We start from the raw sequence: 111,548 nt of genomic DNA on the forward strand, positions 1-111,548 counted from the left end.
GGGCCGGGGTGTGGAGCCGTGACGGCAATCGCGCCTTCCGCATGGGCCGCGGCATCCAGGCCGGGCGCGTGTGGACCAACTGCTACCACCAGTACCCGGCGCACGCGGCCTTCGGCGGCTACAAGCAGTCGGGCATCGGCCGCGAGAACCACAAGATGATGCTGGACCACTACCAGCAGACCAAGAACCTGCTGGTCAGCTACAGCGAGAACAAGCTGGGCTTTTTCTGACCGGCCCGGGCCGGCCCCACTTGGGCCGGCCAAAAGCCCCTCGACGGGAGCCCCGGCGGCACGGCATGGCCGGCCGTGCGGGCGGCCCTGTGCGCAAAGGCCGCACCGCGGATGCGCGACCCACGAATGACGGAGACATCGACGATGACAAGCAAGCGATCGCTGCTGGACCTGCTGTGCCTGAGTGCCGCGCTGGCCAGCCTGGTGACCGTGGCCTATGCCCATGGCGACATGGCGCCCCAGGCCGTGGACACCCACACCCTGCCGCAGCTGGGCAGCAAGGTCCTGGAGAGCAACCCCTACGCGCCGGGCGCCGCCAAGGCCGCCGCGAACAGCGAGGCCGTGCGCATCGGCAGCTCGGCCTACAACGCCAACTGCGCGCGCTGCCACGGGCTGGAGGCCAAATCCGGCGGCATCGCGCCCGACCTGCGCAAGCTCAACGCGGACTGCGGCGACGCGAAGAAGCCAGACAAGGCCTGCATGGCCGAGATGGACCAGTACTTCTTCACCACCGTGATGCAGGGCCGCACGCGCGACGGCCGCGTCTACATGCCGCCCTTCGACGGCATCCTGACGCAGGAAGCCATCTGGGCCCTGCGCAGCTACGTCGATACCCGAGCGCCCGACTGAATTGTTCACCACCACCCATGAGGAGACAGACCATGAAGAAGACCACTCTGGCGCTGGCCAGCGCCTTGCTGCTGGCCGCCATTGCGCATGCACAGACGGACAGCCCGGGCGTGACCTGGGACGAGATCGCCAACGACCACGCGAGCACCCGGGACGTGCTCTCCTACGGCATGGGCCTGAAGGGCCAGCGCTTCTCCCCACTCAAGCAGATCGACCGCAGCAACGTGGCCAAGCTCACGCCGGCCTGGAGCTTCTCGTTCGGCGGCGAGAAGCAGCGCGGCCAGGAGACGCAGGCGCTGGTGCACAACGGCGTGGTCTACGTGACGGCCTCGTACTCGCGCATGTTCGCGCTCGACGCCAAGACCGGCAAGCAGCTCTGGGCCTACGAGCACCGCCTGCCCGACGACATCCGGCCCTGCTGCGACGTGGTGAACCGTGGCGCCGCGATCTACGGCGACAAGGTCTATTTCGGCACGCTGGACGCACGTGTCGTGGCACTCAACAAGGACACCGGCAAGGTGGTCTGGAACAAGAAGTTCGGCGACCACAAGGTGGGCTACACCATGACTGGCGCGCCCACGCTCGTGAAGGAGAAGAACGGCCGCGTGCTGCTGATCCACGGCAGTTCGGGCGACGAGTTCGGCGTGGTCGGCTGGCTGTTCGCGCGCGACCCGGAGACCGGCGAGGAGGTCTGGGCGCGCCCGCTGGTCGAAGGCCACCAGGGCCGGCTCAACGGCCAGCCGAGCACCCACACGGGCGACCCCAAGGCGCCTTCGTGGCCCAACGATCCCAAGAGCGCGACCGGCAAGGTCCAGCCCTGGAGCCAGGGCGGCGGCGCGCCGTGGCAGAGCGCCACCTACGACCCCGAAACCAACACCATCGTGATCGGCGCGGGCAACCCCGCGCCCTGGAACGGCAACCTGCGCACGGCGCCCGGCGCCGACGCGTCCAAGTACGACAGCCTGTTCACCTCGGGCCAGGCCTACGTGGACGCGACGACCGGCGAGCTCAAGGGCTTCTTCCAGCACACGCCCAACGACACCTGGGACTTCTCGGGCAACAACGAGATCGTGCTGTTCGACTACAAGGACAAGAACGGCAAGACCATCAAGGCGGGCGGCCATGCCGACCGCAACGGCTTCTTCTTCGTGACCGACGTGAACAAGCTGGCCACGGGCGCGGGCTATCCGAACAAGCCGACGGCGCTGCTGGCGGCCTACCCCTTCGTGGACGGCATCACCTGGGCCAAGGGCTTCGATCTCAAGACGGGCAGGCCGATCGAGAACCCGAACCAGCGGCCCAAGCAGCCGGCCGAGGGCCAGGACAAGGGCGAAGCGGTGTTCGTCTCGCCGCCCTTCCTGGGCGGCAAGAACTGGAATCCGATGAGCTACAGCCCGGAGACCGGCCTGTTCTACATCGCGGCCAACCACTGGGGCATGGACTACTGGGCCGAGCACCTGGCCTACAAGCCCGGCTCCGCCTACCTGGGCATGGGCTTTCGCATCAAGCGCCTGCACGAGGACCATGTGGGCACGCTGCGCGCGCTGGACCCGCAGACCGGCAAGATCGCCTGGGAGAAGAAGGAGGTCTACCCGCTGTGGGCCGGCACGCTGGCCACGGCCGGCGGCCTGGTGGTGACGGGCACCTCCAACGGCTACGTGAAGATCTTCGACGCGAAGAACGGCGACGAGCTCTGGAAGTTCCAGACCGGCTCGGGCATCGTCTCGATCCCCACCACCTGGGAGCAGGACGGCGAGCAGTACATCGGCATCGCCTCGGGTTACGGCGGTGCCGTGCCGCTGTGGGGCGGCGACATGGCCGACCTGACCAAGACAGTCACGCAGGGCGGCTCGTTCTGGGTGTTCAAGCTCCCGAAGAGCTGAACATGCCGCCGCTTCGCATCCTCCTGGGCGCGGCGGCGCTGGCGGCATCGCTGGGTGCTGCCGCGCAAACACCCGTGGCGACCTGCACGCCCGGCCCGCGCGCGCAATGCGCCGGTGCCGACCTGCGCTTCGCCAACCTCGTGGGCAGAGACCTGCAAGGCGCGGACTTCCGCGGCGCCAAGCTGGATCGCGCCGATCTGCGCGCGGCCAACCTGGTCGGCGCGGACTTCACGGACGCCAGCGCGCTGGCCGCGCAGTTCGGCAAGGCCTATCTGGCGCAGGCGCGCTTCGTGCGCGCCCGGCTCGTGGGCGCGGACTTCGAATCGGCGCGCATGAGCAAGTCCGACTTCACGCAGGCCGACCTCACGGCCGCCAACCTTTCGGGCGCCTGGTCCGTCGGCACGCGCTACGAGGGCGCGCGGCTGGACAGCGCCGACGTGCAGGAGACCAAGTTCAGCACGTCGACCTTCCGCAACGCGTCCATGCGCGGCACCAAGCTGCGCTTCGCGGTGTTCTCCGATGTGGATTTCGAGGGCTGCACCGGCTGCCCTGTCGACTGGTAAGGAAAGAACGGAAATGCAACGTACACTCTCTTCGCTGCTGGTTGCCATGGGCCTGGCCTGCGCCGGCGGCGTGCAGGCCAAAACCTGCGCGCTGACCATCTCTTCCAACGATCAGATGCAGTTCGACCAGGCCGAGCTGAAGGTCGCATCCGACTGCACGAGCGTGGAGCTGACCCTCAGGCACGCCGGCAAGCTCCCTGCCGCGGCCATGGGCCACAACTGGGTGCTGACCGAGACTTCGGCCATGCGCTCCGTCGCCCTGGCTGGCATGAATGCGGGCGCTGCGGCTGGCTATGTGAAGCCGGGCGACGAACGCGTGATCGCGGCCACGCCGGTCATCGGCGGCGGCGCCAGCACCAAGATCAGCTTCACCACCAACAAGCTCAGGAAGGGCGGCGACTACAGCTTTTTTTGTTCCTTTCCCGGACATTGGTCGGTGATGAAGGGCAAGCTCGTGTTCGGATGACCCCCGCGCGCGGCCTGCCGCGCAGGCGCCGCGGGCCCTCCCCACGGCGCAGAACATGCGAGGAGCCTGAAATGATTTCCGCTGAACGCGTCAGCGCAACACCGGCTGCGCTGGCCTTGATCGAAGCGCTGAGCGCGCGGCATGGGCCGCTGATGTTCCACCAGTCCGGCGGCTGTTGCGACGGCAGTGCGCCCATGTGCTATGCCGAGGGGGAGCTGTGGGTGGGGGACGGCGACCGGCTGCTGGGCCACATCGGCGGCATGCCCTTCTACATCAGCGCCGCGCAGTTCGAGTATTGGCAGCACACGCACCTGATCATCGACGTCGTGCCGGGGCGCGGCGGCATGTTCTCGCTGGAGGGACCCACGGGCCAGCGTTTCCTGACCCGCTCGCGCCTGTACCTGGACGAGGAGTGGGCGCAGCTGCAAGACCAGGAAGCGGCGCAGTGCGGAGGCCGACCATGAAGTGCGCGTCGACGCGGGGCCTGGCCGGCGGGCTGCTGGTGCTGGTGCCGGTCCTGTGCGCCCAGGCTCAGGACGCGTCCGCTGTGGCGGCGCAGCCGGCCCCGGAACAGGGGCCAGTGCAGGCGCAGGCCCTGCCCGTCGTCACCGTGAGCACGCCGCGCGGCAGCCTCGTGCCTTTCGACGTGCCCGCGTCCATCGACCGCGTGGAAGGCAGCGAGCTGCGCGAGGGCCGGCTGCAGGCGCAGCTCAGCGAGGGCCTGGGCAGCGTGCCCGGCCTGCAGGTGCAGGACCGGCGCAACCTCGCGCAGGACCTGCAGCTGTCCATCCGCGGCTTCGGCGCGCGCTCCACCTTCGGCGTGCGCGGCGTGCGCATCTACGTGGACGGCATCCCCGCCACGCTGCCCGACGGCCAGGGCCAGACCTCCAACATCGACATCGGCACGCTCGAGCGCATCGAGGTGCTGCGCGGGCCGTTCTCGGCGCTGTACGGCAACTCCTCGGGCGGCGTGGTGCAGGCCTTCACCGCGCCGGGCGAAGGCCGGCCGCTGCTGCGCTACACCGTGGGCGGCGGCAGCTCGGACACCTGGCGCCAGGCCCTCGAGCTCAGCGGCGCACAGCCGCTGGGCGGGCAGGGTGGCGGCGCCGCGCTGGACTACCGCCTGAGCCTGAGCCGCTTCGACACCGAAGGCTGGCGCGACCACAGCGCTGCGCGGCGCGACCTGGCCAACGCACGGCTGGGGCTGGCGCTGGACAACGGCGCGCGCCTCACGCTCATCTACAACCAGGTGCGCATCGCGGCGCAGGACCCGCTGGGCCTGACCGAGTCGCAGTGGCGCAGCACCCCGCGCGCCGCGCCGCTGGCCGAGCAGTACGACACGCGCAAGACCGTGGCGCAGCGGCAGATCGGCCTGCTCTACGAACAGCGCATCGCGCCCGACCACGACCTGCGGCTGATGGTCTACGGCGGCGAGCGCGAGAACACGCAGTTCCAGTCCATTCCGCCCGCGGCGCAGCAGAACCCGGGCCATGCGGGCGGGGTGATCGACCTGTCGCGCCGCTACAGCGGCGTCGACCTGCGCTGGACCACGCGCCAGCAACTGGCCGGCCGGCCCATCGAGGTGAGCACCGGCCTGGCCTGGGACGGCCTGCGCGAACAGCGCAAGGGCTACCAGAACTACCTGGGGCCACTGTCTGCGCCCGTGCTGGGCGTGCAGGGCCGCCTGCGCCGCGACGAAAGCAACCGCGTGCGCAACCTGGACCCCTACGTGCAGGCCAACTGGCAGATCGCCGAGGCCTGGAGCCTGGAGGCCGGCGTGCGCCGCAGCCGCGTGCGCTTCGAGTCGCGCGACCACTACCTGGCCAACGGCGATGACAGCGGCACGGCGCGCCACGCGCGCGTGCTGCCCGTCGCGGCGCTGCGCTGGCAGCCCACGCGCGACCTCGCGCTGTACGCCTCGGCCGGCCGCGGCTTCGAGACGCCCACGCTCAATGAACTCTCGTACCGCCCCGACGGCATCGGTGGCCTGAACCTGGGCCTGCGCCCGGCCGTGAGCACCAGCGTGGAAGTGGGAGCCAAGGCGCGCCTGGCCGGCGGCCTGCTCACGGCGGCGCTGTTCCACACACGCACGCGCGACGAGATCGTGGCCCACGGCAGCAGCGGCGGGCGCAGCAGCTTCCAGAACGCCGGCCGCACGCGCCGCCACGGCGCCGAGATCGCCTGGCTGCACCAGAGCGCGACGAACTGGCGCACCCAGCTGGCCTACACCTGGCTGGACGCACGCTATGCCGACGGCTTCTGCACGCCGCTGCCGTGCAATGACGCCAACCGGGTGCAGGCCGATGCGCGCCTGCCCGGCATTGCGCGCCAGTCCTTCTACGCCTCGCTGGGCTGGGTGCCCCCGCAGGGCTGGCGTGCGGGCGTGGACCTGCGCGCCCAGAGCCGCGTGATGGCCAACGACCGCAACAGCGCCAGCGCGCCCGGCTACGCACTGGTGGGCGCCTGGCTCGGCTGGACGCACCGTTGGGGCCCATGGTCCGTCGAGGCCTTCGCACGTGCCGACAACCTCCTGGACCGCCGCTATGCGGGCTCGGTCATCGTCAACGAGAGCAACGGCCGCTATTTCGAGCCCGCGCCGGGCCGGCAATGGTCGGCGGGGGTGAGCGCGGCCTATCGCTTCTGAAGGCAGCCGCGGCTGCCGATCCCGGGCCTGCGCGCGGTAGGGAGCTCGCTCGCGTCGTGTCGCGGCGCTGCGTCGGTGGGGCCCCGGCCCGGTCGCCAGACGCACCACGGGCCGCCCGAGGCGGCCCGTGGAGGACAGAGGTGGGCTGAAGGACCGCGTGCGGCTGCGGCCCTTTCGCTGCTGCCCGGCCGTGCGTCAGACGCGCGGCGCCGGCGCCTCGTCGCTGCGCACGTTGGGCAGCTCGACGCGGCCCAGGTCCTGGCGCGTTTCCACCAGTTCCAGCGCGCCTTCGTCGATCACGATCAGCGGCGGGCGCTGGCGCGGCACATGCACCGGAGCCGGTTCGGCCGCGATGGCGGCACGCACCTCGGCCACGCGCTCGGCGTTGGAATTCACCCATTCCAGCTGTGCGCTTTCGGCGATGGCGCTCAGTTCCTGCACGGGCAGCTCGTAGGCCTGCACGCGGGGCAGGCCGCCGGAGCGGCCGCCGTCCGGTGCCGGCGCGGCGGCGAGCGTGTGCAGCACCACGGCGGCGGCTTCCTGCGCCGCCCCGCCGGCCGGGCTGGCGGCCACCGGCAACTGGGCACGCAGGGCTTCGCGCAGCACGGCCATGTCGCTGCCGGGCTCCACATCGGCGGGCTGCGCCACCGGCGCGGTGGCCTGGGCGGGCGCGGCTTCGGCCGAAGGCGTAGTCGGCGCGGGTGCCGGTGCTTGCACTTCGGCGGGGGCCGGTTCGCGGCCTTCGCGCGGCGCACGCTCGCGGCGGTCGCGGCCGTAGCGGTCACGCGAACGGCCGCGGCGCGGTTCCTCGTCGCCGCGCGGCGAGGCGGATTCCGGCGCGCCGGGGTTGTCCAGCAGCGCGTCGGCGGTTTCGGCGTCGGCCGCCTCATGGGCCGGCAGGCGTTCGCGTGCTTCGCCGCGGTCCTCGCGCGCGGCGCGGGTTTCGCCATCGCCGCGGCGCTCGCCCTGGCGGCGTGCGCGCGAACCGGCTTCGCGCGTGTCGGCGCGGTCTTCGCGCGATTCGCCGTGGACACCCGTGTGGCCCGTGCTGCCGTCGTCCCGGAGGTTCTCTTCGCCGGCCGGCGCTTCGGCATCGCGGCGCTCGCCACGCGGGCGGCGTTCGGCGGGATCGCGCGGCGGGCGGTTCAGGTCGCGTTCGCCTTCCGCGCGGGCGGCGTCGCGGCGGCTTTCACGCGGCGCGCCGTCGCGGCCTTCGCCCTGGCCGTTGCGGGCGCGGCGCTCGCCGTCGCGCTCACCGCGTTCGCGGCGCTCGCCGTCCCGGCGATCGTCGTCGCGGCGTTCGCTGCCCTCGCGGCGTTCACCGTCACGGCGGCCACCGTCGCGGCGCGCGTCGTTGTCGCGGCGTTCGCTGTCGCGGTCACCGCGTTCACGGCGCTCACCGTCGCGCCGTTCGCCGTTGCCTTCACCGCGGCGCTCGCCGCCGCGGCCCCGGCCGCCGCGACCTTCACGGCCTTCACGGCCTTCACGGCCTTCGCGGCGTGCAGGACGGCTTTCTTCCGCGGCCGGCGCGGGGGCCACCGCAGGGGCCGGGGCGGCCACCGGCGCGGGCGTGCCGGCGCCGAACAGGCTCTTGATCCAGCCCAGGATGCCGCCCTGGGCCGGCGCCGGCGCGGCCACCACCGGGGCGGCGGGCGCTGGGGCCGGCGCGGGTGCGGCTTCGGCCTTGGGCGCGCGCGGCTCGGGTTGCGGCGGCGGCGAATCGGGCACCACCAGGCCCTTGATCACGGGCGTCTGGCGGTTGGTGGGCTCCTGCGAGCGGCGCGTGATGCCTTCCTCTTCGCCAAAGTCCTCGGCCATGGTGTAGCTGGCGCGCAGCTGGTCCAGGCGCGGGTCGTCGTGCTTGAGGCGCTCCAGGCGGTAGTTGGGCGTCTCCAGCGTCTTGTTGGGCACCATCAGCACGCTCACGCGCTGCTTGATCTCGATCTTGGCGATCTCGGTGCGCTTCTCGTTGAGCAGGAAGGAGGCCACTTCCACCGGCACCTGCGTGTGCACGGCGGCGGTGTTGTCCTTCATGGACTCTTCCTGAATGATGCGCAGGATCTGCAGCGCGCTCGATTCGGTGTCGCGGATGTGGCCGGAGCCGCCGCAGCGCGGGCAGGGGATGGAGGCGCCTTCGGTCAGCGCCGGCTTCAGGCGCTGGCGGCTCATCTCCAGCAGGCCGAACTTGCTGATCGAGCCGAACTGCAGGCGCGCGCGGTCCTGCTTGAGGGCGGCCTTCAGGCGTTCCTCGACCTCGCGGCGGTTCTTCGACTCGTCCATGTCGATGAAATCGATCACCACCAGGCCGCCGATGTCGCGCAGGCGCAGCTGGCGGGCCACTTCGTCGGCCGCCTCCAGGTTGGTGCGCGTGGCGGTTTCCTCGATGTCGCTGCCCTTGATGGCGCGCGCCGAGTTGACGTCAATGGAGACCAGCGCCTCGGTGTGGTCGATCACGATGGCGCCGCCGCTGGGCAGCTGCACCGTGCGGGCGTAGGCCGATTCGATCTGGTGCTCGATCTGGAAGCGGCTGAACAGGGCCGCGTCGTCCCGGTAGCGCTTGATCTTGGCCGCATGCTCAGGCATCACGTACTGCATGAACTGCTTGGCCTGCTCGTAGATGTTGTCCTCGTCGATCAGGACATCACCCATCTTCTCGTCGAAGTAGTCGCGGATCGCCCGGATCACGAGCGAGGATTCCTGGTAGATCAGGAAGGCGCCCTTGCCGCTGCTGGCGCTTTCGATGGCGGCCCAGAGCTTGAGCAGGTAGCTCAGGTCCCACTGCAGTTCCTTGGCCGAGCGCTCGATGCCCGCGGTGCGCACGATGATGCTCATGCCCTTGGGGTACTCGAGCTGGTCCAGCGCTTCCTTGAGCTCGGCGCGCTTCTCGCCCTCGATGCGCCGGCTCACGCCGCCGCCGCGCGGGTTGTTGGGCATCAGCACCACGTAGCGGCCGGCCAGGCTGATGAAGGTGGTCAGGGCCGCGCCCTTGTTGCCGCGCTCTTCCTTTTCCACCTGGACCAAGATCTCCTGGCCTTCCTTGATCGCATCCTGGATGCGGGCCGAGGAGGCGGAAACGCCTTCGGCGAAGTACTGCTTGGAGATTTCCTTGAAAGGCAGGAAGCCGTGGCGCTCCTCGCCGTAGTTGACGAAGCAGGCTTCCAGCGAAGGCTCGACGCGCGTGACGACGGCCTTGTAGATGTTGCCCTTGCGCTGCTCGCGCCCTTCGATCTCGATTTCGTAGTCGAGGAGCTTCTGCCCGTCGACGATGGCCAGGCGGCGTTCTTCGGCCTGCGTGGCGTTGATCAGCATCCGCTTCATGGGAGTGCGTGTCCTTTTTGTTGTCTCGTACTGGCCCGGATGGGGCCCACGATGCGCGGACGACGCAGAGAAACGACGGGGAACTGCCGCGGCACTCCGGAAGGCTCGGGCAAGGGCAAGCGCCCCGCCCGCGACGGGCTCAACCCGCTGGCCAGGGAGTGGGGGGCGCGAGGATGGGGACGAGGCCGATGCCGCATCGGGGTCGCGCGGCCGGCCCGCAGGGGGCGGGGCGGGCGGTCACGACAGGCGCGGGTGCGGCTCCAATGCCCTGCGGCGCGGGCATCCGCCAGCGCAGGAACAGTTGAATCAGCCACATCAGCACAGCAAAGGCTCTCGCTCGTATCCGCCGGCCGGCGCACCAGGGGGCGCCAGTCGGCTTGGGGTATTCCGTGTCGGGGTTTCGTCTGTGTCGGCCAGACTGTCGGGCGCCTTTCGCCGCCGGGCGCGGTTGCGCGGGGCCTGCGGGCGGCACCTGAAAGCGGCATCGACCTGCCAGGGCATCGGTGGGTGCTCTAAACTTCTCGTTCAAATCAAGCACTTACACAGGCGCGCTGGTGAAAAAGATTATAGGTGCGAAGCCGCAGGCGCCGGCGGCGAGCCGGGCGCTTTCGTCTGCGGCTTCGTCCGGTGAAGTGCGACTGCTGGCCGTGGACGAGGAGTCGGCCGGCCAGCGGCTGGACAACTTCCTGTTGCGCACGCTCAAGGGCGTGCCCAAGACGCATGTCTACCGCATCATCCGTTCGGGCGAGGTGCGGCTGAACAAGGGGCGGGTGCAGGCCGACACGCGCATCGCGGCCGGCGACCTGCTGCGCGTGCCGCCGGTGCGCGTGAGCGCGGCGGCCGCCGCCAGGGAGGCCGCCCCGGCCGCGCCGCCGCGCGGCTTCGACCTGCTGCACGAGGACGAGGCCCTGCTTGCCATCAACAAGCCGGCCGGCGTGGCCGTGCATGGCGGCAGCGGGCTGAGCTTCGGCGTGATCGAGCATCTGCGCGCCGCGCGGCCGGCGGCCCGTTTCCTCGAACTGGTGCACCGCCTGGACCGCGAGACCTCCGGCGTGCTGCTGGTGGCCAAGAAGCGCAGCGCGCTCACGGCACTGCAGGCGCAGTTCCGCACGCGCGAAACCGGCAAGACCTACCTGGCGCTGGCTGAGGGCGAATGGCCCGCGCGCCTGAAGGTGCTGGACGCGCCGCTGGCCCGCTACCTGCTGCCCGCCAGGCCCGGCCAGGCCGAGGGCGAGCGCCGCGTGAAGGTGGTGGACAAGGACCATCCCGACGCCATGCGCGCGCTGACGCTGGTGCGCGTGCTCGCGCGGCTGACGCTGCCCGGCGACGACCGGCCCATGAGCCTGCTGGCCGTCACCATCAAGACCGGGCGCACGCACCAGATCCGCGTGCACCTGGCTTCGGCCGGCCATCCGATCGCGGGCGACGACAAATACAGCGACTTCGAGCGCCGCCGCGACCTGGCGCGCCTGGGGCTCAAGCGCATGTTCCTGCACGCCTGGCGGCTGCGCTTCGAGCACCCGGCCACGGGCGAGGCGCTGGCGCTGCAGGCCGACCTTCCCTCCGAATTGGCGGCCCTGATGCCGCCCGCCGCCCTCCAGGCCCTGGCCGACCCCGGACCCTCCGCATGACCTCTTCCCCTGAAGCGGGCGCTGAACGCCCCCGCCGCTTCGACCTCATCGCCTTCGACTGGGACGGCACGCTCTACGACTCCACGGCCCTGATCGTGCGTTGCATCCAGTCCGCCGTGGAGGACGTGGGCGGCAAGCGCCCGAGCGACCAGGACGCGGCCTGGGTCATCGGCCTGGGCCTGGCCGAGGCGCTGGCGCGCGCCGCACCCGACGTGCCGCCCGAAAAATACCCACAGCTGGGCGCGCGCTACCGCCACCACTTCCTGCTGCACCAGGACGATCTGGTGCTCTTCGACGGTGTGCTGTCGATGCTGGATGCTCTGCACGCGCGCGGCCACAAGCTGGCCGTGGCCACGGGCAAGTCGCGCCGCGGGCTGGACCTGGCGCTGGACACCGTGGCGCTGCGCCACCGCTTCGACGCCTCGCGCACCGCCGACGAGACCTTCGGCAAGCCGCATCCGCGCATGCTGCTGGAGCTGATGGAGGAACTGGGCGTACCGGCTTCGCGCACCCTGATGATCGGCGACACCACGCACGACCTGCAGCTGGCGCTCAACGCCGGCTGCGCCAGCGTGGGCGTGAGCTACGGCGCCCACACGCCCGAAGGCTTCGCGCCGCTGTCGCCGCTGCACGTGGCCCATTCGGTGCCCGACCTGGCGGCCTGGCTGCTGGACCACGCCTGAGACCTCTCCCGCGCACGCGCATGACACTCCCCAGCCCACCCCTGCCGCGACAGGACGATGAAGGTGAAGCGGTTCCGCTGTGCAATTCGCGCGACCTGGCCGACGGCGGCCGGGCCGTGGGTTTCGACGTCGTCTACGGCGGCCAGACCTGCCGCGCCTTCGCCATCCGCTTCGAGGGGCGCGTGCATGCCTATCTCAACCGCTGCACCCATGTGGCAATGGAGATGGACTACCAGGAGAACCGCTTCTTCGACGACACCGGCCAGTGGCTGCTGTGCGCCACGCACGGCGCCGCCTACCGGCCCGACAGCGGCGCGTGCGCCGGCGGCCCCTGCCGAGGCGGGCTGGTGAAGATTCCCTTGAGCGAGAGGGACGGCGTGGTGCACTGGCATACTGCCTGGAACCTGCAGCCCTTGCAGTTCTAGCGCCGCTGGGCGCTTTCATCCATGAGCGACCCTGACCGACGCGAGCCGGCGGGCTTCGGCCCCGATCCTCACGCATTGCCGGCGGCGCCGGCCCCTTCCACTTCCCCGTCTTCATCCGTGAACAACGACCCCACTTCCAAGCCCGGCTGGGAGCGCGCCACGCTCGAAAAGCTGGCTTTTGCCGCCCTCAAGGAACAGCGCGCCGCGCGCCGCTGGAAGACCTTCGTGCGCCTGGCCTGGCTGGCTTTCTTCATCGCCCTGGTGTGGCTGGGCGTGTCGCGCTCGCAGAGCACGGCCGTGAACAGCGCCCCGCACACGGCGGTGGTGGAGATCGAGGGCGCGATCGCGGGCGACTCCGACGCCAGCGCCGAGTACATCGTGGCCGCCGTGCGCAGCGCCTTCGAGGACGCGGGCTCCAAGGGCGTGGTGCTGCTGATCAACTCGCCCGGCGGCAGCCCGGTGCAGGCCGGCATCATCCATGACGAGATCAAGCGCCTGCGCGCCAAGCACAACAAGCCGGTGTATGCCGTGGTCGAGGAGACCTGCGCCTCCGCCGCCTACTACATTGCCGCCGCGGCCGACGAGATCTTCGTCGACAAGGCCAGCCTGGTCGGCAGCATCGGCGTGCTGATGGACGGCTTCGGCTTCACCGGCACCATGGAAAAGCTGGGCGTGGAGCGCCGCCTGCTCACTTCCGGCGCGAACAAGGGCTTCCTGGACCCCTTCAGCCCGATGAGCGACGCCCAGCGTGCCCATGCGCAGCAGATGCTGGACCAGATCCACGCCCAGTTCATCGACGTGGTGAGGAAGGGCCGCGGCGAGCGTCTGAAGACCGAGACGCCCGAGCTGTTCAGCGGCCTGTTCTGGACCGGCCAGCAGGCCATCGCCCTGGGCCTGGCCGACAAGCTGGGCAGCGTGGAATTCGTGGCCCGCGACGTGCTCAAGGCCGAGGAGATCATCGACTACACGCGCCGCGAGAACGTGGCCGAGCGGCTGGCCAAGCGCTTCGGCGCCGCGGCGGCGCAGGCGGCCGTGCAGGCGCTGCAGACCACGCCGTCGCTGCGCTGAGCGTCGTTTCCTGTTCCGATGCGCCCCTGCGGGAAAGGCTCCCGCAGGGGCGTTCTGTTTTGGGGGCGTCTCAGGCGCGCGCGTGCCGGGCGGACATTGCCAGCGCCAGCGCGAACAGCACCACCACGCCCAGCGCGAAGGTCAGTGAGCTGACGCGCGCGACCAGGCCGATCAGCGGCGGCCCGGCCATGAAGCCCAGGTAGGCGGCCGCGGACACGGCCGCGATGCCGCGCGCCGGCTCGATGCCCGGCACGCGCGCGGCGGCGGCGAACAGCACCGGCACCACGTTGGCAAAGCCGATGCCCACGCCCGCGCAGCCGGCCAGTGCCACCCATGGCGAATCGGTCAGCAGCACCAGCGTCATCGCGGCGGCAGCGAGCAGCGCGCTGCCGCGCACCAGCACCGCCGGCTCGAAGCGCGCGCGCAACGCGTCGCCACCGAAGCGCGCGGCCGCCATCGCGGCCGAGAAGCTGGCATAGGCCAGCGCCGCCTGTTCCTGCGGGCTGCCCAGCTCCTGCTGCAGGTAGAGCACGCTCCAGTCGTACATCGCGCCTTCGGCGATCAGGCCCAGCGCCGCCAGCACGCCCAGGACCACCAGGGCACCGCGCGGCAGGCGAAAGCCTTCCTGGCTGGGCGCCGACTGCGTGTGGCGCGCGGGCAGCATCCAGTGGCCGAAGCCCGCGATGGCCGCGGCCATGACCCCGGCCACGGCCAGCAGGTGCCAGGCGGCGCCCAGGCCGGCCGCCAGTGTGGCGCTGCCGCTCACCGCGCCCACCATGCCGCCCAGGCTGAACATGCCGTGCATGCCGCTCATCAGCGGCTGGCGGTCCAGCAGCTCGATCTGCGCGGCCTCGGTGTTGATGGCGACGTCGAACACGCTCGTGACCATGCCGAAGACCGCCAGCAGCACGAGCAGCCCGGCGTAGCCCGGCATGGCCAGCAGGCCGGCCAGCAGCAGCGCGTAGAGGGCGCCCGTCAGGCGCGCGCAGGGGCCGGCGCCGAAGCGCGCGATCCAGCGGCTGGCGCGCGTCAGGCCGAACAGCGCGCCGAAGCCGGCCGCCAGCATGGCCAGGCCCAGCGTGGCCTCGTCCAGGCCGTAGTGCGCCTTGACGGTGGGAATGTGCACGCCCCAGGTCGCGAAGATGAAGCCGGAGCAGAAGAACTGGTTGCGGGCGGCCCAGCGGGTCGCGGTGGGGGACAGGGCGGTCAAGAAAAAGAAATCCGGAAGGGCGGCGCCTGGTGCATGGCGGGGCGAAGGCCTGTGCGGGCCTCAGGCGCCGATGGCGAAAACGGTGGGCAGGCGGTGATGCGCGGGCGGCGGGCGCCGGCGCCAGGCCTGGATGCTGTCGCTGTGGACCGCCGCCTGCGCCAGGGTCAGGCCGGCGGCCTCGGCCAGCCGCGTGCCGGGCTGCAGCGTGGCCAGCAGCGCATCGTGCACGGCGGCGTTGCGGTAGGGCGTTTCGATGAAAAGCTGGGTCTGGCCCGTGCGCAGGGCCAGCGCTTCCAGCTCGCGGATGCGCTGCTGGCGCGCCGCGGCGTCCTGCGGCAGGTAGCCGACGAAAGCGAAGTTCTGGCCGTTGAGGCCGCTGGCCGCCAGCGCGAGCAGCAGCGACACCGGGCCCACCAGCGGCACCACCACCGCGCCCATCGCATGCGCGGCACGCACCACGGCGCTGCCGGGGTCGGCCACGGCGGGCATGCCGGCCTCGCTGAGCAGACCCATGTCGTGGCCCGCGGCCAGCGGCGCGAGCAGGGCGCGCGCATCGAAGGGCGCGGCGCCGGCGCTGCCGGCATGGTCGCCTTTCTTGTGCACGGCACGCGGCAGTTCCTGGATCGCCTGCGCCTGCAGCGGCGCGGCCAGCGGGGCCGCGGCGTCGATGCGCTTGAGCACGGCGCGTGCGCTCTTGGCGTTCTCGCAGATCCAGTGCGTGAGGCGCGCGGCCTGGGTCAGGGTGGCGCGCGGCAGCACGTCCTCGATGGGCGTCTGCTCGTCGCAGCCGAAGTCCAGCGGCGCGGGAACCAGGTACAGCGTGGCCATCGGTGCGGCGCGCGTCAAAGCAGCGCGATGCCGGCCGCGCGCAGCAGCCGGCAGGTGCGGATCAGCGGCAGGCCCACGAGGGCCGTCGGGTCGTCGCTCTCGATCGATTCGAGCAAAGCGATGCCCAGGCCTTCGCTCTTGGCGCTGCCGGCACAGTCGTACGGCTCTTCGGCGCGCAGGTACTGCTCGATGGCGGCATCGCCGAGGTCGCGGAACACCACGCGCACGGGCGCCAGGTCCTGCTGGGCGAAGCCGGTGGCCTCGCACACCACGGCCAGCGCCGTCTGGAACACGAGCGTGCGCCCGCGCATGCGCCGCAACTGGGCCACGGCGCGCGCATGGTCGCCGGGCTTGCCCAGCGCCTCGCCGTCCAGGTCGGCGACCTGGTCGGAGCCGATCACCACGGCTTCGGGAAAGCGCTGCGCCACGGCCCGCGCCTTGGCCAGCGCCAGCCGCGCGGCCAGAGCCGCGGGTGCTTCGCCGGGCAGGGGGGTTTCGTCGACTTCCGGGGCTTGGACCTCGAAGGGCAGGCGCAGGCGCTCCATCAGGCCGCGGCGGTAGCGCGAGGTGGAGCCGAGAATCACGGTGCGTTGCATGGCCGGCATTGTCCTTGAGCCGTGCGGCCCCTGTCCGGGCGCGCGTAGACTGCCGTCCATGAAGAAGGAATTCGATGCCGGCCGGCTGGACGTGACGGCCTTCGCCCAGGCGGGCGCCCTGCTGGAGGCGCAGGAGCCGCTGCGCGCCTTCGAGCGCCTGCAGGCGGAAGCGGTGAGCAGCGAACTGCCGGCCGAGGTGCGCTGGTGCGCCCGCGGCGAGTGGCGCGCGGGCAGCGGCGGGGCCGGTGCGCCCTGGCTGCATGTGCAGGCCGAAGCCACGGTGCCGCTCACCTGCCAGCGCTGCCTGCTGCCCCTGGCGGCCAAGCTGGAGGCGGACCGCTGGTTCCGCTTCGTCGCCGACGAGGAAACCGCGGCTTTCGAGGACGAGGAGGCCGAGGAAGACGTGCTGGTCGCCAGCAAGAGCTTCGACCTGCGTGAACTGGTGGAGGACGAGCTGCTGATGGAAATGCCCGTCGCCCCGCGCCACGAGGTCTGTCCCGAAGCGGTGCCCATGTCGGTGCAGGACGCGGATTTCGACGCCGCCGAAGCCGAGCGGCCCAAGCCCTTCGCGGCGCTGGCGCAGCTCAAGAAGAAGCCCGGCCCCGAGGGCTGAGAGCGTGTTCAAAGTCTCTTGAGCAAGAGCACCAAGAATGCCAAGTGGACGAACTGCAGGCTGGTGTTGAGCCATCGCTCGCAGTTCTTCCACAGCCTCCTGTTCTTGTCCAGCCAGGCAAAGCTGCGTTCCACGACCCAGCGCTTGGGCATCACCTTGAAAGTGTGAAGCTCGCTTCTCTTGGCGATCTGCACCGTCACATGCCCTCCCAGAATCTGCTGCACGCCTTGCGCGAACGGCCGACCGATGTAGCCTGCATCGCACAGCAGGCTTTGTAGCCGGCTCAACCGGGGCTTGCAGCGCTGTAGCGCCTGCAGTGCGCCTTTGCGGTCCGTCACCTCGGCCGTGGTCACCGCTATCGCATGCGGCAATCCCTGGGTGTCCACCGCGATGTGGCGCTTGATGCCCGAGACCTTCTTGCCTCCGTCACAGCCCCTCAAGCCCGCCGTGTCCGTGTTCTTCACGCTCTGCGCGTCCACGATCAAGAGCGTGCTGCAGGCGTTGCGCCCCAGTTTCTCGCGGGCCGCGCCAACCTGATTTTTTTAATGCCTGCTCCAGCAGGCTGCCACCCTCGCGTGGCTCGCTCCAGATGGCAAAGTACGAGTGCACGGTGCGCCACTTGGGAAAGTCGCTGGGCAGTGCCCGCCACTGACAGCCCGTGCGCAGCAGGTAAAGCACGGCGCAAAACACCTCGTACAGCTCCACTTTGCGTGGGGCAGTCTTTCTGCGCGCACTCTCCAGCAATGGCCGGATCACCTCGAACTGCTCGCGCTTGATGTCGCTGGGGTAGCCTTTTCTCACCCACCGAGCTTCTCACATCAAGAGGGTGAGACTTTGAACACGTTCTGAGGCCGGCGCCCCACAGGACGGCTGGCGCACCGGGCCCGCGTCAGCATATAATCATGGGCTTCGCGCGCGCCTGCCGGCTCGCAGGGCTTCCGTCCGGAACGGACAAGGTGGACCGATCCAGGGGATCGGTCGGCCTGGAAGGTCTTCACAGGGCAGGTTCGGTGCCAAAGGCGGGGCCAGCCCCGATCGCCGGTTTCCGGTCCGGCCATGCAGGGCATGGCGGGCCGGCCGGCTCGACGAGCGGTCGCGCGGCACCCACTCACTCTTCATACAGCATTAGCAGGAGCCGATCATGGCCGTTCAGCAAAACAAGAAGTCGCCTTCCAAGCGTGGCATGCACCGTTCGCACAATGCCCTGGGCACGCCCGGCATCGCCGTGGAACCCACCACGGGCGAAACGCATCTGCGTCACCACATCAGCCCCAACGGTTTCTACCGGGGCCGCAAGGTCCTGAAGACCAAGACCGAAGCCTGACACCCGACGCCTGATCTTGTCCGTTCAAGGCCAGGGCCCGAGCTACTTGCATCGTAGCGTCGGGCCTTTGTTTTGATGAGCATCGACACTTCGTTGACTTCGTCTTGCGCACCGTCGGGCATCACGCTGGCGGTGGACTGCATGGGCGGCGACCATGGCCCGGGCATCACCTTGCCGGCCTGCCGCGCCTTCCTGGAGCGCCATCCCGACGCTCGGCTGCTGCTCGTCGGCAAGCCCGAGGCGGTGGGCGCCTTCTCCCATCCGCGCGCGACCGTCGTGCCCGCCAGCGAGGTGGTGGGCATGGACGACCCGGTCGAGATCGCCCTGCGCAAGAAGAAGGACTCTTCCATGCGCGTGGCCATCCAGCAGGTCAAGGACGGCGCCGCGCAGGCCGCCGTTTCGGCCGGCAACACCGGCGCGCTGATGGCCATCGCGCGCTACCTGCTCAAGACGCTGGAAGGCATCGACCGCCCGGCCATCGCTCCGCAACTGCCCAACGGCAAGGGCGGCGCCACCACGGTGCTCGACCTGGGCGCCAACGTGGATTGCGATGCCGAGGACCTGCTGCAGTTCGCGGTGCTCGGCTCGGCGCTGGTGTCGGCGCTCACGGGCAACGAGTCCCCCACGGTGGGCCTGCTCAACGTGGGCGAAGAGGCCATCAAGGGCAGCGAGACCATCAAGAAGGCCAGCGGGCTGCTGCAGCAGGCCGGCCGCGCCGGAGCGCTCAACTTCCACGGCAACGTGGAGGGCAACGACATCTTCAAAGGCACCACCGACATCGTGGTGTGCGACGGCTTCGTCGGCAACATCGCGCTCAAGGCGACCGAGGGCGTGGCGTCCATGATCGTGGACTTCATGCGCCAGGAGTTCTCGCGCGGCCTGCTGAGCAAGCTGGCGGCCGTGGTGGCCTACCCGGTGCTCAAGGCGCTCAAGGGCCGCCTGGACCACCGCCGCTACAACGGCGCCGCGCTGCTGGGCCTGCGCGGCCTGGTGTTCAAGAGCCATGGCTCGGCCGACGAATGGGCTTTCGGCCATGCGCTGGATCGGGCTTATGATGCCGCCCGCAACAACCTGCTTGACCGCGTGCGTGCCCGCATCGCGCAGGCCGCGCCCCTGCTGGTGCGGTCGGCGCCGGCGCCGGCCCCGGAAGCTGCGGCAGCCACGCATCCCTGATGACTCTCTTCTCCCGCATCACCGGCACCGGCAGCTACCTGCCGCCGCGCCGCGTGACCAACGACGATCTGGCCCGTGAACTGGCCGAGCGCGGCATCGAGACCTCCGATGAGTGGATCGTCGAGCGGACCGGCATCCGCGCGCGCCATTTCGCCGCCCCCGACGTGACCAGCAGCGACCTGGCGCTGCCGGCCTGCCGCCAGGCGCTGGAAGCCGCGGGCCGCCAGGCCAGCGACGTGGACCTGATCATCGTTGCCACCTCGACGCCGGACATGGTCTTCCCATCCTCGGCGGCGATCCTGCAGAACAAGCTCGGCATCGCGGGCTGCCCGGCCTTCGACGTGCAGGCCGTGTGCAGCGGCTTCGTCTACGCACTCACGGTGGCCGATGCCATGGTCCGCACCGGCGGCGCGAAATGCGCGCTGGTGGTGGGCGCCGAGGTCTTCTCGCGCATCCTCGATTTCAACGACCGCACCACCTGCGTGCTGTTCGGCGACGGCGCCGGCGCCGTGGTGCTGGAAGCCAGCGACACGCCCGGCATCCTGGCCAGCGACCTGCATGCGGACGGCGCGCACGTGGGCATCCTGTGCACGCCCGGCCACGTGGCGGGCGGCGAAGTGCTGGGCACGCCGCTGCTGAAGATGGACGGCCAGGCCGTCTTCAAGCTGGCCGTGCGCGTGCTGGAAGACGCCGCGCGCGCCACGCTGGCCAAGGCCGGCAAGACCGAGGCCGACATCGACTGGCTCATTCCGCACCAGGCCAACATCCGCATCATGCAGGGCACGGCCAAGAAGCTGAAGCTGCCGATGGACAAGCTGATCGTGACCGTCCATGACCACGGCAACACCTCGGCGGCGTCCATCCCGCTGGCGTTGGACGCCGCGGTGCGCGGCGGCCGCGTGAAGCAGGGCGACACCGTGATGCTCGAAGGCGTGGGCGGCGGATTCACCTGGGGCGCGGTGCTGCTGACGCTCTAGCAGGCCGTTGAAAAAATGCTCATCGAACGCGCCAGGGTCGTGGATTTCGAAGAAACGGATCGCCCAAACTGGCCTGCGCAGCGATTGGAGCGGCCATTTCGGCCTGTTTGCAGGCCGTTTTGCCCGTTCCGGGCGCACGTATCCCATGGTTCACGCATGATGCGCGTCCCACCAGCCGCCCAGACTGCCCATGCGCACCAGGTTGTAGGTGGCAAAGCACAGCAGCGCCTGGCCCGCGAGCTTGGCCTGACCGATCAATTTGGTCTTGGCCAGACCACCCACTGTCTTGATCCAGCCAAAGGCCTCCTCGATGCGCTTGCGCACTTTGAGGCTGGTCTTGTAGCCCTCGTGGCGCCGGATGCGGCCATCGACCGCCGAGTGCTTGTCCTTGGCCGCCACGTGTGGCGTGACTTTGAGCTTTCGGCAGCCCTTGATGAAGGCCTGGCTGTCGTAACCTTTGTCGGCCCCGACCGTGGCCCGCTTGTTCTTGTTTCCCCGGCGTTTGAGCATCGCCAGCGCCGCCTCGCGCTCGGCGGTGCCACTGGCATGTGTGATCTCCACATCCACGATCAGCCCGTTGCGGTTCTCCATGAGGATGTGCCCCATGTGGCACAGGCGAGATTTGTCGCCCGCGCTCTTCTTGAACAGCCGGGCATCGGCATCGGTGGTGCTGGCGTGGGTGTCGTTGCAGCGCTCCTGCCCTTTGAAGTTCACCTCGGGGTTGCGTCCGGGTGGCGTGCCGCTGTCGTCGTCTTTGCGTTTGAAACTCTTGTGCGAGGCCCAGGCCTCAATCAGCGTGCCGTCCACGCTGAAGTGTTCGTCGCTGGCAAGCCGGCCCCACTGGGCGCTGAGCTTGACGCGCTCGAAGAAGGCGCGCGCCAGGTCTTCGTTGAAGAGGCGTTCGCGGTTGGCGCTGAAGGTGGAGTGGTCCCAGACCTTGTCTTCAATGTTCAGGCCCACGAACCAGCGGTACAGCAGGTTGTAGTTGACCGCCTCGACCAGCTGGCGTTCGCTGCGGATGGAGAACAGGATTTGCAGCAGCAAGGCCTTGAGCAGCATCTCCGGCGGCACCGAGGGGCGGCCACGGCGGGCGTACACCGCTTCGAACTCGCTGTTCATGCTCGACAGCAGCGCATCCACCACGGCGCGCAACTTGCGCAGCGGGTGTGCCGCTGGCACTCTTTCTTCAAGGCTGATGTAGCTAAACATCGCCCCCTGGAAGTCTTGGTTGCCTCTCATCTTTCTTGTCGCAGTTGTTCCGGGATGGCTTCAGATCGTAGCGGCCGACGCGGACGCTCGCAGGGGATTTTTCAACGGCCTGCTAGGGGCCGCGTGAGAGGGCTGGCCGGCACGCGCGCATGCGGCGGCGCGGCCCGCCCCGGTGCCCCGTCGCTTCTCTCGCTTGTTGGAGACACACACACACGATGACTTCCTTTGCATTTGTCTTTCCCGGCCAGGGCTCGCAGGCCGTGGGCATGCTCGACGCCTGGGGCGACCACGCCGCCGTGCGCGAGACGCTGGCCGAGGCCTCCGAAGCCCTGGGCGAAGACGTGGCGAAGCTGATCCACGAAGGCCCCAGGGAAGCCCTGGCGCTGACCACCAACACGCAGCCTGTGATGCTGGTGGCGGGCGTGGCGGCTTGGCGTGCCTGGCGTGCCGAAGGCGGGGCGCTGCCCGCCATCGTCGCCGGGCACTCGCTGGGCGAATATTCGGCCCTGGTCGCGGCCGGCGTGCTGACGCTGGCGCAGGCCGCGCCGCTGGTGCGCTTTCGCGCACAGGCCATGCAGGAAGCGGTGCCCGTGGGCACGGGCGCGATGGCCGCCGTGCTGGGCATGCCGGCCGACCAGGTGAAGGCCGGCTGTGCCGAGGTGACGGCCAGCTTCGGCGCGGGCAGTGCCGAGGTGGTCGAGGCTGTGAACTTCAACGATCCGATGCAGACCGTGATCGCCGGCAGCAAGGCCGCCGTCGAGAAGGCCTGCGAAGTGCTCAAGGCCCAGGGCGCCAAGCGCGCCTTGCCGCTGCCGGTGTCGGCGCCTTTCCATTCCAGCCTCATGAAGCCCGCGGCCGAAGCGCTGCGTGGCCGACTGGCCGCACTGGAGCTGGCCGCGCCGCAGATCCCCGTGCTCAACAACATCGACGTGGCGGTGGAAAGCGATGCCGCGCGCATCCGCGACGCGCTGGTGCGCCAGGCTGCCGGCCCGGTGCGATGGGTCGAAAGCGTGCAGGCGCTGCAGGCGCGCGGCGTGGGCGCGATCATCGAATGCGGGCCGGGCAAGGTGCTGGCCGGCATGGCCAAGCGCATTGCGCCCGAACTGGGCAACGGCGCCATTTTCGACCCCGCCTCGCTGCAGCAGACGCGCGAATTGCTGGCGGCCTGAGCCCAACCCCGAGGACGAATCCATGAGCGGCAACACGAACATCGCGGGCCAGGTGGCCCTGGTCACGGGCGCCACGCGCGGCATCGGCGCCGCCATCGCGCTGGAACTCGCGCAGCGCGGCTACAAGGTCATCGGCACCGGCACCTCGGCCGAGGGCGCGGCCAGGATCACGGCCGCCCTGGCTGGCCACGGCGGCGAAGGCCGCGTGCTGAACGTCACCGACGGCGCGGCCGTCGAGGCCCTGGTCGACGAAACGGCCAAGGCCCACGGCGGGCTGCACGTGCTGGTCAACAACGCCGGCATCACGCGCGACATGCTCGCCATGCGCCTGAAGGACGAGGACTGGGACGCCGTCATCGACACCAACCTCAAGGCCGTGTTCCGCCTTTCGCGCGCCGTGATCCGGCCCATGATGAAGCAGCGCTTCGGCCGCATCCTCAGCATCACCAGCGTGGTCGGCGCCTCGGGCAACCCCGGGCAGGCCAACTATGCGGCGGCCAAGGCCGGCGTGGCCGGCATGACGCGCGCCCTGGCGCGCGAGCTGGGCAGCCGCGGCATCACCGTCAATTGCATCGCGCCGGGCTTCATCGCCACCGACATGACGGCCGGCCTGCCCGAGGCGCAGCACCAGGCGCTGCTGGCGTCCATTCCGCTGGGCCAGCTGGGCAAACCCGAAGACATCGCGCACGCCGTGGCCTACCTGGCCTCGCCGGGCGCCGGCTACGTGACGGGGCAGGAACTGCACGTCAACGGCGGCATGTATATGTAATTGACCGGGCGCGCCAGGGTTCTCCTTGGCGCCGCCCGGACAAAAGCGGCCGGGCCTGCCCGGCTAAAATCCACAGATTCTTTACCACCCTCAGAGGGAACCAAATGAGCGATATCGAAGCACGTGTCAAGAAAATCATCGCCGAGCAACTCGGCGTGGAAGAGTCGCAAGTGACCAACGAAAAGGCCTTCGTGGCCGACCTGGGCGCTGACTCGCTGGACACGGTCGAACTCGTGATGGCCCTGGAAGACGAATTCGGCATCGAGATTCCCGACGAAGATGCGGAGAAGATCACCACGGTGCAGAACGCGATCGACTACGCCACCAAGAACCAGAAGGCCTGATCGCAGGAGGGCGGCTGGCCTGCCCCCTGACGACTGCCTGCATGCCCGGGCCGTCCGCGGTCGCCCACGTGCCGCTTCGGTGCCCGCATGATCCTCGGCAGATTCATCACACGACCTTCTCTTCCTCCTTGAAAGGTTTGCCGGCATGAGCTTACGCCGCGTTGTCGTGACCGGCCTCGGTTGCATCTCCCCTGTCGGAAACACCGTGGCCGACAGCTGGACGAACTTGCTTGCGGGCAAGTCGGGCATCGAGACCGTCACGCGCTTTGATGCCAGCAATCTGTCCTGCCGCTTCGCCGGCCAGGTCCGGGATTTCGACATCACGCAGTACATCACCGAGAAGGAGGCGCGTCACATGGACCGCTTCATCCATCTCGGGCTGGCTGCAGGCATCCAGGCGGTGCAGGACGCCGGTCTGCCCACGGGCGACGCACTGACGCCCGAGCAGGCCTTCCGCATCGGCTGCAACATCGGCTCCGGCATCGGCGGCCTGCCGCTGATCGAGGAAACTCATGGCGAGATGACGGCCCGCGGCCCGCGGCGCATCTCTCCGTTCTTCGTGCCTGCCTCGATCATCAACATGATCTCGGGCCACCTGTCCATCAAGTACGGCTTCACGGGGCCGAACATCGCCATCGTCACGGCCTGCACCACGGGCCTGCACGCGATCGGCATGTCGGCGCGCATGATCCAGTCCGGCGATGCCGACGTGATGGTGGCGGGCGGTGCGGAATCCACCGTGTCGCCGCTGGGCATGGGCGGCTTTGCCGCGGCGCGCGCCCTGAGCACGCGCAACGACGACCCGGCCACCGCTTCCCGCCCCTGGGACAAGGACCGCGACGGCTTCGTCCTCGGCGAGGGCGCGGGCGTGCTGGTGCTCGAGGAATATGAGCATGCCAAGGCGCGCGGCGCCAGGATCTACGCCGAGCTGGCGGGCTTCGGCATGAGCGCCGACGCTTTCCACATGACCGCGCCCAACGTGGACGGCCCGCGCCGCTCCATGGAGGCCGCGCTGCGCAACGCCGGGGTGAATGCCGACCAGGTGCAGTACCTCAACGCGCACGGCACCTCGACGCCGCTGGGCGACCTGAACGAGACCAACGCCATCAAGAACGCCTTCGGCGACCATGCCAAGAAGCTGGTCGTGAACTCCACCAAGTCGATGACTGGCCACCTGCTGGGCGGTGCGGGCGGCATCGAATCGGTGTTCACCGTGCTCGCGCTGCACCACCAGAAGAGCCCGCCGACCATCAACATCTTCAACCAGGATCCGGAATGCGACCTGGACTACTGCGCCAACGAGGCGCGGGACCTGAAGATCGACGTGGCCGTGAAGAACAACTTCGGCTTTGGCGGGACGAACGGCACGCTGGTGTTCCGCCGCGCTTGAGCGCCGGTGCCGGTGTCTTTCTCCTGACCGCGTTCCGCATGCGCAGCGCCCCATCGGTGAGCTTCCCGGTGGGGCGTTCCCGTTTCGAGGGCGGGCTGCTGCTGGCTCTGGGCCTGGCGGGGGGCGCGGCGCTCGCGCTCTGGATGGCGCAGGCGGTGGCGCCGGCCGGGTGGAAGGCCGGCGCGCTTGCGGGGTGGCTGGCCGGCTGTGCCTGGGCCTGGCGCCAGTGGCGCGCGACCCCCGTGGGGCGCCTGGACTGGCGCGAGGAGGGCTGGTTCTGGGCCCGCGCAGGTGAAGGCGCCGCCTCCGAACCGTCGCCCCTGCCGGCGCCGCCGCGCGTGGTGCTGGACCTGCAGCACGTGCTGCTGCTGCAGGCGCCGGGCTTTGCGCCGCGCTGGTTCTGGCTGGCGCGCCGCGACGATCCCGCATGCTGGAATGCATTGCGCCGTGCCGCCCATGCGCGTGCGTTCGGGCGCGAGGCCACGCCCGCGCCAGCATCCGCGGCGGGGGGCCAGCCGTGAGCGATTCCCGCACCCCGGACACCGGGGAGGCCGGCGCCGCCGGGCGACCGGTCGATCCGGATTTCCTGCTCGTGCAGCGCACCGTCGCAGGCGACGGCAAGGCTTTCGAGCTGCTGGTGCTCAAGTACCAGCGCCGCATCGAGCGGCTGATCGGCCGCATGGTGCGCGACGTGGATCTGGTCGAGGACATTGCCCAGGAAACCTTCATCCGCGCCTACCGGGCCCTGCACCAGTTCCGGGGCGAGGCGCAGTTCTACACCTGGCTGTACCGGATCGCCGTCAACACGGCCAAGAAGGCGCTGGTCGACATGAAGCGCGACCCGACGGTGCCGGAGGCCGCTTTGCGGGCCAATGACGACGAGGATGAAACTTACCGGCCCGGAAATGAACCAATCAGCGACGAGACCCCTGATTCCGTGCTGGCCGCCAATGAAATCGCCGCTGCGGTGAACGCTGCGATGGAGGCCCTGCCGGCCGAGTTGCGGCAGGCCGTGACGCTGCGCGAGATCGAGGGCCTGAGCTACGAAGAGATTGCCGAGGTCATGAACTGCCCCATCGGGACCGTGCGTTCACGGATCTTCCGGGCGCGCGAAGCCATTTCGGCGCGAGTCAAGCCGCTGCTGGACAACCAGTCCGGCAAACGCTGGTGAGGTGAACGAGATGAACGACAGGACACATGCATCGCTGGAACAGCTGTCTGCGCTGGCGGACGGCCAATTGCACGGGGAAGAACTGGTCCGGGTGCTGGATGCCGTGGGCGCCGACGCCCGGCTGCGCACCCAGTGGCACACCTACCACCTGGTGGGCGAGGTGCTGCGCACGGGGCGCCACGCCCCCTGCAGTGACGCATCGGCCTTCCTGGCCAGGCTGAACCAGCGCCTGGCGGTCGAGGCCATCGACCCGCCGCGCCCGCAGCTGGAGCGGGCGGGCGTGGCTGTGCATGTGCGCGGCGAGGCCGCCAACGAGCCTGTGTTCCGCTGGAAGATGGTGGCCGGCCTGGCCTCGGTGGCGGCGGCTGCGGCCATCGGCTGGGCATGGGTGGGCAGCGGCGTCGACGCGCCGCCGGCGGGCGGCCAGCTGGCGCTGCAGCAGGTGGCGCCGGGTGCCGCCGCAGCGGCCGGCGCCCCGGGCCCGGCCGCTTCGGTGCTGGCCGCGGTACCGCTGGCGCAGACGCGCGTGTCCGTGGGCGGTGGCGCGCCGCAGGTCATGCTGCGCGATCCGCGCCTGGACGAACTGCTCGAGGCCCACCAGCAGGCCGCGGGCGCGTCGCAGATGCCCTCGGGCTTCCTGCGCAATGCCACTTTCGAAGGGGCGGCACGCTGAGGTGCGCCGCGATGACGACGTCTTGATGAGCGCAGCGCGAACGGTCTCGATGCGGCGGCCCCTGGTCTGCATGGCGCTGGCCGCCGTGCTGGGCGCGGCCGCGACGGTGGCGCTGGCTCAGCCGCGCACGGCCTCGGCGCCGGCCCCGTCCGCGAACGCCGCCGGGGCCGCGCCGCCGCCCGACACGCGCCAGTTCGGCGTCATCGACTGGCTGCGGCGCATGCACGAGGCGGCGCGCCAGAGCAACTACATGGGCACCTTCGTGGTGTCGGCCGCCACCGGCAACCTGTCGAGCGCGCGCATCTGGCACGCCTGCGAAGCCGACCTGCAAGTCGAGCGGGTGGAGGCCCTGTCGGGCCCGCCGCGCATCACCTTCCGACGCCAGGACCGGGTGCAGACCTTCTTCCCGGACAAGCGCCTCATCAAGAGCGAGCGGCGCGACACCCTGGACGTGTTCCCCAACCTGCGCGGGGCCTCCGAATCACAGATCGAGGCACTGTACAGCGCCCAGCGGCTCGGCCAGGGCCGCGTTGCGGGCATCGAGGCCGACGTGGTGCAGATCGCCCCGCGCGACGCGCTGCGCTACGGCTACCGCGTCTGGAGCGAGCGCCGCTCGGGTCTGATCGTGAAGCTGCAGACGCTCGATGCCGCCGGGTCGGTGGTGGAGCAGTCGGCGTTCTCCGAGCTGCAGCTGGATGCGCCGCTGAGCGCGGCCGACATGAGCCGCATGATGGACGACACGGCGGGCTACACCGTGCACCAGACCGCGCTCAAGCGCACCACGGCCGAGAAGGAAGGCTGGGCGCTCAGCGAGGTCGTGGCCGGCTTCCGCCCGGTCAGCTGCTATCGGCGGGCCATGGCCGGCGCCCAGGACCGCGATCCGCAGCAGCGCATGCTGCAATGGACGTTCTCGGACGGCCTGGCCACGGTGTCGCTGTTCATCGAACCGGGGCCCGATCCGCTGGCGCGCGAGGACAGCCTCATGGTGCTGGGCGCCACGCACACGCTGGTGCGGCGCGTCACCGATGCGGCGGGCGAGGGCTGGTGGGTCACCGCCGTCGGCGAAGTGCCCGCGCAGACGCTCGACCAATTCGTCAGCCGCCTGGTGCGCACCGCGCGCTGAGCGCGTGCTCGGCCGCTTGTCCTGCGGCGGCTGTGAGCAGCTGCCCGCAGACCGGCGCTGCGCCAGCGCCTTAGGATGCGCAAGGCTGAACCAATGGCGCTGCGCGCATTCATAGCAGTTGTTGCTCATTTTTCCCGGAACCGATGTCCATGACCTTCGCGAATCCTCCCCAGAAGCTGCATTCCCTGGTGCTGGCCGGTGTGCTGGCGCTGTCCGGCGGGGCCGCCTGGCTGTTGCCCGCCGCGCCAGCGCAGGCGCAGGCCTCGGCGCCCGCGCGCGCCTTGCCCGACTTCACCGACCTGGTGGACCAGGTCGGGCCCTCGGTGGTCAACATCCGCACGGTGGAGCGGGTGGCGCAGCGCGGCCCGGGCGGCGCGCCGATGGACGAAGAGATGCAGGAGCTGTTCCGCCGCTTCTTCGGCCCCAACTTCCCGGGCGTGCCGCGCCAGGGCCGGCCGTCGAACCCGCAGGAAGAGCCGCAGCAGCGCCCGCGCGGCGTGGGCTCCGGCTTCATCCTCTCGACCGACGGCTATGTGATGACGAACGCGCATGTGATCGAGGACGCGTCGGAAGTCATCGTCACGCTGGCCGACAAGCGCGAATTCAAGGCACGCATCGTGGGCAGCGACCAGCGCACGGACGTGGCGGTGGTGAAGATCGAGGCCACGGGCTTGCCGGCCGTCAAGGTGGGCGACATCTCCAAGCTGCGCGTGGGCGAGTGGGTGATGGCCATCGGCTCGCCCTTCGGCCTGGAGAACACGGTCACGGCCGGCATCGTGAGCGCCAAGCAGCGCGACACCGGCAGCTACCTGCCCTTCATCCAGACCGACGTGGCCATCAACCCCGGCAACTCGGGCGGTCCGCTGATCAACATGCGCGGGGAAGTGGTGGGCATCAACAGCCAGATCTATTCCCGCTCCGGCGGCTTCATGGGCATCTCCTTTTCGATCCCCATCGACGAGGCGATCCAGGTGAGCGAACAGCTGCGCGCGACGGGCCGGGTCTCGCGTGGGCGCATCGGCGTGCAGATCGCCGAGGTGTCGCGCGAGGTGGCCGAGTCCCTCGGCCTGGGCCGTGCGCAGGGCGCGCTGGTGCGGGGCGTGGAGGACGGCTCGCCGGGCCAGAAAGCCGGCATCGAGGCCGGCGACATCATCGTCAAGTTCAACGGCACCGCGATCGAGCGGCCCAGCGACCTGCCGCGCCTGGTGGGGGCGACCAAGCCCGGCACCAAGGCGACCGTGACCGTCTTCCGCCGCGGCAGCACGCGCGATTTGTCGGTGACGGTGGCCGAGGTCGAGCCTGATCAGGTCGCCCGCGCCCCGCGTGCCCGCGAGGAGGCCGAACCGGCGTCCACCGCATCCGCGGCCGCCAAGGCGCTGGGCCTGGTGGTCAACGACCTCACGGCCGACCAGAAAAAGGAACTCAAGCTCAAGGGCGGGGTGCGCGTGCAGGGCGCGGTCGACGCCGCCCAGCGCGCCGGGCTGCGCGAGGGGGATGTGATCCTGGCCGTGGGCAACACCGAAGTCGCCAGCGTCAAGGAGTTCGATGCCGCCGTGGCCAAGGCCGAGAAGGGCAAGCCGTTGAGCGTGCTGTATCGCCGTGGCGAGTGGGCGCAGTACGCGCTCATCCGGCGCTGAGGCGGCGCCGGCCGCTCCGGCGTGCGCCGGGCGCACGCGGCCCGGCCGGCGAAGCATTTCCAAGTGGCCCCACCCGGCAGTCGGGTTTGGGGTCTTTTTGTGGCCGGGCGTCGCTTTTTTGAAGGGCGATCCCCATGTTTGCGATCACTAACCGTGAGCGCTGTAACAACCATTTTCGGTAGAATGCGCTGCGCTGAACAAGGGTGCTTTGCATAAGCGGCGGCTGCACCACCACCATGCGGGATGGTCAGTTTCCATGCACCGCCCCTCCACAGATCGCCCACAAGTTGTTCATGCATTAGCCCACAGCACATGTGGACAAATTGTTGATAAATTTCTTGTTGCGACCCCGCAACGAGCCTTTGAAGCCCCGGTGTCCCTGTACGCGCCCCCTGTTTTGCCTACAATGAAGGCCCAACTACTGCAGTTGCCATTGCTTGTTGGTTCAGGGCGCGTCACTTGCGGACGCGCCCTTTTTTCTTGTGCCTTCCCCTGCGTGCGCAAGCTATTTCAAGCACTTAAGCGGTTCCGTTGATGAATCACATCAGAAACTTTTCGATCATTGCGCACATCGACCACGGCAAGTCGACGCTGGCGGACCGGTTGATCCAGCGCTGTGGCGGCCTCAGCGAGCGCGAGATGGAGGCGCAGGTGCTCGACTCGATGGACATCGAGAAGGAGCGTGGGATAACCATCAAGGCCCAGACCGCCGCGCTGCAGTACAAGGCCCGCGATGGCCAGGTCTACAACCTCAATCTGATCGACACGCCGGGCCACGTGGACTTCTCTTACGAGGTCTCGCGTTCGCTGTCGGCGTGCGAAGGCGCGCTGCTCGTGGTCGATGCTTCGCAGGGTGTGGAAGCGCAGACGGTGGCCAACTGCTACACGGCGCTGGATCTCGGCGTTGAGGTCATGCCGGTGCTCAACAAGATCGACCTGCCGCAGGCCGACCCCGACAATGCGAAGGCCGAGATCGAGGACGTGATCGGCATCGACGCGAGTGACGCGATCCCGTGCTCGGCCAAGACCGGCGTGGGCATCGACGAGATCCTCGAAGCCATCGTGGCGAAGGTGCCCGCGCCGCGTGGCAACCCCGACGCGGCGCTGCGCGCGATGATCATCGACAGCTGGTTCGATCCCTACGTGGGGGTGGTGATGCTGGTGCGCGTGGTCGACGGCCGCCTGGCCAAGGGCGAGCGCATCAAGATGATGGCCACCGGGGCCACCTACAACGCCGACAACCTGGGCGTGTTCACACCGGCCAACCAGCCGCGCGATTCGCTGGAGGCGGGCGAGGTGGGCTACATCATCGCGGGCATCAAGGAACTGAAGGCGGCCAAGGTCGGCGACACCATCACGCTGATCAAGGGCGGCTCGGGCGGCGCCGCCTTCACGGCCACCGAGCCGCTGCCGGGCTTCAAGGAAATCCAGCCGCAGGTGTTCGCGGGCCTGTACCCGACCGAGGCCAGCGAGTACGACCAGCTGCGCGATGCGCTGGAGAAGCTCAAGCTCAACGACGCCTCGCTGCATTACGAGCCCGAGGTGTCCCAGGCGCTGGGCTTCGGCTTCCGCTGCGGCTTCCTGGGCCTTTTGCACATGGAGATCGTGCAGGAGCGCCTGGAGCGCGAGTTCGACCAGGACCTGATCACCACCGCGCCCAGCGTGGTCTACCAGGTGGTCAAGAGCGACGGCGAAGTGATCATGGTCGAGAACCCGTCCAAGATGCCCGACGTGGGACGCATGGCCGAGATCCGCGAGCCCATCGTCACGGTGCACCTGTACATGCCGCAGGAGTACGTGGGTCCGGTGATGACGCTGGCCAACCAGAAGCGCGGCGTGCAGATCAACATGAGCTACCACGGCCGGCAGGTCATGCTGACCTACGAGATGCCGCTCGGCGAGATCGTGCTGGACTTCTTCGACAAGCTGAAGTCGGTGAGCCGTGGCTATGCCTCCATGGACTACGAGTTCAAGGAGTACCGCGCCTCCGACGTGGTCAAGGTGGACATCCTGCTCAACGGCGACAAGGTGGATGCACTGTCCATCATCGTGCACCGCAGCCAGTCGCAGTACCGCGGCCGCGCCGTGGTCGCCAAGATGCGCGAGATCATCAGCCGCCAGATGTTCGACGTGGCGATCCAGGCGGCCATCGGCGCCAACATCATCGCGCGCGAGACCGTGAAGGCGCTGCGCAAGAACGTGCTGGCAAAATGTTACGGCGGTGACATCACGCGCAAGCGCAAGCTGCTGGAAAAGCAGAAGGCCGGCAAGAAGCGCATGAAGCAGATCGGCGCCGTCGAGGTCCCGCAGGAGGCCTTCCTCGCCATCCTCCAGGTCGAGGAATGAGCCCGGCGGCCGCGCGCCGCCCTCCACAAGAACAACATTCCCTTTCCATGGCCCTGCTCACGTCCATCATCCTCGCGGCTTTCGCCGGCTACATCGGCGCCTGGTACTTCGGTGCCGTCGAGGGCAACTTCGCGCTGCTGCTGTTCCTGGCCAGCGTGGTCACGGGCCTGTACTGGCTGGCCGAGCGCTTCTACTTCCTGCCGGCGCGCCGCCGTGCCGCGCAATCGCTGGACACGGCGCAGGCGCAGCGCCGCGAGGAGCTGACCCGGCAGGGCATCACCCAGTTCGACCGCGAGGACGACAAGGCGCGCGAGCGCGTCCTGGCCCAGCCCTGGTGGCTGGACTGGACGGCCGGCCTGTTCCCGGTGATCCTGGCCGTCTTCCTGCTGCGCTCCTTCATCGCCGAGCCCTTCCGCATCCCGTCGGGCTCGATGATCCCGACGCTGGTGACGGGCGACCTGATCCTGGTGAACAAGTTCACCTACGGCCTGCGCCTGCCCGTGCTCAACACCAAGATCACCGAAGGCAAGCCGCTGGCGCGCGGCGACGTGATCGTGTTCCGCTACCCGCCGCAGCCCAGCCTGGATTACATCAAGCGCGTGGTCGGCCTGCCGGGCGACGAGGTGTCCTACCTGAACAAGGAGCTGCGCATCAACGGCCAGCCCGTGCCCAAGACCCGCGTGAAGGACTACTTCGGCGACAACGCGGCCGACGCCCGGGTGCACATGCGCTACTGGCCGCAATACGATGAGAAGCTGGGCGATCGCACGCACCGGCTGCTGAACTATCCCGATGTCCGTGCAGGAGTTTCCGAACTCGACACCATGGCATTCGCGGGCAAGGACCAATGCCGCTACAGTGTCGAAGGGGTCACGTGCAAGGTGCCGGAGGGGCACTATTTCGTGATGGGCGACAACCGTGACGATTCACTGGACTCCCGCTACTGGGGCTTCGTGCCCGACGCCAACATCGTCGGCAAGGCCTTCTTTATCTGGATGAACTTCGGCAACTTCGGGCGCATCGGCTCTTTCGACTGAGGCCCGCGGGCAGCCATCGCAGGAGAGGAGAAGAGGAAATGTTCATGAAAGCGACGACGAAGGCCCGCCAGCGCGGCATTTCGTTCATCGGCCTGCTGTTCGTGGCCGTCGTGCTGGCTTGCGTGGGGGTGGTGGTGGCCCAGGTCATCCCGACCCTGATCGAGTACCAGGCCATCCTGAAGGCCGCCAACAAGGCCAAGGAAGGCACCACGGTGCCCGAGGTGCGCGCCATCTTCGACCGCCAGCAGGCGATCGACGACTTCAAGTCCGTGTCGGGCGCCGACCTGGACGTTCGCAAGAACGGCGAAAAAGTGGTGGTGGCCTTCGCCTACGACCGCGAGATCCATCTTTTCGGCCCCGCCTATCTGACGCTCAAGTACAAGGGCGAATCCAACTGAAACCCACTCCCGCATCCGCCGGCGCCGCGGGCGCCGGCCTGCCCGGATTGCAGGCGCGCCTGCAGCACGCCTTCCGCGATGTCGCGCTGCTGCAGCGCGCCCTGACCCACCGCAGCTTTTCCGCCGAGCACAACGAGCGCCTGGAGTTCCTCGGCGACTCGGTGCTCGGCGTCGCCGTGTCCCACCTGCTGTACCGCCGCCTTGCGCAACTGCCCGAAGGCGACCTCTCGCGCGTGCGCGCCAACCTCGTGCGGCAGGACACGCTGCACCAGATCGCGCTGCGCCTGGGCCTGCCTCCTTTGCTGCGGCTGGGGGAGGGCGAATCGAAGTCCGGCGGCGCCGCGCGCCCGTCCATCCTTGCCGATGCGCTGGAAGCGGTGATTGGCGCGGTGTACCTGGACGCCGGCTTCGCCGTGGCGCAGGCCCTGGTGGAACGGCTGTACGAGGGGGTGGAGATCAACCCCCGCCTGGCAGCCAGTTCCAAGGACGCCAAGACCGAACTGCAGGAATGGCTGCAGGGACACAAAATGAAGCTGCCCGCCTACCGCGTGGCCGCCATACTGGGCGCGGCCCACAAGCAGACCTTCGAAGTGGAGTGCGAGGTGGCCGAACGCGGCTGGACCGAGCGCGGCATCGGTGCCTCGCGCCGTGCAGGCGAGCAGGCCGCCGCCGCGGCCATGCTGCAGCGCCTCAAAGCATCAGGACGCGCCAAGCCGTGACGCGACAAGCCATGACCACCACCGCTTCCGAACCCACCCCCCTCGACCCCGTGCCGGGGGCCGCAACGCCCGCGCCGCGCCGCTGCGGGCTGGTCGCCATCGTGGGCAAGCCCAACGTGGGCAAATCCACGCTGCTCAATGCGCTGGTGGGCCAGAAGATCAGCATCACTTCGCGCAAGGCGCAGACCACGCGGCATCGGATCACCGGCATCCGCACCCGGCCCACGCCCGAAGGCGGTGGCACGCAGTTCGTGTTCGTCGACACGCCGGGCTTCCAGACTCGGCATGCCAACGCGCTGAACCGTTCGCTCAACAAGACCGTGCTGGGCGCCGTGGCCGACGTGGACCTCATCCTCTTCGTCGTCGAGGCGGGCCGTTTCACCACGGCGGACGCGAAAGTGCTGGGCCTCCTGGCGAAGGACATTCCGGTGCTGCTGATCGCCAACAAGCTCGACACCGTGCACCGCCGCGCCGACATCGCACCGTGGCTGGCGCAGATGCAGGCCGAACACGGCGGCGCGCAGCAGGCGCGCTTTGCCGAATTCGTGCCCATGTCGGCCAAGAACGCCAAGGACATCGAGCGCCTGTTCGCCGTCTGCGAGAAATACCTGCCCGAACAGGCCTGGTGGTACGACGAGGACGAGCTCACCGATCGCAGCGAGAAGTTCCTGGCCAGCGAGACCGTGCGCGAAAAGCTGTTCCGCCTGACCGGCGACGAGCTGCCCTACACCTCGACGGTGATGATCGACAAGTTCGAGGAAGAGCCGCCCCAGCGCAAGGGCCAGAAGCGCCTGGTGCGCATCGCCGCCACCATCGTGGTCGAGCGCGACGGGCACAAGGCCATGGTGATCGGCGACAAGGGCGAGCGCATCAAGCGCATCGGCACCGAGACGCGGCAGGAGCTGGAGAAGCTCATGGACTGCAAGGTGTTCATCGAGCTGTGGGTCAAGGTGCGCTCGGGCTGGGCCGACGACGAAGCGCGGGTCAAGTCCTTCGGCTATGAATGACGCGGCGGCCCGTGGCCTGCGCCATGGGCCGGCCGCCATCGGCGTGACCCCGCGATGAAGCGCAGCATCCTGCATGAACCTGCCTTCGTGCTGCACCGCTACGACTGGAGCGAGTCCAGCCTGATCCTGGAAGTGTTCACGCGCCACCACGGGCGCATTGCGCTGGTCGCCAAGGGCGCCAAGCGCCCCAGCTCCAACTTCCGCCCGGTGCTGCTGCCACTGCAGCCGCTGCAGGTGGGCTTCGGCGGCGACGCCGAGATCCGCACGCTGAAGGCCGCGGAATGGGTGGGCGGGCACGTGATGCCCACGGGCGAGGCCCTGCTGTCGGGCTACTACCTCAACGAACTGCTGATCCGCCTGCTGGCGCGCGACGATCCGCATCCGTCCCTGTTCGATGCCTATGGCGGCGTGGTCGAAGTTCTCGCCACCGCGCGCGCCGAGTCCGCCCAGGCCGCGGTGCAGGCGGCCGCGCTGCGGGCCTTCGAGCTGCTGCTGCTGCGCGAAGTGGGGCTGCTGCCCGTGCTGGACGCCCAGACCCTGACGCTGGCGCCGCTGCAGCCCGGCGCCCGCTATGCGCTCGTGGCCGAGGCCGGGCTGCGCGAGTCGGTCGACCGCGAGCCCGCGCTGGCTGGCGCGCTGTGGGCGGCACTGCAGGCCGCCCTGGGCGACAGCGCGCCCTTCACCGCCACGCTGCGCGCCATCGCCGAACTGCCGCCGGGCGCCAGCGCGGCGCTGCGCTCGCAGCTGCGCAGCCTGCTCAACTACCATTGCGGCGTGGCGAGCTTGCGCACGCGGCAACTGATGCGCGAACTGCAGGACCTATGAACGATTTCTCCTCCTACGGCGTGCGCACGGCACTGTCCGTCAACCTCAACAAAGTCGCGCTGGTGCGCAACACGCGGCACCTGGGCATTCCCAGCGTGGCCTATGCGGCCGCGCTGTGCCTGGATGCCGGGGCGCACGGCATCACTGTGCACCCGCGGCCTGACGGGCGCCACATCCGGGCGCAGGACGTGGCCGACCTGTCGGCGCTGCTGCGCCGCGACTGGCCGCAGGCCGAGTTCAACATCGAAGGCAACCCTTTCCACAACCTGATGGACTTCGTGCGCGAATTCCGTCCGCACCAGGCGACCTTCGTGCCCGATGCCGAGGACCAGTTCACCAGCGACCATGGCTGGCGCTTCCCCGAGGATCTGGCGCGCCTGAAGCCGCTGGTGGCCGAGGCCCGCGCGCTGGGCGTGCGCGTGAGCCTGTTCATGGACCCGGACCCCGAGCAGATGGCCGAGGCCCGCGCGACGGGCGCCGACCGCGTGGAGCTGTACACCGAAGGCTATGCCGCGGCGCGCGGCACCTCGCGCGCCGACACCGTGCTGGCGCGCTATGCCGAGGCGGCACGCGCCGCGCAGGCGGTGGGCCTGCAGGTCAACGCCGGCCACGACCTGAGCCGGGAGAACCTGACGGACTTCCTGCGCGCCGTGCCCAGGGTCATGGAAGTGTCCATCGGCCATGCCTTCATCGCCGACGCGCTGGAGCTGGGCTATGCCGCCACCACGCGCGACTACCTGCGCTGCATCGCCGAGGCCGCGGACGCGCCCGCATCGGCGGCAAAGGGCGGCGCGTGATCCACGGCATCGGCACCGACATCTGCGACGTGCGGCGCATCGCGGCCACCTTCGAGCGCCAGGGCGAGCGCTTTGCGGAACGCGTGCTCGGGCCGACCGAACTGGAGGTGTGGCGCAAGCGGGGTGCCCGTTGGCCCAAGCGGGGCATCAGCTACCTGGCCACGCGTTTCTCGGCCAAGGAAGCCTTCAGCAAGGCCATCGGCCTGGGCATGCACAGCCCCATGAGCTGGCGCGCCTGCGAGATTCTCAACGCCGCCAGCGGTGCGCCCTACATCCAGCTGCACGACCCGCTCAAGCGCTGGTTCGAGGCGCAGGGCCTGCGCGCGCACGTGACGGTCACCGACGAATCGGAGTACGCGGCGAGCTTCGTCGTGGTGGAGAAGGCATGAGCAGCGGTTCTCTGCGCGCGCTGGGCAGTCCGCTGGTCATCGACGTGGCCGGCAAGGCCTTGACCGATGCCGATCGCCAGCGCCTGGCGCATCCGCTGGTCGGCGGCGTGATCCATTTCGCGCGCAACTGGGAAAGCCGTGCGCAGATGGCCGCGCTCAATGCCGAGATCAAGGCGATCCGTCCCGATCTTCTGATCTGCGTCGACCACGAGGGCGGCCGTGTGCAGCGCTTCCGCACCGACGGCTTCACGCGCCTGCCGTCCATGCGGGCGCTGGGCACGCTGTGGACGCAGGACGCGATGCGCGGCGTGCAGGCCGCGGCAGCGGCCGGCCACGTGCTGGCCAGCGAGCTGCGCGCGGTGGGCGTGGACTTCAGCTTCGCGCCGGTGCTCGACTTGGACCATGGCGCCAGCAGCGTGATCGGTGACCGCAGTTTCCACCGCGATCCACGCGTGGTGGCGCTGCTGGCACAGAGCCTGGCGCACGGCATGGCTGCGGCTGGCATGGCGCACTGCGCCAAGCATTTTCCGGGGCACGGGTTCGTCAAGGCCGACTCGCATGTCGCCATCCCGGTGGACCGGCGCAGCCTCAAGGCCATCCTGGCCGACGACGCCAAGCCCTTCGAGTGGCTGGCCGGCACGCTCACGGCCGTGATGCCGGCGCACGTGATCTATAGCCGCGTGGACGCACGGCCCGCGGGCTTCTCGCGCAAGTGGCTGCAGGACGTGCTGCGCGCGCGGCTGGGCTTTGCCGGCGCCATCTTCACCGACGACCTGAGCATGGAAGCCGGGCGCTACATCGCCGGCCGCCAGCTCGGCTATGCCGAGGCCGCGCTGGAAGCCCTGTCCGCCGGCTGCGACCTGGCGCTGCTGTGCAACAAGAGCCTGGAAGCCGGCGTGCTCGACGCGTTCCTGGCGGCCATGGAGCGCGCGGCGGCGAGCGGCGCGCTGACGCCGGATGCCGCCCGCGAGGTCCGCCGCGTCGCGCTGCTGCCCACAGCTCCCGCGCTGGATTGGGAGCACCTGCAGGCCAGCGCGCGCTACCAGCACGCACGCAAGGTTCTGGCGCCCCTGCAGCAGGTCTGAGCCCGAGACGTCTGCATGCCTGCGCGCCTGCTCGTGGCCAGGGTCGGCCAGGCTGGCGGGCGTTCCGTGAAAAAGAATAGGGGCCCGCAGGCCCCTTCTTTCTCTGTGGCGCCCCGGTGGGCCCGGCCTCAGCCCTCGCGGCGCAGGGCCGGGAACAGGATCACGTCGCGGATGCTCGGCGAATCGGTCAGCAGCATCATGAGGCGGTCGATGCCGATGCCGCAGCCGCCGGTGGGGGGCATGCCGTATTCCAGCGCACGCACGAAGTCGTGGTCGAAGTACATGGCTTCGTCGTCGCCGCTGTCCTTGGCTTGCACCTGCGCGTTGAAGCGCGCGGCCTGGTCCTCGGCGTCGTTGAGTTCGGAAAAGCCGTTGCCGAACTCGCGGCCCGTGATGTAGAGCTCGAAGCGCTCGGTGACCTCGGGGCGCTCGTCGTTGGCGCGTGCCAGCGGCGAGATCTCGGTCGGATGCTCCATGATGAAGGTCGGCTGCCACAGCTTCTCTTCCACGGTTTCCTCGAAGTACATCACCTGCAGGCTGGCCAGGCTGCGTTGGGCGAGCTTGTCCTTCTCTTCCGACAAGCCCAGCTTGCGCAGCGCGTTGACGAGCCAGGTGCTGTCGTCCACGCTCGCGCCCGCGTCGGTGTGCCGGAGGATCGCCTCACGGATCGTCAGGCGCTCGAAGGGCTGGGACAGGTCCACCGCCTTGCCCTGGTAGGTGAGCTGCAGCGAGCCGGCCGTCTTCTGCGCGATGGTGCGGATCAGCGTCTCGGTGAAGTCCATCAGGTCGCGGTAGTTCCACCACGCCGCGTAGAACTCCATCATCGTGAACTCGGGGTTGTGGCGCACCGAGATGCCTTCGTTGCGGTAGCTGCGGTTGATCTCGAACACGCGCTCGAAGCCGCCCACGATCAGCCGCTTGAGGTAGAGCTCGGGCGCGATGCGCAGGAACATCTCCTGGTCCAGCGCGTTGTGGTGGGTGACGAAGGGCTTGGCATTCGCACCGCCCGGGATGGGGTGCAGCATGGGCGTCTCGACTTCCAGGAAGCCGTGCTCGACCATGAATTCACGGATGCCGCTCACGGCCTTGCTGCGTGCGGCGAAGCGGGCACGCGCCGATTCATCGGTGATCAGGTCCACATAGCGCTGGCGGTACTTCTGCTCCTGGTCGGCCATGCCGTGGAACTTGTCGGGCAGCGGGCGCAGGCTCTTGGTCAGCAGGCGCAGCGACGTGACCTTGATCGACAGCTCGCCGGTCTTGGTCTTCATGAGGGTGCCTTCGGCGCCCACGATGTCGCCCAGGTCCCACTTCTTGAAGTCGGCATAAAGCTCATCGCCCAGCGCGTCGCGCGTCACGTACAGCTGGATGCGGCCGGTGGCGTCCTGCACGGTGGCGAAGCTGGCCTTGCCCATCACGCGCTTGAGCATCATGCGGCCGCCCACGCTGGTGGTGACGGGTTGGGCTTCCAGCGCTTCGGCCGCCGTCTCGCCGTGCGCGGCCAGCAGGGCGGCGGCGCGGTCGGCGGGCTTGAAGTCGTTCGGGAAGGCCACGCCCTTGCCCTCGGCCTGTGCGGCGCGCAGGCCCTTGAGCTTCTCCCGCCGCTCGGCGATCAGCTGGTTGTCATCGGTGGCGGGCAGGGCGGAAGCGGTGGTGTCGGACATGAGATGAGCCAAAGACAAAAGCCGCGCAGGGAGCGCGGCGATGCCTGGATTTTAGTGGGCGCGACTGCGGGGCCGGCGCCTGGCCGGTCTCAGCCGCTGGCGATGCCGGTGCGCGCGAGCAGGTCGCTGACCAGTTCCAGCCGCACCAGCGGGCTGTCGAGTTCCAGCAGGCGCTGGCGCAGTTCGGCCTGGACCGGCAGCAGCTCGCACCAGCGGTTGGCGACCCAGGCGCCATCGTCGAAGCGATGGGGCAGGCCCACCGGCAGCCGCGGCACGGGAGCACCCGCCGCGGCCTGCTGGTCGTGCCGCGCCTGCAGGGCCTGCACCAGGCGTTCGAGCGCCTGCGCCGTGTGCTGCAGATCGGGCGGAATGGCCAGCGGCGGCTCGTCGGACAGGGTTTCGACCTGCGCTGTCCACAGGCTGTTTTTCTGCTGGCTGCGGCTGTGGATGCGAAAGCGCTGGCTGCCTTCGCATTCGATGAGCAGCAGCCCCGGCTGCGGCTTGTCCAGCCGCGTGATGCGCGCCAGCGTGCCGATGTGGGCAAACTGCTCGATCTCGGCGCCGGGCAGGCGCACTTCGGCGCCTTGGGTGAGGCTGACCACGCCGAAGGGCTGCCCGGTGCGGTGGCATTCGCCGATCATGGCCAGATAGCGCAGCTCGAACACGCGCAGCGACAGCAGGCCCTGCGGAAACAGCGTGGTGCCCAGCGGAAACAGCGGCAGGACGGCGTGGGAGGCGTGGGGGGATGGGGCGGTCATGGCAGGGGTGGCTGGCTATCATCGCACTCCCGTTGCCTGCCCGCCGCCGATGCTCTATCAGATCCCTTCTTTCCTCCTGGATGTGATCACCGGACTGCTGGGCGGCGCCTGCCTGCTGCGGCTGTACATGCAGTATCACCGCGTACCCTTCGGCAACCCGGTGGGCCGCTTCCTCTTTGCGCTCACGGACTGGATCGTGATGCCGTTGCGCCGCATCGTGCCCGCCGTGCGCCGCTGGGACCTGGCCAGCGCCGTGGCCGCCTGGCTGCTGGTAATGATGAAGTACCTGCTGCTGATGCTGCTGGTGGGCAGCCTGCGCCCGGCCATCCTGCCACTGCTGTCGCTGTTCGGCCTGCTGCAGCTCACGGTGTCGGGCCTGACGGCGCTGTTGGTCGTCTATGCGGTGCTGTCCTGGGTGCCCGGCGCCTCGCCGCTGCTCAAGGATCTGATCGACCGCTTGGCCGATCCGCTGGTGCGCCCGCTGCGCCGCTTCATTCCCCTGGTCGGCGGCGTCGACCTGTCGCCACTGGCCGCCATCGTGCTGCTGCAGGTGGGCGCGATCGTGATCGGCAACCTGCTGACGGGCGTGTATTCGCTGGGGCGCTGACAGGCGCCGGCCCGATGCGATGCAAAAGAAAGCGGCGCCCGAGGGCGCCGCTTTCTGTTCTGGCCTGGTGGATGGCGCGGGGCGGGGGACGGCCGCTCAGCTCACCGCATCGGCGGGCTGGCGCGTCAGCATGGCCAGGATGCTGGCGATGGTCTTGCGCAGCTCGCGGCGGTCGCTGATGAAGTCGACGGCGCCCTTTTCCTGCAGGAACTCGGCGCGCTGGAAACCTTCTGGCAGTTTCACGCGCACGGTGGACTCGATCACGCGCGGGCCGGCAAAGCCGATCAGCGCCTTGGGCTCGGCGATCACCACGTCGCCCACGAAGGCGAAGCCGGCCGAGACGCCGCCCATGGTCGGGTCGGTCAGCACGCTGATGTAGGGCAGGCCCTTCTTGGCCAGGCGCGTGAGCGCGGCATTGGTCTTGGCCATCTGCATCAGCGACAGCAGGCCCTCCTGCATGCGCGCGCCGCCGGTGGCGGTGAAGCAGATGAAAGGCACCTTCTGCTCGATGGCGGTTTCGACCCCGCGCACGAAGCGCTCGCCGACCACGCTGCCCATGGAGCCGCCCATGAAGTCGAACTCGAAGCAGGCGGCGACCACGCTGATGCTGTGCACGCAGCCGCCCATCACGACCAGCGCATCGGTCTCGCCCGTGGATTCCAGGGCTTCCTTCAGGCGCTCGGGGTACTTGCGGCTGTCCTTGAACTTCAGCGCGTCGACCGGCAGCACTTCCTGCCCGATCTCGTAGCGGCCTTCGGCGTCGAGGAAGGCATCGAGCCGCTCGCGCGCGCCGATGCGGTGGTGGTGGCTGCAGTGCGGGCAGACGTTCTGGTTCTGCTCCAGGTCGGTCTTGTAGAGCACCGTCTCGCAGCTGGGGCACTTGATCCACAGACCTTCGGGCACCTGGCGGCGGTCCGTCGGATTGGTCTGGGCGATCTTGGGAGGGAGCAGTTTTTCGAGCCAGCTCATGGATGCGTTGCCTTGGGTGGGGAAGCGGGCAGGCCGGCCGGGCCGGCTGCCTGCCGAGCGCGCGGCGGGCCGGAGCCGCCGCGCGGGCAGAGGGGCGATTATCCGCCAGCCGGCGACCGGCGAGCCGCCGCGCCCCTGGGCGCCGGTTCAGCGGGGCAGGGCGTCGAGCGCGCGGCGGATGCCGCCGAGGAACTCCGCCGCCGCCGGCACCACGGCTTCGCGCGGCACGCCCTCGATCAGCTGGATCAGCCGCGTGCCGATCACCACCGCATCGGCCGACGCGCCCACGGCCTGGGCCGAAGCCGCATCGCGGATGCCGAAGCCCACGCCCACCGGCACGCTCACGTGGCTGCGGATGCGCGGGATCATGCGGCTCACTGCCTCGGTGTCCAGGTGCCCTGCGCCGGTCACGCCCTTGAGCGAGACGTAGTAGACATAGCCGCTGGCGATGCGCGCGACCTGCGCCATGCGCGCGTCGGTGCTGGTGGGCGCGAGCAGGAAGATCAGGTCCATGCCGTGCGCGCGCAGCGCGGCGGCGAAGTCCTCGCATTCCTCGGGCGGGTAATCCACAATCAGCACGCCGTCCACGCCCGCGCTGGCCGCATCACGCACGAAGGCGCCGGCGCCGTGCTTCTGGTCGTAGCGTTCCACCGGGTTGGCATAGCCCATCAGCACCACGGGCGTGCGATCGTCCTGCTGGCGGAAGGCGGCGACCATGGCCAGCACCTGTGTCATGCCGACGCCCTGCGCGAGCGCGGCTTCACCGGCCTTCTGGATCACCGGGCCGTCGGCCATGGGGTCGGAGAAGGGCACGCCGAGTTCGATCACGTCGGCGCCGGCGGCGGCCATGCCGTGCATCAGCGCGGGTGTGATGTCGGCGAAGGGGAAGCCGGCGGTGACGTAGGGGATCAGGGCCTTGCGGCCTTCGGCCTTGAGCCGTTCGAAGGTGGTGGCGATGCGGGTCATGCCTTGCCTCCCTTCACGGCCAGGCCGCGCATCGACGGACGGTCGTAGAAATCCACACCGGACAGGTCGGCCACGGTGCCGATGTCCTTGTCGCCCCGGCCCGAGAGGTTGACCAGGATCGACTGGTCGGGCCGCATGGTCTTCGCAAGCTTGAGCGCATAGGCCACCGCATGGCTGGATTCCAGCGCCGGAATGATGCCTTCGGCGCGGCACAGGTGGTGGAAGGCGGCCAGGGCCTCGTCATCGGTGATCCCGACGTACTCGGCACGCCGGATGTCGGCCAGGTATGCATGCTCGGGCCCCACGCCGGGATAGTCCAGGCCGGCGCTGATGCTGTGCGTCTCGGTGATCTGGCCGTCGTCGTTCTGCAGGATGTAGGTGCGGTTGCCATGCAGCACGCCGGCACTGCCGCGCTGGATGGACGCGGAATGCTTGCCGCTGTCCAGGCCCTGGCCGGCCGCCTCCACGCCCACCAGCTTCACGCCGGGGAAGGGGATGTAGGGGTGGAAGATGCCCATCGCGTTGCTGCCGCCGCCCACGCAGGCCACGACGACGTCGGGCTGGCGGCCCTCGGCCTCGCCGACGATGCCCTGCGCCGCCAGCATGGCCGGCATCTGTTCGATGCATTCCAGGCCGATCACGCGCTGGAAGTCACGCACCATCATCGGGTAGGGGTGCGGGCCGGCCACGGTGCCGATGATGTAGAAGGTGTTCTCGACATTGGTCACCCAGTCGCGCATCGCTTCGTTGAGCGCGTCCTTGAGCGTGCGGCTGCCCGATTCGACGGGCACCACCGTGGCGCCCAGCAGGTTCATGCGGTAGACGTTGGGGCTCTGGCGCTTGACGTCCTCGGCGCCCATGTAGACCACGCACTCCAGGCCGTAGCGCGCGCAGATGGTGGCCGTGGCCACGCCGTGCTGGCCGGCGCCGGTCTCGGCGATCACGCGCGGCTTGCCCATGCGGCGCGCGAGCATCGCCTGGCCGATCACGTTGTTGATCTTGTGCGCGCCGGTGTGGTTGAGGTCCTCGCGCTTGAGGTAGATCTGCGCGCCGCCGATCTCGCGGCTGGTGCGCGCGGCGTGGTAGATCGGCGAGGGCCGGCCCACGAAATGCTTGAGCTCATCCGCGAACTCGGCCAGGAACTCGGGGTCGTTCCGGTAGCGCGCGTAGGCTTCGCGCAGCTCGGCGATGGCGTGCGTCAGCGTCTCGCTGGCGAAGGTGCCGCCGTAAGGACCGAAATGGCCGGCGGCATCGGGGAAGTCATAAGAAAGGGACATGCGTTCTCCGGGGATCGCGGGCGGCGCGCCGGGGCGCGGGTCCGCAAAGGGCGGGAGCCGCGAATCAATCGGGTCAGGTGCAGGAGCCGGGTGGCCGCCGCCGGCCGCAGTCAGGGCCGGGGATTCAGGCCGGGTTGTCGGCTGCACGCACCGCCGCGATGAATTCGCGGATCTTGCCGGCGTCCTTGATGCCCTTGGAGGCCTCGACGCCGGAGCTCACGTCAACGGACAGCGACTTCGCGCCAGCCCGCAACGTGCGCAGCGCACGCAGGCCATCGCCCACACTTGCAGGTGTGAGTCCACCACTCAAGACGAGGTGAGCGTCGACGGCGCGTGGAAGGAGTGACCAATCGAATGCCTTGCCGCCGCCGCCATAGCCGTCGACCTGGGCGTCGAGCAGGATGGCGTGGGCGCGAGAGAACAGTGCCGCGTAGTGTACGAGGTCGAAGCCGGCCCCGGCCTCGCCCAGGGGAATGCGGGCCGCCCGCATGAAGCGGTGCCGGCCTTCGCCGCTGGCGCGCCAGCATTGCTCGGGCGTCTCGTCGCCATGGAACTGGGCCAGTGCGCCCGGCACTGCGGCCAGGGCCTGCTGCACGGCCTCGGGCGCCTCGTTCACGAACAGCAGCACGGGCGTCACGAAAGGCGGCAGACGCCGGGCGAGTTCGGCGGCGCGCGCAGGGGTCACGGCGCGCGGGCTCCGGGCGTAGAGCACGAAGCCCAGTGCGTCCGCGCCGGCGGCCACTGCCGCGTCCACGTCCTGCTCGCGCGTCAGGCCGCAGATCTTGACGCGCGTGCGTGCGGCGTGCGCCTCGGCGGCGGTGGGGCGCTTGTCCTTCATGGCGGTCCATCATACGAAGCACCGCCCGCACCCAGCGTCACTTCGGCCGGAAGACCCCAATGCGGCTCGTAGAGCGGGCCCAGGAAGTACAGGCCGTCGGCCGAGAAGGTGGGTGCCGCGCGCTCGCGGCTGCGCGCGTCGCGCACCTCGCGCACCCAGTCGGGCGGCGCGTGGCCCTGGCCCACGCGCACCAGGCAGCCCATGAGGTTGCGGATCATGTGGTGCAGGAAGGCGTCGGCCTCGAACTCGAAATGCCAGCGGCAGCGCGGGCCGTCGCCGACGCGCGTGATCGTGATGCGGCGCAGGTCCTTGATGGGCGAGCGCGCCTGGCAGGCGGACGCGCGGAAGGAACTGAAGTCATGCGTGCCCAGCAGATGCCGGGTGGCGGCCCGCATGGCGTCGCCGTCCAGTTCGTGCATGGACCAGCCGACGCGGCCGCTGTCCAGGCTGGGCCGCACGGGCGACTGCGCCAGCACGTAGAGGTAGCGGCGCGCGCGGGCGCTGGCGCGGCAGTGGAACGCGGGCGGCACCTCCTGCGCCCATTGCACGGCGATGTCGTCGGGCAGGAAGCGGTTGGGGCCACGCACCCACGAAAAGGGGGCGCGGGCGATGTCGGTGTCGAAATGCACCACCTGCATCCAGCCATGGACACCCGCATCGGTGCGACCGGCGCACAAGGTGCCGATGCGCGGCTGCGCCGTGAACTGGCCCAGGGCCCGCTCCAGTTTGTCCTGCACCGTGCGGCCCGAGGGCTGGCTCTGCCAGCCGTCGTAGGCCTGGCCGTTGTAGCGAACGCCCAGGGCTATGCGCATGGGCGGGGCTCCGGGAAGAAATCGATCAAGAAAGAGTCCCCAACGAAAAAAGGCGGCCCGCAGGCCGCCCCGAGTGTGGCATGCGCCCGCGGCGGGCTCAGCGCAGTTCGCCCAGCAACTGCTGCGCCTGCGTGCGCAATTCGCCGCTGCTCTCGCTCACCACTTCTTCCAGCAGCGAGCGCGCGCCCTCGGCATCGCCCAAGGCATGCAGTTCGCGCGCCAGCGACAGCTTGATCGCATGCGGGCTTTCACCGCCCGCCGGCCCATCCAGCGCGGCGTCGCGCGTGGCTTCCAGCGGGTTCGGCCGTGTGTCGCCGCCTTCGCGCAGGCCCGACATGGCGGTCATGTCGAACTCGATGAAGCCCGAATCGCCCGGCAGGCCCGCGTGCAGCGTGGCTGGGTGCGTGCGGTCGGTGTCGCGGGGCGCATCCAGGCTGTCCAGGCGCGACAGGGCATGGAGTTCGCCCGGCGCTGTCTCGAAGTCGTTGTCCAGCGGGTCGTGGTCCAGCAGCGGCGAGCGCGCGGTCGGCGCATAGGACGCGGCGGGCGGCGTGGCGCGCGGCGCCTCGTAGGCGGGCGGTGGCACAGCCGCCGGCGGCTCCATGGCCGGGGCGCTGAAGGCCGGTGCCGGGGCAGGCGGCGATGTGGGCGCGGGTGCCGGCGCGGCGCTCAGCGGGGCCGGCTTGCTCAGGTCCAGGTCGAAATCCAGCGGCGCCACCGAGGGCACGAAGGGCTGGGGCGGCTCGGCGGGAGGCGGGGGCGCCGCCAGGGCGGCCGCCGTCGTCGCGGTCGCCGCAGCGGCGCCGGCGGCCGCCAGCGGCACCGTCTTCTCGGTGTCCAGCACCGCAGCGCTGCCCTGGTACAGCGGGTTGCCCGGGTCCAGTTCGCGGCCCATGTCGATGACACGGCTCCAGTCGGCGCCGCTGCCGCCGGTCAGCTTGCGCACGTCATTGGCCAGCATTTCGAAGGCCCGCAGGTCGCGCCGCTTGGCATGGATTTCCAGCAGCTTGAGGTGGATGGCCGTGCGCTCGGGCGTGGTGCGCAGCGCCTCGCGCAGGATTTCCTCGGCCTGCAGGTCGCGGCCGTAGGCCAGGTACACGTCGGCTTCGGCGACCGGATCCACGTCGCCGGCGTCCAACTGGCTGGGTGAGTACGACAGCGAGGAGGCAACCGAGCTGTTGCGGCTGCTGTTCGTGTCCACCGATTCGCCACCCGTGGCGCCGAAGAAGGAGTCCTTGGGCAGCTTGCTTTCGGGGAACACGCTGTCGACCACGTCGGCCTTCTTGCGGCCGCGCAGGCGATAGGCGAGAAAGCCCAGCAGCAGCAGCGCGATGGCGCCGCCGGCCGGGATGAGGGGGTTCTCGAGCAACTGGTCGAGCAGGCTGGGTTGCGGTGGCGGCGGGGCGGTGCCGGGCGCGGGCGCGGCGCGGGGGCCGGCGCAGCTGCCGCTGCAGGCGCGGTCGTGCCGTCCGCCGCAGTCACTGCAGGCGCGGAAGCGGGGGCGGGCGAGGGGCCGGCGCATCGGCGTTGGCGGTCGGAGCGGCCGTGGGCGCAGCCGGGGCAGCGACGGGCGGGGCCGCCTGGATCGTCGGTCCCGGCACGGCGGCTGCCGGCGCGGCGGCGGGGCCGGCGGGCGCAGCAGCGCCTGCGGCTGGCGCGGGGGCCGCGGCAGCGGGCGCCGGTGCGGGTGCCACAGTGGGCGCCGGCGTGGCCGCGGTGGCCGCGGTGGCCGCAGGGGCGGCGGATGCGGCCGCGCCGCGCGCTGCGGCCGGTGCCGACGCGGCGGGTGCGGCTGCCGGCGCCGCGGACGCGCTGGCGCCCTGGATGCGGTTCAGTTCGTCGATGTTGCGCTGCAGCTCACCCACGCGCGCCGAGGATTCCTCCGCCTGGCGGGTCTGGGCGATGCGCTCTTCCGCGCGGGCCGCAGCGCCACCCTGGGCGATGGTCAGGCGGTCCGGCGAAGCGGCGTTGGCGTTGCGCTCCTGCACATTGGCCTGCAGGCGGCCCGAGGCCTGGCGGTCGGCCGCGGCGACCTGCGAAGTCGGGGCGTTCTCGGCCAGGCGCCGGCGGTACTGGGAGAAGTCGCGGCTCTGGGCGACCACCGTGCGGCGCGCCTCGGCGGCCGGGGTGGCCGCCGCTTCGCTCGCGCTGGGCATCTGCAGCACGGCACCCGCCCTCATGCGGTTGACGTTGCCGCCGATGAAGGCGTCCGGATTGGCGCGCAGCAGCGCCACCAGCATCTGGTCCAGCGACACGTCGGCGGGCTTGTGGGCCGCGGCGATGCGGCCTGCGGTGTCCCCGCGCTGGACCGTGATCTGCTGGCCGCCCCCGCCCGCACTTTCGGTGCGCACCGGCGCCGCGGCGGGGGCCGTGGCCTGCGGGAGCGGCGCGCGTGGCGCAGGCGCGGCGCTCACGGCGGGCGGCGCGGCGGTCACGCGCGGCTGCGGGTTGACGATCTGCGGCGCGGTGGGCGCCACCGGCGCGGCCGCCTGGCGGGTGCTGCTCGGAGGGTCGAGCAGCAAGGTGTAATCGCGCACGATCCGCCCGCTGGCCCAATTGGCCTCCAGCAGCAGATCGACGAAAGGCTCGCTCATCGGCCGCGTGCCGGCCAGCCGGACCACGTAGCGGCCGTCGGCGCGCCGCTGCAAGGTGGTCTGCACATGGGCCAGGGCGTCGTTGTAGCTCACGCCGGCCGCCTGGAAGGCGGCGCGCGGCGCCAGGTTGATCCGCAGGCCTTCCGCCTCTCCCGGGCCGATCTCGCTGACCTCGACTTCGGCCCGCAGCGGCTCGCCAAGCGCCGACTGCACGTTCAGGCGGCCCAGCGTCAGCGCATCGGCGTCCGTCGCGGCAAAACCCAGGGCCAGGGCGGCCGCCACGCTGAGTGCGGAAAGGGGGCTCAGGAGGGACGAGCCCGGCTGCGGCACGGCACGGGGCGAAAGACGACGGCCAGCCTTCGGGCGGCTCGCGAACGGCGGTGTTCTGGTCATGCTGGAAGGGGCACGGCGCCCGGAAATGTAAGAGGACGTTAACACCATCTTGCCAGAAATAACAAGGCAAGCGGCGTTTTGTCCCAGTGCGTGCCAACTTCGGCAGGGTTCGGTCGTTGCTGCATCGCAACGACCGCGCCTCCTGCACGGTGCTTCAAGCGGGATCAGTCCGCCAAAAGGATGCGCAGCATCCGGCGCAGCGGCTCGGCTGCGCCCCACAGCAACTGGTCGCCGATGGTAAACGCGCCCAGGTATTCGGGGCCCATCGCCAGCTTGCGGATGCGGCCGACCGGGATGGTCATGGTGCCGGTCACGGCCACGGGCGTCAGGTCGGCCAGCGTGGCCTCGCGCGTGTTCGGCACCACCTTCACCCATTCGTTGTCGGCGGCGATCAGGGCTTCGATGTCGGCCACGGGCACATCCTTCTTCAGCTTGAAGGTCAGCGCCTGGCTGTGGCAGCGCATGGCGCCCACGCGCACGCAGAAGCCGTCCACCGGCACCGCAGGGGAGCCGAAGCTTTCGCCCTGGCCCAGGATCTTGTTGGTCTCGGCCATGCCCTTCCACTCTTCCTTGGACATGCCGTTGCCCAGGTCCTTGTCGATCCAGGGAATCAGCGAGCCGCCCAGCGGCACGCCGAAGTTGGCCGTTTCGGTGCCCGACAGGCTGCGCTGCTTCTCGATGACCTTGCGGTCGATCTCGAGGATGGCGCTCTTGGGATCGTCAAGCAGGGCGCGCACTTCGGCGTTCAGCGTGCCGTACTGCGTCAGCAGCTCGCGCATGTGCTGGGCGCCGCCGCCGCTGGCGGCCTGGTAGGTCTGGGTGCTCATCCACTCGACCAGGCCGGCCTTGTAGAGCGCGCCCACGCCCATCAGCATGCAGCTCACGGTGCAATTGCCGCCGATCCAGTTGCGCCCGCCCTTGGCCAGCGCGTCCTTGATCACGGGCATGTTGACCGGATCGAGCACGATGACGGCGTCGTCCTTCATGCGCAGCGAAGAGGCGGCGTCGATCCAATGGCCCTTCCAGCCCGCGGCGCGCAGCTTGGGGAACACCTCGTTGGTGTAGTCGCCGCCCTGGGCCGTGATGATGATCTCGCAGCGCTGGAGCTGCGCGATGTCGAACGCATCCTGCAGCGTGGTCTCGTTCTTCGCCTGGGCCGGGGCCTTGCCGCCGGCGTTGGAGGTGGAGAAGAACAGCGGCTCGATGAGGTCGAAATCCTTCTCGGCCGCCATGCGGTCCATGAGGACGGAGCCGACCATGCCGCGCCAGCCGACCAGACCTACCAACTTGCTCATTTCAATGCCCTTTCAGTGTCTACCAGTCAAAAAATGGAGAGACCGCGCCGAAGGGGCTGCCCGCCTGGCTCGTCCGAGGGCCAGGGGGAGGCACGCGCGACGAACCAGGCTGGGTCAGCCCTTAATGATCGTCGTGGTTTTGGTGATGGATGCGCGCGCGGCTGCACCGGCCGAAGCGGTTGCAGGCGTGTTCAGGGTGAACGAGCGGGCGGCAAACATGGGCTGCAATTGTAGCGCCAGGAATTGGAGCGCGGGTGCGGCCTCGCGTTGCAGCTGGGCCATCGGCAGATTGAGGCGGCGATGTACGGTGATGTGTGGGCCCTGGGCGGCTGCGGCGCTGCGGGACAATCGCCGCCATGCCCGCCACCCCACCCGAGGTCGATTCTTGAGCACCCGCGCCACCCGTCTGCTGCGTCTGCTCGACCAGCTGCATCGCCGCCGCCGCCCCATCGCCGGTGCGCGGCTGGCCGAGTCGCTGGGCGTGAGCCTGCGCACGCTCTACCGCGATGTCGAGGCGCTGCGTGCGCAAGGTGCTGCCATCGCGGGCGACCCCGGGGTGGGCTACATGCTGCGGCCCGGCTTCATGCTGCCGCCACTGATGTTCTCCCCCGACGAACTCGAAGCCCTGGTGCTGGGCGCGCGCTGGGTCGCCAGTCATGCCGACCCGGCGCTGGCCGCCGCCGCGCAGCAGGCGGTGGGCCGCGTGGTCGGCGTGCTGCCCGAAACGCTGCGCCTGCAGGTGGAAACCAGCGGGCTCTTCGCGCCGCTGTGGCAGCGTGCGGCGCCTGCGCCCGAACCCTGGCTGGCGATGCTGCGCAACGCGATCCGCGACGAACAGGTGCTGCAACTGCACTACCGCGATGCCGACGGCAGCGCCAGCCGGCGCGAAATCTGGCCGTTCGCGATGGCCTTTCTGTCCGACAAGCGCCTGCTCGCGGCCTGGTGCGAACTGCGCCAGGACTTTCGCCACTTCCGGGCCGACCGCGTGCTGGCGCTGCGGGACGGCGGCAGGCGCTACCCGCAGCGCCGGCACGAACTGCTGCGCCGCTGGCGCGCACATTGCCTGTCGCAGCCCGGCGATGGGGCCTGAGCGGCCCCGGATCGACTGCTGACAGAGGGTGTCAGCAGGGCGGTCGCAGACTGCAAGCCTTCCAACGCAATGAAAGGCGATCCATGTCCGACACCCTGACTCTTTACACCCACCCCCTGTCGCGCGCCCGCATCACCCGCTGGATGCTGGAGGAGACCGGCCTGCCGTACGAAGAGGTCCTGTTGCAGTTCGGCAGCACGATGAAGGCGCCGGAGTACGTCGCCCTCAACCCCATGGGCAAGGTGCCGGCGCTCAAGCACGGCGACACGGTGATCACCGAGAACGCCGCCATCTGTGCCTATCTGGCCGAACTGGTCCCCGACCTTGGCCTCGCGCCTCCGATTGGCAGCGCAGCGCGCGGCGCCTACTACCGCTGGATGTTCTTCCTGGCTGGGCCGGTGGAAGCGCTGTTCACCGCCAAATACGCCGGCAAGCTGGCCGAGCCCCGCGCGGCGGGCTACGGCCGCGAAGACGACCTGCTGCGCACGCTGGAGCACGCCGTGGCCGGCCGCGTGCATCTGGTCGGTGACCGCTTCACCACCGCCGATTTGTACATGGCGGCGTTCCTGGGCTACTACGCGCAGATCGGCCTGCTCGACGAACGCCCAGCCTTCACGGCGTTTGTCCAGCACCATGCGGCGCGGCCGGCGGCGCTGCGCGCCACGCAGCGCGACGATGCGCTGTTGGCCTCGAGCAAGGCCTGAGATCCCCCTGGGGCCCCACGCTTGCCCGCTGTGCGAGCACCGCTCCCTCGCGGGGCGCGTCGACGGCCGCTGCCGCTGGGGCGCTGCTGAGGCCTGACACCGGACCGGCGCCACGGCACGCAGCCGGCGCCCGACGCCCGGAGTCCGCAGGGCTGCGACGGCTTTTCAGCCCAGTGCCTTCAGCACCGCATCGCCCATCTCGCGCGTGCCGACCTTAGTCGTGCCTTCACTCCAGATGTCGGGCGTGCGCAGGCCCTGGGCCAGCACCTTCTTGACGGCGTTCTCGATGCGCACGGCCGACGCTTCCTGGTTCAGCGAGAAGCGCAGCATCATCGCGGCTGACAGGATGGTGGCCAGCGGATTGGCCACGCCCTTGCCTGCGATGTCGGGCGCGCTGCCATGGCTGGGCTCGTACAGGCCCTGGCTGCTGCTGTTCAGGCTGGCCGAGGGCAGCATGCCGATGGAGCCGGTGAGCATGGAGGCTTCGTCGCTCAGGATGTCGCCGAACATGTTGCCGGTCACGATCACGTCGAAGGCCTTGGGCTTCTTCACGAGCTGCATGGCCGCGTTGTCCACGTACATGTGCTCGAGCTCGACGTCCGGGTAGTCCTTGTGCACCTCGGTGACCACGTCCTTCCAGAACTGGAAGGTCTCCAGCACGTTGGCCTTGTCGACCGAGGTCACCTTCTTGTTGCGCTTGCGGGCGGCCTCGAAGGCGACGCGCGCGATGCGCTCGACCTCGGGCTTGCTGTAGCGCATGGTGTCGAAGGCTTCCTCGGCACCGGGGAAGTGCCCGTCCGCCGCCGTGCGCCTGCCGCGCGGCTGGCCGAAGTAGATGTCGCCCGTCAGCTCGCGGATGATCAGGATGTCCAGGCCGGCCACCAGCTCGGGCTTGAGGCTGGAGGCGCCCACCAGCTGCTCGTAGCAGATGGCGGGGCGGAAGTTGGCGAACAGGCCCAGGTTCTTGCGCAGCCCCAGGATGGCCTGCTCGGGCCGCAGCGGGCGGTCCAGCGTGTCGTACTTCCAGTCGCCCACGGCGCCGAACAGGACGGCGTCGGCTTCCTTGGCCAGCTTCAGCGTGGCCTCGGGCAGCGGGTGGCCGTGGGCGTCGTAGGCGGCGCCGCCGACCAGCGCGCTTTCCATCTCGAACTTCAGGTCGAGGGCGTCGAGCACGCGGACGGCTTCCGCGACGATTTCGGTACCGATGCCGTCACCCGGCAGGACTGCGATTTTCATGTCGTTGATTCAATGTCGTGATGGAAACAGGGGTCGCGGCTCAGCCGGCCATGTGGTGGGCCAGCCAAGGCTTGGTGGCCAAGCGCTCGGCTTCGAAGGCCTGGATCTTGTCCTTGTGGCGCAGCGTCAGGCCGATGTCGTCCAGGCCGTTGAGCAGGCAGTAGCGGCGGAAGGCCTGCACCTCGAAGCCGATCTCGGCACCGTCGGGCTTGACGATCACCTGGCGCTCCAGGTCCACCGTCAGCTGGTAGCCCGGGAACGCGGCCACTTCGTCGAACAGCTGCGCGATGGTGCTTTCGGGCAGCACGATGGGCAGCAGGCCGTTCTTGAAGCTGTTGTTGAAGAAGATGTCGGCGAAGCTGGGCGCGAGGAGGGCGCGGAAGCCGAACTGGTCCAGCGCCCAGGGCGCGTGTTCGCGGCTGGAGCCGCAGCCGAAGTTCTTGCGCGCGAGCAGGATGGACGCACCCTGGTAGCGCGGCTGGTTCAGCACGAAGTCGGGGTTGGGCTTGCGGCTGGCCGGGTCCATGCCGGGCTCGCCATGGTCCAGGTAGCGCCACTCGTCGAACAGGTTCGGGCCGAAGCCGGTCTTGCGGATGGACTTGAGGAACTGCTTGGGAATGATGGCGTCGGTGTCGACGTTCTCGCGGTCCATGGGCGCGACGAGGCCCTGGTGCACGGTGAATTTCTTCATGGGATCTCTCTCTCGGTGCGCTCGCTCAGGCGAACTGGCGGATGTCGACGAAATGGCCGTGGATGGCGGCGGCGGCGGCCATGGCCGGGCTCACGAGGTGCGTGCGACCGCCGGCGCCCTGGCGGCCTTCGAAGTTTCGGTTGCTGGTGCTGGCGCAGCGCTCGCCCGGCTCCAGCCGGTCGGCGTTCATGGCCAGGCACATCGAGCAGCCCGGCTCGCGCCATTCGAAGCCCGCGGCCTTGAACACTTCGTGCAGGCCCTCGCGCTCGGCCTGGTCTTTCACCAGGCCCGAGCCCGGCACCACCATGGCCAGCTTCACGTTCTTGGCGACCTTCTGGCCCAGCTTTTTCACCACGGCCGCGGCTTCGCGCATGTCCTCGATGCGGCTGTTGGTGCAGCTGCCGATGAACACCTTGTCGATGAAGATGTCGTTGAGTGCCTTGTTGGGCTCCAGGCCCATGTAGGTGAGGGCGCGTTCGATGGCGCCGCGCTTGTTGGCGTCCTTCTCCTTGTCCGGATCGGGCACGCGTCCGTCGACGGGCAGCACCATCTCGGGCGAGGTGCCCCAGGTCACCTGCGGCTTGATCTGCGTGGCGTCCAGTTCGACCACGGTGTCGAAATGCGCACCCGGGTCGGAGTGCAGCGTCTTCCAGTAGGCCACGGCCTGGTCCCACTCGACGCCGGTGGGCGACAGCGGCCGGCCCCGCAGGTAGTCGATGGTCTTCTGGTCCACCGCCACCAGGCCCGCGCGTGCGCCGGCCTCGATGGCCATGTTGCACACGCTCATGCGGCCTTCCATGCTCAGGTCGCGGATGGCGGAGCCGGCGAACTCGATGGTGTAGCCCGTGCCGCCCGCGGTGCCGATCTGGCCGATGATGGCCAGCACGATGTCCTTGCCCGTGATGCCGGGCGCGACCTTGCCTTCGACCTTGACCAGCATGTTCTTGGCCTTCTTGGCCAGCAGGGTCTGCGTGGCCATCACGTGCTCGACCTCGCTGGTGCCGATGCCGTGCGCCAGCGCGCCGAAGGCGCCGTGCGTGCTGGTGTGGCTGTCGCCGCACACCACCGTCATGCCGGGCAGGGTGGCGCCGTTCTCGGGGCCGATCACGTGCACGATCCCCTGGCGCTTGCTCATGAACGGGAAGAAGGCCGCCGCGCCGAATTCCGCGATGTTCGCGTCCAGCGTGGTGATCTGCTCCTTGCTGATCGGATCGACGATGCCGTCGTAGCCGCGCTCCCAGCCCGTGGTGGGCGTGTTGTGGTCGGCCGTGGCGACGACCGAACTCACGCGCCACAGCTTGCGGCCGGCCTCGCGCAGGCCTTCGAAAGCCTGCGGGCTGGTCACTTCATGGACCAGGTGGCGGTCGATGTAGAGGATGGACGTGCCGTCTTCCTCGGTGTGGACGACATGTTCGTCCCAGAGCTTGTCGTAGAGCGTGCGTGCCATGGTGCTGTCTTCTTGAAGGGCTTTCGTGGGGGAAGGATTGTCGCGCGATGCGCGTCAGGCGGTGGCGGCCGAAGGGGCTTCGGCCGTGGCGGGGCTGTCGGGTGCGCGCAGGTGCTCGACCAGCGTGCGCGCGGCCACGGGCAGGGTGGAGAAATCGCGGGCCACCAGGCTGATCTGGCGTTCGGCCCAGTCGTCGGTGAGCGCCGCCGAGGTCAGCGCGCGGCCGATGCCCTCGCGCATGAGCATGAAGGCATGCAGCGGCATCACGCCCACGCCCAGGCCGTTGTCGATCATGCGGCACATGGCATCAAGGCCCGTCACGCGCATGCGCAGGCGCACGCTGCGGCCCTGGGCCAGCGCGGCCTGGTGCAAAGCGCGGTAGATCGAGCTGTTGGCGTGCAGACCCACCAGGTCGAAGTCCAGCGCCTGGGCGAAAGCCAGCTGCGGGTGCGCGGCCAGCGGATGGCCCATCGGCATCACCAGCACCAGCTGGTCATGGCGGTAGGGCAGCGTCTGCAGGCCGTGCGCCCCAGGGGTGTCGCTGGGCACGTGGCACAGGCCGAGGTCGGCCGCACCTTCCTGCACCGCGCGCATCACCTCGCTGGACAGGTGTTCTTCCAGGTCGATCTTGATGGCCGCATGGCTGCGTGCGAAGGCGCCCAGGTCTTCCGGCAGGTACTGGACGATGGCCGAGATGTTGGCGTGCACGCGCACATGGCCGCGCACGCCGTCGGCGTATTCGCTGAGCTCGCCCTGCATCTTCTCGAGGCTGTAGAGCATGGCGCGTGCGTGGTGCAGCAGGCTTTCGCCGGCCGGCGTCAGATCGACGCCGCGCGCGTGGCGGTAGAGCAGGCTGGTGCCCAGCGTGCTTTCGAGTTCCGACAGGCGCTTGCTGACCGCCGACGCCGCAATGAATTCCCGCTCCGCGGCGCGGCCGATGCTGCCCGTCTCGCACACGGCCACGAACAGCTGCAGGCTGGTCAGGTCGATGCGGCGGGCAAAACTGCGCTCGGTGGGGTTCATGGCTTCAGGCATCGCGTAGGGCGATGTTCGAGGCCGATTTTCCCTTGTAGCGGGTGGAAAAGCCATCGTGCTTGGCGATGGCTTGCGTGCTCATCCGCGAGCGATGCCGCTCTCAAGAAAAACGGACCCCGCAGGGTCCGTCTACGAAGGAGGGTGCGCCGCGCGCAGCCGCGCCCCGCCTACTGGCGCTTCTTGGCGGCGTCCTCCACCTTTTCGCCGGCCTTCTGCACGTCTTGCCCGGCACCGCGCACGGTGTTGCAGCCGGTCAGGGAGACGGCGGCCGCGAATACGACGGCCATCAGGGTGGAAAGTGTCTTCATGGTCGAGGCTCCTGAGTGGGTTCCCACAAGGGATGGGACGAGGAAGACCGTCTTCCTCTGGAGCCGAACGTACGGGCGGGGCGCGGCGCGCGGTGTCAGCCACAAGGCAAGAAAGCTGCCCGAGGGCAGCTTTCACAAGGACGGCACCCGGCGGATGCCACCGGGGGGCGTGGCCGATCAGCGCTGGGCGAGCGGCTTCACGTCGCGGGCCACGGAGCCCGTGAACAGCTGGCGCGGGCGGCCGATCTTGTACTCGGGGTCGCCGATCATCTCGTTGAGCTGGGCGATCCAGCCCACGGTGCGGGCCAGCGCGAAGATGCCGGTGAACAGGTTGACCGGGATGCCGATGGCGCGCTGCACGATGCCCGAGTAGAAGTCCACGTTCGGGTAGAGCTTGCGCGAGACGAAATACTCGTCTTCCAGGGCGATCTTCTCGAGCTGCTTGGCCAGGGCGAACAGCGGGTCCTTTTCCAGGCCCAGCTCGGTCAGCACTTCGTTGCAGGTCTCCTGCATCAGCTTGGCGCGCGGATCGTAGTTCTTGTACACGCGGTGGCCGAAGCCCATCAGCTTGACGTTGGAGTTCTTGTCCTTGACCTTCTTGATGAACTCGCCGATCTTCTCCACGCCGCCTTCCTTCTGGATGTCGTAGAGCATGTTGAGCGCCGCCTCGTTGGCGCCGCCGTGGGCCGGGCCCCACAGGCAGGCCACGCCGGCCGCGATGGCCGCGAACGGGTTCGTGCCCGAGGAGCCGCACAGGCGCACGGTGGAGGTGGAGGCGTTCTGCTCGTGGTCGGCGTGCAGGATGAAGATGCGGTCCAGTGCGCGTTCGAGCACCGGGCTGACCTTGTAGTCCTCGCACGGCACGCCAAACATCATGTGCAGGAAGTTGCCGGCGTAGCTCAGCTCGTTCTTGGGGTACATGTACGGCTGGCCGATCGTGTACTTGTAGGCCATCGCGACCAGCGTGGGCATCTTCGCGATCAGGCGGATCGCGGCGATCTCGCGGTGCTCGGGATTGTTGATGTCCGTGCTGTCGTGGTAGAAGGCCGACAGCGCGCCCACCAGGCCAGTCATGATGGCCATCGGGTGCGCGTCGCGGCGGAAGCCGCGCAGGAAGAACTGCATCTGCTCGTTGACCATCGTGTGCTTGGTCACGAGGTTGCTGAACTTCTCCTTCTCGCTGGCGTTCGGCAGTTCGCCGTTGAGCAGCAGGTAGCAGGTTTCCAGGAAGTCGCAGTTGGTGGCCAGCTGCTCGATGGGGTAGCCGCGGTACAGCAGCTCGCCCTTGTCGCCATCGATGTAGGTGATGGTGGACTGGCACGACGCCGTCGACATGAAGCCCGGGTCATAGGTGAACATGCCCGTCTGAGCGTAGAGCTTGCGGATGTCGATCACGTCGGGGCCCAGGGTGCCCTTGTAGATCGGCAGTTCCACGTTTTGCCCGCCGTTGCTGAAGGACAGGGTGGCCTTGGTGTCGGAAGCTTTCATGGCGACTTTCTCTCGGAGGTTAATGGAGGGGGGCGGAGGGCGGATGGCTTGTCGGGGGACGGTGCGCGCCTTCGGTGCGCAGGGTCTGCAGCAATGCCACCACGTCGGGGCCGGCCCACGCGGGGTCGGGCTCCTTGCGTTGCAGCAGCAGTTCCAGCAGATCGTGGTCCGACAGGTCCATCAGCGCCTCCAGGGCCCGGGCTTGACGCTGGGTCAGGCCAGATTCATGCCGCTCGAAGAAGCGGGTGATGAAGAGGTCGTTCTCCAGCAGCCCGCGGCGGCAGCGCCACTTGAGCTTGCCCAGGGCCTGCGCGCTCAGGGGCGCGTCGTCGAGGGCAGGATCGTGTTCGCTCATGACGGGCATGCGGGAGCCGAAGACGCAGGCGGCAACAGGAATCAGATGGCCCGGCGGACCATGAGTTCCTTGATCTTGCCGATGGCCTTGGTCGGGTTCAGGTGCTTGGGGCACACGTCCACGCAGTTCATGATCGTGTGGCAGCGGAACAGGCGGTACGGGTCTTCCAGGTTGTCCAGGCGCTCGCCGGTGGCTTCGTCGCGGCTGTCGGCGATGAAGCGGTAGGCCTGCAGCAGGCCGGCCGGGCCGACGAACTTGTCGGGGTTCCACCAGAAGCTCGGGCAGCTCGTGGAGCAGCTCGCGCACAGGATGCATTCGTACAGGCCGTTCAGCTCCTCGCGCTCCTCGGGCGATTGCAGGCGCTCCTTCTCGGGCGCGGGCGTCTCGTTGATGAGGTAGGGCTTGACGGAGTGGTACTGCTTGAAGAACTGCGTCATGTCCACGATCAGGTCGCGGATCACGGGCAGGCCCGGCAGCGGCTTCAAGACGATGGGGTCCTTCAGCGTGTTCATGTTGGTCAGGCAGGCCAGGCCGTTCTTGCCGTTGATGTTCATCGCGTCCGACCCGCACACGCCTTCGCGGCAGGAGCGGCGGAAGGCGATGCTCGGATCCTGCGCCTTGAGCTTGACCAGTGCGTCCAACAGCATGCGCTCGTGGCCGTCGAGTTCGATCTCGACGGTCTGCATGTAGGGCTTGGCGTCCTTGTCCGGGTCGTAGCGGTAGATGTGAAAAGTGCGCTTCATCGTGGTGACCTTGTTAGAACGTGCGGACCTTCGGCGGAATGCTGTCCACCGTGAGCGGCTTGAGGTTGACCGGCTTGTAGGTCAGGCTGTTGTCCGCGCTGTGCCACAGCGTGTGCTTCATCCATTCCTTGTCGTTGCGGCCCAGCGGGAAGTCCGGGTGATCGGCCGGGTGCTCGTAGTCGTACACCGTGTGCGCGCCGCGGCATTCCTTGCGCGCGGCGGCCGAGGTCATGGTGGCCTGCGCGACTTCGATCAGGTTGTCGACCTCCAGCGCTTCCATGCGCGCCGTGTTCCACACCTTGGACTTGTCCTTGAGCGTCACCGAGCCCACGCGGGCGCGGATGGCATTGATCTTGCCGACGCCCTCGTCCATGCTCGCCTGCGTGCGGAACACGCCGGCGTGCTGCTGCATGGTGGCGCGGATGTCGTTGGCGATGTCCTGCGCGTAGGTGCCGTCGGTGGACTGCTCCAGCTCGTTCAGGCGCGCCAGCGTGCGATCGGCCCCGTCGGCCGGCAGCGGCTTGTGCTCGCCGCTGTTCTTGACGAACTCGACGATGTGCTTGCCGGCCGACTTGCCGAAGACCAGCAGGTCCAGCAGCGAGTTGGTGCCCAGGCGGTTGGCGCCGTGCACCGACACGCAGGAGCATTCGCCGACTGCGTACAGGCCGTGCACGACCTGGTTGTGCACTTCGCCGCTCTGCACCACCACCTGGCCGTTGATGTTGGTCGGGATGCCGCCCATCTGGTAGTGGATGGTGGGCACGACCGGGATCGGCTCCTTCGTGATGTCGACGTTGGCGAAGTTGTGGCCGATCTCCTCCACCGAGGGCAGGCGCTTGCGGATGGTGTCGGCGCCCAGGTGGTCGAGCTTCATCAGGATGTAGTCCTTGTTGGGACCGCAGCCGCGACCTTCCTTGATCTCCTGGTCCATGGAGCGCGAGACGAAGTCGCGCGGCGCCAGGTCCTTCAGCGTGGGCGCGTAGCGCTCCATGAAGCGTTCGCCATTGCTGTTGAGCAGGATGGCGCCTTCGCCGCGGCAGCCTTCGGTCAGCAGCACGCCGGCGCCGGCCACGCCGGTCGGGTGGAACTGCCAGAACTCCATGTCCTGCAGCGGGATGCCGGCGCGTGCCGCCATGCCCAGGCCGTCGCCGGTGTTGATGAAGGCGTTGGTCGAGGCCGCGAAGATGCGGCCCGCGCCGCCGGTGGCCAGCAGCACGGCCTTGGCCTGCAGCACGTACAGTTCGCCCGTTTCCAGCTCGAGGGCGGTGACGCCGACCACGTCGCCGTCGGCGTCGCGGATCAGGTCCAGCGCCATCCATTCGACGAAGAAGTTCGTCTTGGCTTCCACGTTCTTCTGGTAGAGCGTGTGCAGCATGGCGTGGCCGGTGCGGTCGGCGGCGGCGCAGGCGCGCTGCACGGCCTTTTCGCCGTAGTTGGCGGTGTGGCCGCCGAAGGGGCGCTGGTAGATGGTGCCGTCGGGGTTGCGGTCGAAGGGCATCCCGAAGTGCTCGAGCTCGATCACCACCTTGGGCGCTTCACGGCACATGAACTCGATGGCATCCTGGTCGCCCAGCCAGTCCGAGCCCTTGATGGTGTCGTAGAAGTGGTAGTGCCAGTTGTCCTCGGACATGTTGCCCAGCGAGGCCGACACGCCGCCCTGCGCCGCCACGGTGTGCGAGCGGGTGGGGAAGACCTTGGACAGCGAGGCCACGTTCAGGCCGGCGCGCGAGAGTTCGAGCGCGGCGCGCATGCCGGAGCCGCCGGCGCCGATGATGACGACGTCGAACTTGCGCTTGTTGATCTTTTCCTTGGTGTACGACACGGCTCAGACCCTCCAGAGCACTTGAATGGCCCAACCCGCGCAACCCACAAGCCAGACGATGGTGAAGATTTGAAGGGCCAGGCGCAGGCCGACGGGCTGGACATAGTCCATCCACACGTCGCGCATGCCCACCCACACGTGCCACAGCAGCGACACGATGACGGCGAAGGTCAGGACCTTCATCCATTGCGATGCGAAAAGGCCCGCCCACTTGTCGTAGCCGATCGGGCCGCTGCCGATGAGCAGGGCGCCGAGCACGATGAGGGTGAAGAGGGCCATGAGGGCGCCGGTCACGCGCTGGACCAGCCAGTCGCGCACGCCATAGCCTGCGCCGACGACGAGGCGCTTGGAGCCGTAGTTCACTGCCATGATGAATGTGCTCCCGTGATCAGTAAAGGCCGAAGAGCTTGGCGCCCAGCACGGCCGTGAGGCCCAGGCTCAGCACGAGCACCGCCACGGCGGAGCTTTTGCCGAACTCCTTGTTCACCGCGTCATGGCTCACGTCCATCCAGAGGTGGCGCAGGCCGGCGCAGAAGTGGTGCAGGTAGGCCCAGATCAGCGCCAGCGCCACGAGCTTGAAGAACCAGCCCGGAACGAAACCAAGGCCGCTGTTGAAGGCGGCCTTGAACTTGGCGAACGAGATTTCCGACGACACGGAGGTGTCGAACATCCAGATGATGAAGGGCATCAACAGGAACATCACCACGCCGCTCACGCGATGCAGGATCGACACGAAGCCCGCAGCCGGCAGGCGATAGGTGCGCACGTCGGTGAAGACGTTGATGTTGCGGAACTCCGGGCGCTTGGACCGGGAGGAGGAGGCAAGCTCTGTCATGGGGATGGACTCTTGGAGGGTTTCGGGGGGACGGCTTGTTCTTCGGTGGGTAAATGCAAACAGCGCAAAATTCTATTGCAACGCACCATGAGCGGCAGGTCGCGCCCGGCTCATCGCACCGGGGCGGTCGGACTTCGCGGCACGCTGCGCGCCCGCACGGGTGCGGGTTGCGTTCATCCGAGCTCGTTGCGGTAGTGATGGGTGTCCGTGCGGTAGAGGCCGCGGCGCAGCTCCATGGGCGTGTCGTGGTAGGTGTGGGCCACGCGCTCCACGCTCAGCAGCGGGGTGTCGGGCGCCACCTCCAGCAGCGCGGCCTGCTCGGCATCAGGGCGCACGGCGCGCAGCTTTTCCTCGGCGCGCACCATCCGCACGCCGAACTCGGTCTCGAAGAGCGCGTACATCGGGCCGTGCCACTGGGCCAGCCGTTCCGCCGTCAGGCCCTTGAACGGGCCGCCGGGCAGCCAGAGGTCTTCCAGGATGGTGGGCACCTGCCGATAGGCCAGCACGCGGCGCACCTGCAGCACGGGGTCGCCGCTGCGCAGGTCCAGGGCGCGTGCCACCTCGGCGCTGGCGCGCAGGCGCTTGCAGTCGACGATGCGCCGCTGCGCGGGGCCTTCGCTGTCGAGGTCCCCTTCGTCGGGCACGAGCTTCAGGAAGCGGTACTGCACATGCTGTTCGGCATGCGTGGCCACGAAGGTCCCCTTGCCCTGGCGGCGCACCACCAGGTTCTCGGCCGCCAGTTCGTCGATGGCCTTGCGCACCGTGCCCTGGCTCACGTGGTAGCGCGCCGCCAGGTCCATCTCGCTCGGGATCGGGTCGCCCGGCTTCCATTCGCCGGCATGCAGGCTCTGCAGGATCAGCCCCTTGATCTGCTGATACAGGGGGCTGAACGAGGGCGTGGACGCGTCGGCGTGGAGGGGCTTGCTGGACATGGGCGGGTTTCACGCCGTCGGCGCGAAGCCCGCTATCTTATATAAGACATAAGACGCCCGCCACCGATTGAGCCTAGAATGCCGGATGCTTTCCGAGCCGGCGCGCCCGCTCATGCTGGCAGGCGGCACGCGTGGACACGCGCTGCGTCACGCTGCAGCGGCCCGCCGGATGGATCGCGCACCGTTTTCTCCCTCATCTTCTGGAGTTCTCCCATGAGCAAAAAGCCCGTCCGCGTTGCTGTCACCGGCGCCGCTGGCCAAATCGGTTACGCCCTCCTGTTCCGCATCGCCTCGGGCGAGATGCTGGGCAAGGACCAGCCGGTCATCCTGCAGCTGCTGGAGATTCCCGACGAGAAGGCCCAGAAGGCGCTCAAGGGCGTGATCATGGAGCTGGAAGACTGCGCCTTCCCGCTGCTGGCCGGCGTCATCCCCACCGGGGACCCGGAAGTGGCGTTCAAGGACGCCGACTACGCGCTGCTCGTCGGTGCCCGTCCCCGCGGCCCCGGCATGGAGCGTGCCGACCTGCTGGCTGCCAACGCCCAGATCTTCACGGCCCAGGGCAAGGCCCTGGACAAGGTCGCCAGCCGCGACGTCAAGGTGCTGGTGGTCGGCAACCCCGCCAACACCAACGCCTACATCGCCATGAAGAGCGCGCCCAGCCTGCCGCGCGAGAACTTCACCGCCATGCTGCGCCTGGACCACAACCGCGCCGCCAGCCAGATCGCCGCCAAGACCGGCGGCAAGGTCGGCGAGATCGAGAAGCTGACCGTGTGGGGCAACCACTCGCCCACCATGTACGCCGACTACCGCTTCGCCACCATCGGCGGCAAGTCGGTCAAGGACACGATCAACGACCAGGTCTGGAACGCCGAGGTGTTCCTGCCCACCGTGGGCAAGCGCGGCGCCGCCATCATCGACGCGCGCGGCCTGTCGTCGGCCGCCTCGGCCGCCAACGCCGCCATCGACCACATGCGCGACTGGGCCCTGGGCTCCAACGGCAAGTGGGTCACCATGGGCGTGCCTTCCAACGGCGAGTACGGCATCCCCAAGGACGTGATCTTCGGCTTCCCGGTCACCACCGAGAACGGCAAGTACAAGATCGTCGAGGGCCTGGAAATCGACGCCTTCTCGCAAGAGCGCATCGACAAGACCCTGGCCGAGCTGCAAGGCGAGCAGGACGGCGTCAAGCACCTGCTGTGATCCCGGCTCCCGGCGTGCCCCCGCGTGTGCTTCGCCGTCCTCCAAGAGGGCAGGCGCGGCCGGAAGCGGGGCGGCCGGGTGGCGGCCTTTGATTTCGTGGACCATGGCTGACTGGAATCCCGCGCTCTATTCCCGCTTCGAGGAGGAGCGCACCCGCCCCGCGCACGACCTGCTCGCGCGCGTGCCGCTCCCGTCGGTCGCGCTGGCCTATGACCTGGGCTGCGGCCCGGGCAACTCGACCGAACTGCTGGTCGAGCGCTTTCCCGGTGCCGATGTGGTCGGCACCGACAATTCCCCGGCAATGATCGACACCGCGCGCCAGCGGCTGCCGCAGGCGCGCTTCGTGTTGAGCGACATTGCCGGCTGGCGCCCCGAGGGCGCGGCCCCGCAGCTGATCTATGCCAACGCCTCGCTGCAGTGGGTGCCCGCGCACGAAAAGCTGTTGCCGCAACTGCTCGACGCGCTGGCGCCAGGCGGGGTGCTGGCCATCCAGATGCCGGACAACCGCGACGAGCCCACGCACCGCCTGATGCGCGAAGTGGCGGCGCTGCCCGAGTTCGCCGAAGCGATCGGCGACTACACCCGGCTGCGCACCGAACTGCTCGGGCTGAACGGCTATTACGACCTGCTGGCGCCCCGGGCCGCCAGCGTGGACCTGTGGCGCACGGCCTACCAGCACCCGCTGGCCTCGGCGCGCGCCATCGTCGACTGGGTGAGCGGCACCGGCCTGCGCCCCTTCGTCGACCCGCTGAGCCCGCAGCTGCGTGCGCGCTACCTGGCCGAGTACGAGCGCCGCATCGACGCGGCCTATCCCGCGCGCGCGGACGGCCGGCGCCTGCTGGCCTTCCCGCGCCTGTTCATCGTGGCCCGCAAGACGGCATGACTGCGCTTTCCCGCCAGGCGCATCCGGCCGAGGTCCTGCTCGGCGCCCAGGCGGGCGCCGTGCGCCTGCCCGTGTGCGACCACTACAGCGGCGTCGAGGCACGCATGCGCAAGAGCCTGGCGCTGCAGGCCGAGATGGCGGCCGAATTCGGCACCTGCGTGTTCGACGTCACGCTCGATTGCGAGGACGGCGCCCCGGTGGGCGGCGAAGCCGAGCATGCGGCCCTGGTGGCCGAGCTGGCCCTGTCTGCCGCGCCGGGCCAGCGCGTGGCCGCGCGCGTGCATCCCGTCGATCACCCGGCCTTCGATGCCGACGTGGCCACCATCGCGGGCCGTGCCGGCCAGCGCCTGTGCCACCTGATGGTGCCCAAGGTCGACCGCGTTGCGGACGTCGAGCGCGCCGCCGCGGCGCTGGACGCCGCGGGCGCCACGGCGCTGCCCCTGCACGTGCTGATCGAATCGCCGCTGGCCGTGCACAACGCCTTCGCCATCGCCGCGCATCCGCGCGTGCAGTCGCTGAGCTTCGGGCTGATGGACTTCGTCTCGGCCCATGCCGGTGCGATTCCGGCCGACGGCATGGGCGCCAGCGGGCAGTTCACGCACCCGCTGGTGGTGCGCGCCAAGCTGGAGATCGCCTCGGCCGCCCATGCGTTCGGCAAGGTGCCCTCGCATTGCGTGGTCACCGAGTTCAGCGATGCGCAGGCCCTGCGCACGGCGGCGCAGCGTGCGGCGCGGGAATTCGGGTACACGCGCATGTGGAGCATCCACCCGGGCCAGATCCGCCCGATCCTGGAGGCGCTGGCGCCGGACGAGGCGCAGATTCACAACGCGACACAAATCATCGAGGCGGCGCAGGCCGCCGATTGGGCGCCCATCAGTTTTGATGGCACATTGCATGACCGCGCGAGCTACCGGCATTTCTGGCAGGTGCTCGAGCGTGCGCACGCCACGGGGCGCGCGCTGCCGGCGTCGGCGCAGCACTGGTTTGCCGCGTTGTCCGTCCGGTCCGTTGACTGAACACGCTTGCCTCGTTCAAGGAGCCTTCCCATGAAATCACTCGCCGCCGTTGCCGCCGCCGCCCTGATCGCCCTGCCGCTCGCCGCCGTTGCGCAAAGCAGCAGCACCCACAACAGCGCGGCCAAGCCGGCCGCCAAGCCCGCCTCGAAGCCGGCGCCCAAGCAGCAGGCCGCCAAGTCCGGCACCCAGGCCAAGAAGCCGCAGGTGTCGCGCAGCGCCGCCAAGGCGGTGGAAGAAGTGACGCCCATCGACGCCGACGCGAACGTAGTGCTGACCGAGGCCGACCTGGCCGTGGCGCAGAAGGTGCACACCGGCCGCATCCAGTGCGAACTGGGCGCCGACGTGACGGTGACCGCCGATGAGAAGAAACCCGGCTTCTTCACCGTGTCGACCAAGGGCGCGCGCTACCGCATGCACCCGGTCGAAAGCCGCACCGGCGCCATCCGCCTGGAAGACGGCCGCGCCGGCGCCATGTGGCTGCAGCTGGGCAACAAGTCCATGCTCATGAACCAGAAGCAGGGCGTGCGCATGGCCGACGAATGCCAGGCCGAGGCGCAGGTGGTCTTCGCCAACGAAATGAAGAAGAACCCGCCCAGGAGCCTGCTCGACGACCCGACGCCGAGCAAATAACCATCCCCACACAGCGGCGCGCGTCTTGCTTGCGCGGCCGCTGCTTTGTCCCCCGGAGAAAAGAAGATGTTGCAAGCCTACCGTGACCATGTTGCCGAGCGCGCCGCGCTGGGCATTCCGCCGCTGCCGCTGTCGGCCAAGCAGGTGGCCGACCTGATCGAGCTGATCAAGGCGCCTCCGGCAGGCGAGGACGCCTTCCTGCTGGACCTGCTGACGCACCGCGTGCCGCCGGGCGTGGACGACGCGGCGAAGGTCAAGGCCTCCTTCCTGGCCGCCGTGGCGCACGGCGACATCCAGGTCGGCCTGATCTCCAAGGCCAAGGCCACCGAGCTGCTGGGCACCATGGTGGGCGGCTACAACGTGCACCCCCTGATCGAGCTGCTGGACGATGCCGAAGTGGCGGGCGTGGCGGCCGACGCGCTGAAGAAGACGCTCCTGATGTTCGACTTCTTCAACGACGTCGCGGCCAAGGCCAAGGCCGGCAACGTCAAGGCCCAGGAAGTGATGAAGAGCTGGGCCGAGGCCGAGTGGTTCACCTCGCGCCCCAAGGTCGCGCAGAAGATCACCGTCACGGTGTTCAAGGTGCCCGGCGAAACCAACACCGACGACCTGTCGCCCGCGCCCGATGCCTGGAGCCGCCCGGACATCCCGCTGCACTACCTGGCGATGCTCAAGAACACGCGCCCCGACGCGGCCTTCAAGCCCGAGGAAGACGGCAAGCGCGGCCCGATGCAGTTCATCGAGGACCTCAAGAAGAAGGGCCACCTGGTCGCGTACGTCGGTGACGTGGTGGGCACCGGTTCCTCGCGCAAGTCGGCCACCAATTCGGTGATCTGGGCGACCGGCGACGACATTCCTTTCGTGCCGAACAAGCGCTTCGGCGGCGTGACGCTGGGCGGCAAGATCGCGCCCATCTTCTTCAACACGCAGGAAGACTCGGGCTCCCTGCCCATCGAAGTGGACGTGTCCAAGCTGGAGATGGGCGACGTGATCGACATCTTCCCCTACGAGGGCAAGATCGAGAAGGCCGGCGCAGTGGTGGCCAACTTCAGCCTCAAGAGCGACGTGCTGCTGGACGAAGTGCAGGCGGGCGGGCGCATCAACCTGATCATCGGCCGTTCGCTGACGGCCAAGGCGCGCGAGTTCCTGGGCCTGCCGGCTTCCACCGAATTCCGCCTGCCCCAGGCGCCCGCCGAGTCCAAGGCCGGCTTCACGCTGGCGCAGAAGATGGTCGGCCGCGCCGTCGGCCTGCCCGAAGGCCAGGGCGTGCGCCCCGGCACCTACTGCGAGCCGCGCATGACCACCGTGGGTTCGCAGGACACCACCGGCCCCATGACCCGCGACGAGCTCAAGGATCTGGCCTGCCTGGGCTTCTCGGCCGACATGGTGATGCAGTCCTTCTGCCACACCGCCGCCTATCCCAAGCCCGTCGACGTGAAGACGCACCGCGAGCTGCCGGCCTTCATCTCCAACCGTGGCGGCGTGGCCCTGCGCCCCGGCGACGGCGTGATCCATTCCTGGCTGAACCGCCTGCTGCTGCCCGACACCGTGGGCACCGGCGGCGACTCGCACACGCGCTTCCCGATCGGCATCTCCTTCCCGGCGGGCTCGGGCCTGGTGGCCTTCGGCGCCGCCACGGGCGTGATGCCGCTGGACATGCCGGAATCGGTGCTGGTGCGCTTCAAGGGCGAACTGCAGCCCGGCGTGACGCTGCGCGACCTGGTGCATGCGATTCCGCTGTACGCCATCAAGCAGGGCCTGCTGACCGTGGCCAAGGCCGGCAAGAAGAACATCTTCTCGGGCCGCATCCTCGAGATCGAGGGCCTGCCGGACCTGAAGGTGGAACAGGCCTTCGAGCTGTCCGACGCCTCGGCCGAGCGCTCGGCCGCCGGCTGCACGATCAAGCTCAACAAGGAGCCGATCGCCGAGTACCTGCGATCGAACGTCGTGCTGATGAAGAACATGATCGCCGACGGCTACCAGGACGCCAAGACGCTGCAGCGCCGCATCGAGAAGGTCGAGGCCTGGCTGGCCAAGCCCGAGCTGCTCGAGGCCGACAAGGACGCCGAGTACGCCGCCGTGATCGAGATCGATCTGGCCGACATCAAGGAGCCCATCGTCTGCTGCCCGAACGACCCGGACGACGCCAAGTTCCTGTCCGAGGTGGCCGGCACCAAGATCGACGAAGCCTTCATCGGCTCGTGCATGACCAACATCGGCCACTTCCGCGCCGCGGCCAAGCTGCTGGGCGGCCAGCGCGACATTCCGGTCAAGCTGTGGGTGGCGCCGCCGACCAAGATGGACCAGAACGAGCTGATCAAGGAAGGCCACTACGCCGCCTTCGGCACGGCCGGTGCGCGCACCGAAATGCCGGGCTGCTCGCTGTGCATGGGCAACCAGGCGCAGGTGCGCGAGGGCGCGACGGTGATCTCCACCTCGACCCGCAACTTCCCCAACCGCCTGGGCAAGAACACCAACGTGTTCCTGGGCTCGGCCGAACTGGCGGCCATCGCCTCGCGCCTGGGCTACCTGCCCACGCCGGCCGAGTACCTGAAGGAAATGGGCGTGATCGACGCTGACAAGGCCAGCGTCTACCGCTACATGAACTTCGACCAGATCGAAGAGTACGCGGAAGTCGCCGAGAAGGTTTGATTCTGCGTGCCCGGTGCCCCTTGAACAGGGTGCCGTGAGCCACAGGAAGGCCCCGCGGTGCGGGGCCTTCTTTTTTGAACCGGCCCGAATGCCGGGCAGGAATGCGCTCAGTAGCCCAGCGTCTTGCCGTCCGGGTTGCGCGGGTCGGAGTAGCCGTACAGCATGCCGTCGCGGATCTGGATGGTCTGCGTGCGGCCCATCGACGCCTTGAGCGCCACGTTGTGGCCGCGCTGGCGCAGCAGCGCGAGCGTGTCGGGCGACAGGCCCTTCTCGACGCGCAACTCGTCGGGCGTCCACTGGTGGTGCACGCGCGGCGTGGACGCCGCCTCGGCCGGGTTCATCTGGAAGTCGATGGTGTTGACCACCGTCTGCAGCACCGTGGTGATGATGCGCGCGCCGCCGGGGCTGCCCGTCACCAGCACGGGCTTGCCGCCCCGCAGCACCATCGTCGGCGTCATCGACGACAGTGGGCGCTTCCTGGGCGCCACCGCGTTGGCATCGCCGCCCACCAGCCCGTAGGCATTCGCCACCCCCGGCTTGGCCGAGAAGTCGTCCATTTCGTTGTTCAGCAGGATGCCCGTGCCCTGGGCCACGATGCCGCTGCCGAAGTTGGTGTTGAGCGTGTAGGTCACGGCGACCGCGTTGCCGGCCTTGTCCACCACCGAATAGTGCGTGGTCTGGTCGCTTTCATAGGGCTGCGGCCGGCCCGGCTTGATCTCGCGCGCGGGCCGGGCGCGGTTCGGGTCGATGGTCTGGGCCAGCGAGGCCGCGTAGCGCTTGGAGGTCAGGCCCTTTTCCGGCACCTTCACGAAATCCGGGTCGCCGAGGTGCTCCGAGCGGTCCGCATAGGCCAGCTTGCTGGCCTCGGCCAGGTAGTGCAGGTACTGCGCGCTGTTGGCGCCCCACTGCGCCACCGGCTGGGGCTCCAGCATGTTGAGGATCTGCACCAGGTGCGGGCCGCCGGAGGAGGGCGGCGGCATGGTCACGATCTGGTAGCCGCGGTACGTGCCTTGCGTGGGAACGCGCTCCACCACCTTGTAGTCGCGCAGGTCCTGCAGCGAGATGGCGTTGGGATGCGACGCCATCTCGGCCGCGATCTTGCGCGCGATGTCGCCTTCGTAGAAGGCGCGCGAACCCTGCTGGCCGATGAGCCGCAGGGAGGCCGCCAGGTCCTTCTGCACCAGCAGGTCGCCCACTTTCAGCGGCGCGCCGTTCTTCCAGAAGATCTCGCGCGTGGCGGGCCACTTGCCCATGTTCTTCTGTTCCTGGCTCAGGATCTTGGCCAGCGTCTCGCTGACCGGGAAGCCCTTCTCGGCCAGCGCCGCCGCGGGTGCAATCACGCGCGCCAGCGGCATCGTGCCCCATTGCTTGAGCGCATGCTCCATGCCCGCCACCGTGCCGGGCACGCCCACCGCGTAATGCGTGTAGAGCGACTTGCCGTCGATCACCTGGCCCTGCGCGTCCAGGTACATGTCGCGCGAGGCCTTGTGGGGGGCCACTTCGCGGAAGTCCAGCGCCACGTTCCGGCCGGTCCGGGCGTCGTGCACCACCATGAAGCCGCCGCCGCCGATGTTGCCGGCATTGGGCAAAGCCACCGCCAGCGCGAAGCCCACGGCCACGGCCGCGTCCACCGCATTGCCGCCGGCCTTGAGGATGTCCAGGCCGATCTGCGTGGCCAGCTCCTGTTCCGTCGCCACCATGCCGTTGCGTGCCACCACCGGGTGGAACACGTCCATGTCGAAGTCGTAGGCGGCACTGGCAGCCTGCGCGGCGGCCGTGGTGGCGGGCGGGGCGGTGGCCGTGCCGGATGCCTGGGGCGCGGTGCCGCAGGCGGTCAGGGTGGCCAGCGCCAGCGCAAGGCTGCTGGCCAGCAAGCTGTGGCGGATGGGCATGAAGGGCTCCTTGATTGTTGTGGTGCCCGCAAATGTAGAACGGGCGAAGCGGCCCTGGCCGCTTCGCCCGTCGTGCTTGCATCCGGTTGCAATCCAGGCCGCGTCCGGCCTCCTGGGCCCAACCGCCCTGGCGCGCAGGCGCCTTACAGACCGGCCGCTGCGCGCAGTGCGGCGGCCTTGTCGGTCCGTTGGCTCCGGCCGGCCCTTCGGGCCTCCACATCGCAAGCGATGTGAGCCTCGCCGAAGAACCGACAAGTTCGCTGCGCTCGGGCCTTAGCAGGCCGTTGAAAAATCCCCTGCGAGCGTCCGCGTCGGCCGCTACGATCTGAAGCCATCCCGGAACAACTGCGACAAGAAAGATGAGAGGCAACCAAGACTTCCAGGGGGCGATGTTTAGCTACATCAGCCTTGAAGAAAGAGTGCCAGCGGCACACCCGCTGCGCAAGTTGCGCGCCGTGGTGGATGCGCTGCTGTCGAGCATGAACAGCGAGTTCGAAGCGGTGTACGCCCGCCGTGGCCGCCCCTCGGTGCCGCCGGAGATGCTGCTCAAGGCCTTGCTGCTGCAAATCCTGTTCTCCATCCGCAGCGAACGCCAGCTGGTCGAGGCGGTCAACTACAACCTGCTGTACCGCTGGTTCGTGGGCCTGAACATTGAAGACAAGGTCTGGGACCACTCCACCTTCAGCGCCAACCGCGAACGCCTCTTCAACGAAGACCTGGCGCGCGCCTTCTTCGAGCGCGTCAAGCTCAGCGCCCAGTGGGGCCGGCTTGCCAGCGACGAACACTTCAGCGTGGACGGCACGCTGATTGAGGCCTGGGCCTCGCACAAGAGTTTCAAACGCAAAGACGACGACAGCGGCACGCCACCCGGACGCAACCCCGAGGTGAACTTCAAAGGGCAGGAGCGCTGCAACGACACCCACGCCAGCACCACCGATGCCGATGCCCGGCTGTTCAAGAAGAGCGCGGGCGACAAATCTCGCCTGTGCCACATGGGGCACATCCTCATGGAGAACCGCAACGGGCTGATCGTGGATGTGGAGATCACACATGCCAGTGGCACCGCCGAGCGCGAGGCGGCGCTGGCGATGCTCAAACGCCGGGGAAACAAGAACAAGCGGGCCACGGTCGGGGCCGACAAAGGTTACGACAGCCAGGCCTTCATCAAGGGCTGCCGAAAGCTCAAAGTCACGCCACACGTGGCGGCCAAGGACAAGCACTCGGCGGTCGATGGCCGCATCCGGCGCCACGAGGGCTACAAGACCAGCCTCAAAGTGCGCAAGCGCATCGAGGAGGCCTTTGGCTGGATCAAGACAGTGGGTGGTCTGGCCAAGACCAAATTGATCGGTCAGGCCAAGCTCGCGGGCCAGGCGCTGCTGTGCTTTGCCACCTACAACCTGGTGCGCATGGGCAGTCTGGGCGGCTGGTGGGACGCGCATCATGCGTGAACCATGGGATACGTGCGCCCGGAACGGGCAAAACGGCCTGCAAACAGGCCGAAATGGCCGCTCCAATCGCTGCGCAGGCCAGTTTGGGCGATCCGTTTCTTCGAAATCCACGACCCTGGCGCGTTCGATGAGCATTTTTTCAACGGCCTGTTAGAGCGTGTTCAAAGTCTCTTGAGCAAGAGCACCAAGAATGCCAAGTGGACGAACTGCAGGCTGGTGTTGAGCCATCGCTCGCAGTTCTTCCACAGCCTCCTGTTCTTGTCCAGCCAGGCAAAGCTGCGTTCCACGACCCAGCGCTTGGGCATCACCTTGAAAGTGTGAAGCTCGCTTCTCTTGGCGATCTGCACCGTCACATGCCCTCCCAGAATCTGCTGCACGCCTTGCGCGAACGGCCGACCGATGTAGCCTGCATCGCACAGCAGGCTTTGTAGCCGGCTCAACCGGGGCTTGCAGCGCTGTAGCGCCTGCAGTGCGCCTTTGCGGTCCGTCACCTCGGCCGTGGTCACCGCTATCGCATGCGGCAATCCCTGGGTGTCCACCGCGATGTGGCGCTTGATGCCCGAGACCTTCTTGCCTGCGTCATAGCCCTTCAAGCCCGCCGTGTCCGTGTTCTTCACGCTCTGCGCGTCCACGATCAAGAGCGTGCTGCAGGCGTTGCGCCCCAGTTTCTCGCGGGCCGCGCCAACCTGATTTTTTTAATGCCTGCTCCAGCAGGCTGCCACCCTCGCGTGGCTCGCTCCAGATGGCAAAGTACGAGTGCACGGTGCGCCACTTGGGAAAGTCACTGGGCAGTGCCCGCCACTGACAGCCCGTGCGCAGCAGGTAAAGCACGGCGCAAAACACCTCGTACAGCTCCACTTTGCGTGGGGCAGTCTTTCTGCGCGCACTCTCCAGCAATGGCCGGATCACCTCGAACTGCTCGCGCTTGATGTCGCTGGGGTAGCCTTTTCTCACCCACCGAGCTTCTCACATCAAGAGGGTGAGACTTTGAACACGTTCTTACAGGCCCGCAGCCGCGCGGAGCGCGGCCGCCTTGTCGGTTCTTTCCCACGTGAACTCCGGCTCCTCGCGGCCGAAGTGGCCGTAGGCGGCGGTCTTGCTGTAGATGGGGCGCAGCAGGTCCAGCATCTGGATGATGCCCTTCGGCCGCAGATCGAAATGCTCCTGCACCAGCGCGGCGATCTTGTCGTCGGGGATCACGCCGGTGCCTTCGGTGTAGACCGTGATGTTCATCGGCCGCGCCACGCCGATGGCGTAGGCCACCTGGATCTGGCACTGGCGCGCCAGGCCGGCCGCCACGATGTTCTTGGCCACGTAGCGCGCGGCATACGCGGCCGAGCGGTCGACCTTCGACGGGTCCTTGCCCGAGAAGGCACCGCCGCCGTGCGGGCAGGCGCCGCCGTAGGTGTCGACGATGATCTTGCGGCCCGTCAGGCCGCAGTCGCCCTGCGGGCCGCCGATGACGAAGCGGCCGGTCGGGTTGATCAGGTACTTGGTCGCCTGGAGCCACTCCTTGGGCAGCACCGGCTTGATGATCTCCTCGATGATGGCCTCGGTGAAGCTGGCCTTCATCTTGGTGGGCGTCTCGCTCTGGTCGGGGTGGTGCTGGGTTGACAGCACCACGGTGTCGATCGAGTGCGGCTTGCCGTCCACGTAGCGCATCGTGACCTGGCTCTTGGCGTCGGGGCGCAGGAAGGGCAGGCGGCCGTCCTTGCGCAGTTGCGCCTGGCGCTCCACGAGGCGGTGTGCGTAGTAGATCGGCGCGGGCATCAGTTCGGGCGTCTCGTCGCAGGCGTAGCCGAACATCAGGCCCTGGTCGCCGGCGCCGGTGTTCAGGTGGTCGTCCGATGCGTGGTCCACGCCCTGCGCGATGTCGTTGGACTGCTTGTCGTAGCAGACCATCACCGCGCAGCCCTTGTAGTCGATGCCGTAGTCGGTGTTGTCGTAGCCGATGCGCTTGATGGTGTCGCGCGCGACCTGGATGTAGTCCACGTGCGCGTTGGTCGTGATCTCGCCGGCCAGTACCACGAGGCCGGTGTTGGTCAGCGTCTCGGCGGCCACGCGCGAGCGCGGATCCTGCTCGAAGATCGCGTCGAGGATGGCGTCGGAGATCTGGTCGGCCACCTTGTCGGGATGGCCTTCGGAAACGGATTCGGACGTGAAGAGAAAGTCGTTCGCCATGAAGAAAAAACTCCGTCGAGTGGTGCCTGGCGCGTTGCCAGCCCGAGGGAGTCTTGGCGAACGCTTTAGCAGTTTGGGTTTAACGTCGCCCTGCAAGTAGTCCTGTAACTCGGCGACAATTTGCATTCTATTCCTGCCGGCCGCCCGCTGCGGCGGCCGCGCCTCGCGTCCCCATTCCCACTGCCGCCCTGCCTCGATGATTGCGCTGTTTCGTCTGCTTGCCCATGTGCCGCTGCCGCTGATGCACGCCATGGGCCGCTGGCTGGGCTGGGCCGTGTGGTGGCTGGCGCCGGGCTACCGCCGCCGTTTCAAGGCCCATGCGCAGGCCGCGGGCCTGACGCCGGCGCAGTACCGCCCGGCCATCGCCGCGGCCGGCGCCATGGTGGCCGAGCTGCCCTGGCTGTGGGCGCGCCCGCAGGGCGAAAGCGTGCTGCCCAAGGTGCTGCGATGGGAGGGCATCGAAGTCTTCGAGGCCGCGCTGGCCGCGCGCCAGGGCGTGATCATGATCGTGCCGCACCTGGGCAGCTGGGAGATGTACGGCCAGGCCGTGGGCGAGCGCTTCTTTGCCGACCATGGGCCGCTCACGGCGCTGTTCCGCCCGGCGCGCAAGAAGTGGATGGCCGAGGTGCTGGCCGGCTCGCGCGACCGCACCGGGCTGCAGACGCTGCCGACCACCGTGAAGGGCGTGCGCGGCCTCATGCGCACGCTCAAGCAGGGCGGCTACACGGGCATCCTGCCCGACCAGGTGCCGCCCGCCGGGCAGGGCGTGTGGGCGCCCTTCCTGGGCCGCCCGGCCTACACCATGACCCTGCTGCCGCGCTTGGCGCAGACCACGGGCGCCAAGGTGTTCCTGGGCGTGTGCGAGCGCGTGCCGGGCGGGCGCTATGTGGTGCGCTTCGAGCCTTTCGAAGGCACGGCGCTCACCGACCCCAACGCCTCCATCGAAGACGCCGCCGCGGCCATGAACGAGGGCATCGAGCGCCTGATCCGCGCGCTGCCGGGCCAGTATGTGTGGGACTACGCGCGCTACAAGCAGCCGCGCGAAGAAATGGAGGTGGCGCAATGAAGGCCGCGCGTCCGGCCATGGCGCTCCGGGAGCCGGCGCGATGAGCCTGTCGGCCCGCCTGGGCATCGGCTTCATGAAAGTGCTCGCGCGGCTGCCGCTGCCGCTGGTGCGCGGGCTGGGCGCGGGCTTTGGCCAACTGCTGTACGTGCTGGCCCGGCCGCGCCGTCATGTGGTCGACGTGAACCTGCGCCTGTGCTTCCCGGCCAAGAGCGAGGCCGAGCGCCGGCGCATCGCACGCCGGACCTTCGTCTACGTCGCGCAGGCCTGGCTGGACCGCAGCTGGCTGTGGCATGCGCCGCCCGAGGTCATCGACCGGCGCGTGCGCATCGTGGGGGCCCTCGACGAGATCGACGTGGGCAACGATCCGACGATCCTGTTCGCGCCGCATTTCTACGGCCTGGACGCGGCGGCCACGGCGCTGACCAAGCACAACCCCAAGCCCTCGACCACGATCTACACCACGCAGCGCGACCCCATGGTCGACGAGTGGACGCGCCAGGGCCGCACGCGCTTCGGCAACGTCACGGTGCTGCACCGCGTGGACGGCATCAAGGAGATCGTCGCCGGCCTGCGCAAGGGCGGCGTGCTCTACCTGCTGCCCGACATGGACTTCGGCCCCACGAACTCCATCTTCGTGCCCTTCTACGGCGTGCCGGCGGCCACCGTGCCCTCGCTGTCGCGCTTCGCGCGGCTGGCCCGTGCCAAGGTGGTGACGGTGGTGTCGCGCATCGTGCCCGATGGCTACGAGATCGAAGTGATGCCCGCCTGGACCGGCTTTCCGACGGCCGACGCCGAGGCCGACACGGCCTTGGTCAATCAGCGGCTGCAGGCCCTGATCGACACCATGCCCGAGCAGTACTACTGGGTGCACCGCCGCTTCAAGACAAGGCCGCCAGGTCAACCTGCGGTGTATTGAGGCACGGCTTCGTCGGTTTCACCTTCTCCCAACGAAAAGCGCCCCTGGCGGGGCGCAGCGGTTTGTCCGAACGGGCGTGCGGACGACGGATTCAGGCGCTGGGGTGACGCCGGATGAAGTCGCCGATCTCTTGCGCCACGCGTTGCGGCTGCTCGTGCACGATCCAGTGCGTGGCGTCGGGCACTTTCACGATCTCCAGCTTCGGCACATAGGCCTCCAGCCCTTCGAGCAGGCCGGGCAGCAGGGCCATGTCGTCCAGCGCCCAGAGCACCAGCGTCGGCACCTGCACGCTGACGCGCTCGGGCGGCAGCTGCGGAATGTCCGCCGCCGTGGTCTTGCCCGGCACGGGCGGCTTCATGGGCGTCACCCGGTACAGGTTGCAGGCGCCGGTCAGGCCCTGGCTCCAGACCTCGCGGTACTTCTGCTTCACGGGGTCGGTGAGCCAGCCGAAGCCGTCGGGGCCGGCGCGCATCATCGTGAACATGGCGAACAGCCGCGCGAAGTCGTTCTCGGCCAGCACGGCCTCGGAGCCCGGCGCGGCCAGCCAGTTCATGTACGCACTGGCCTTCTGCTGGGCCGGGTTGTCGCGCAGTTCGCGCGTGAAGGTGCCCGGATGCGGCGAGTTGAGGATCACCAGGCGCGTGAGCGATTGCGGCAGCGCATTGGCGAAGCCCCAGCCGAAGGCGCCGCCCCAGTCGTGCGCGACCAGCGTGTCGATGTGGCCCGTGGCGTTCTCCGATTTGGCCAGCTCGGCCACGTCCTGGATCAGCAGCTGCGGCTTGTACTGGGCCACCTCGGTCGGCGCGCTGGACTTCTCGAAGCCGCGCAGGTTGGGCGCGATGCAGCGGTAGCCGCCGTTCTCCGGCTTCGCGAAATGCGCGAGCAGCGTGTCCCAGATGAAGGCGGCTTCGGGAAAGCCGTGCAGGAACACCATCAGCGGCCGGCCGCGCTCGCCCGCGGCGCGACAGCTCAGCGTGATGCCGTGCGGCAATTCGCGCAGGAAGGTCTCGATGGTCATGGTGCTTGTCTCCGTGGTTGTGATCGTGTCAGCCGCGCACCAGGAAAGAGGCCGATCAGCCGCCGGGCGGGCTGTCTTCCGAAGGCGGCGTATCTGTCGTGGCCGCCGCTGCTTCGGCTGGCTGCGGCGCATGCGTCCATTGCCACAGCAGCCGGGCCGCCTCTTCCACGCCCTGGCGCTTGAGGGCGGAGAACAGTCTCACCTCGCCGCCGCCGGCCTGCAGTCGCGCAATGGACAGGGCCTTCGCACCTTCGGAGCGCGTGAGCTTGTCGGCTTTGGTCAGCAGCACCAGGAAGTTCAGGCCCTGCTCCACGCGCGGGCGGATCACGTCGAGCAGGATCTCGTCCAGCTCGGTCAGCCCCAGGCGCGGATCGACCATCAGCACCACGCCGGCCAGCGTCTCGCGCGTGACCAGGTAGTTGCCCATCACGCGCTGCCAGCGCAGCTTGGCCTCGCGCGGCACGGCCGCGTAGCCGTAGCCCGGCAGGTCGGCCAGCACGGCGTCGTCGACCTGGCCCTTGCCCACGCCGAACAGGTTGATGTGCTGCGTGCGCCCGGGCGTCTTGGACGCGAAGGCCAGCCGCCTCTTCTGCGTGAGGGTGTTGATGGCCGTGGACTTGCCGGCATTGGAGCGGCCCACGAAGGCGATCTCGGGCAGGCCCAGCGGGGGTAGATGTTCGAGCTGCGGCGCGCTGGCCAGGAAATGGGCCGTGTGCAGCCAGCCCAGGGCGGTGCGGCCCGCATCGGCCGCGGAGGAAGAGGGCTGGGGGGCCGCACCCCCGCGCAGGGAGGACGAGGGCGAAGGCGGCTGGGTCATGGGGAAGGGGTCGCGCAAGGCTCAGGGCAGGGGCCGGAAGGCCCGGGGGGCCATTGTAGAATCGCCGGGTTTTGCGCCCACAACCAGAGCCCCGAGAGCCCCCGATATGAAGTTGTGCCACGTCCGCGCCTCCACCCGTTCGCTCTTGCTCGCAGCCGTGATGGCGGCTGCCGGCATCACCCAGGCGGTCCACGCGGCTGAGGAGCCCGCGAAGCCCGCAGCCGCAGCACCGGCCGTGGCGAAGCCCGACCCGGCCAAGGGCGACACCCTCTTCACCACGGCGCCGCCCAACGGCGTGTCCTGCGCCTCCTGCCACAACGCGGACGGCAACTCGGCCATCGCAGCCAACCCCAAGCTGGCGCAACAGCATCCCGAATACATCCTCAAGCAGCTGCAGGAGTTCAAGTCCGGCAAGCGCAAGAGCCCGGTCATGCAGCCCATGGTGGCGCACCTGAGTGAACAGGACATGCGCGACATTGCCTGGTTCCTGGGCAGCAAGACGGTCAAGACCGGCTTCGCCAAGGAAAAGGACCTCGTCACGCTGGGCGAGCGCATCTACCGCGGCGGCATCCCGGACCGCATGATCCCGGCCTGCGCCGGCTGCCACAGCCCCAATGGCGCCGGCATCCCGGCCCAGTACCCGCGCCTGGGCGGCCAGCATGCCGACTACACCGACCAGCAGCTCAAGGCCTTCCGCGACGGCGGGCGCGGCAACAGCCCGCAGATGGCCGGCGTGGCGCGCAAGATGAACGACCGCGAGATCAAGGCCGTTTCCGACTACATCGCCGGCCTGCGCTGAAGCCCTCGCGCGGCGGCGCCTGTCGCCGGTCCAACGCCGCGCCGGCGGCTGACCGACAATCCGGGCCACGGCCCCTGAACTTCGCCGCCGAAAACAACACCTAAGCGGGCGGGCCGATCCTCTGGGATGGCCCGCCTTTTCTTTTGACCGCCGCCGCTGCCCGGTGCACTTCCGGCAGCCCACGATCCGCATGAGCACTTCCACCCACGGCATTCGCCTCAGGCACGGCTCGCACGCCTGGCGCGCGGCGGTGGAATTGCTGTCGTCGATGCGCTTCGCCATTGCGCTGCTGACGGTGATCTGCATCGCTTCGGTGATCGGCACGGTGCTCAAGCAGCACGAACCGCTGGGCAACTACATCAACCAGTTCGGCCCCTTCTGGGCGCAGGTCTTTCGCACCGCGCGGCTCGATTCGATCTACAGCGCCTGGTGGTTCCTGCTGATCCTGGCCTTCCTGGTCGTCAGCACCACGCTGTGCATTGCCCGGCACACGCCGCGCATCCTGCTGGACCTGCGCAGTTTCAAGGAAGACATGCGCGTGCAGGGCCTGCGCGCCTTCGGTCTGCGGGCGCAGAATGCGCTGCCCGAGGCGCCCGAGGCGGCCGCCAACCGCATCGGCCAGTTGCTGGTCAGCGGCGGCTGGAAGGTCAAGCTGCAGCGCCGCGAAGCCCCGCAGCAGGGCTGGATGGTGGCCGCGCGTGCCGGCGGCGCGAACAAGCTGGGCTACATCGCCGCCCATGGCGCCATCGTGCTGGTGTGCCTGGGCGGGCTGCTCGACGGCGACCTGATCGTGCGCGCCCAGACCTGGTTCAACGGCAAGAGCGCCTTCACAGGCGGCGGCATGATCGCCGACGTGCCGGCCGAGCACCGGCTGTCGGCGTCCAACCCGACCTTCCGCGGCAACATCCTGGTGCCCGAGGGCCAGCAGTCCAGCATCGCCATCCTGAACCAGGCCGACGGCGTGCTGCTGCAGGAGCTGCCCTTCGCCATCGAGCTCAAGAAGTTCATCGTCGACTACTACTCCACCGGCATGCCCAAGCTCTTCGCGAGCGAGGTGGTGCTGCACGACCGCGCGACCGGCGAAACCAAGGAAGCACGCATCGAGGTCAACCATCCGGCCAGCTGGAAGGGCGTGGAGATCTACCAGAGCAGCTTCGACGACGGCGGCTCCACGGTGAAGCTCAAGGCCGTGCCCATGACGGCGGCCGTGAAGCCTTTCGAGGTCGAGGGCATCATCGGCAGCAGCACCGAACTCACCAACGGCGACCAGAAGCTGCGCCTGGAGTACACGAGCCTGCGCGTCATCAACGTCGAGAACCTCGCGAGTCCCGGCGGCAGTGGCAGCGGCGCCGACGTGCGCAAGGTCGACCTGCAGGCCGTGCGGCAGGGGCTGGAGTCGCGCCTGGGCGCCGCCAACAAGGTGACCAGGGCGCGCGAGCTGCGCAACATCGGTCCCAGCGTGGGCTACAAGCTGCGCGACGAAGCGGGCCAGGCGCGCGAATACCAGAACTACATGGTGCCCGCGCAGCTGGAGGAGGACGGCCCGGCCGTGTTCCTGCTCGGCGTGCGCGAGCAGCCCTCGGACCCTTTCCGCTACCTGCGCGTACCAGCCGACGAGCAGGGCGAGATGACCGGCTTCCTGCGCCTGCGCGAGGCCCTGGGCGACGCCGCCTTGCGCCAGCGCGCCGTGGAGCGCTACGTGGCGCGCGCACTGGAGCCCGGCCGCAGCGAGCAGGCCGAGCAACTGCGGGCCTCGGCCGGCCGGGCCCTGGGCCTGTTCGCGGGCGTGGAGCGCCTGCAGGAAGCGCCTGCCCAGGGCGCGGCGGCGCGGCAGCCGGGCGGCTGGCAGGCCATCGCCGAGTTCATCGATGCGCGCGTGCCCGAGGGCGAGCGTGAACGCGCAGGCCAGGTGCTGGTGCGCATCGTCAACGAGGTGCTGTTCGAGCTGCTCAACGTCTCGCGCGAGCGCGCGGGCCAGGCGGCGCTGACGCTGGACGACGCCTCGCAGGCCTGGCTCACGCAGGCGGTGCTGGCACTGTCCGACGCCAACTTCTACCCGGCGCCCATGGCGCTGATGATGACCGACTTCCACCAGGTGCAGGCCAGCGTGTTCCAGGTGGCGCGCGCACCGGGCAAGACCATCGTCTACCTGGGTTGCCTGTTGCTGATCATCGGCATCTTTGCCATGCTCTACGTGCGCGAGCGGCGGCTGTGGGTCTGGATCGCACCGGGCGCAGACGGTGCCGATGGCAGCTCGGCCACCATGGCCCTGTCGGTCAACCGCCGCAATCTCGACAACGACAAGGAATTCGCGCTGCTGCGGCACAAGCTGCTGTTGCTGCCACCCGAAGAGACAGCCAAGGACCCTTCCGCATGACCACGACCACCCTCACGCTCAACGAGAGCTGGCTGTCGCGACGCACGGCCTACGACTGGGCCTTCGCGCTCGCCGTGGTGGCGGGCGGCCTGTTCGCGCTGCTGCGCTACCAGGCCTCGATGGACGGCTACGAGAAGGCGATCCTGCTGGGCACCCTGCCGGCCATGGTCTGGCTGGGCTGGTCCTGGCGGCCGCTGCGCACGCTGATGCTGGGCGTGGCCGTGGCGGCGGTGCTGGCCATCGTGAGCTACCGCGGCGACCTGGCGCGCGCCGACGAGGTCTTCTGGCTCAAGTACTTCCTGTCCAGCCAGTCGGCCATCCTGTGGATGAGCGTGCTCTTCTTCATGGCCACGGTCTTCTACTGGCTGGGCTTCTTCAGCCAGCGGCAGGCCGATGCGATGGAACTCATCGGCTCGCGCCTGACCTGGGCCGCCGTGGTCATGGCGCTGATCGGCACGATGGTGCGCTGGTACGAGAGCCACCAGATCGGCCCCGACATCGGCCACATCCCGGTGAGCAACCTCTATGAGGTCTTCGTGCTCTTTTGCTGGATGACGGCGCTGTTCTACCTGTACTACGAGGAGCGCTACCGCACGCGGGCGCTGGGGGCCTTCGTGATGCTGGTGGTGAGCGCGGCCGTGGGCTTCCTGCTCTGGTACACGCTGGTGCGCGAGGCGCACGAGATCCAGCCGCTGGTGCCGGCGCTGCAAAGCTGGTGGATGAAGATCCACGTGCCGGCCAACTTCGTCGGCTATGGCACCTTCGCGCTCGCGGCCATGGTGGCCTTTGCCTATCTGATCAAGCAGCAGGCTGCCGAAACACGCTGGTACAAGCTCACGCCCATCTGGCTGCTGGGCGTGGCGCTGTGCTTTGTGCCGGTGGCCTTCCGCCTGCGCGGCGTGGGCGAGGCCGGCGGCAGCTACTGGGTCGGCTATGCGGCCATCTCGGCGCTGATCGCCTTCGGCATCCTGCTGGGCCGCAAGCGCATCGCGGCGCGGCTGCCGGCCTTCGAGGTGCTGGACGACGTGATGTACAAGGCCATCGCCGTCGGCTTCGCCTTCTTCACCATCGCCACCGTGCTGGGCGCCCTGTGGGCGGCCGATGCCTGGGGCGGCTACTGGAGCTGGGACCCGAAGGAAACCTGGGCGCTGATCGTCTGGCTCAACTATGCGGCCTGGCTGCACATGCGGCTGGTCAAGGGCCTGCGCGGCACGATTGCTTCCTGGTGGGCGCTGGTCGGCCTGGCCGTGACCACCTTCGCCTTCCTGGGCGTCAACATGTTCCTGAGCGGGCTGCACAGCTACGGCACGCTGTAGCGCGCCGGAGGTGCACGGCGGCATGCGCCGCAGTGCCGGCTGCGAGCCCGTGTGTTTTCCGGCAGACTGGCGTCCGGGGCGCTGCCACGCCGTGTCAACCCGGTGCCACACTGAACTTCGGGACGCAGGCGAGAGTCCCAGCGGTTCTCCTCCAGAAAAAAGGCCTGCCATGCCGATCCTGCGCAAGTCCTCCTTTTCCGAGCCTCCGGCCAGCGAAATCACGCCGCGTGCAGCCTACGAAAGCCGGCGCGAATGGCTGCGCTGGATGGCCGGCGGGGCCGCCGGCGCTGCGCTGGCCAGCTGGGCCGGGCGCGAGGCGCTCGCGCAGACCTCGCCTGCTTCCGCGCGACCGGGCAAGCTCGCGGCGCTGCCGGCCCAGCCCTCCAGGGTGGCGGGCGCCCAGACCCTGGAAAAGCTCACCGACTACAAGGACGCGAGCAGCTACAACAATTTCTACGAATTCGGCACGGACAAGGGCGACCCGGCGAAGAACGCCCATACGCTGAAGACGCGGCCCTGGACGGTGCAGGTCGAAGGGCTGGTCCACAAGCCGGGCACCTTCGGCATCGAGGACCTGCTCAAGCTCTCGCCGATGGAAGAGCGCATCTATCGCCTGCGCTGCGTGGAGGGCTGGTCCATGGTCATTCCCTGGGTGGGTTATTCGCTGGCCGAGCTGATCAAGAAGGTAGAGCCGCAGGGCAGCGCGAAGTACGTCGAGTTCCTCACCCTGGCCGACCCCAAGACCATGCCCTACATCGGCTCGCGCATCCTGGACTGGCCCTATGCCGAGGGGCTGCGCATGGACGAGGCGCTGCATCCGCTCACGCTGCTGGCTTTCGGCATGTACGGCGAGGTGCTGCCCAACCAGAACGGCGCGCCGGTGCGGCTGGTCGTGCCATGGAAATACGGCTTCAAGTCCGCCAAGTCGATCGTGAAGATCCGCTTCGTCGAGAAGGAGCCGGGCACGGCCTGGAACAGGTCGGCGGCGCAGGAGTATGGCTTCTACTCGAACGTGAACCCCGAGGTGGACCACCCGCGCTGGAGCCAGGCGACGGAGCGCCGCATCGGCGAGCCCGGCGGCCTGTTCGCCAAGCGCCGCAAGACCCTGATGTTCAACGGCTACGAAGCGCAGGTGGGCCAGCTCTACGCGGGCATGGACCTCAAGAAGTTCTACTGATGGCCGCGGGCGCTGGTCCGGCGGCGGGCTCTGCATTGAACCGCCTGCTGATGCCTGCGGCCGTCAAGCCGCTGGTTTTCGGGCTGTGTCTGCTGCCCTTCGCCGGGCTGCTGTACGGCGCATGGGCTGATGCGCTGGGGCCCAATCCGGCCGAACATCTCATCCGCGCGACCGGCGACTGGACCTTGCGCCTGCTGTGCGTGGCGCTGGCCGTCACACCGCTGCGCGTGATGGCGCGCCTGCCCGTGCTGGCGCGCTGGCGGCGCATGCTGGGCCTCTTCGCCTTCTTCTATGCCGTGCTGCACCTGCTGTGCTACGCGTGGTTCGACATGGGCTTCGTGCTCGGCGACATCGCGGCCGACATCGCCAAGCGGCCCTTCATCCTCGTGGGCTTCGCGGCCTTCGTGGGGCTGGCGCTGCTGGCCGCCACATCTTTCAACCGCGCGGTGCGCGCCCTGGGCGGCAGGCGCTGGCAGGCCCTGCACCGGCTGGTCTATGTCATCGCCGGCCTGGCCCTGCTGCACTTCTTCTGGATGCGTGCGGGCAAGCAGGACTTCGGTGAGGTGGCGGTGTATGCCGCCATCGTTGCCCTGTTGCTGGGCTGGCGGCTGTGGCGCCGCCTGACGAAGAAGCGCAGAAGCGGCCCGGCCGCGCGGCCGGCCGCTTCCTGAGCCGCCGAGTGCCCGGCCCGTTCAGGGCATCTCGGTGCGCAGCTGGTCCTCGATGGTTTCGCGGCGGCGGATCAGCGTGGCCTTGTCCCCATGCACCAGCACCTCGGCGGCGCGGGTGCGCGTGTTGTAGTTGCTGGCCATGCTCATGCAGTAGGCGCCGGCCGAGAACACGGCCAGCAGGTCGCCGGCCTGGACGGCCAGGTCGCGGTCGCGGCCCAGCCAGTCACCGCTTTCGCACACCGGGCCCACCACGTCATAGCGCACGGCTGCCACGCCTTCGCGCCGCAGCACGGGTTCGATGCGGTGGAAGGCCTGGTACATGGCCGGCCGGGGCAGGTCGTTCATGGCCGCGTCGACGATGCAGAAGTTCTTCTCTTCGCCGGGCTTGGTGTAGAGCACTTCGGTCACGCACACGCCCGCATTGCCCACCAGCGAGCGGCCGGGTTCGATGACGATGCGCCGCTCGCCGAAGCCGCGCGCATCCAGGCGCGCGAGCAGCTGCTGCCACAGCGCATCCGCCGCCGGTGGCGTGTCGCCGTTGTAGTCGATCCCCAGGCCGCCGCCGAAGTCCAGGTGGTGCAGGCGGATGCCGTGCGACTCGATGGCCTGCACCAGGTCCAGCACGCGCTCCACCGCGTCCAGGTAGGGATCGGACTCGGTGATCTGCGAGCCGATGTGGCAGTCGATGCCCACCACTTCCAGCCCGGGCAGCGCGGCGGCATGGCGGTACACCGCGACGGCGCGGTCGTGCGCCACGCCGAACTTGTTGCCCTTCAGGCCGGTGGAGATGTAGGGGTGCGTCTTCGGATCGACGTTGGGGTTGATGCGCACACTGATCGGGGCGCGCTTGCCCAGGGCCAGCGCCACTTCGTTGAGCACGTCGATCTCGGCCTCGCTTTCGACGTTGAAGCAGCCGATGCCGGCGGCCAGCGCCTGGCGCATCTCGGCGCGCGTCTTGCCCACGCCCGAGAAGATCACCTTGGCCGGCTCGGCGCCGGCCGCGAGCACGCGGGCGAGTTCGCCGCCCGAGACGATGTCGAAGCCGCAGCCGGCCTCGGCGAACACGCGCAGGATGCCCAGCGAGGAATTGGCCTTGATGGCATAGCAGATCAGCGCATCGCGCCCTTCGAAGCCGCGGCGGTAGGCGGCCAGGGCATCGAGCATCCACTGCTGCGAATAGACGAAGAGCGGCGTGCCATGCTGCTGCGCCAGCGCCTGCAGCGCCTGTCCCTCGACCTGCAGCGCTCCTTCGGCGCGCGCCACATGCGGTTGGCCGGGAAGAAGAGACGGGTGGCTCACTGCGTGCCTCCCGCGGGTGCGCCGACGCCGGCGGCGGGCACGTGGGTGTCGTTGCGCGCCGGCAGCGCCTCGCTGCCGCGTGCCGGGGCGTCGGGCGCCAGGCCCGGTATCACAGTCTGCGGCAGGGTCGCGCGTTGCGAGGCGGCCGGGTCGGTGGGCAGGTACAGCGGACCGCGCTGGCCGCAGGCGGCGAGGGCAAGCACGGCGGCGAGCGCAGCGACCCCAAGGCCGGCGCGGACACCTGCGCTCACTAGAATTCTTTGGGCATTCAACATCACGAAATTCTATTCATGACCGACCAGGAGTACTTGGACCACGCCGAGGCGGCGCTCGCTGCCATCGAACGGGGATGCGATCGCATCAACGAGGACACCGACGCGGACATCGACAACCAGCGCACAGGCGGCATGATCACGCTGACCTTCGCGAACCGCAGCCAGGTGGTGGTGAACCTGCAGCCGCCCTTGCACGAGATCTGGCTGGCCGCGCGCACCGGCGGCTACCACTATCGCCATGACGGCACGCACTGGCGCGACACGAAGACGGGCGACGAACTGTTCGCCGTGCTGTCGCGCGAAGTGAGCCTGCAGGCCGGACAGGCCGTGCGCTTCGAGGCGCCGACGCGCTGAGTCTCGCCGGCGCCGGGAACACGCGGATTCCAGCCGCCTCGGCGGTGGCGCTTCCGGCGGGCCCCTTCAGCGGCAGGCGGCGACGCGGCAAGCGCGGCCGTTGCGGACTTCAGTTCCTGAACATGTCCAGGATGCGGCTGCGCTCGTCGGTGGGCTGGCCGCCCGCGGCCGGCGGTGACGCCGTCGGGTCGGCCGTCACCGGCGCCACTTCCACGCCCAGGGTCGAGACGGCCCGGCCCGGCGTGTAGTCGTCGAAATACCACTCGCCGCCGACATTGACCACACCCGGCGGCGGTTGCAGTTCCGCGACGGGCACGCCCTTGAGGGCCGTCTGCATGTAGCTGATCCACACCGGCAGGCTCAGGCCGCCGCCCGTTTCGCGGCTGCCCAGCTTGCGCGGCGTGTCGTAACCCATCCACACCACGGCCACATTCGTGGGCTGGAAGCCGGCGAACCAGGCATCGAGCGAATCGTTGGTGGTGCCGGTCTTGCCGTACAGGTCGGTGCGCTTGAGGGTGGCCTGTGCGCGCGCAGCCGTGCCGCCGCTGGTGATGGACTGCAGCAGGCTGTTCATGAGGAAGGCATTGCGCTGCGGGATGGCGCGCATGCTCTCGTCCAGGCGCGGCGGCTGCACGTCGACCAGCACCTTGTCCTTGTGGTCGGTCACGCGCGTGATCAGGTACGGGTTGACGCGGTAGCCGCCGTTGGCGAACACGGCATAGGCGGTGGCCATCTGCATGGGCGTGACCGAGCCTGCCCCCAGCGCCATGGGCAGGTAGGCCGGGTGCTTGTCGCGTTCGAAGCCGAAGTGCGTGATCCACTCCTGCGCGTAACGCGTGCCGATGGACTGCAGCACGCGGATCGACACCATGTTCTTGGACTTCATGAGCGCGCGGCGCAGGCTCATGGGGCCTTCGAAATTGCCGTCGTAGTTCTTCGGCTCCCAGGGCTGGCCGCCGGTGGTGCCGGCATCGAAGAACAGCGGGCCGTCATTGACCACGGTGCTGGGCATGAAGCCCTTCTCCAGCGCGGCCGAATAGATGAAGGGCTTGAAGCTCGAACCCGGCTGGCGCCAGGCCTGCGTGACGTGGTTGAACTTGTTCTTGCTGAAGTCGAAGCCCCCCACCAGCGCCTTGATGGCGCCATCGCGCGGGTCCAGCGACACGAAGGCGCCTTCCACTTCCGGCAGCTGCGTGATTTCCCAGCTGTTTTTGGGCGTCTGCACCACGCGGATCACGGCGCCCCGGCGGATGCGGACGTTGGGCGCTGCCTTGTCCGACAGGCCCGACTGCACGGGCTTGAGTCCGTCGCCGCTGATCTTGAGCACGTCGCCGTTCGCACGCGCGGCCGTCACTTCCCGCGCCGAGGCGCTCAGCACCACGGCCGAGCGCACGTCGCCGTTGTCCGGATGCTCGGACAGGGCATCGTCGATGGCTTCTTCCAGTGCCGCGGGGTCGGTGGGCAGGTCGACGAACTTCTCGGGGCCCCGGTAGAACTGGCGGCGCTCGTAGTCCATGATGCCGCGGCGCAGCGCTTCATAGGCGGCGGTCTGGTCGGCCGAATCGATGGAGGTGTAGACCTTGAGGCCGCGCGTGTAGGTGCTGTCGCCGTACTGCGCATACATCAGTTGGCGCACCGTCTCGGCCACGAATTCGGCGTGCAGGCGCTGGCTGCCCTGGCGGTCGCGCAGTTGCAGTTTCTCTTCCTTGGCCTGCGCAGCCTGTTGCGCCGTGATGAAGCCGGCTTCCTGCATCCGGTCGATGACGTAGAGCTGGCGGCCGCGGGCGCGCGTCGGGTTGTTGACGGGGTTGTTCGCGCCCGGTGCCTTGGGCAGGCCGGCCAGCATGGCGGCTTCGGCGATCGTGAGGTCCGACAGCGGCTTGCCGAAGTAGGCGTCGGCGGCTGCGGCGAAGCCGTAGGCGCGGTTGCCCAGATAGATCTGGTTCAGGTAGATCTCGAAGATCTGGTCCTTGCTCAGCTGGTGTTCGAGCTTGAAGGTCAGCAGGATCTCGTAGATCTTGCGGGTGAGCGTCTTCTCCGAGCTCAGGTACACGTTGCGCGCCACCTGCATCGAGATGGTGGAGGCGCCCTGGCTCTTGGCGCGCTCCAGGTTGGCCAGGCCGGCGCGCATCACGCCCTTGTAGTCCACGCCGCCGTGGTCGTAGAAGCGCGTGTCTTCGGCGGCCAGCACCGCATCCTTCATCACCTGGGGAACGGTCGCGATCGGCGTGAGGTTGCGGCGCTCCTCGCCGAATTCACCGATCAGCACCCCATCGGCCGAGAAAACGCGCAGCGGCAGTTTGGGCCGGTAGTCCGCAAGATCCGACACGTCGGGCAGGTTCGGATAGGCCACGGCCAGCGCCACCGCCAGCACGATGGCGGCCGATGCAACGGCTGCCAGGCCCAGACCGGTGATCCAGAGCACGATGCGCACCAGCCAGCGCAGCCAGGCCGGACGCGCGCTCTGGGACTTGGGTGTGCGGGGCTTCTTGTCAGGCCCGGGGGCTTGGGAGGAGTCGGGCATGGCAATGGGCAGAGTGGGGCCCGCAATTATAAAAAACCGGTCCTTGGGGAGCCGGCACACGCGCGCTGCGCCGCAGCAGGTGGCCGCTCACATCACAAAGTACACAGTTTGTGCAAGAGTCGTCCGCTTTTGACAACGAATGCTCATCCGGCGGCGGCCGAGTCTTGGTTTGGCTTGATTTCTACTGATAGCATGTAACCACACGCAAAATTTTCTATTGGTTACAAACACCTTCTGGAACCTGCACGGTGGCATTCGCATCTCTGTTTCGCCGTCAAGCGGCTCCGCTGCTCGGTCTGGACGTGAGCTCCTCCAGCGTCAAGTTGGTGGAGTTGTCCCGGAATTCCAGCGGCAAACTGGTGCTCGAGCGCTGCGCCATCGAGCCGCTGGAGCGCGGCTGGATCGCGGACGGCAATGTCGAGAAGTTCGATGAGGTGGCCGACGCCGTGCGGCGCCTGGTGCGCAAGAGCGGCACGCGCACCAAGCATGCGGCCCTGGCTTTGCCGCCTTCGGCGGTCATCACCAAGAAGATCGTGCTACCCGGCGGCCTGAGCGAGCAGGAGCTCGAACTGCAGGTCGAGTCGGAAGCCAACCAGTACATCCCCTTCTCGCTCGACGAGGTGAGCCTGGATTTCTGCGTGGTGGGGCCGAGCGGCGGCTCCATGGACGATGTGGAAGTGCTCATCGCGGCCTCGCGCAAGGAGAAAGTGCAGGACCGCCAGGGCCTGGCCGAGGCGGCGGGCCTGAAGGCCGAAATCCTGGACGTGGACTCCTTTGCGTCCCGGCTGGCCACGGCCCGGCTCATCGAGCAGTTGCCCGGCGAGGGCCGCGACGCCGTGGTGGCCTTGTTCGAAGTGGGCGCTTTCACCACCAGCATGCAGGTGCTTCGCAACGATGAGGTGCTGTACGACCGCGACCAGGCCTTCGGCGGCGCGCAACTGACCCAGCTGATCGCGCGCCAGTACGGTTTCTCGGCCGAGGAGGCCGAGGCCAAGAAGCGCAGCGGCGACCTGCCGCCCGAATATGCATCGGGCGTGCTCAAGCCCTTCGTGGCCAGCATCGCCCAGGAAATCGCGCGGGCCCTGCAGTTCTTCTTCACGAGCACGCCGCACAACCGTGTGGATTACGTGCTGCTGGCGGGCGGCTCGGCGTCGCTGCCCGGGCTGACCCATGCGGTGACGCGGCAGACCTCCTTTGCCTGTTCGCTGGTCAATCCCTTCGAAGGCATGGAGTTCGGCGCTGCCGTGCGCGAGAAGAAGGTTCGCCGTGAAGCGCCTTCGTATCTCACCTCCTGCGGCCTGGCGATGCGGAGGTTCCTGCAGTGATCCTCATCAACCTGCTCCCTCACCGCGAAGCGGCTCGAAAACGCCGCCGTGAGAATTTCTACGCTTCGTTGGGCGGCGCCTTCCTGGCGGGCGGGCTGCTGGCGGGGGCTGGCTACCTGTGGTTACAGACACAGATCGAAATGCAGCAATCGCGCAATGCCCTGCTGCAGGCGGAAATCAAGAAACTGGACAGCGAGATCAAGGAAATCTCCACGCTGCAGGCCGAAATTGCGGCCTTGCGCGCGCGCCAGCAGGCGGTCGAGGATCTGCAGGGCGACCGCAACCTGCCCGTGCACCTGCTCAATGAGCTCGTGCGCCAGCTGCCGGATGGCGTGTACTTCACGGGGATGAAGCAGGAGAACCAGGTGGTCACCCTGCAGGGCATGGCGCAGTCGAACGAGCGCGTGTCGGAGTTGCTGCGCAACCTGGGCAACAGCAGTCCCTGGTTGACCAAGCCGGAGTTGATCGAGATCACGGCTGCGAATGTGACCCTGAGTGCGCGCGACGTCCGGCGCGTGGCGAGTTTCCGCATGCGCGTCGACGTGAAACGGCCGACCGAAGACAAGAACAAGGCGGACGGTGCCGCCGGGCCGGCAGCGCGCCGGGCTGCGGCTGCCGCGAAGGGCTGAGACGATGGCCAAGACAAACGCATCTGCTGCGCGTCGCTTCGACGTGGGTGACGCCCTGCGCAAGTGGGCCGGCCAGTTCCAGGGGCTCAACCCGAATGACCCCGCCGTCTGGCCGCCAGTTCCGCGTTACGTGCTGCTGGTGGCGGTCGCTGTGATGGCGGTCGTGGCCCTGTGGTTTGTCTGGCTCACGGGCGTCAATGACGAACTGGAAGCCGCGCGCAACACCGAACAGACCTTGCGGCAGGATTACCAGAAGAAGGTGGCGCAAGCGGTGAACCTAGAGTTGCTCAAGCAGCAGCGCGAGCAGGTGCAGCAGTACGTCACCCTGCTGGAAAAGCAACTGCCGAGCAAGGCGGAGATGGACGCCTTGCTTTCGGACATCAACCAGGCCGGGCTTGGCCGCAGCCTGCAGTTCGAATTGTTCCGTCCGGGGCAGATCGTTCTTCGCGACTACTACGCCGAGCTGCCGATCGCCGTGCGCGTGACCGGCCGCTACCACGACATGGGCGCCTTCGCTTCGGACGTGGCCCATCTGTCGCGGATCGTGACGCTGAACAACCTGTCGATCACTCCGGCCAAGGAAGGCGGGCTCACGATGGACGCCACGGCGCGCACCTACCGCTACCTGGACGCCGAAGAGCAGGCTTCCCAGAAGCGCGCCGCGCAGGCCGCCGCCGCCAAGAAGAGATGAGCATGCGTGCAGCACGATTGGCCGGCGCCCTGGGCCTGGCCGCCCTCCTGAGTGGATGCTTCGGCTCGCAGGAAGACCTCCGAACCTGGATGCGCGAGGAGCGCGCCAAGGTGAAGCCGCGCATCGAGCAAATCTCGGAGCCCAAGCGCTTCGAAGCCCAGCGCTACACGGAAGGCATGGCGGTGGAGCCGTTCAGCAACGTCAAGCTCACGCAGGCGCTGCGCCGCGACACCGGCCAACCCGGCCACTCCGACCTTCTGGCCGCGGAGCTGAACCGCCGCAAGGAAGCCCTGGAGGCGTTCCCGCTGGACGCCATGGCAATGGTGGGCAGCCTGGACCGCAACGGCCAGCGGGTGGCGCTGCTGATGGTCGACAAGCTGCTCTACCAGGTGCGGGTGGGCAACCACCTGGGCATGAACTACGGGCGCATCACGCGCATTGATGAAACGGAACTGGCTCTGCGCGAGATCGTGCAAGACGCGGCCGGGGAGTGGATCGAGCGGCCGGTCACGCTGCAATTGCAAGAGAAGGCGAGCAAATGAAAGCACAAGCAACTCGGACTTGGACGGGCTGGGTGCGTCGCGCGGGCTGGGGCCTGCTGGCGCTGAGCGCTGCGGCGCTGGCCCATGCGCAGAATGCCATCGAGGCCGTGACAGGGTCGCTGCAGTCGGGCGCGGAAGTGGTGCGCATCGATTTCGCGCAGCCGCTGACGGCGGTGCCGCAAGGCTTCACGGTCCAGAGCCCGGCGCGCATCGCCCTGGACTTTCCGGGAGTGAGCAATGGCATCGGCCGTTCGGCGATCGAACTGAACCAGGGCAACCTGCGATCCGCCAACGTCGTGCAGGCCGGAGATCGCACGCGGCTGGTGCTGAACCTGAAGCAGGCGGCCGCCTACCGTGCGCAAGTGCAGGGCAAGTCTCTGCTGGTGGTACTGGATCCGGCAGCGGGGCCGGCCTTGGTGTCGGCCGGCCAGACCACTTTCGCCGAGAACCGCAACCGCGACACCCTGCCCATCCGCGACATCGATTTCCGCCTGGGCGAGGGCAACACCGGGCGCGTCATCGTCGACCTGCCCAACAACCAGGTGGGTGTGGACGTTCGCCAGCAGGGCAGCCAGTTGCTGGTCGAGTTCACGCGTTCGCGCCTGCCGGAGGGCCTGCGCCGCCGCCTGGACGTCGCCGACTTCAACACACCCGTCCAGTTCGTCAACTCGCAGCAGGTGGGCGACCGCGTGCGCATGACCATCGAGCCGCGCGGTGATTGGGAGCATTCGGCCTACCAGAGCGACAACCAGTTCGTGGTGGAGGTGCGGCCGCGCAAGGTGGACCCGACCAAGCTGACGCAGGGCGTGGGCTACACCGGCGAGAAGTTGTCGCTCAATTTCCAGAACATCGAGATCCGCTCGCTGCTGCAGGTGATCGCCGACTTCACGAACTTCAACATCGTGACCTCCGATTCGGTGACGGGCGCACTGACCCTGCGCCTGAAGGACGTGCCCTGGGACCAGGCGCTGGACATCATCATGCAGGCCAAGAACCTGGGCATGCGCAAGAACGGCTCGGTGCTGTGGATCGCGCCCAAGGATGAGATCAACGCCAAGGAGAAGATGGATTTCGAAGCGCGCGCCGCCATCGAGAACCTGGAGCCGCTGCGCACGCAATCCTTCCAGCTCAACTACACCAAGGCATTGACCATCGCCCAGGGCCTGGCCGGCACGGGCGCCGCGGCAGGCGGAAGCGGCAGCGGCACGACGACCCGCATCCTGAGCCCGCGCGGCAGCGTCATCGCCGAGCAGCGCACCAACCAGGTCTTCGTGACGGACGTTCCGGCACGCCTGGCCCAGGTGGCAGAGATGATCCAGAAGCTCGACGTGCCCATGCGGCAGGTGCTGATCGAGGCGCGCATCGTGGAAGCGACCGACACCTTCGGCCGCTCGCTGGGCGTCCGCCTGGGCGGCGGGATGATCAACACGCGCAGCACCATCGGGGCCATGCCGGTCGTGACGCCGAACGCCGTGGTCAATGGGGCATTCACGGCCAACCCGAGCGCGACCACCACTTTCACGAACAGCAACTTCATCAATCTGCCGGCGACCAGCTCGAACGGCGACCCGGTGGGCACCTTTGCGCTGTCGCTGTTCAATTCCAGCTTCTCGCGCATGCTGAACCTGGAAATCTCGGCCATGGAAGCGGACGGCAAGGGCCGCGTGATCTCCAGCCCGCGCGTCATCACCGCCGACCAGACCAAGGCGCTGATCGAGCAGGGTGAGGAAATTCCCTACCAGCAGGCCACGTCCAGCGGGGCGACCTCCATCTCGTTCCGCAAGGCGGTCCTCAAGCTGGAGGTGACGCCCCAGATCACGCCGGAAGGCAACATCATCCTGACACTGGATGTCAGCAAAGATTCGCGGGGGGTGAATACGCTTTCCGGACCGGCGATCAACACCAAGCACGTGCAAACGGAAGTGCTGGTGGAAAACGGCGGCACCGTCGTGATCGGCGGCATCTTCGAGCTGACCGAGACGAACGACGAGTCGCGCATTCCCGTGCTGGGCGAAGTGCCGGTGGTCGGCGCCTTGTTCCGCAAGCGCGAGCGCACGGCCAACAAGACGGAAATGCTGGTCTTCATCACGCCGAAGATGATCACCGACCGCAACGCGAGCCGCTGATCGGGCGGTGGCCGCACGCGCGGGACCCTGTTCTTTTTTTGAAATGCCGATTGGGCGGCGAACTGGAAGGAAAACTATGAGTTACGTGGTGGGAATCAAGCGATGGAGCCTGCTGGCGGTCGTCGCGGCAACCGTGGCGGCCTGCGGTGGAGGGGGCGGCAGTCCCTCGCTGCCCATCATTCCGATCACGCCCACGAACCCTTCGCCCACGGCGTCGGACCTGATCGTCACCCTGGACAAGGTCAACCTGACCAATTCGGGCAGTGACTCGGCGACCCTGACGGTCACGGCCGTCGACAGCTCGCGCAACGTGGTGGCCTCTGCGCCCGTGACCGTGGCGGTGGAGAACAACGGCGTCTTCACGCCCGACACCGCCGGCGGCGTCACCGGCGCCAACGGCGTCTTCTCCGGCAAGATCGTCATCGGCAGCGACAAGTCGAACCGGCTGATTCCGTACACCGTCAAGTCGGGCAGCATCACCAAGACCGGCCACCTCACGGTCGCTGGCATTGCGCTGGCGGCCACGGCCGTGCCGTCGGCCCCTGCGCCGGGCCAAGCCGTGACCTTGACGGCCAGCGTCAAGGACTCGGCCGGCAACGCCGTCCCGGGTGTGGACGTCGCGCTCAATGGGGTGCCGGGGAGTGCCGCGCTGGCGGCCCGCACCGACAACGCAGGGCAGGCCGCTTTCCGCTTCAACGCGCCGAGCAGCGAGGGCACCTACCCCCTCAGCATCGCGGGCGCGGGTGCGACGGGCAGCTACGACCTGAAGGTGCTCACCCCGGGTTCGACCACGGTTCCGGTGGCCATCGGCCCGATCTCGGGTGCCAGTGCGATCGCCACCCCGGTGGTGCTGGGCGTGAACGCCGCCGGCTCGACCGCCAAGCAGTCCGAAGTCCGTGCGCTGTTCGTGGGCGCGGACAACAAGCCGATCAGCAACGTGCGGGTGCGTTTCTCGGTCGCCAGTTCGGCGCTGCCGGGCGAGTCGCTGACCAACGGTTCGAACATCGTCTACAGCGACACCACCGGCGTGGCCAAGACCAACTACGTGGCGCCCACCACGGCCAGCCCGAACGAAGGCGTGATCATCCGCGCCTGCTACTCGGAGAATGATTTCGCCGTCACGGATTGCCCGAACGCCGTGACGGCGCGGCTGACCGTCGCTTCGGCCCCCGTTTCGCTGACCATCGGGGTGGACAACGTGATCGAGAAGTCGGCCAGCGGCATTTCGTACGTGAAGAAGTTCGAAATCCAGGCGGTGGACGCGGCGGGCAACTATGCGCGTGACGTGCCCCTGTCGGCCGTCGTGAGCATCGAGGGCTACCGCAAGGCTGCGGACTATGCCGCTGCCGGAATCTGGTGCCCCAACGAGGACACGAACCGCAACGGCGTGCTGGACACCCTGCCGGTCAACGAGGACACCAATGGGGACGGCGTGCTGACGCCTCGCCAGTCCGACGTGGCTGTCGGCTTCGTCGGCGAGGCCAAGACCAATGCCACGGGCCTGGCCCTGCTGCAGATCCAGTATCCGCAGAACGTGGCCACCTGGCTGAACGTGCGGATCAAGGTCAATGCCGGCGTGTCGGGCAGCGAAGGCGAGTCCACCTACTCGTACGTGCTCGGCTTCGCCGAGGATGACGAGGAGAACGGTTCGTTCCGCCGTCCGCTGTATGGCAGCGACACGACCGCGGAAGGCGGCTGCGCGACCGCGCGCTGAGCGTCTGCCTTCGCACGCACCCTGGAAATGCCGCCTCTGGCGGCATCCAGCAAAAAGCCGGCTTTTGGAGCCGGCTTTTTGCTTGTCGAGTACACGCCATCCGCGCGGAGGCGGGAGCGGACAGATTCGCCCATCAGTGACGGTCGGCCCCGGTCTCCTGCAGCATGCCCTTGTGCTCGATGAAGCGCACCACTTCCTGCAGGCCGGCCAGGGTCTTGAGATTGGTCATGACGAAAGGCTTGTCCTTGCGCATGCGCCGGGTGTCCGCCTCCATCACGCCCAGGTCGGCGCCCACGTGCGGCGCGAGATCGGTCTTGTTGATGACGAACAGGTCGCTCTTGGTGATGCCGGGCCCGCCCTTGCGCGGAATCTTCTCGCCGGCCGCCACGTCGATCACGTAGATCGTGAGGTCGCTCAGCTCCGGGCTGAAGGTGGCGGCCAGGTTGTCGCCGCCGCTTTCGACGAACACTACGTCGGCATCCGGGAACGCCTCGAGCATGCGGTCGATGGCCTCGAGGTTGATCGAGGCATCTTCCCGGATGGCGGTGTGCGGGCAGCCGCCCGTTTCCACGCCCATGATGCGCTCGGCGGGCAGGGCGCCCGCCACGGTGAGCAGGCGCTGGTCTTCCTTGGTGTAGATGTCGTTGGTGATCGCGATCAGGTCGTAGCGATCGCGCATGGCTTTGCAGAGCATTTCCAGCAGGGTGGTCTTGCCGGAACCGACGGGGCCGCCGATGCCCACGCGCAAGGGGGGCAGCTTCTTGGTGCGGTTCGGGAGGGTGTGCAAGGCAGCGCTCATGGGATGGGTTCAGCTTCTGAAGAGTCGTGAGTATTGGTGCTCATGCTGGGCCGACAGGATGGCCAGCAGGGGCGAGAAGGCCTGGCGCGTGTCGTCGGTGCGGGCCAGCGCGTCTTCCACGGCCGCCGGCATCTCGCGTGCCAGCTGGGCCAGCATGCGTTGGCCGGCACTCTGACCCAGCGGCACGGCTTTGACCGCGGCGGCCGTCATGTTCTCGGCCCAGCCGAAGGCGAAGGCCAGGCAGGCGCTGCGCACATCGGCGCCGCTGCGGGCGGCGGCAAATGCAAAGGCGATGGGGTAGGTGACGACGGCCAGGTCCTGGAAACAGGTTGCGGCGTCCTCATGATGCAGCTTGAGCCATTCGACGAAGGAGCGCCCCATCTGCTCGGTCTGCAGCCGGAACTCGGCCGATTCGCGGGTGGCCAGCACCCAGCCGTTCAGTGTCCGGATGCGTGCGGCATCCTGCGCCCGCCAGGCGGGCACGGCCGCAGCCAGCACGGCCAGGTCCCCGGGAGCAAGGCTCAGATGCAGTTGCTGCACCAGCCATCGGGTGGCGCTGGCCTCATCCGCGGCCAGGTCTTGATCGACGGCGGCTTCGAGCCCTTCGGAGTAGGAGAAGCCGCCGATGGGCAGGGCCGGCGACGCGAGCCAGATCAGCTGCAGCAGGCCATGCGCGGAAAGCGCGTGGCCGGGGTCTGCGGGGCACTTTTCAGTGGGAATGGCCAGGGTGGCCGTGTCCGTGGTCATGATCGTGGTGCTGCGTGTGGCCGTGGATGTGGGCGTGGGCGGTGCCGTGGCCATGAGGCGCAGGGGCTTCATGCGAGTGGCCGCCGTGCCCGTGCGCGTGCGCATGTCCATGCCCTTGGCCGTGCCCATCGCCGCCATAGGCCCCGCCTTCGGGTTCGAAGCCTTCTTCGGTCTGCGTCACGATCAGGTGCATCGCGCGCAGCATGTCGGCCAGCACATGGTCGGGCTCGATCTTGAGGTGGTCGGGTTGCAGCTCGATGGGCACATGGCGGTTGCCCAGGTGGTAGGCCGCGCGGGTCAGGTCGAAGGGCGTGCCGTGCCGCGTGCAGTGCGTGATGCGCAGCACGGCCTGCGGCGCCGCGATCACGCGCACCAGCGAGCCGTCTTCCACCACCAGCACGTCGCCGCCGCGCACCACGGTGCCGCGTGGCAGGAACACCCCGAGCGCACGACCCAGTGAATCCGTGGCGTCGAAGCGGCTCTTCTGCCGCACATCCCAGTCGAGTTCGACCGTGGCGGCGCGCTTGAGCAGCACGGGCGCCAGGCCGCGGCCCTGGGGCATGAGTTTGTTGATGGTCAGCATGAGCGAAAGGAAAGAGGCCGTGCGATCGCAGCATGGTCGCACAGCTGGAGGGACACCTGGCGCGCGCAAACTCAAAGCAGCCGCGTCATGAAATGGCTGGCCGGGTCGGGGCCGTAGCTGCCGAAGGGCGCGCAGGCCTCGAAGCCGTGCCGCGCATACAGCTGCCGCGCAGGCGCGAAGAAGGGCTGGCTGCCGGTTTCCAGGCTCAGGCGCGCGTAGCCCTGCGCACGGGCGTGCACCAGCACATGTTGCAGCAGTGCACGCGCAATGCCGGAGCCGCGCAGGCTCTCGGCCGTGCGCATGGACTTGAGTTCGGCATGCCCGCCCTCCAGCCGCTTGAGCGCCGCCGTGCCCGCGAGTTGCCAGCCGTCCTGGGCGGCGGCGTCCGGCAGCCAGGCCGACCAGAAGCGGATGGCCGGCTGCCGCAGGCCGTCCAGGTCCAGCGCATGCACGCTCCCGGGCGGCGACACGCGGCGCATGTCGGCCAGATGTTCTTCCAGAAAGGTGGCGATGCGCGGGTCGCGCAGGTCGTCCAGGCGGATCTGCAACGGCAAGCCGTCCATCGTTCAGAACAGGAAATAGAGCTGCGCCATGGGCAGCACCGTGGCGGGCTGGCAGCTCAGCAGCACGCCGTCGGCGCGCACGGCATAGGTCTGGTGGTCGATCTCCATCACGGGCGTGAGCCCGTTGTGGACCAGGTGCTGCTTGCGCACGCCGCGAATGCCCTTCACGGCGCTCAGCGTCTTCGCCAGCCCGAAGCGCTCCTGGATGCCCGCGGCCAGGCCGGCCTGCGAGACGAAGGTGAGCGAGCTGCGCGCGGTGGCTCCACCGAAGGCCCCGAACATCGGCCGGTAGTGCACCGGCTGCGGCGTCGGGATGCTGGCGTTCGGATCGCCCATGGCGGCCATGGCGATGCTGCCGCCCTTGAGGATGCAGAAGGGCTTCACGCCGAAGAAGGCCGGCTTCCACAGCACGATGTCGGCCCACTTGCCCACTTCGAGGCTGCCCACTTCGTGGCTGATGCCGTGCGAGATCGCCGGGTTGATCGTGTATTTGGCCACGTAGCGCTTGGCGCGGAAGTTGTCGTTGCGCGCGCTGTCTTCCGGCAGCGCGCCCCGCTGCGCCTTCATCTTGTGGGCTGTCTGCCAGGTGCGCAGGATGACCTCGCCCACGCGGCCCATGGCCTGCGAGTCGCTGCTCATCATGCTGATGGCGCCCATGTCGTGCAGGATGTCCTCGGCCGCGATGGTCTCCTTGCGGATGCGCGATTCGGCGAAGGCCAGGTCCTCGGCGATGGCGGCGTCGAGGTGATGGCACACCATGAGCATGTCGACATGCTCGTCGAGCGTGTTCACGGTGTAGGGCATGGTCGGGTTGGTGGAAGAGGGCAGGAAATTCGACTCCCCGACCACGCGCAGGATGTCGGGGGCATGGCCGCCGCCCGCGCCTTCGGTGTGGAAGGCGCACAGCGAGCGGCCCTTGGTGGCGGCGATCGTGTCCTCCACGAAGCCCGACTCGTTCAGCGTGTCGGAGTGGATCGCCACCTGCGTGTCGGTCTCCTCCGCCACCGTCAGGCACTGGTCGATGGCCGAGGGCGTGGTGCCCCAGTCCTCATGCAGCTTCAGGCCGATCACGCCGGCCTCGATCTGCTCGCGCAGCGCCTCGGGCCGGCTCGCGTTGCCCTTGCCCAGGAAGCCCAGGTTCATCGGGAAGGCGTCGGCCGCCTGCAGCATGCGCTCGATGTGCCAGGGGCCGGGCGTGCAGGTGGTGGCGAAGGTGCCGGTGGCCGGGCCGGTGCCGCCGCCGAGCATCGTGGTCACGCCGCTGGCCAGCGCTTCCTCGATCTGCTGCGGGCAGATGAAGTGGATGTGGCTGTCGATGCCGCCGGCCGTGACGATGTGGCCTTCGGCCGCGATGATCTCCGTGCCCGGGCCGATGACGATGTCCACGCCCGGCTGCGTGTCGGGATTGCCCGCCTTGCCGATGGCCGCGATGCGGCCGTCCTTGAGGCCGATGTCGGCCTTCACGATGCCCCAGTGGTCGAGGATCAGCGCGTTGGTCAGCACCGTGTCCATGGCGCCCGCGGCGCGCGTGCGCTGGCTCTGCGCCATGCCGTCACGGATGGTCTTGCCGCCGCCGAACTTCACTTCTTCGCCGTAGCCGCCGGCGCGCAGCGTGTAGTCCTCCTCGACCTCGATCACCAGGCCGGTGTCGGCCAGGCGCACGCGGTCGCCCACGGTGGGGCCGAAGATTTCCGCATAGGCGCGGCGCGAGATGGTGGCCATCGGTCAGTCCTCGATGCGCCGGCCTGTCGATGCAGCCGGCGTCTTCATGCATGAAAAGGAAAGGCGCGTCCTGCTGCTACAGCGGACCCTGCACCTGCGCGCGAAAGCCGAACACGACCCGGTCGCCGCCCAGGTCCACCAGTTCCACGGTGCGCTGCTGGCCGGGCTCGAAGCGCACGGCGGTGCCGGAGGCGATGTTCAGCCGCATGCCGCGCGCGGCCTGGCGGTCGAAATCCAGCGCGGCGTTGGTTTCGGCGAAGTGATAGTGCGAGCCCACCTGGATGGGCCGGTCCGACGCATTGCGCACCAGCAGCACGCGTGTGCCGCGCCCGGGGTTCAGCGCATGGTCGCCGGCGTCGACGAGCAGTTCGCCCGGAATCATTTGCGGCCGGCCCAGAGCGCGATGCCGACCGCGACCGCCAGCGCGATGAAGATGGCCGCGTCGGTGGCATGCCAGTGGGGGCCGCTGAGGCCATGGCCTTCATGGGCCAGGGCCGGCACGGCCACGGTCGCGGCCAGGGTGGCGAGGGAGCGGCGAAGCAGGTTCCTTGTCATGGATGGTGTCCTTCAGGGGCGATGAGGGCGCGAGTGCGCCGAGGGCGGGGCAAGTCCCGGCGCCCGCGGCGGGGCGGCCGGGGGATCGATGGACGAGCGCGCTCACGCAATGGGTTGATGCACGGTGACCAGCTTGGTGCCATCGGGGAAGGTGGCTTCGACCTGGATGTCCGGGATCATCTCGGGCACGCCGTCCATCACGTCGGCACGGGCCAGCACTTCGCGGCCCTCGCTCATCAGCTGGGCCACGGTCTTGCCGTCGCGCGCGCCTTCCATCACGGCCGCCGAGATCAGCGCCACCGCTTCGGGGTAGTTGAGCTTGAGGCCGCGTGCCTTGCGCCGCTCGGCCAGCAGGGCGGCGGTGAAGATCAGCAGCTTGTCCTTCTCTCGGGGTGTGAGTTCCATGGCGTGATGAGTGAGTCGCCTTGACATGATGCAACACTCGTGCCGTGGCACGGGTGTTGCACCACAAAGGTGTGTCTTCCGCCCCCTCGCTCGAACCGAACGCTGCCGACGACGCGCCCCAGCGCATCGTCAAGCTGCGCCGCGACTACAACAGCTGGGTGGCGCGCGAGACGCTGGAAGACTACGCCCTGCGCTTCACGCCGCAGCGCTTTCGCAAATGGTCCGAATGGCGCGTGGCCAACACCGCCTTCGGCGCCGCCTCCTTCCTGATCCTGGAGGCGGTGGGCGCCACGCTGTTGGTGCAGTACGGTTTCGTCAACGCCTTCTGGGCCATCCTGGCCACGGGGCTGATCATCTTCGGCGCCGGACTGCCCATCAGCATCTATGCCGCGCGCTACGGCGTGGACATGGACCTGCTCACGCGCGGCGCGGGCTTCGGCTACATCGGCTCCACGATCACCTCGCTGATCTACGCGAGCTTCACCTTCATCTTCTTCGCGCTGGAAGCGGCGGTGATGGCCTATGCGCTGGAGCTGTCGCTGGGCATCCCACCCGTCTGGGGCTACCTCGTCTGCGCGGTGGTGGTCATTCCGCTGGTCACGCACGGGGTCTCGGCCATCAGCCGGCTGCAGCTGTGGACGCAGCCCATCTGGCTGCTGATGCTGGTGCTGCCCTTCTTCTATGTCTTGATGCGCGATCCTGGTGCATTTGCGGGAGTCTTGCACTACATCGGTGACAAAGAAGGCTCCAAAGATTTTTCATGGCACGCATTTGGTGCAGGCCTCACGGTGGGCATCGCGCTCATCACGCAGATGGGCGAACAGGCCGACTACCTGCGCTTCATGCCCGCGCGCACGGCCGCCACGCGCGGGCGCTGGTGGGCCGGCGTGCTGGCCGGCGGGCCGGGCTGGGTGGTGCTGGGGGTGGTGAAGATGCTGGCCGGCGTGCTCCTGGCCTGGCTGGCCATCAGCCACATGGTGCCGGTGGAGCGCGCGGTGGACCCGAACCAGATGTACCTGGCCGCCTACGAATACGTCTTCAGCGACTACGGCTGGGCCGTGGCCGCCACCGCGCTCTTCGTGGTCATCTCGCAGCTCAAGATCAACGTGACCAACGCCTATGCGGGCTCGCTGGCCTGGTCCAATTTCTTCTCGCGCATCACGCACAGCCACCCGGGGCGCGTGGTGTGGGTGGTGTTCAACACCTTCATCGCCTTCATGCTGATGGAGATGAACGTGTTCGAGGCCCTGGGCGACGTGCTGGGCCTGTACGCCAACATCGCCATCGCCTGGATGATGGCCGTGGTGGCGGACCTCGTGGTCAACAAGCCGCTGGGCCTGTCGCCGCCGGGCATCGAGTTCAAGCGCGCCCACCTGTGGGACATCAACCCCGTGGGCGTGGGCGCGATGGCGCTGGCCTCGGCACTGTCCATCACGGCGCATCTGGGTGTGTTCGGCCCGATGGCGCAGGCCTTCTCGGCGCTGATCGCGCTGGGCACGGCCTTCGTCACGGCGCCGCTCATTGCCTGGGCGACCAAGGGGCGCTACTACCTGGCGCGCAGCGAGCCCGAAGCGCACACGCTGCACTTCCACCCCGCTGCCGCCGCCGCCGCGCCCGCGCCCGCGCCCGGCCACGCCCTGCGCCTGCAGACCCGCCGCTGCGTCATCTGCGAGCGCGACTACGAGGGCCCGGACATGGCGCATTGCCCCGCCTACCAGGGCGACATCTGCTCGCTGTGCTGCACGCTCGACGCCCGCTGCGGCGACATGTGCAAGCCGCGGGCCGCGCTGTCGGCCCAGTGGTCGGCCGCGCTGCGCTGGCTGCTGCCGCGCAGGGTGTGGCCTTTCCTGGACACGGGGCTGGGCCACTTCCTGCTGCTGGCTATCGTCATCGTGCCATTCCTGGGGGCCATATTCGGTGTGCTGTATAGCCAGCAGGTGCGTGGCATTGACGAATTTGTAGCAACGGGCACCGACAGTGCTGTGGAGTACGGGGAACTGGTCGGTCATCACATACACGCAGCCCTGCGCAGCGGCTTCGTCAAAGCCTACATGGCGCTGCTGCTGGTGGCCGGCATCGTGGCCTGGTGGCTGGTGCTGGCGCACCAGAGCCGCAAGGTGGCGCAGGAGGAATCGAACCGCCAGACCCATCTGCTGATGCGCGAGATCGAGCTGCACCGCCAGACCGACCGGGCGCTGCAGGCCTCGCGCCAGGCGGCCGAAGCGGCCCAGCAGAGCGCCGAAGCGGCCAACCAGGCCAAGAGCCGCTACATCAGCGCCATCAGCCACGAGCTGCGCACGCCGCTCAACGCCATCCTCGGCTATGCGCAGCTCATGGGCGAAGACGCCTCGGTGCCGCCGCACCGCCAGCAGGCCGTGGCCGTGATCAAGCGCGGCGGCGAGCACCTGCTCTCGCTGATCGAAGGCACGCTGGACCTGGCGCACATCGAGGCCGGCAAGCTCACCTTGCAGCCGCGCCCGCTGCGCTTTGGCGACATGCTGCAAGAGCTGGCCGACATGTTCGAACTGCAAGCCTCGGAAAAGGGCCTGCGCTTCGCCTTCGAGCCCGGCGAGGGCCTGCCCGAATGGGTGAGGGCCGACGAGAAGCGCGTGCGCCAGATCCTCATCAACCTGCTGGGCAACGCGATCAAGTTCACGGCGCGCGGCCAGGTGACGCTGCGCGTGGCCTATGCGCGCGAGTTCGCCGACATCGAGATCGAGGACAGCGGCCCCGGCATGCGGCCCGACGAACTGGCGAAGATCTTCGAGCCCTTCGCGCGGGCGGGATCGGCCGCGCAGGCCGCGCCGGGTGCGGGCCTGGGCCTGACCATGGCCAAGATGCTCACCGACCTGATGGGCGGCGAGCTGCAGGCGCGCAGCACAGCGGGCGTGGGCTCGGTGTTCCGCGTGCGCCTCTTCCTGCCGCGCCTGCATGCCGCGCCGGTGCCGCCCCGGCGGGTCGAAGGCGCCGCGCCGGTGCAGTCCGCGCCGCGGCGCGGCTACGAAGGCCGCCGCCGGCGCGTGCTGGTGGTGGACAACGAAGAGGCCGACCGCGAACTGCTGGTGCAGTTGCTGGCGCCACTGGGCTTCGAGCTGCGCACCGCCGCCAGCGGCCATGACGCGCTGGACCTGCTGGCGGCCGGCCTGCGGCCCGACGCGATCTTCATGGACCTGGCCATGCCCGGCATCGATGGCTGGGAGACGCTGCGGCGCGCGCGGGCCATGTGGAAGGATGCGTCCGCCCATTCCGCGATGCCTGACGTGGCCTGTGCCATCGTGTCGGCCAACGCCTTCGACAAGCGGCTGGAGAACGATGTGGGCATCACGCCGGAGGACTTCTTCGTCAAACCCGTGCGCCACAGCGAGCTGCTGGACTGGCTGGGCCGACGGCTGCAACTGCGGTGGCGCGACACGCCGCTGGCGCCCTCGGTGACCGCGCCGGTGCCGGCGCCCGCCCTGTCGTTGCCCCCCGCCGTCGCCCTGCAGGCGCTGCTGGATGCCGCCGAGCTGGGCTACCCGCGCGGCGTGATGAAACAGCTCGACGCCATCGAGGCGGCACACCCCGAGTGCGCCGGCTGGACCGCCGCGCGGCGCGTGCAGGCCCGCCAATTCCAATTCGAAGCCCTGGCCGAGCTGCTGCGTGCAGCGCTGGCGGCGTCCGCCGAACCGTCCGTCCCATGACCTTCAGCCCTCCACCTCTGGCCACCAGCCTGCGCGATGAGACCGCCCAGGGCGATCTGGTGCTGATCGTCGACGACGTGCCCGACAACCTGGCCGTGCTGCACGATGCGCTGGACGAGTCGGGCTACACGGTGCTGGTCGCGACCAGCGGCGAGGCCGCGCTGGCGCGCGCGGTGCAGGCCCGTCCAGACATCGTGCTGCTGGACGCCATGATGCCCGGCATGGACGGCTTCGAGGTCGCGCGCCGCTTGAAGGAGGACCCGGCCACGGCCCACATCCCCATCGTCTTCATGACCGGCCTGACCGAGACCGAGCACCTGGTGGCGGCGCTGGGCGCGGGGGCTGTGGACTATGTGACCAAGCCCCTCAAGCCCAAGGAAGTGCTGGCGCGCATGAACGTGCACCTGCAGGGCGCGCGCCGCGCCCGCCAGCAGGCGCAGCAGGCGGGCCAGGCGCGCAACGCGCTTGACGCCTTCGGCTACGCCAGCATCACGGTGCGCATGCCCGAAGGGCGCGTGATCTGGCAGACCTCCCTGGCGCGCGAACTGCTGCAACGCTATGCGCAGACCGCGGCGCCGGCCATGCCGGCCGCCATGCGCGACTGGCTCGCCCAGCACCTGCCGGCCACCCGCCAGGGCGTGGAGCCGCCGCCGCTGGTGCTGGTACAGGGGGCGGCCGAGCTGCAGGTGCGCGTGCACCAGCAGACCGGCGATGACGGCCGCGAGGCCGAGGCCGACGGCGTCTCGGGCGAGTGGCTGCTGATCCTGCGCGAGGTCAGCGACGGCGCCGCCATCGAGGCCATGCGCCTCGCGCTCAAGCTCACCGCGCGCGAGGCCGAGGTGCTGTACTGGGTGGCCAAGGGCAAGACCAACAAGGACATCGGCGACATCCTCGGCAGCAGCCCGGCCACCGCCAAGAAGCACCTGGAGCGCATCTACGTGAAGCTGGGCGTGGAAACGCGCACGGCCGCCGCGGCCGTGGCGCTCAAGCGCATCCGCGAAGTCTCGCCCCAGTTCCAGATCTGAGAAGAGCGGCGAACGAAGCCCCTGGCCGGGGCCACGGGGCGCGCAGCGCGATCACTCCAGCTTCACGCCCGCGTCGTTCACGACCTTCGTCCATTTGGGGATTTCCTTGGCCAGCAGCTCGCCGAAGGCCTCGGGCGTGCTGGCCACCACTTCCACGCCCTGGTCGCGGAACAGCTTCACCACCTCCGGGTCCTTGAGCACGGCCACGATGTCGCGGTTGGCGCGCTCCACGATCGGCTTGGGCACGCCCGCCGGCATCTGCATGCCGAACCAGACGATCACCTCGTAGCCCGGCACGCCGGCTTCCTGCACCGTGGGCACGTCGGGCAGCAGTGCCGCACGGCTGGAGCCGGTCACGCCGATGGGCTTGAGCTTGCCGGCCTTGATCTGCTGCATGAGGTTGGGCACGTTGTCGAACAGCACGTCGATCTCGCCGCCCAGCATGGCCATCACCGCCGGCGCGCTGCCCTTGTACGGCACGTGCGTCAACTTCGTGCCCGTCATGCTCTGGAAGAGCTCCATCGACAGATGGTTGGACGAACCCGAGCCGGTGGAGCCGTAGTTCAGCTTGCCCGGGTTCTTCTTCGCGTAGGCGATCAGCTCCTGGACGTTGCTCACGCCCTGCAAGTCGGGCCGGATCACCAGGGCGTTCTGCGTGTAGCCGGCCCACACCAGCGGCTGGAAGTCGCGCGTCGCGCTGTAGGGCAGCTTGTCGCCGTACAGCGCCGGCAGGGCCGAGAAGGGCAGCGGCGTGATGAGGATGGTGTAGCCATCGGCCGGCGACTTGGCCGCCAGGTTGTTGCCCAGCACCGTGTTGCCGCCGGGTCGGTTGTCCACCATCACCGAATGCTTCCACGTGCGGTTCAGGCGGTCGCTCACCGTGCGCGCCAGCGTGTCGTTGAAGCCGCCGGGCGTGTACGGCACGATGATGCGTGTCGGCTTGCCGGGGTATTCCTCGTTGGCGAAGGCGCCGCCGAAGGCGAGTGTCAGGGGGGCCGCGGCCAGGGCTCGCAGCAGGGTGCGCTTGTTGACTTGCATGGTTTGTCTCCGTTGTTCGATCTGTCATGGCCGGTCATGGCGCACCGGCGGGCGCAGGGCTCAGGTCAGAACTTCACGACGTAGCCCGGGCCGTCCACCATCGGGTACTTGTCGAAGATGGCTTCGTCCACCTCGATGCCGATGCCGTGGCCTTTGGGCGGCTCAACGCAGCCGTCGGCGCCGATCTGGAAGGTGCTGCCGAACATGTCGCGGAAGGGGTTGAAGTGCGACACGCAGGCTTCGAAGTAGCCCGCGTTCTCGGTCGCCGCGAGGAAGTGCAGCGTGGCGGCATGGTTCAGGCCGGTGGCCGAGCTGTGCGCATGCAGCGGGATGCGGTAGGCCGAGGCCATGGCCGCGATGCGCACGCCTTCGGTGATGCCGCCGCTCTTGGACAGGTCGGGCTGCCACACCTGCACTGCGCGTGCGTCCAGCATCTGGCCGAACTCGAAGCGCGTGAAGTGGTTCTCGCCGGCGGCGATGGGCACCAGCGGCGTGATCTTGGCGGCCTCGCGGTAGGAGGCGAAGTCGTTGCAGGCGAAGGGCTCCTCCAGCCAGCCGGCCTGGATGTCGGCCAGCGCCGGCAACACGCGCCGCACGTCGGCGATGGTGTAGGCCGTGTTCGCATCGGTGAGGATGTCGATGTCGTCGCCCAGCACCTCGCGCACCTTGCGCACGCGCGCGATGTCGTTCTTCACCGTGTCGCCGATGCGCAGCTTCACGGCCTTGTAGCCCTGCGCCACATAGGACTGCGCTTCCTCGGCCATCGATTCAGGGGCCTGGTAGCCCAGCGCGATGCCGCCTGCGTAGGCGGGAATGCGACGGTGCGAGCCGCCCAGCAGTTCATAGAGCGGCATCTTGGCCGCCTTGCCGCGGATGTCCCACAGCGCCATGTCGATGCCCGACAGCGCCAGGCAGGTGCCGGCGCCCAGGCCGTGGCTGGACAGCTGCATGCGGTGCACGCGCTGCCAGGCGCCCACCACGTCCGTCGCGTTCATGCCGACCAGCAGCGGCTGCAGCGTGTTGTGGATCAGGCTCACGATCGCGCCGGGGCTGCGGCCCGGGTGCGCCTCGCCATAGCCGGTGATGCCTTCGGAGGTCTCGACGCGCACGATGATGCAGTCGCGCTTGAGGGTGCTGCCGATGCCCATGGTCACCGTCTTGCCCTCGGGCAGGCGGTAGGACAGCGGCACGGCGGTGATGCGGGTGATCTTCAAGGGGGTCTCCTGAGTGGCGGTGGATGGCGAAAGGCGGTCTTCAGTCCGAGGCCCGCGCCGGCTGACCGAAGACTTCGGGGTTGACGATGTTGGGCGGTCGCTCGCCGCGCAGCAGCACGGCGGCCAGCGTGTCGACGGCCAGCACGCCCATGGCGCGTTCGGCCTCCTGCGTGATGCCCGCCAGGTGCGGGGTCAGCAGCACGCGCGGGTGCCGGCGCAGCGTGCTGTCGTCGGGCAGCGGCTGGGTCTCGAACACGTCGAGGACGGCGCCGCCCAGCTGCTGGTCGGCCAGCGCCTGCGCGAGGTCGTCCTCGCGCACGACGGGGCCGCGGCCCACGTTGACCAGCACCGCGCCCGGCCGCGCATGGGCCAGCACGCGGGCGTCGACCATGCCACGCGTCTGCGGCGTGAGGGGGCAGGCGACGACGACGAAATCGCTGGCCGCGAAGAGCGCCTCCAGCGGCAAGGCCGTGAAGCACGGCGGCACCTTGCCCGGCGTGCCCGTGCACACCGCGACCGGCATATCGAAACCCTGGTGCGCAATGGCGGCGATGCGCTGGCCGATGGCACCGAAGCCGATGACTCCAAGGGTGCGGCCACGCAGCTCGAAGGTGCGTGCGCCGGCCTGTGCGCGCACACCCCAGTCGCCGGCACGCACGCGCTGGTCGAAGGCCGCAAGCTGACGCGCATGTGCGAGCAGGGCGGCGAACACGTATTCGGCCACCGCGTTGGCATTGACGGCGGGGGTGTTCCCTACCGGGATGCCGTTCGCGGTCGCGCGCGGCACGGGGATGAAGTCCAGCCCTACGCCCTGGCGCATCACGCAGCGCAGCGTGTGCGGGCGGTCGAACAGATCGGGCGGCAGCAGCCGGCGCACGACGAGCCCCTGAACGCGCGCCATGGCCGTGCGCAGGAAGTCGTCGCTGCCTTCGCGCACCAGGCCGTCGGGGATCCGTTCCACCTCTGCCCATTGCGACAGGCGCGCTTGCGCATCGGGGTGGAGCGGGTCGGTCAGCAGCACGCGGGGCTTGTACATGTCGCCGGATTTGCAGTCTTGGAAGCGCTCGTGGCGAGCGGGTGCGCCGCAGGTTGCTGGCGCCTTGTCTCGGTTCCCGGTCAGCGCGGGAATTTCAAGTTGTGTGATGAATCTATCACACAACTTCATAATTGACGACCGGCTTTGCGCGGGGTCGGCCGCTGCGGCGTGACCACGGCTGCCGCCGGGGTGCCCAGCTTCGCTCTCGCCACGCGGCGCGCGGCAGCGCGGCTGTCGCCCGTCCAGAAATCCTTGCCGGCCTGCTCGATGCGCTCACCTGTGTTGTGCATGTGCATGAAGGCGGCGGTGCGGGCTGCGGCGGCATCGCGGGCTTTGATGGCCGTGCAGATCGCTTCGTGCTCCGCCCGCACCTGCGCCGCGAGGTCGATGCGCCGCGCCTCATTGGAGCGCGTGAGCCGGATGGCGTCGTGCAGCGCGCGGGTCAGCATGCCCAGCAGTTCGGTGTAGTGTGGGTTGTGCGCGGCGCGTGAGATGGCGATGTGGAAGGCCAGGTCTTCCTCGACGCCGTCACGCCCTTCCTTTTCGGCGCGGGCGATGGCGCGCAGCGCCTGCTGGATCTGCGTCATCTCGGTCGTCGTGCGCCGCTCGGCCGCCAAGGCAGCCATCTCGGCCTCGATGCCGCGGCGCAGCTCCAGGATGCGCAGCACGCCTTGCGCAGGGTTCTCTGCGTCCGTGGGGCCGGCCTGGGCCAGGCGGAAGGCATCGGCCGTCTTCGGGTCCCGCACCACCGTGCCGCTGCCTTGCCGGGTTTCCACCAGGCCTTCGGACTTCAAACGCGAGATCGCCTCGCGCACCACGGTGCGGCTCACGCCGTACTGCTGCGTCATGGCCTGTTCGGTGGGCAGCCGCGTGTTCACCGGGTAGACGCGGGCGCGGATGTCGGCCGCGATGAGCCCCGTCACGCGGTCGGCGAGCGTGCCGTCCGTGGCGCGGGGGCTGACGTCGTCGGAAGAGGAGAAGGCCATGGTGTTCGCGAGAAATTCGGGACTTGAAGAATAGCACCGGCCTCTGCGTGCTTGACAAGGTGGTAATACGTATTTGTAATATGACTTGAGACAACGACATGCGGCGTCCGTTGGCGCAGCGCACCCCGAAGACAGCCATGAATCTTCCAAACAGGCCACGTGCCTTTCTCTGCCGTCGCTTCACGCCGGCGGTGGAAGCCGCGCTCCACGAGCGCTTTCTCCTCGAGCTCAACGAGGACGATTCGATCCTGTGGCCGGCGCAGATCGCGGCGCGCGCCCAGGGCTGCGAAGTGCTGTTCGTCAGCGCCACCGAATCGGTCACGGCCGAGGTGATCGCGGCGCTGGCCCCCACGCTGCGCATCGTGGCCACGCTGTCGGTGGGGCATGACCACATCGACCTGGCGGCCGCGCGCGCGGCCGGTGTGCAGGTGCTGCACACGCCCGATGTGCT

Annotated in this window: 108 protein-coding genes (2 of these 108 cut by a window edge); 59 read left to right on the forward strand and 49 right to left on the reverse strand. The window is 68.8% G+C overall.

Going from position 1 to position 111,548, the window contains the following annotated elements; translation table 11 throughout:
• The 7 genes from adh to LG388_RS17760 form a co-directional block, all read left to right on the forward strand.
• Positions 1-230: the 3' end of an aldehyde dehydrogenase gene (adh, locus tag LG388_RS17730; protein WP_225784039.1), read on the forward strand. 1,291 nt of this gene lie to the left of the window's left edge; 230 of the gene's 1,521 nt are visible here — the last part of the coding sequence; the start codon falls outside the window, past its left edge; its stop codon occupies positions 228-230.
• 144 nt (positions 231-374) lie between these two features.
• A complete protein-coding gene (gene pedF, locus LG388_RS17735; RefSeq protein WP_225784040.1) occupies positions 375-860 on the forward strand; it encodes a cytochrome c-550 PedF in 486 nt (161 codons plus the stop codon).
• Positions 861-892: 32 nt separating this feature from the next.
• Positions 893-2,743 (forward strand): methanol/ethanol family PQQ-dependent dehydrogenase, encoded by a 1,851-nt coding sequence (locus LG388_RS17740; RefSeq protein WP_225784041.1) that lies wholly within the window; start codon positions 893-895, stop codon positions 2,741-2,743.
• A 2-nt stretch (positions 2,744-2,745) separates the two neighbouring features.
• Positions 2,746-3,306, forward strand: coding sequence for a pentapeptide repeat-containing protein (locus LG388_RS17745; protein WP_225784042.1), 561 nt, complete (start codon positions 2,746-2,748; stop codon positions 3,304-3,306).
• A 13-nt stretch (positions 3,307-3,319) separates the two neighbouring features.
• Positions 3,320-3,772 carry an azurin gene (gene azu / locus LG388_RS17750; RefSeq protein WP_225784043.1) on the forward strand — a complete coding sequence of 151 codons (453 nt, stop codon included), beginning with the start codon at positions 3,320-3,322 and terminating at the stop codon, positions 3,770-3,772.
• 71 nt (positions 3,773-3,843) lie between these two features.
• Positions 3,844-4,236: a DUF779 domain-containing protein gene (locus LG388_RS17755; RefSeq protein ID WP_225784044.1), complete on the forward strand. Its 393-nt coding sequence runs from the start codon at positions 3,844-3,846 to the stop codon at positions 4,234-4,236.
• A complete protein-coding gene (locus LG388_RS17760) occupies positions 4,233-6,416 on the forward strand; it encodes a TonB-dependent receptor (protein ID WP_225784045.1) in 2,184 nt (727 codons plus the stop codon). The genes LG388_RS17755 and LG388_RS17760 overlap by 4 nt, the downstream gene beginning before the upstream one ends.
• Positions 6,417-6,611: 195 nt before the next feature.
• Here the strand turns inward: LG388_RS17760 and LG388_RS17765 are convergent, their stop codons facing one another.
• Positions 6,612-9,734, reverse strand: a complete 3,123-nt coding sequence (locus LG388_RS17765) for an Rne/Rng family ribonuclease (RefSeq protein WP_225784046.1) — start codon at positions 9,732-9,734, stop codon at positions 6,612-6,614.
• A gap of 554 nt (positions 9,735-10,288) precedes the next feature.
• Between LG388_RS17765 and LG388_RS17770 the strand changes: the two genes are divergently transcribed.
• The 4 genes from LG388_RS17770 to LG388_RS17785 are packed head-to-tail and all read left to right on the forward strand — an operon-like array spanning position 10,289 to position 13,541.
• On the forward strand, positions 10,289-11,365 hold the full coding sequence (locus LG388_RS17770; protein ID WP_225784047.1) for an RluA family pseudouridine synthase: 1,077 nt from the start codon (positions 10,289-10,291) through the stop codon (positions 11,363-11,365).
• Positions 11,362-12,048 (forward strand): HAD-IA family hydrolase, encoded by a 687-nt coding sequence (locus LG388_RS17775; protein WP_225784048.1) that lies wholly within the window; start codon positions 11,362-11,364, stop codon positions 12,046-12,048. The genes LG388_RS17770 and LG388_RS17775 overlap by 4 nt, the downstream gene beginning before the upstream one ends.
• Before the next feature lie 20 nt (positions 12,049-12,068).
• Positions 12,069-12,473, forward strand: coding sequence for a Rieske 2Fe-2S domain-containing protein (locus LG388_RS17780; protein ID WP_225784049.1), 405 nt, complete (start codon positions 12,069-12,071; stop codon positions 12,471-12,473).
• A 21-nt stretch (positions 12,474-12,494) separates the two neighbouring features.
• The gene (locus LG388_RS17785; protein WP_225784050.1) at positions 12,495-13,541 is read left to right on the forward strand and encodes a S49 family peptidase; all 1,047 of its coding nucleotides are present in this window, start codon (positions 12,495-12,497) and stop codon (positions 13,539-13,541) included.
• A 70-nt stretch (positions 13,542-13,611) separates the two neighbouring features.
• Here the strand turns inward: LG388_RS17785 and LG388_RS17790 are convergent, their stop codons facing one another.
• From LG388_RS17790 to LG388_RS17800, 3 genes are all read right to left on the reverse strand, one after another.
• Positions 13,612-14,742 carry an MFS transporter gene (locus LG388_RS17790; RefSeq protein ID WP_225784418.1) on the reverse strand — a complete coding sequence of 377 codons (1,131 nt, stop codon included), beginning with the start codon at positions 14,740-14,742 and terminating at the stop codon, positions 13,612-13,614.
• A gap of 69 nt (positions 14,743-14,811) precedes the next feature.
• Entirely contained in the window at positions 14,812-15,579 is a 768-nt protein-coding gene (locus LG388_RS17795; protein ID WP_225784051.1) for an SAM-dependent methyltransferase, read from the reverse strand.
• A 14-nt stretch (positions 15,580-15,593) separates the two neighbouring features.
• Complete coding sequence (locus LG388_RS17800; RefSeq protein WP_304956853.1) at positions 15,594-16,175, reverse strand: Maf family nucleotide pyrophosphatase; 582 nt, start codon at positions 16,173-16,175, stop codon at positions 15,594-15,596.
• A 58-nt stretch (positions 16,176-16,233) separates the two neighbouring features.
• Here LG388_RS17800 and LG388_RS17805 point away from each other — a divergent pair, with 58 nt between their 5' ends.
• Positions 16,234-16,788, forward strand: a complete 555-nt coding sequence (locus LG388_RS17805) for a DUF177 domain-containing protein (RefSeq protein ID WP_225784053.1) — start codon at positions 16,234-16,236, stop codon at positions 16,786-16,788.
• Positions 16,789-16,796: 8 nt separating this feature from the next.
• Here the strand turns inward: LG388_RS17805 and LG388_RS17810 are convergent.
• Positions 16,797-17,589, reverse strand: a protein-coding gene (locus tag LG388_RS17810; protein ID WP_225784054.1) for an IS5-like element ISStma16 family transposase whose coding sequence is annotated in 2 segments (ribosomal slippage) — positions 16,797-17,331 and positions 17,330-17,589 — 795 coding nt in all. Because the reading frame shifts where the segments join, the coding sequence is not laid out codon by codon here.
• Positions 17,590-17,929: 340 nt separating this feature from the next.
• Between LG388_RS17810 and rpmF the strand changes: the two genes are divergently transcribed.
• The 3 genes from rpmF (at position 17,930) to LG388_RS17825 (ending at position 20,262) form a co-directional block, all read left to right on the forward strand.
• Positions 17,930-18,112: a 50S ribosomal protein L32 gene (gene rpmF, locus LG388_RS17815; RefSeq protein ID WP_225784055.1), complete on the forward strand. Its 183-nt coding sequence runs from the start codon at positions 17,930-17,932 to the stop codon at positions 18,110-18,112.
• A 93-nt stretch (positions 18,113-18,205) separates the two neighbouring features.
• Positions 18,206-19,285, forward strand: coding sequence for a phosphate acyltransferase PlsX (plsX, locus tag LG388_RS17820; RefSeq protein ID WP_370630192.1), 1,080 nt, complete (start codon positions 18,206-18,208; stop codon positions 19,283-19,285).
• The gene (locus LG388_RS17825; protein WP_225784056.1) at positions 19,285-20,262 is read left to right on the forward strand and encodes a beta-ketoacyl-ACP synthase III; all 978 of its coding nucleotides are present in this window, start codon (positions 19,285-19,287) and stop codon (positions 20,260-20,262) included. Before plsX ends, LG388_RS17825 begins: the two co-directional genes overlap by 1 nt.
• A 150-nt stretch (positions 20,263-20,412) precedes the next feature.
• Here the strand turns inward: LG388_RS17825 and LG388_RS17830 are convergent, their stop codons facing one another.
• Positions 20,413-21,501 carry an IS5-like element ISCte5 family transposase gene (locus LG388_RS17830; RefSeq protein ID WP_225781276.1) on the reverse strand — a complete coding sequence of 363 codons (1,089 nt, stop codon included), beginning with the start codon at positions 21,499-21,501 and terminating at the stop codon, positions 20,413-20,415.
• Between the two features lie 185 nt (positions 21,502-21,686).
• Between LG388_RS17830 and fabD the strand changes: the two genes are divergently transcribed.
• The 18 genes from fabD (at position 21,687) to nagZ (ending at position 38,350) form a co-directional block, all read left to right on the forward strand.
• Complete coding sequence (fabD, locus tag LG388_RS17835) at positions 21,687-22,640, forward strand: ACP S-malonyltransferase (RefSeq protein WP_225784057.1); 954 nt, start codon at positions 21,687-21,689, stop codon at positions 22,638-22,640.
• 22 nt (positions 22,641-22,662) lie between these two features.
• A complete protein-coding gene (fabG, locus tag LG388_RS17840) occupies positions 22,663-23,409 on the forward strand; it encodes a 3-oxoacyl-ACP reductase FabG (protein ID WP_225784058.1) in 747 nt (248 codons plus the stop codon).
• Positions 23,410-23,513: 104 nt separating this feature from the next.
• Complete coding sequence (gene acpP, locus LG388_RS17845) at positions 23,514-23,753, forward strand: acyl carrier protein (RefSeq protein ID WP_066117603.1); 240 nt, start codon at positions 23,514-23,516, stop codon at positions 23,751-23,753.
• Positions 23,754-23,898: 145 nt separating this feature from the next.
• Positions 23,899-25,143 carry a beta-ketoacyl-ACP synthase II gene (fabF, locus tag LG388_RS17850; RefSeq protein ID WP_225784059.1) on the forward strand — a complete coding sequence of 415 codons (1,245 nt, stop codon included), beginning with the start codon at positions 23,899-23,901 and terminating at the stop codon, positions 25,141-25,143.
• A gap of 38 nt (positions 25,144-25,181) precedes the next feature.
• Positions 25,182-25,664, forward strand: coding sequence for a hypothetical protein (locus LG388_RS17855; protein ID WP_225784060.1), 483 nt, complete (start codon positions 25,182-25,184; stop codon positions 25,662-25,664).
• The gene (rpoE, locus tag LG388_RS17860; protein WP_370630193.1) at positions 25,661-26,314 is read left to right on the forward strand and encodes an RNA polymerase sigma factor RpoE; all 654 of its coding nucleotides are present in this window, start codon (positions 25,661-25,663) and stop codon (positions 26,312-26,314) included. Before LG388_RS17855 ends, rpoE begins: the two co-directional genes overlap by 4 nt.
• A 10-nt stretch (positions 26,315-26,324) precedes the next feature.
• The gene (locus LG388_RS17865; RefSeq protein ID WP_225784061.1) at positions 26,325-26,987 is read left to right on the forward strand and encodes a sigma-E factor negative regulatory protein; all 663 of its coding nucleotides are present in this window, start codon (positions 26,325-26,327) and stop codon (positions 26,985-26,987) included.
• Positions 26,988-27,012: 25 nt separating this feature from the next.
• The gene (locus tag LG388_RS17870) at positions 27,013-28,110 is read left to right on the forward strand and encodes a MucB/RseB C-terminal domain-containing protein (RefSeq protein WP_225784062.1); all 1,098 of its coding nucleotides are present in this window, start codon (positions 27,013-27,015) and stop codon (positions 28,108-28,110) included.
• 149 nt (positions 28,111-28,259) lie between these two features.
• Positions 28,260-29,747: a DegQ family serine endoprotease gene (locus LG388_RS17875; RefSeq protein ID WP_304956858.1), complete on the forward strand. Its 1,488-nt coding sequence runs from the start codon at positions 28,260-28,262 to the stop codon at positions 29,745-29,747.
• Between the two features lie 534 nt (positions 29,748-30,281).
• On the forward strand, positions 30,282-32,093 hold the full coding sequence (lepA, locus tag LG388_RS17880; protein WP_225784063.1) for a translation elongation factor 4: 1,812 nt from the start codon (positions 30,282-30,284) through the stop codon (positions 32,091-32,093).
• 47 nt (positions 32,094-32,140) lie between these two features.
• Positions 32,141-33,130, forward strand: a complete 990-nt coding sequence (gene lepB, locus LG388_RS17885) for a signal peptidase I (protein ID WP_225784064.1) — start codon at positions 32,141-32,143, stop codon at positions 33,128-33,130.
• 44 nt (positions 33,131-33,174) lie between these two features.
• Positions 33,175-33,528: a DUF4845 domain-containing protein gene (locus LG388_RS17890; RefSeq protein ID WP_225784065.1), complete on the forward strand. Its 354-nt coding sequence runs from the start codon at positions 33,175-33,177 to the stop codon at positions 33,526-33,528.
• A gap of 38 nt (positions 33,529-33,566) precedes the next feature.
• On the forward strand, positions 33,567-34,247 hold the full coding sequence (gene rnc / locus LG388_RS17895; RefSeq protein ID WP_370630211.1) for a ribonuclease III: 681 nt from the start codon (positions 33,567-33,569) through the stop codon (positions 34,245-34,247).
• An 11-nt stretch (positions 34,248-34,258) separates the two neighbouring features.
• A complete protein-coding gene (gene era / locus LG388_RS17900; protein WP_370630212.1) occupies positions 34,259-35,254 on the forward strand; it encodes a GTPase Era in 996 nt (331 codons plus the stop codon).
• 54 nt (positions 35,255-35,308) lie between these two features.
• Complete coding sequence (recO, locus tag LG388_RS17905; protein WP_225784068.1) at positions 35,309-36,079, forward strand: DNA repair protein RecO; 771 nt, start codon at positions 35,309-35,311, stop codon at positions 36,077-36,079.
• Positions 36,076-36,876 (forward strand): pyridoxine 5'-phosphate synthase, encoded by an 801-nt coding sequence (locus LG388_RS17910; protein ID WP_225784069.1) that lies wholly within the window; start codon positions 36,076-36,078, stop codon positions 36,874-36,876. Before recO ends, LG388_RS17910 begins: the two co-directional genes overlap by 4 nt.
• A complete protein-coding gene (acpS, locus tag LG388_RS17915; protein ID WP_225784070.1) occupies positions 36,873-37,265 on the forward strand; it encodes a holo-ACP synthase in 393 nt (130 codons plus the stop codon). Before LG388_RS17910 ends, acpS begins: the two co-directional genes overlap by 4 nt.
• Positions 37,262-38,350: a beta-N-acetylhexosaminidase gene (gene nagZ / locus LG388_RS17920; protein WP_225784071.1), complete on the forward strand. Its 1,089-nt coding sequence runs from the start codon at positions 37,262-37,264 to the stop codon at positions 38,348-38,350. Before acpS ends, nagZ begins: the two co-directional genes overlap by 4 nt.
• 128 nt (positions 38,351-38,478) lie before the next feature.
• On the opposite strand, the gene lysS is transcribed toward nagZ, so the two are convergent.
• Both lysS and LG388_RS17930 read right to left on the reverse strand, forming a co-directional pair.
• Positions 38,479-40,011, reverse strand: a complete 1,533-nt coding sequence (gene lysS, locus LG388_RS17925; protein ID WP_225784072.1) for a lysine--tRNA ligase — start codon at positions 40,009-40,011, stop codon at positions 38,479-38,481.
• Positions 40,012-40,100: 89 nt separating this feature from the next.
• On the reverse strand, positions 40,101-40,769 hold the full coding sequence (locus LG388_RS17930; protein ID WP_225784073.1) for an LON peptidase substrate-binding domain-containing protein: 669 nt from the start codon (positions 40,767-40,769) through the stop codon (positions 40,101-40,103).
• A gap of 49 nt (positions 40,770-40,818) precedes the next feature.
• On the opposite strand from LG388_RS17930, the gene LG388_RS17935 reads away from it, so the two are divergent.
• Positions 40,819-41,376, forward strand: a complete 558-nt coding sequence (locus LG388_RS17935) for a YggT family protein (protein WP_225784074.1) — start codon at positions 40,819-40,821, stop codon at positions 41,374-41,376.
• 96 nt (positions 41,377-41,472) lie between these two features.
• Here the strand turns inward: LG388_RS17935 and accD are convergent, their stop codons facing one another.
• The 9 genes from accD to LG388_RS17980 all read right to left on the reverse strand — a co-directional run bounded on the left by accD (position 41,473) and on the right by LG388_RS17980 (position 50,802).
• The gene (accD, locus tag LG388_RS17940) at positions 41,473-42,345 is read right to left on the reverse strand and encodes an acetyl-CoA carboxylase, carboxyltransferase subunit beta (protein ID WP_225784075.1); all 873 of its coding nucleotides are present in this window, start codon (positions 42,343-42,345) and stop codon (positions 41,473-41,475) included.
• 147 nt (positions 42,346-42,492) lie between these two features.
• Complete coding sequence (gene trpA / locus LG388_RS17945) at positions 42,493-43,311, reverse strand: tryptophan synthase subunit alpha (protein ID WP_225784076.1); 819 nt, start codon at positions 43,309-43,311, stop codon at positions 42,493-42,495.
• Positions 43,308-44,588: a tryptophan synthase subunit beta gene (gene trpB / locus LG388_RS17950; protein ID WP_225784077.1), complete on the reverse strand. Its 1,281-nt coding sequence runs from the start codon at positions 44,586-44,588 to the stop codon at positions 43,308-43,310. The genes trpA and trpB overlap by 4 nt, the downstream gene beginning before the upstream one ends.
• Before the next feature lie 124 nt (positions 44,589-44,712).
• Positions 44,713-45,426: a phosphoribosylanthranilate isomerase gene (locus tag LG388_RS17955; protein WP_225784078.1), complete on the reverse strand. Its 714-nt coding sequence runs from the start codon at positions 45,424-45,426 to the stop codon at positions 44,713-44,715.
• Complete coding sequence (gene truA / locus LG388_RS17960; RefSeq protein ID WP_225784079.1) at positions 45,423-46,238, reverse strand: tRNA pseudouridine(38-40) synthase TruA; 816 nt, start codon at positions 46,236-46,238, stop codon at positions 45,423-45,425. Before truA ends, LG388_RS17955 begins: the two co-directional genes overlap by 4 nt.
• 97 nt (positions 46,239-46,335) lie before the next feature.
• Entirely contained in the window at positions 46,336-47,760 is a 1,425-nt protein-coding gene (locus LG388_RS17965; protein WP_225784080.1) for a FimV/HubP family polar landmark protein, read from the reverse strand.
• Positions 47,717-49,114 (reverse strand): FimV family protein, encoded by a 1,398-nt coding sequence (locus LG388_RS17970; protein ID WP_225784081.1) that lies wholly within the window; start codon positions 49,112-49,114, stop codon positions 47,717-47,719. Before LG388_RS17970 ends, LG388_RS17965 begins: the two co-directional genes overlap by 44 nt.
• Positions 49,115-49,389: 275 nt before the next feature.
• Positions 49,390-50,520, reverse strand: a complete 1,131-nt coding sequence (gene asd / locus LG388_RS17975; protein WP_225784082.1) for an aspartate-semialdehyde dehydrogenase — start codon at positions 50,518-50,520, stop codon at positions 49,390-49,392.
• Between the two features lie 114 nt (positions 50,521-50,634).
• Positions 50,635-50,802, reverse strand: coding sequence for a hypothetical protein (locus LG388_RS17980; RefSeq protein WP_225784083.1), 168 nt, complete (start codon positions 50,800-50,802; stop codon positions 50,635-50,637).
• A 103-nt stretch (positions 50,803-50,905) separates the two neighbouring features.
• On the opposite strand from LG388_RS17980, the gene LG388_RS17985 reads away from it, so the two are divergent.
• Positions 50,906-51,610, forward strand: a complete 705-nt coding sequence (locus tag LG388_RS17985; protein WP_225784084.1) for a YafY family protein — start codon at positions 50,906-50,908, stop codon at positions 51,608-51,610.
• 83 nt (positions 51,611-51,693) lie between these two features.
• The gene (locus tag LG388_RS17990; protein WP_225784085.1) at positions 51,694-52,314 is read left to right on the forward strand and encodes a glutathione S-transferase family protein; all 621 of its coding nucleotides are present in this window, start codon (positions 51,694-51,696) and stop codon (positions 52,312-52,314) included.
• A 165-nt stretch (positions 52,315-52,479) separates the two neighbouring features.
• Here LG388_RS17990 and leuB read toward each other — a convergent pair whose 3' ends face one another.
• The 12 genes from leuB to LG388_RS18050 all read right to left on the reverse strand — a co-directional run bounded on the left by leuB (position 52,480) and on the right by LG388_RS18050 (position 63,206).
• Positions 52,480-53,550 carry a 3-isopropylmalate dehydrogenase gene (leuB, locus tag LG388_RS17995; RefSeq protein ID WP_225784086.1) on the reverse strand — a complete coding sequence of 357 codons (1,071 nt, stop codon included), beginning with the start codon at positions 53,548-53,550 and terminating at the stop codon, positions 52,480-52,482.
• Between the two features lie 40 nt (positions 53,551-53,590).
• Entirely contained in the window at positions 53,591-54,241 is a 651-nt protein-coding gene (leuD, locus tag LG388_RS18000; RefSeq protein ID WP_225784087.1) for a 3-isopropylmalate dehydratase small subunit, read from the reverse strand.
• Positions 54,242-54,266: 25 nt separating this feature from the next.
• The gene (gene leuC / locus LG388_RS18005) at positions 54,267-55,688 is read right to left on the reverse strand and encodes a 3-isopropylmalate dehydratase large subunit (RefSeq protein WP_225784088.1); all 1,422 of its coding nucleotides are present in this window, start codon (positions 55,686-55,688) and stop codon (positions 54,267-54,269) included.
• Between the two features lie 54 nt (positions 55,689-55,742).
• On the reverse strand, positions 55,743-56,711 hold the full coding sequence (locus tag LG388_RS18010) for a LysR family transcriptional regulator (protein ID WP_225784089.1): 969 nt from the start codon (positions 56,709-56,711) through the stop codon (positions 55,743-55,745).
• Positions 56,712-56,890: 179 nt separating this feature from the next.
• Positions 56,891-57,031 carry an entericidin A/B family lipoprotein gene (locus LG388_RS18015; protein ID WP_225784090.1) on the reverse strand — a complete coding sequence of 47 codons (141 nt, stop codon included), beginning with the start codon at positions 57,029-57,031 and terminating at the stop codon, positions 56,891-56,893.
• 177 nt (positions 57,032-57,208) lie between these two features.
• A complete protein-coding gene (gene gltA / locus LG388_RS18020; protein WP_225784091.1) occupies positions 57,209-58,519 on the reverse strand; it encodes a citrate synthase in 1,311 nt (436 codons plus the stop codon).
• Positions 58,520-58,538: 19 nt separating this feature from the next.
• On the reverse strand, positions 58,539-58,874 hold the full coding sequence (locus tag LG388_RS18025; RefSeq protein ID WP_225784092.1) for a succinate dehydrogenase assembly factor 2: 336 nt from the start codon (positions 58,872-58,874) through the stop codon (positions 58,539-58,541).
• A gap of 41 nt (positions 58,875-58,915) precedes the next feature.
• Complete coding sequence (locus LG388_RS18030; RefSeq protein WP_225784093.1) at positions 58,916-59,617, reverse strand: succinate dehydrogenase iron-sulfur subunit; 702 nt, start codon at positions 59,615-59,617, stop codon at positions 58,916-58,918.
• Between the two features lie 13 nt (positions 59,618-59,630).
• Complete coding sequence (gene sdhA / locus LG388_RS18035) at positions 59,631-61,439, reverse strand: succinate dehydrogenase flavoprotein subunit (RefSeq protein ID WP_225784094.1); 1,809 nt, start codon at positions 61,437-61,439, stop codon at positions 59,631-59,633.
• Positions 61,440-61,442: 3 nt separating this feature from the next.
• A complete protein-coding gene (gene sdhD / locus LG388_RS18040) occupies positions 61,443-61,808 on the reverse strand; it encodes a succinate dehydrogenase, hydrophobic membrane anchor protein (protein WP_225784095.1) in 366 nt (121 codons plus the stop codon).
• A 19-nt stretch (positions 61,809-61,827) separates the two neighbouring features.
• A complete protein-coding gene (gene sdhC, locus LG388_RS18045) occupies positions 61,828-62,274 on the reverse strand; it encodes a succinate dehydrogenase, cytochrome b556 subunit (RefSeq protein WP_225784096.1) in 447 nt (148 codons plus the stop codon).
• Positions 62,275-62,447: 173 nt separating this feature from the next.
• The gene (locus LG388_RS18050; RefSeq protein WP_225784097.1) at positions 62,448-63,206 is read right to left on the reverse strand and encodes a GntR family transcriptional regulator; all 759 of its coding nucleotides are present in this window, start codon (positions 63,204-63,206) and stop codon (positions 62,448-62,450) included.
• A gap of 213 nt (positions 63,207-63,419) precedes the next feature.
• Between LG388_RS18050 and LG388_RS18055 the strand changes: the two genes are divergently transcribed.
• From LG388_RS18055 to acnB, 5 genes are all read left to right on the forward strand, one after another.
• On the forward strand, positions 63,420-64,406 hold the full coding sequence (locus tag LG388_RS18055) for a malate dehydrogenase (protein ID WP_225784098.1): 987 nt from the start codon (positions 63,420-63,422) through the stop codon (positions 64,404-64,406).
• 103 nt (positions 64,407-64,509) lie between these two features.
• Positions 64,510-65,289 (forward strand): trans-aconitate 2-methyltransferase, encoded by a 780-nt coding sequence (tam, locus tag LG388_RS18060; RefSeq protein WP_225784099.1) that lies wholly within the window; start codon positions 64,510-64,512, stop codon positions 65,287-65,289.
• Positions 65,286-66,305, forward strand: a complete 1,020-nt coding sequence (locus tag LG388_RS18065) for a CoA ester lyase (RefSeq protein ID WP_225784100.1) — start codon at positions 65,286-65,288, stop codon at positions 66,303-66,305. Before tam ends, LG388_RS18065 begins: the two co-directional genes overlap by 4 nt.
• Before the next feature lie 30 nt (positions 66,306-66,335).
• Positions 66,336-66,935 carry a hypothetical protein gene (locus tag LG388_RS18070; protein WP_225784101.1) on the forward strand — a complete coding sequence of 200 codons (600 nt, stop codon included), beginning with the start codon at positions 66,336-66,338 and terminating at the stop codon, positions 66,933-66,935.
• A 66-nt stretch (positions 66,936-67,001) separates the two neighbouring features.
• Complete coding sequence (gene acnB, locus LG388_RS18075) at positions 67,002-69,587, forward strand: bifunctional aconitate hydratase 2/2-methylisocitrate dehydratase (protein ID WP_225784102.1); 2,586 nt, start codon at positions 67,002-67,004, stop codon at positions 69,585-69,587.
• Between the two features lie 107 nt (positions 69,588-69,694).
• Here the strand turns inward: acnB and ggt are convergent, their stop codons facing one another.
• Complete coding sequence (gene ggt, locus LG388_RS18080; protein WP_225784103.1) at positions 69,695-71,479, reverse strand: gamma-glutamyltransferase; 1,785 nt, start codon at positions 71,477-71,479, stop codon at positions 69,695-69,697.
• A 359-nt stretch (positions 71,480-71,838) separates the two neighbouring features.
• Here ggt and LG388_RS18085 point away from each other — a divergent pair, with 359 nt between their 5' ends.
• Positions 71,839-72,927 carry an IS5-like element ISCte5 family transposase gene (locus tag LG388_RS18085; protein ID WP_225781276.1) on the forward strand — a complete coding sequence of 363 codons (1,089 nt, stop codon included), beginning with the start codon at positions 71,839-71,841 and terminating at the stop codon, positions 72,925-72,927.
• Between the two features lie 161 nt (positions 72,928-73,088).
• Here LG388_RS18085 and LG388_RS18090 read toward each other — a convergent pair.
• Both LG388_RS18090 and metK read right to left on the reverse strand, forming a co-directional pair.
• Positions 73,089-73,881, reverse strand: a protein-coding gene (locus LG388_RS18090) for an IS5-like element ISStma16 family transposase (RefSeq protein WP_086009121.1) whose coding sequence is annotated in 2 segments (ribosomal slippage) — positions 73,089-73,623 and positions 73,622-73,881 — 795 coding nt in all. Because the reading frame shifts where the segments join, the coding sequence is not laid out codon by codon here.
• Positions 73,882-73,926: 45 nt separating this feature from the next.
• Complete coding sequence (gene metK / locus LG388_RS18095) at positions 73,927-75,108, reverse strand: methionine adenosyltransferase (RefSeq protein ID WP_225784104.1); 1,182 nt, start codon at positions 75,106-75,108, stop codon at positions 73,927-73,929.
• A gap of 196 nt (positions 75,109-75,304) precedes the next feature.
• On the opposite strand from metK, the gene LG388_RS18100 reads away from it, so the two are divergent.
• Positions 75,305-76,174 carry a lysophospholipid acyltransferase family protein gene (locus LG388_RS18100; protein WP_225784105.1) on the forward strand — a complete coding sequence of 290 codons (870 nt, stop codon included), beginning with the start codon at positions 75,305-75,307 and terminating at the stop codon, positions 76,172-76,174.
• A 40-nt stretch (positions 76,175-76,214) separates the two neighbouring features.
• On the forward strand, positions 76,215-77,090 hold the full coding sequence (locus tag LG388_RS18105; protein ID WP_225784106.1) for a lipid A biosynthesis acyltransferase: 876 nt from the start codon (positions 76,215-76,217) through the stop codon (positions 77,088-77,090).
• A gap of 91 nt (positions 77,091-77,181) precedes the next feature.
• On the opposite strand, the gene LG388_RS18110 is transcribed toward LG388_RS18105, so the two are convergent.
• A complete protein-coding gene (locus LG388_RS18110) occupies positions 77,182-78,108 on the reverse strand; it encodes an alpha/beta fold hydrolase (RefSeq protein WP_225784107.1) in 927 nt (308 codons plus the stop codon).
• 55 nt (positions 78,109-78,163) lie between these two features.
• Positions 78,164-78,925, reverse strand: coding sequence for a ribosome biogenesis GTP-binding protein YihA/YsxC (yihA, locus tag LG388_RS18115; protein WP_225784108.1), 762 nt, complete (start codon positions 78,923-78,925; stop codon positions 78,164-78,166).
• Positions 78,926-79,031: 106 nt separating this feature from the next.
• Between yihA and LG388_RS18120 the strand changes: the two genes are divergently transcribed.
• The 5 genes from LG388_RS18120 (at position 79,032) to LG388_RS18140 (ending at position 85,265) form a co-directional block, all read left to right on the forward strand.
• Positions 79,032-79,724: a cytochrome c gene (locus LG388_RS18120; RefSeq protein WP_225784109.1), complete on the forward strand. Its 693-nt coding sequence runs from the start codon at positions 79,032-79,034 to the stop codon at positions 79,722-79,724.
• A gap of 190 nt (positions 79,725-79,914) precedes the next feature.
• Positions 79,915-82,101 carry a cytochrome c biogenesis protein ResB gene (locus LG388_RS18125; RefSeq protein ID WP_225784110.1) on the forward strand — a complete coding sequence of 729 codons (2,187 nt, stop codon included), beginning with the start codon at positions 79,915-79,917 and terminating at the stop codon, positions 82,099-82,101.
• The gene (ccsB, locus tag LG388_RS18130) at positions 82,098-83,417 is read left to right on the forward strand and encodes a c-type cytochrome biogenesis protein CcsB (RefSeq protein WP_225784111.1); all 1,320 of its coding nucleotides are present in this window, start codon (positions 82,098-82,100) and stop codon (positions 83,415-83,417) included. The genes LG388_RS18125 and ccsB overlap by 4 nt, the downstream gene beginning before the upstream one ends.
• A gap of 169 nt (positions 83,418-83,586) precedes the next feature.
• A complete protein-coding gene (gene msrP, locus LG388_RS18135; protein ID WP_225784112.1) occupies positions 83,587-84,594 on the forward strand; it encodes a protein-methionine-sulfoxide reductase catalytic subunit MsrP in 1,008 nt (335 codons plus the stop codon).
• A complete protein-coding gene (locus LG388_RS18140) occupies positions 84,594-85,265 on the forward strand; it encodes a sulfite oxidase heme-binding subunit YedZ (protein ID WP_370630194.1) in 672 nt (223 codons plus the stop codon). Before msrP ends, LG388_RS18140 begins: the two co-directional genes overlap by 1 nt.
• A gap of 21 nt (positions 85,266-85,286) precedes the next feature.
• Here LG388_RS18140 and lysA read toward each other — a convergent pair whose 3' ends face one another.
• Positions 85,287-86,564: a diaminopimelate decarboxylase gene (gene lysA / locus LG388_RS18145; RefSeq protein WP_225784113.1), complete on the reverse strand. Its 1,278-nt coding sequence runs from the start codon at positions 86,562-86,564 to the stop codon at positions 85,287-85,289.
• Positions 86,561-86,767: a lipoprotein gene (locus LG388_RS18150; protein WP_370630195.1), complete on the reverse strand. Its 207-nt coding sequence runs from the start codon at positions 86,765-86,767 to the stop codon at positions 86,561-86,563. The genes lysA and LG388_RS18150 overlap by 4 nt, the downstream gene beginning before the upstream one ends.
• A gap of 87 nt (positions 86,768-86,854) precedes the next feature.
• Between LG388_RS18150 and cyaY the strand changes: the two genes are divergently transcribed.
• Positions 86,855-87,193, forward strand: coding sequence for an iron donor protein CyaY (gene cyaY, locus LG388_RS18155; RefSeq protein WP_225784115.1), 339 nt, complete (start codon positions 86,855-86,857; stop codon positions 87,191-87,193).
• A gap of 109 nt (positions 87,194-87,302) precedes the next feature.
• Here the strand turns inward: cyaY and LG388_RS18160 are convergent, their stop codons facing one another.
• Positions 87,303-89,717 carry a penicillin-binding protein 1A gene (locus LG388_RS18160; RefSeq protein WP_225784116.1) on the reverse strand — a complete coding sequence of 805 codons (2,415 nt, stop codon included), beginning with the start codon at positions 89,715-89,717 and terminating at the stop codon, positions 87,303-87,305.
• Between the two features lie 248 nt (positions 89,718-89,965).
• Between LG388_RS18160 and LG388_RS18165 the strand changes: the two genes are divergently transcribed.
• The 6 genes from LG388_RS18165 (at position 89,966) to LG388_RS18190 (ending at position 96,744) form a co-directional block, all read left to right on the forward strand.
• Complete coding sequence (locus tag LG388_RS18165) at positions 89,966-91,042, forward strand: pilus assembly protein PilM (protein WP_225784117.1); 1,077 nt, start codon at positions 89,966-89,968, stop codon at positions 91,040-91,042.
• Complete coding sequence (locus LG388_RS18170) at positions 91,039-91,671, forward strand: PilN domain-containing protein (RefSeq protein ID WP_225784118.1); 633 nt, start codon at positions 91,039-91,041, stop codon at positions 91,669-91,671. The genes LG388_RS18165 and LG388_RS18170 overlap by 4 nt, the downstream gene beginning before the upstream one ends.
• Positions 91,672-91,675: 4 nt before the next feature.
• Positions 91,676-92,362 carry a type 4a pilus biogenesis protein PilO gene (locus LG388_RS18175; protein WP_225784119.1) on the forward strand — a complete coding sequence of 229 codons (687 nt, stop codon included), beginning with the start codon at positions 91,676-91,678 and terminating at the stop codon, positions 92,360-92,362.
• 2 nt (positions 92,363-92,364) lie between these two features.
• Positions 92,365-92,904 carry a pilus assembly protein PilP gene (locus tag LG388_RS18180; protein WP_225784120.1) on the forward strand — a complete coding sequence of 180 codons (540 nt, stop codon included), beginning with the start codon at positions 92,365-92,367 and terminating at the stop codon, positions 92,902-92,904.
• Complete coding sequence (pilQ, locus tag LG388_RS18185; protein ID WP_225784121.1) at positions 92,901-95,030, forward strand: type IV pilus secretin PilQ; 2,130 nt, start codon at positions 92,901-92,903, stop codon at positions 95,028-95,030. Before LG388_RS18180 ends, pilQ begins: the two co-directional genes overlap by 4 nt.
• 76 nt (positions 95,031-95,106) lie before the next feature.
• A complete protein-coding gene (locus LG388_RS18190) occupies positions 95,107-96,744 on the forward strand; it encodes a hypothetical protein (protein WP_225784122.1) in 1,638 nt (545 codons plus the stop codon).
• 133 nt (positions 96,745-96,877) lie between these two features.
• On the opposite strand, the gene ureG is transcribed toward LG388_RS18190, so the two are convergent.
• From ureG to LG388_RS18230, 8 genes are all read right to left on the reverse strand, one after another.
• A complete protein-coding gene (gene ureG, locus LG388_RS18195) occupies positions 96,878-97,543 on the reverse strand; it encodes an urease accessory protein UreG (RefSeq protein WP_225784123.1) in 666 nt (221 codons plus the stop codon).
• Positions 97,544-97,552: 9 nt separating this feature from the next.
• Positions 97,553-98,290: an urease accessory protein UreF gene (locus tag LG388_RS18200; protein ID WP_225784124.1), complete on the reverse strand. Its 738-nt coding sequence runs from the start codon at positions 98,288-98,290 to the stop codon at positions 97,553-97,555.
• Positions 98,253-98,873, reverse strand: a complete 621-nt coding sequence (ureE, locus tag LG388_RS18205; RefSeq protein ID WP_225784125.1) for an urease accessory protein UreE — start codon at positions 98,871-98,873, stop codon at positions 98,253-98,255. Before ureE ends, LG388_RS18200 begins: the two co-directional genes overlap by 38 nt.
• Positions 98,874-98,944: 71 nt before the next feature.
• Positions 98,945-99,436, reverse strand: coding sequence for a GNAT family N-acetyltransferase (locus tag LG388_RS18210; protein ID WP_225784126.1), 492 nt, complete (start codon positions 99,434-99,436; stop codon positions 98,945-98,947).
• Between the two features lie 3 nt (positions 99,437-99,439).
• Positions 99,440-101,158 carry an urease subunit alpha gene (gene ureC, locus LG388_RS18215; RefSeq protein WP_225784127.1) on the reverse strand — a complete coding sequence of 573 codons (1,719 nt, stop codon included), beginning with the start codon at positions 101,156-101,158 and terminating at the stop codon, positions 99,440-99,442.
• A 76-nt stretch (positions 101,159-101,234) separates the two neighbouring features.
• Positions 101,235-101,540: an urease subunit beta gene (locus tag LG388_RS18220; RefSeq protein WP_225784128.1), complete on the reverse strand. Its 306-nt coding sequence runs from the start codon at positions 101,538-101,540 to the stop codon at positions 101,235-101,237.
• The gene (locus tag LG388_RS18225; RefSeq protein WP_225784129.1) at positions 101,537-101,713 is read right to left on the reverse strand and encodes a hypothetical protein; all 177 of its coding nucleotides are present in this window, start codon (positions 101,711-101,713) and stop codon (positions 101,537-101,539) included. Before LG388_RS18225 ends, LG388_RS18220 begins: the two co-directional genes overlap by 4 nt.
• Before the next feature lie 102 nt (positions 101,714-101,815).
• Positions 101,816-102,118, reverse strand: a complete 303-nt coding sequence (locus tag LG388_RS18230) for an urease subunit gamma (protein ID WP_225784130.1) — start codon at positions 102,116-102,118, stop codon at positions 101,816-101,818.
• Between the two features lie 56 nt (positions 102,119-102,174).
• Between LG388_RS18230 and LG388_RS18235 the strand changes: the two genes are divergently transcribed.
• Positions 102,175-105,798 (forward strand): ATP-binding protein, encoded by a 3,624-nt coding sequence (locus tag LG388_RS18235; protein WP_370630213.1) that lies wholly within the window; start codon positions 102,175-102,177, stop codon positions 105,796-105,798.
• Positions 105,795-106,823 (forward strand): response regulator transcription factor, encoded by a 1,029-nt coding sequence (locus LG388_RS18240; RefSeq protein ID WP_225784132.1) that lies wholly within the window; start codon positions 105,795-105,797, stop codon positions 106,821-106,823. The genes LG388_RS18235 and LG388_RS18240 overlap by 4 nt, the downstream gene beginning before the upstream one ends.
• 51 nt (positions 106,824-106,874) lie before the next feature.
• Here LG388_RS18240 and LG388_RS18245 read toward each other — a convergent pair whose 3' ends face one another.
• The 4 genes from LG388_RS18245 to LG388_RS18260 all read right to left on the reverse strand — a co-directional run bounded on the left by LG388_RS18245 (position 106,875) and on the right by LG388_RS18260 (position 111,097).
• On the reverse strand, positions 106,875-107,861 hold the full coding sequence (locus tag LG388_RS18245) for a tripartite tricarboxylate transporter substrate binding protein (RefSeq protein ID WP_225784133.1): 987 nt from the start codon (positions 107,859-107,861) through the stop codon (positions 106,875-106,877).
• Between the two features lie 65 nt (positions 107,862-107,926).
• Positions 107,927-109,075: a mandelate racemase/muconate lactonizing enzyme family protein gene (locus LG388_RS18250; RefSeq protein WP_225784134.1), complete on the reverse strand. Its 1,149-nt coding sequence runs from the start codon at positions 109,073-109,075 to the stop codon at positions 107,927-107,929.
• Between the two features lie 40 nt (positions 109,076-109,115).
• Positions 109,116-110,111 carry a D-isomer specific 2-hydroxyacid dehydrogenase family protein gene (locus tag LG388_RS18255; protein ID WP_225784135.1) on the reverse strand — a complete coding sequence of 332 codons (996 nt, stop codon included), beginning with the start codon at positions 110,109-110,111 and terminating at the stop codon, positions 109,116-109,118.
• Between the two features lie 125 nt (positions 110,112-110,236).
• Complete coding sequence (locus tag LG388_RS18260; RefSeq protein ID WP_225784136.1) at positions 110,237-111,097, reverse strand: FadR/GntR family transcriptional regulator; 861 nt, start codon at positions 111,095-111,097, stop codon at positions 110,237-110,239.
• A 191-nt stretch (positions 111,098-111,288) separates the two neighbouring features.
• Here LG388_RS18260 and LG388_RS18265 point away from each other — a divergent pair, with 191 nt between their 5' ends.
• A protein-coding gene (locus LG388_RS18265) for a D-glycerate dehydrogenase (RefSeq protein WP_225784137.1) crosses the window boundary here: on the forward strand, positions 111,289-111,548 show its 5' portion. Its footprint extends 658 nt past the window's final position; the window shows 260 of its 918 coding nt (coding positions 1-260); its start codon is at positions 111,289-111,291; its stop codon lies off the right edge, out of view.

The sequence above is a fragment of the Xenophilus sp. Marseille-Q4582 genome (genome assembly GCF_916700565.1).
GTDB lineage: Bacteria > Pseudomonadota > Gammaproteobacteria > Burkholderiales > Burkholderiaceae_C > Xenophilus.

Excerpts from the sequence above, each read along its gene's own strand:
- pedF (WP_225784040.1), top strand. The coding sequence starts at position 375 with ATGACAAGCAAGCGATCGCTGCTGGACCTGCTGTGCCTGAGTGCCGCG.
- LG388_RS17740 (WP_225784041.1), top strand. The coding sequence starts at position 893 with ATGAAGAAGACCACTCTGGCGCTGGCCAGCGCCTTGCTGCTGGCCGCC.
- LG388_RS17745 (WP_225784042.1), top strand. The coding sequence starts at position 2,746 with ATGCCGCCGCTTCGCATCCTCCTGGGCGCGGCGGCGCTGGCGGCATCG.
- azu (WP_225784043.1), top strand. The coding sequence starts at position 3,320 with ATGCAACGTACACTCTCTTCGCTGCTGGTTGCCATGGGCCTGGCCTGC.
- LG388_RS17755 (WP_225784044.1), top strand. The coding sequence starts at position 3,844 with ATGATTTCCGCTGAACGCGTCAGCGCAACACCGGCTGCGCTGGCCTTG.
- LG388_RS17760 (WP_225784045.1), top strand. The coding sequence starts at position 4,233 with ATGAAGTGCGCGTCGACGCGGGGCCTGGCCGGCGGGCTGCTGGTGCTG.
- LG388_RS17765 (WP_225784046.1), bottom strand. The coding sequence starts at position 9,734 with ATGAAGCGGATGCTGATCAACGCCACGCAGGCCGAAGAACGCCGCCTG.
- LG388_RS17775 (WP_225784048.1), top strand. The coding sequence starts at position 11,362 with ATGACCTCTTCCCCTGAAGCGGGCGCTGAACGCCCCCGCCGCTTCGAC.
- LG388_RS17780 (WP_225784049.1), top strand. The coding sequence starts at position 12,069 with ATGACACTCCCCAGCCCACCCCTGCCGCGACAGGACGATGAAGGTGAA.
- LG388_RS17785 (WP_225784050.1), top strand. The coding sequence starts at position 12,495 with ATGAGCGACCCTGACCGACGCGAGCCGGCGGGCTTCGGCCCCGATCCT.
- LG388_RS17795 (WP_225784051.1), bottom strand. The coding sequence starts at position 15,579 with ATGGCCACGCTGTACCTGGTTCCCGCGCCGCTGGACTTCGGCTGCGAC.
- LG388_RS17800 (WP_304956853.1), bottom strand. The coding sequence starts at position 16,175 with ATGCAACGCACCGTGATTCTCGGCTCCACCTCGCGCTACCGCCGCGGC.
- LG388_RS17805 (WP_225784053.1), top strand. The coding sequence starts at position 16,234 with ATGAAGAAGGAATTCGATGCCGGCCGGCTGGACGTGACGGCCTTCGCC.
- rpmF (WP_225784055.1), top strand. The coding sequence starts at position 17,930 with ATGGCCGTTCAGCAAAACAAGAAGTCGCCTTCCAAGCGTGGCATGCAC.
- LG388_RS17825 (WP_225784056.1), top strand. The coding sequence starts at position 19,285 with ATGACTCTCTTCTCCCGCATCACCGGCACCGGCAGCTACCTGCCGCCG.
- LG388_RS17830 (WP_225781276.1), bottom strand. The coding sequence starts at position 21,501 with ATGAGAGGCAACCAAGACTTCCAGGGGGCGATGTTTAGCTACATCAGC.
- fabD (WP_225784057.1), top strand. The coding sequence starts at position 21,687 with ATGACTTCCTTTGCATTTGTCTTTCCCGGCCAGGGCTCGCAGGCCGTG.
- fabG (WP_225784058.1), top strand. The coding sequence starts at position 22,663 with ATGAGCGGCAACACGAACATCGCGGGCCAGGTGGCCCTGGTCACGGGC.
- acpP (WP_066117603.1), top strand. The coding sequence starts at position 23,514 with ATGAGCGATATCGAAGCACGTGTCAAGAAAATCATCGCCGAGCAACTC.
- fabF (WP_225784059.1), top strand. The coding sequence starts at position 23,899 with ATGAGCTTACGCCGCGTTGTCGTGACCGGCCTCGGTTGCATCTCCCCT.
- LG388_RS17855 (WP_225784060.1), top strand. The coding sequence starts at position 25,182 with ATGCGCAGCGCCCCATCGGTGAGCTTCCCGGTGGGGCGTTCCCGTTTC.
- LG388_RS17865 (WP_225784061.1), top strand. The coding sequence starts at position 26,325 with ATGAACGACAGGACACATGCATCGCTGGAACAGCTGTCTGCGCTGGCG.
- LG388_RS17870 (WP_225784062.1), top strand. The coding sequence starts at position 27,013 with ATGAGCGCAGCGCGAACGGTCTCGATGCGGCGGCCCCTGGTCTGCATG.
- LG388_RS17875 (WP_304956858.1), top strand. The coding sequence starts at position 28,260 with ATGACCTTCGCGAATCCTCCCCAGAAGCTGCATTCCCTGGTGCTGGCC.
- lepA (WP_225784063.1), top strand. The coding sequence starts at position 30,282 with ATGAATCACATCAGAAACTTTTCGATCATTGCGCACATCGACCACGGC.
- lepB (WP_225784064.1), top strand. The coding sequence starts at position 32,141 with ATGGCCCTGCTCACGTCCATCATCCTCGCGGCTTTCGCCGGCTACATC.
- LG388_RS17890 (WP_225784065.1), top strand. The coding sequence starts at position 33,175 with ATGAAAGCGACGACGAAGGCCCGCCAGCGCGGCATTTCGTTCATCGGC.
- era (WP_370630212.1), top strand. The coding sequence starts at position 34,259 with ATGACCACCACCGCTTCCGAACCCACCCCCCTCGACCCCGTGCCGGGG.
- recO (WP_225784068.1), top strand. The coding sequence starts at position 35,309 with ATGAAGCGCAGCATCCTGCATGAACCTGCCTTCGTGCTGCACCGCTAC.
- LG388_RS17910 (WP_225784069.1), top strand. The coding sequence starts at position 36,076 with ATGAACGATTTCTCCTCCTACGGCGTGCGCACGGCACTGTCCGTCAAC.
- nagZ (WP_225784071.1), top strand. The coding sequence starts at position 37,262 with ATGAGCAGCGGTTCTCTGCGCGCGCTGGGCAGTCCGCTGGTCATCGAC.
- lysS (WP_225784072.1), bottom strand. The coding sequence starts at position 40,011 with ATGTCCGACACCACCGCTTCCGCCCTGCCCGCCACCGATGACAACCAG.
- LG388_RS17930 (WP_225784073.1), bottom strand. The coding sequence starts at position 40,769 with ATGACCGCCCCATCCCCCCACGCCTCCCACGCCGTCCTGCCGCTGTTT.
- LG388_RS17935 (WP_225784074.1), top strand. The coding sequence starts at position 40,819 with ATGCTCTATCAGATCCCTTCTTTCCTCCTGGATGTGATCACCGGACTG.
- accD (WP_225784075.1), bottom strand. The coding sequence starts at position 42,345 with ATGAGCTGGCTCGAAAAACTGCTCCCTCCCAAGATCGCCCAGACCAAT.
- trpA (WP_225784076.1), bottom strand. The coding sequence starts at position 43,311 with ATGACCCGCATCGCCACCACCTTCGAACGGCTCAAGGCCGAAGGCCGC.
- trpB (WP_225784077.1), bottom strand. The coding sequence starts at position 44,588 with ATGTCCCTTTCTTATGACTTCCCCGATGCCGCCGGCCATTTCGGTCCT.
- LG388_RS17955 (WP_225784078.1), bottom strand. The coding sequence starts at position 45,426 with ATGAAGGACAAGCGCCCCACCGCCGCCGAGGCGCACGCCGCACGCACG.
- truA (WP_225784079.1), bottom strand. The coding sequence starts at position 46,238 with ATGCGCATAGCCCTGGGCGTTCGCTACAACGGCCAGGCCTACGACGGC.
- LG388_RS17965 (WP_225784080.1), bottom strand. The coding sequence starts at position 47,760 with ATGCGCCGGCCCCTCGCCCGCCCCCGCTTCCGCGCCTGCAGTGACTGC.
- asd (WP_225784082.1), bottom strand. The coding sequence starts at position 50,520 with ATGAGCAAGTTGGTAGGTCTGGTCGGCTGGCGCGGCATGGTCGGCTCC.
- LG388_RS17980 (WP_225784083.1), bottom strand. The coding sequence starts at position 50,802 with ATGGCCCAGCTGCAACGCGAGGCCGCACCCGCGCTCCAATTCCTGGCG.
- LG388_RS17990 (WP_225784085.1), top strand. The coding sequence starts at position 51,694 with ATGTCCGACACCCTGACTCTTTACACCCACCCCCTGTCGCGCGCCCGC.
- leuB (WP_225784086.1), bottom strand. The coding sequence starts at position 53,550 with ATGAAAATCGCAGTCCTGCCGGGTGACGGCATCGGTACCGAAATCGTC.
- leuD (WP_225784087.1), bottom strand. The coding sequence starts at position 54,241 with ATGAAGAAATTCACCGTGCACCAGGGCCTCGTCGCGCCCATGGACCGC.
- leuC (WP_225784088.1), bottom strand. The coding sequence starts at position 55,688 with ATGGCACGCACGCTCTACGACAAGCTCTGGGACGAACATGTCGTCCAC.
- LG388_RS18010 (WP_225784089.1), bottom strand. The coding sequence starts at position 56,711 with ATGAACCCCACCGAGCGCAGTTTTGCCCGCCGCATCGACCTGACCAGC.
- LG388_RS18015 (WP_225784090.1), bottom strand. The coding sequence starts at position 57,031 with ATGAAGACACTTTCCACCCTGATGGCCGTCGTATTCGCGGCCGCCGTC.
- gltA (WP_225784091.1), bottom strand. The coding sequence starts at position 58,519 with ATGAAAGCTTCCGACACCAAGGCCACCCTGTCCTTCAGCAACGGCGGG.
- LG388_RS18025 (WP_225784092.1), bottom strand. The coding sequence starts at position 58,874 with ATGAGCGAACACGATCCTGCCCTCGACGACGCGCCCCTGAGCGCGCAG.
- LG388_RS18030 (WP_225784093.1), bottom strand. The coding sequence starts at position 59,617 with ATGAAGCGCACTTTTCACATCTACCGCTACGACCCGGACAAGGACGCC.
- sdhD (WP_225784095.1), bottom strand. The coding sequence starts at position 61,808 with ATGGCAGTGAACTACGGCTCCAAGCGCCTCGTCGTCGGCGCAGGCTAT.
- sdhC (WP_225784096.1), bottom strand. The coding sequence starts at position 62,274 with ATGACAGAGCTTGCCTCCTCCTCCCGGTCCAAGCGCCCGGAGTTCCGC.
- LG388_RS18050 (WP_225784097.1), bottom strand. The coding sequence starts at position 63,206 with ATGTCCAGCAAGCCCCTCCACGCCGACGCGTCCACGCCCTCGTTCAGC.
- LG388_RS18055 (WP_225784098.1), top strand. The coding sequence starts at position 63,420 with ATGAGCAAAAAGCCCGTCCGCGTTGCTGTCACCGGCGCCGCTGGCCAA.
- tam (WP_225784099.1), top strand. The coding sequence starts at position 64,510 with ATGGCTGACTGGAATCCCGCGCTCTATTCCCGCTTCGAGGAGGAGCGC.
- LG388_RS18065 (WP_225784100.1), top strand. The coding sequence starts at position 65,286 with ATGACTGCGCTTTCCCGCCAGGCGCATCCGGCCGAGGTCCTGCTCGGC.
- LG388_RS18070 (WP_225784101.1), top strand. The coding sequence starts at position 66,336 with ATGAAATCACTCGCCGCCGTTGCCGCCGCCGCCCTGATCGCCCTGCCG.
- acnB (WP_225784102.1), top strand. The coding sequence starts at position 67,002 with ATGTTGCAAGCCTACCGTGACCATGTTGCCGAGCGCGCCGCGCTGGGC.
- ggt (WP_225784103.1), bottom strand. The coding sequence starts at position 71,479 with ATGCCCATCCGCCACAGCTTGCTGGCCAGCAGCCTTGCGCTGGCGCTG.
- LG388_RS18085 (WP_225781276.1), top strand. The coding sequence starts at position 71,839 with ATGAGAGGCAACCAAGACTTCCAGGGGGCGATGTTTAGCTACATCAGC.
- metK (WP_225784104.1), bottom strand. The coding sequence starts at position 75,108 with ATGGCGAACGACTTTCTCTTCACGTCCGAATCCGTTTCCGAAGGCCAT.
- LG388_RS18100 (WP_225784105.1), top strand. The coding sequence starts at position 75,305 with ATGATTGCGCTGTTTCGTCTGCTTGCCCATGTGCCGCTGCCGCTGATG.
- LG388_RS18105 (WP_225784106.1), top strand. The coding sequence starts at position 76,215 with ATGAGCCTGTCGGCCCGCCTGGGCATCGGCTTCATGAAAGTGCTCGCG.
- LG388_RS18110 (WP_225784107.1), bottom strand. The coding sequence starts at position 78,108 with ATGACCATCGAGACCTTCCTGCGCGAATTGCCGCACGGCATCACGCTG.
- yihA (WP_225784108.1), bottom strand. The coding sequence starts at position 78,925 with ATGACCCAGCCGCCTTCGCCCTCGTCCTCCCTGCGCGGGGGTGCGGCC.
- LG388_RS18120 (WP_225784109.1), top strand. The coding sequence starts at position 79,032 with ATGAAGTTGTGCCACGTCCGCGCCTCCACCCGTTCGCTCTTGCTCGCA.
- LG388_RS18125 (WP_225784110.1), top strand. The coding sequence starts at position 79,915 with ATGAGCACTTCCACCCACGGCATTCGCCTCAGGCACGGCTCGCACGCC.
- ccsB (WP_225784111.1), top strand. The coding sequence starts at position 82,098 with ATGACCACGACCACCCTCACGCTCAACGAGAGCTGGCTGTCGCGACGC.
- msrP (WP_225784112.1), top strand. The coding sequence starts at position 83,587 with ATGCCGATCCTGCGCAAGTCCTCCTTTTCCGAGCCTCCGGCCAGCGAA.
- LG388_RS18140 (WP_370630194.1), top strand. The coding sequence starts at position 84,594 with ATGGCCGCGGGCGCTGGTCCGGCGGCGGGCTCTGCATTGAACCGCCTG.
- cyaY (WP_225784115.1), top strand. The coding sequence starts at position 86,855 with ATGACCGACCAGGAGTACTTGGACCACGCCGAGGCGGCGCTCGCTGCC.
- LG388_RS18160 (WP_225784116.1), bottom strand. The coding sequence starts at position 89,717 with ATGCCCGACTCCTCCCAAGCCCCCGGGCCTGACAAGAAGCCCCGCACA.
- LG388_RS18175 (WP_225784119.1), top strand. The coding sequence starts at position 91,676 with ATGGCCAAGACAAACGCATCTGCTGCGCGTCGCTTCGACGTGGGTGAC.
- LG388_RS18180 (WP_225784120.1), top strand. The coding sequence starts at position 92,365 with ATGCGTGCAGCACGATTGGCCGGCGCCCTGGGCCTGGCCGCCCTCCTG.
- pilQ (WP_225784121.1), top strand. The coding sequence starts at position 92,901 with ATGAAAGCACAAGCAACTCGGACTTGGACGGGCTGGGTGCGTCGCGCG.
- LG388_RS18190 (WP_225784122.1), top strand. The coding sequence starts at position 95,107 with ATGAGTTACGTGGTGGGAATCAAGCGATGGAGCCTGCTGGCGGTCGTC.
- ureG (WP_225784123.1), bottom strand. The coding sequence starts at position 97,543 with ATGAGCGCTGCCTTGCACACCCTCCCGAACCGCACCAAGAAGCTGCCC.
- LG388_RS18200 (WP_225784124.1), bottom strand. The coding sequence starts at position 98,290 with ATGACCACGGACACGGCCACCCTGGCCATTCCCACTGAAAAGTGCCCC.
- ureE (WP_225784125.1), bottom strand. The coding sequence starts at position 98,873 with ATGCTGACCATCAACAAACTCATGCCCCAGGGCCGCGGCCTGGCGCCC.
- LG388_RS18210 (WP_225784126.1), bottom strand. The coding sequence starts at position 99,436 with ATGGACGGCTTGCCGTTGCAGATCCGCCTGGACGACCTGCGCGACCCG.
- ureC (WP_225784127.1), bottom strand. The coding sequence starts at position 101,158 with ATGGCCACCATCTCGCGCCGCGCCTATGCGGAAATCTTCGGCCCCACC.
- LG388_RS18220 (WP_225784128.1), bottom strand. The coding sequence starts at position 101,540 with ATGATTCCGGGCGAACTGCTCGTCGACGCCGGCGACCATGCGCTGAAC.
- LG388_RS18225 (WP_225784129.1), bottom strand. The coding sequence starts at position 101,713 with ATGACAAGGAACCTGCTTCGCCGCTCCCTCGCCACCCTGGCCGCGACC.
- LG388_RS18230 (WP_225784130.1), bottom strand. The coding sequence starts at position 102,118 with ATGGAACTCACACCCCGAGAGAAGGACAAGCTGCTGATCTTCACCGCC.
- LG388_RS18240 (WP_225784132.1), top strand. The coding sequence starts at position 105,795 with ATGACCTTCAGCCCTCCACCTCTGGCCACCAGCCTGCGCGATGAGACC.
- LG388_RS18245 (WP_225784133.1), bottom strand. The coding sequence starts at position 107,861 with ATGCAAGTCAACAAGCGCACCCTGCTGCGAGCCCTGGCCGCGGCCCCC.
- LG388_RS18255 (WP_225784135.1), bottom strand. The coding sequence starts at position 110,111 with ATGTACAAGCCCCGCGTGCTGCTGACCGACCCGCTCCACCCCGATGCG.
- LG388_RS18260 (WP_225784136.1), bottom strand. The coding sequence starts at position 111,097 with ATGGCCTTCTCCTCTTCCGACGACGTCAGCCCCCGCGCCACGGACGGC.